This is a genomic window from Tepidibacter mesophilus, assembly GCF_002724055.1.
GTDB lineage: Bacteria > Bacillota > Clostridia > Peptostreptococcales > Peptostreptococcaceae > Tepidibacter_A > Tepidibacter_A mesophilus.
The window spans coordinates 173,015-288,357 of record NZ_BDQY01000001.1; the positions used below are offsets into that span (position 1 = coordinate 173,015).

Genomic DNA, 115,343 nt, shown 5'->3' on the forward strand with positions numbered 1-115,343 from the left:
TAATTGTTCTTGGAATACTACATTTTTAAGCTTTTCAATATATTTTTCAAGCTGAATTTTAGTATCTTCTCTATAGAAAAATTGTGCATCAGCAAGTCTTGCCTCTAAAACTTTTTCATTTCCAGCTTTAACATTTTCAATTTTATAATCAGTACCATTTCTAACAGTTATAAAGTTAGGTAACAGTTCCCCATCTTCTTTTAATACAGGGAAGTATCTTTGATGTTCCTTCATAGGTGTTATTATAACTTCCTTTGGAAGCTTTAAATAATCTTTTTCAAATTCTCCATAAAAAGCTGTTGGATATTCAAGTAAATAAGTAACCTCATTTAATAATTCTTCATCCATTAGTACTTGTCCATTTAATGAATCTCCAACTTCTATACATTGTTTTCTTATTATTTCTTTTCTTTCATTTTGATCAAGTATTACATAATTTTTTCTCAATTCATCTAAATATTCATCAACTGAATTTACAGTTATACTTTCTTTACCTAAAAACCTATGTCCCCTCGTAACATTAGATGATTGTATTCCTTCTATTTCAAAATCGAGTACTTCTCCATTGTATATAGATAATATCCATCTAATAGGTCTTGTAAACCTTAATTGCTTGCCTCCCCATTTCATAGCCTTTGGGTAGTTTATAGATTTTATAAGATTAGGAAGAATATCCTTTAATACATCTTCTGTATTTTTTCCTTCTTCTTTTAATTTTGCAAATACATATTCTTCTTTTCCTGAAAGCTTAAAATATAAATTTTCTAAATTCAATCCCTTACTTTTCATAAAACCTTGAAGAGGTTTTGTAGGTTCATTATTATCATCAAACGCTATTCTCTTTGCAGGTCCTTTTATTTCTTCTTCTAAATCCTCTTGATTATCAGCTAAACCCTCTATTATTAAAGTAAGTCTTCTTGGCGTACCATAAGTTTTTATGTCTCCAAAATTTATTCTATTTTCGCTTAAGAATTTTTTTGAGTTTTCCTTTAACTGTTTTAAAGAACTCTCCATAAACCTTGCAGGAATTTCTTCACATCCAATTTCAAATAAAAGATATTTATTCATATTATTTTCCTCCTTTCTTTAAAAGAGGGTATCCCATTTCTTCTCTTTGTTTAACATAAGTACTAGCAACCATCTTTGCCATATTTCTAACTTTTGCTATAAACGATGCTCTTTCACTTACACCAATAGCCCCTCTTGCGTCTAATACATTAAATATATGCGAGCATTTTAATATATAATCATATGCGGGTTGAACCAAGCCTTTTTCTAATAATTTTTTAGCTTCTTCTTCATATGCATTAAAGTGTTCAAACATCATATCAGTATTTCCTTCTTCAAAACTATAAACAGAATGTTCATATTCTGCCTGTTGAAATATATCTCTATAAGTTAATTCATCGTTCCAAAGAAGATCATATACATCATCTTTTTCTTGAATATACATAGCAAGTCTTTCAAGTCCATAAGTAATTTCTGCTGATTCAAGCTCACAATCTATATTACCAACCTGTTGAAAATATGTAAATTGAGTTACTTCCATACCATCAAGCCATACTTCCCACCCAAGTCCCCAGGCTCCAACAGCAGCAGCTTCCCAGTTGTCTTCTACGAATCTTATATCGTGTTCTTGTGGATTTATTCCTATAGCCTTTAAACTCTCCAAATATAACTCTTGTACATTATCTGGAGATGGTTTAAGTATTACTTGGAACTGGTGATGTTGATATAATCTATTAGGATTTTCTCCATATCTTGCATCTGTTGGTCTTCTTGAAGGTTCTACATAACAAACCTTCCAAGGTTCAGGACCAAGTGACTTCAAAAATGTATAAGGGCTCATAGTTCCTGCTCCCTTTTCTACATCATATGGGTTCATTACTATACAACCTTGCTTTGACCAATAGTTTTGTAGAGAAAGTATCATATTTTGGAAATTCATTTTTTTCCCTCCTATACTTATTTAAAAAATTTAGCCTTTCGCATTTGGCGAAAGGCTAAATTCTAAACAATTCTAACTTTAAATTTAACAAAATCAGGGTTATTTGTCAAGTTCATTACCCATTTCTTGAGATTCTTCTTTTATTATATCCTCAGTAATATCTTTATTATCAGATTTATTAAAATTCATTTTTTCTTTTATATCATTAAATGATTCTTGTGTCATGTCATTTATATCTATAGTCTCACCATTTGTTTTTACTATTTTTATTTTGTATTTACCTACAACAGCAGCAGATACACCTACTATTGTAGCTATTGGACCTAACACCAAACCAATTGCGCCTGCTGTTACAGGTAGATTAAGTAGTACATCACCATCTTTTTCAAGCATAACTCTAGTTATATTTCCTTTTTTAAGAATTTCTTTTAATTTTTCTATCATTTCATTACTTTTTTCATTTATACCTTTAAATACGTTTCCTTCTCTTTTTTCAAGATAGACTAAAGCCTCTATGACATCCCCATTTGAATTTTCTAATGCTTCTTTAGCTTTTTCATACCCCACATTCATTCTTTCCATAATTTTGTCGATTTTTTCAAGTGTTATTTCCATTTTATCCACTCCTTACCCTTTTAAATTTTCAAGAAAATTTAATGATTTTAAATTTAAATTTTCTATATGAGTCATTAAATATTTTTTTAAAATATTATCTAGTTGATTTAATATATATGTTGATACCCGTATTTTGTTACAACTAACTATGTCGTTTTTTAATATATATTCTATTAAATTTACGGTTGTCGGATCAATCTTTATACTATAGTTATCAGCACCTATACATTCATTACATAGCATACCACCTTCTCTTATGCTAAACTTTCCTTTATTTAAGTTAGTATTACCACAATCAGTACATTTTAAAACATTAGGTTTGTATCCTATATAGTCTAAAAATTTAAGTTCAAATATATTGGTTATTAATTGATAATTAGCATCATCATATGAATATAAATATAGCGTCTTTAATAATAAATCAAACAGCCTATTGTTAGTTTGATTCTCAAATATATTTTGCTCAACCAATGAATTGATATAACTGGCATGAGCTAGAGTATCTATATTATAAGATAGATTGTAAAAATTTTGCTTTACTTCACATTGATTTAATTTATACATATTTCCATTTCTTCTAATAGAAAAATTAGAATATGAAAATACCTGTGTACCGGATAAGAATGTGCTCTTTGATCTTCTAGCACCTTTTGCAAGTACTGAAATTTTTCCAAGTTTCCTAGTAAATATAACTATTATAGAATCTGATTCTTCATACTTAATCGATTTCAGTACTATCCCATCTGTATTTATGAACATAATTATTTTTAATCTCCCTCATTGTATTTGATTTACACTTTAGGTTGTCATAGTACTTAATATACATATACGCATTTATGTCTCCTGTTTTTTTAAAATAATCCCATATTGCTTTATTCATTTCAAAAAACCCCCTTCTGTCCATTTGTCTTTATTTTTGGTAAGAAGGGGGATAATATGCATAATATTTTTTTATATTTTAAGAAAATTTTAGTAAAAGAGTAGTTGTTAATGTGAAATATATAGTAAGGCCAGTTATATCAAGTGTTGTTGAGATAAATGGAGCTGATGCAACAGCCGGATCAACGCCCAATCTTTTAAATACAATAGGTACTAATGTACCTATTGTAGCAGCAGTTAGCATGTTAGCAGCCATAGCTATTCCTACAACAATTCCTAATCTAAAGTCTCCTATCCATAAGTAGGCAACTACACATATTATAAGACTGCATATAAACCCAACACTAAGTCCTATGCTCATTTCTTGAGATATTGTCTTAAAAGCATTTTTCTGGTCTATATGCCCCGTAGCAAGCCCTCTCACAGTCAGTGTAGATGATTGGGTTCCAACATTTCCTCCCATTCCAGTTAAAAGAGGCATAAAAAAGGATACAGCTGCATACGCCTTTATTGTACTTTCATATTTTCCTAATATACGAGCTGATAAAGTGCCTCCAATTAATGTTATAAGCAACCAAGGTAGTCTTGCCTTTACAGCAGAAATTACTTTTGGGAAAAATTTATCATCTTCTAAGTACTCACTTTCAGATTCAGATGTTCCTGCAAATTTATATATATCTTCCGTTGCTTCTTCTTGTATGACATCTATTATATCATCAACTGTTATTATTCCTCTTATTTTTCCATTTATATCTGTTACAGGGATTGCCAAAAGGTCGTACTTCGATACAATTCTTGCAACCTCTTCCTGATCATCATTTACATTAACATCAATTACCTTCTCACTCATTATTCCTTCTATAATAGTATTAGGCTTAGAAATAATAAGTTCTCTTAAAGATATAACTCCTACAAGCTTATCATTCTTGTCAACCACATATACATAATATATAGTTTCAGCATCTGGAGCATTTTCTCTTAAATATTCTATAGCTTCATAACATGTAATATCCTTACTCAAAACGACAAAGTCTGTAGTCATTATACCACCAGCAGAATCTTCATCATATACAAGTAATTCCTTTATATCTTGAGCTAATTCTTTATCCAAAAGATCTATTATCTCATGCATTTTGTCCTCTGATAAATCACTCAATATATCAACCATATCATCCTGAGACATAAGATCTAGTATTCTCTTTTTATGATCTATGCTAATTTTTGATAATATAGTTGTAAACATATCAGAGTCTAATTCATCAAGTACCTTAGCTGCGACTTCAAGTGGAAGTATTTCAAATAATTTTATTTTTTTTTCTTCTTGTAAATTAATTAATATTTCCGATATATCTCGGGGATGAAGTTCCTCTATATATTCATTTAAATCTACTGTTTTTTCACTATCTATCAATGCATTAACTTGAACTATTATTTCTTGAAATAAAACTTCATTTTTGTTCATAGATTTCACCCCCAACCTAATGAATAATATACATTATTTATTATTGTATCCAAAACTATTTATATAATTTTCCATATTTCTCCAATTAGATTTAACTTTAACCCATGTTTGAAGATATACTTTTGAACCTAGAAGTTTTTGAATATCTTCTCTTGCAGATTTTCCTATTCCTTTTAATTTTCTTCCATTTTTACCTATTATAATTCCCTTATGAGAATCTCTTTCGCAGTATATAACAGCCGATATATCTATTATATTTCCGCCTTCTCTTGATTTCATTTGCTCAACTTCAACTGCAACTCCATGAGGAACTTCTTCATGAACATAATGTAGAACTTTTTCTCTTATTAGTTCAGAAATCAAAACTCTTTCAGGTTGATCTGTTATCATATCATCTGGGAAATACTTAGGACCTTGAGGTAAATGTTTATTTATAGTATTTACCAATGAATTCAAATGACCTTCCTTTAAAGCAGATATAGGTACTATTTCATCAAATATACCTTCTTCATCATATTTTTTCATAAGAAGAATTAGTTCTTCTTTTTCGAGCTTATCTATTTTATTTATAACAAGTACTATAGGTGTTCTAACCTTTCTTAAATCCTCTATAATCATTCTATCTCCAGGACCTATAGTTTTAGATTCATCAACAACAAATAAAACTACATCAACTTCATTAAGAGTATCTGTTGCAACCTTTACCATATACTCTCCCAATTTATTTTTTGGTTTATGTATTCCTGGAGTATCTAAAAATACTATTTGAAAATCTTTGGTTGTTAATACTGATTGAACTTTATTTCTAGTCGTTTGAGGTTTATCACTCATTATAGCTATTTTTTCTCCAACTACTTTATTCATAATTGTAGATTTTCCTACATTAGGTCTTCCTATTATACTTGCAAATCCTGATTTAAAACTCATATTATTCACCTCTTTATTTTTTAAGGTCTACTCCTGTGAAACCATAAGGAATTAATTCATCTATAGATAATTCTCTATACTCACCTTCAGACTCTCCTAATACAACTTTAATATCTCTTCCAAATTCTAATATAACTTGTCTACATATTCCACATGGGTAAGTTTCTCCTATATTATCACTAGTTATGGCTATTTTTTCAAACTCTCTTTCTCCTTCTGATACAGCCTTAAATATAGCTGTTCTTTCTGCACAATTAGTCCCTCCATAAGATGCACACTCTACATTACATCCTGTAAAGACCTTGCCCGATTTAGTTAAAAGAGCTGCTCCTACATGAAATTTAGAATATGGAACATATGCATTTTCCTTAGCCTTTTCTGCAATTTTTAATAACTCTTTATTATCCATTTCAAATTCCTCCTTAGTTTTCTTTATATCCTACAATTCCACCAGAAACTATTATTTTAAGAGCATTATCAATAGATACATCCAAATAAATTATATCTTTTTTAGCTACTGCAACAAGCATTCCAGATGTAGGGTTTGGAGTTGTAGGTATAAATACAAACACACTTTCTTCTCCTGCATAGTCATTTATAGAAGCAGGTGCATTTGTAGTTATGAACCCTATTGTATATATACCCTTTGAAGGATATTGAACTAATACAGTATTTTTAAAACCTTCTCCTTTTTTACTAGCAAAAGCATCTACTACTTGTTTTACCGAAGAATATATCATTCCAACTAAAGGAATTTTATGCATTACCCTTTCAAATCCATTAAATATCTTTTTACCTATTACATCTGTTGCAAAAATACCAGCACCAAATGTCAATATCAATGTTATTACTATACCAACACCATAAAGATGCATTCCTAATAGTTTTTCAAGAGGAGCCCTAAATATATAATCTACCTTATTAAAAAGCCAAAATACTAATGATATAGTAACTGCAATTGGAAGAATGGTAAAAATTCCGCTTATAAATACTCTTTTTATATCTGTTTTATCAGAACTATTTTTTTTCAAAAGTTCCTCATCCTTTCGCTTTAACCTTTTAAATCAATGTATAGAGCATTTTCAATTATATCAAACATTTAAGTTTTATCCAATATTTATTTAAAATGTACGTTACATACGAAGTCACCAAAAGAATGGAAATATTTCCATTCTTTTTTATCCAAGACTTATTTGAAATACCAATATAGTTGTTAGTATTCCCAATACAGCTCCAAATACAACTTCTATACCACTGTGAATTTCTCCTTCTATTCTACTTTGTGCAACAAGTAGAGCCAATATATATGTAAGAGTCGATACTAATATCTCCTCAGAAATAAATGTAACCGCAGTTGCAACCGAAAATGCAAGTGCAGCATGACCGCTAGGCATACCACCTTTTAGATAGGTTCCTTTTTTAGTTATAGCCTTAACTATAACTACCAATATGAGAACTATTACTATTGCTATAACTGTTATATGCATTTCTGATTTTCTTATTTTATTTAAAACAATATTTGATAAAGGATTTATTCTATCAAAAAATAACAAGTAACCTACTACAATAGAATTTAAAGATGCAATCAAAACAGCTCCTGCTGAAACATCTTTAGCAATTTTTGCAAGTTCATGGTATTCATTAGTGAACAAATCTATAGATTTTTCTATTGCTGTATTTATCATTTCAGATATTATAACCAATGATATTGTAAAAAACAAAATAATAATTTCGTATTTAGTCAAATCAAAGAATAAACTTAGAAATAATATTATTATAGATATTAGATAGTGTATTTTCATATTTCTCTCATTTTTAACAGTGTATATTATACCATCTATAGCGCAATTGAAAGCATTTATAAGCTTCTTAGCTCTCATATTACGCCCTCACTATCCCAAGTTTAACTAAAACAGCTTCTTCCTTTGATCTCATAATTTTTGTATTTTCCTCTGTGTCATGATCATATCCCATTAAATGAAACATACTATGACAAACTAAAAAAGCTACTTCTCTTTCATAAGAATGATTATAATCCTTACTTTGTTCTAATGCTTTTTCCATAGATATCACAATATCTCCAAGAGCTTTTTCCTCAAGCTCTATATCAAACTCATAATCACCTATTAATGGAAATGACAATACATCTGTTTCTCTATCTATTCCCCTATATAATTTATTTAATTGATGTATTTCATCGTTATCTACAAATGACAGACTTATTTCATACTCATCATCAAATCCTTCATACTTTAAGCACTCTTTAGTTACATTCTTTATAGTGTTCATTAGTTCATCACTTATTAATATTTTATTCTGTCTATTATCCATTATTAACTGCATTTAATTTCCTCCTTCTTTTGGATACTCTATTCTTTGATGAAACATACCCATAATGACTTCTATAAAAGCTTCTTTTATCAAGTCTAATTCTTTTAATGTCAAATCGCTTTTATCAAACTGTCCATCATTCAATTTACCTTTGACTATTTTTTCTATCATATTCTCAATTTTTTCTTTACTTGGTTCTTTTATACTTCTAATAGCCGCTTCTACAGAATCTGCCATCATTATTACAGCCGCTTCTTTACTTTGAGGTTGTGGCCCTTTATATCTAAAGTCAGCTTCTTTTGCATCCATTCCTATCTCTTTAGCCTTGTAATAAAAGTAAGCAACCGATGTTGTACCATGATGCTCTCTTATTATATTTATTATTTCTTTAGGTAATTTATATTTTTGAGCAAGCTCTACTCCATAGCTTACATGTTCTTTAATTATCTGAGTGCTCATCATAGGGGATATCTTATCATGAGGATTATCCATAGTTATTTGATTCTCTTTAAAAAAATACGGCTTTGATAGTTTTCCCATGTCATGATAATATGAAGCTACTCTTGCAAATAAAGAATTTGCTTCAATTTTATCACAAGCCCTTTCTGCTAAATTCCCAACTATTATACTGTGATGATATGTACCTGGTGTTTCTATTAGCATCCTTTTTAATATTTCATTATTAGCACTTGATAATTCTAATAATTTAAGACTTGTCAGTATATCAAAATAATGTTCCCATAAAGGTAAGCTTCCAACCACAAAAATAGATGAAATTATACCTGATAATAGTGAAAGTAATGAATTTATAAAAGGTTCTTTTAAGCTTGTTGTAGTTATAAACCCTATTGACATTACAAGTAACAAATTTAAAAGCCCTATTTTAAATCCTGTAATTATTACATTTCGTCTTTGAGCTATTTCAAGATTAGAAAAAGAAGCAAAAGTTCCTGAAACTAATGATATTAATAATATATTTATATCTCCTGTAGCTATATAAAGCATTATAGATATAATCAAATTCGATATTATAGCTATATTAGTATTTAAAAGTATACTTATTAACATACTAGCCCAAGCAACAGGGATTATATATAAAGATATTTTACTAAGAGTTATGCTAATTAGCATAGTAATAGAAATAATCAATATTATTAGTAATAACTTCTTTTCATTTTTTAATGTGTTTTTGTCAAAAATATTTATATAAAGAACACCTAAAGCTTCAAGTATCAATATCATAATTATTAATCCTATTATAACAAAGAAATCTTCTTTGCCTTTTTTTTGAACAAAGCCTATACTTTGTAAAATTTCTAGTTTTTCTTTAGTTATAAGATCGCCCTTAGATATTATATTTTCACCTTTTGGTATTATAACCTTTTCAACAGAAGTCTTCGCTTGTTCTGTTTTTTGTTGCGTTTTTTCCAAATCCAAAAATTTATTCGGTCTTATATAGTTATCTATTATTTCTATGCTTAAAAGTTTTTCGTTTTGATTAAATGTTTTTATTTCTTCAAAAAACTCTGATATATTCTCTTTTTGATATTCTACTTCCTCTTTTGTGATACCTGTGCTCATAATTTGGTTTATTATTTCAAATATATAATTTTTTAATTTTTCAAGTCTAACTTTGTCCATATTCAGAGCTAAGCTTATAGATTTATTAGATATAATAGAATATTTTCGCTGAATGCTTTCTAGTTTTTGCTTAAATTCTAATTCTTCATTATTATTAATGTCATTTATATCAGAAAAAAACTTTTCTATATCTGATTTTGTTTCTGCTTGAACTGTTAGATTTATTTTGTAAACAGGTTGAACCTGTTGACCAGCCTTATCAATAAGTTTTTGTGTTTCTATCTTGTTTTCTATATCTTTTTTTGCTTTTATATCCTCTTGAGCTGTTTGCCCTACTTTTAATTCATACTTTTGAGGAGATAAAAAAGCAAATATTACTATAAAATTAATTATAAAAAACAAAAGAGCAAGGGAAAACTTCCTAAATTTCATTTTTCCCTCTCCTTTCTAATTTTTATTTTTCTTTTTGCTATTTTTATATTCTTGTTTTTTCTCGTATTTACTATAAGCTTTGATTATTCTTTGAACAAGTTCATGTCTTACAACATCTTTTTCTGTCAACTCACAAATAGATATTCCTTTTACATCTTTTAATACCTCTCTTGCATGTAAAAGCCCAGATTTTTTATTACTTGGAATGTCCGTTTGAGTAATATCACCAGTTACTACAGCCTTTGATCCAAATCCAAGTCTAGTTAAAAACATCTTCATTTGCTCTGGAGTTGTATTTTGAGCTTCATCAAGTATTATAAATGCGTTATCCAGTGTTCTACCTCTCATAAATGCGAGAGGTGCTATCTCTATTATTCCTCTTTCCATATATCTATCAAATTTTTCAGATCCAAGTATCTCAAACAGCGCATCATACAAAGGTCTTAAATATGGATCAACTTTATCTTTTAAATCACCAGGTAAAAAACCAAGCGTCTCTCCAGCTTCAACTGCGGGTCTTGTTAAAACAATTCTATTAACTTCATCTTTTTTAAGAGACCTAGCCGCCATGGCAACAGCTAAATATGTTTTACCGGTACCAGCAGGACCTATTCCAAATGTAATATTATTTTCTTTTATTAAATTAATATACTTTTTCTGACCTAGAGTCTTTGGTTGTATAGGTTTTGATTTTATAGTAAAAGCAATAATATCATCAGATAGTTCTTGCATTTTTTCCTCACTACCCTCAAATAATAAGTTTATACAGTAGGATATATTCTGATTATTTAATTGATTTCCCTTTTCAACCATAAGTTCTAACTCTTTAATAAGCCTTTTCCCAAGTTCTACATTTTTTTCTTCGCCTATTAGAACTATGCTTCCATCCCTTAATACTACATCAACATTAATACCTTCTTCTATAATTTTTATATTTTTATCCAAGTTACCAAATAATTGTTTTGAAAATTCATCATTCTCTATCTGTATCTTGCAGTTTATCATCAGTATAATTTCCTCCTTCTACTTTTTCATACTTTCCTATATCTTCTAAGGTTTGTATAATCACAGTAAATTTCAATATATTTTTTTCTACACTATAATTTTCATTTTTATCTATTATCCTTGCCTGTACAGGCAATAAATAATCCATTTTTTTTAAAGCTTTTGATTTAAGTGTAGTTTTAATTTGATTTAGATTCTTATCATTTTTCTTTATATTAACTTCATAAAAAGTATTTATTTGAATTTGTATTGGAAATTCAAAGCTCTTATATTGAAGCTTCAAATCCTTTGTTTTTATATCGTAATCTTTATAAGGTATATTTTTATTTGTTATAAATTCTTTATTATATAACTTAATTTTAAATATTTTTTTATTTTTTCCCGTTCTGTTCTTGCTTTTATTTGTATACTCTACCTTTTCTGTTATTTCATAAAATGTTTTTGCCCACACTTCTCCCTTAGCTGTAAGATTTCCACCAGCTATTAGTACATCTCCAGTTTTAACTATATCACCTTTTTTAATCAATGATTCTCCACTTCTTGGTATTACTTTCTCTATTATACCATCTTTTTTGGCAATTATATTACAATTTATTTTGCTATTTTCTTTAGGTTCTTCAGCTTTCTTCACTATATCTACAAAAGCACTAGTTCCCTGTATATTTATAGATATATATGCAATTGAATTAAACTTATATAATATACTATCCCTTACATCCTTTTTATTTATTATATATTTATTCGTTCCAGGCTTAAGTCCACATTCATAAAGCTGTTTTCTTAATTCTTTTTTATCTATACCTTCAGGGCAGTCTATATACACATTTGTTATAAATGTTGTCAAAAACAATAATATAAGTACAGATAAAACTCCTCCAAATAAAAGGGTTTTTCTTTTATAAACCCTTTTCATAAAAAACGGTAGTCCAACTGACCTTTTAATCTTTAAATTGTAATTAGATTTTCTATAAATACTTATAAGTTCTTTAACATCATCTTTGTATACATAGGCTTCTATTTTTGTTTCAGATATCCTTTTTATATTAAATATATAAATTTTATTTTTAGCTAAATTATTTATAAATTTTTCTAAATTTAAGCCTTCTATATTTATAACACAAAATCCTTTAATATATTGCCACAACTTTTATGCCCCCTTAAACCCAATATTCAATAGAGTATATTTTACCTTCAACACATAAATCATCCTCAGTTATATATTTAATAATAAGGTTTTCCCCTTCTATCTTTAAAACATTTTCCTTTGTATCAATTTTTATCAGCTGTTTAGAATATTCCATCACACTTGTATAATTTTCTATGTTAACACATTTATTGCTAATGGTAGTAACCCTTGGCAAATCGATTTGTAAATCATTAGGCAAGTTAACCATTATCACACCTCCCCTTATATAATTTTATGAGTTCTATATTATTTAATTCCTAATTTTAAACTTATATTTTAATTGTTGTATAGAACTTGGCTTTCATATTATTTAATATATAGAACTTTTATTTATATTTAATCTATTTATTTATGTTTAAATTTATTAGTTGAGGGCATATATATAATATATATAAATAATAAGTTTAAAAGGGAGGTTTTTATAAATGAAAAGCTTAAAAGAATTTTTACAAACTGGAGATTTTAAAGGAGAAAAACACGTACCTGTTATACATTTACCTGAGAATATAGAAAAAGACAAGGAATTTGATTTAAGAGTGTCTATAGGAGATGAGATAAAACATCCTAATACTTTAGAGCACCATATAGCTTGGGTTAAAGTTTTCTTCAAAGGTGAAAATGATAAATTTCCTGTTGAAATAGCTAGTTTTAATTTTTCAGCTCACGGTGAATCGGACAACACAACTCAACCCGTAGGAATTACAAGTGTTAAAGTTGGTAAATCAGGAACTATACACGCACTTAGCTACTGTAATATACACGGACTTTGGGAAAACAGCGCATGCATAGAGGTTAAATAAAACCATCTAGTTGCAACTATAGTTATCAGATCAATATTATCTTCAATTTAAAAATCATAGAATTTCCTTAAGAATAAAAAATACTAGCTTATTTGACAAGTTGCAACTTTTATATTAAAATCGAGTTGTTACATTGGATATTCAATAAGTTATTCAAAATTTATTAATTATGATATTTAAATAAAAACAATTCAATGAATTGTTTTTATTTTTTTGTGTAATAAAAAATAATAAAGAGGTGGTTATTTGTTTTTAAACAAGAAAGATAACAAAGTATTTATAATTTCAATTATTTTAGTAATATCAATAGTCCTGTGCTGTCTTATTGTTCCTAATTCATTTAGTTCTATAGCAAATAAAGCTTTAAATTTTTTAGTACATGAATTTGGATGGATTTATTTAATAAGTATGACTTTATTTTTGATTTTTAGTATAATGCTTGCATTTAGCAAGTATGGAAGTATAAAGTTAGGAGATGACAATTCAAAACCAGAATATAGCTATATATCTTGGTTTTCTATGTTATTTAGTGCAGGTATGGGAATTGGTCTTGTATTTTGGGGGGTTGCCGAACCGCTTAATCATTATGTATCTCCTATAGGAGTTGATAGTGGATCAGAGTTAGCCAAAAGGTTTGCTATAAAAAAAGCATTCATGCACTGGGGACTTCACCCTTGGGCTGTATACAGTATATTAGCTTTATCTCTTGCATATATACAATTTAGAAAAAAATATCCTTGTTTGATAAGTAATTTGTTTATCCCCTTATTTGGAAAGGATGTTTCTAATAGGAAAATCGGTAAATCAATAGATATTTTAGCAATTTTTGCTACTATAGGAGGTGCTGCTACTTCTCTAGGTCTTGGCACACTTCAAATAAACAGTGGTCTTAATTATTTATTCAATATTCCAGAAACTGCTATGATACAAACTATAATTATATTAGTAGTCACAGTTTTATTCATAATATCAGCTGTTGGTGGAGTTGATAAAGGGATAAAAATACTATCTAACTTAAATATATTAATGGCACTTGTTTTACTATTATTATCTATAATAATAGGACCAACCATTGACATACTTCATTCATTTTTCGTAGGTTTAAAAGATTATTCTAAAGACCTTATAATCGAAATAAATCCTTTTGGAAAACCTGATTGGTACAAATCTTGGACCATATTTTATTGGGCTTGGTGGATATCATGGGCTCCATTCGTAGGAACTTTTATAGCTAGGATTTCAAAAGGAAGAACCATAAGAGAATTTATAATAGGAGTTTTATTAGTTCCCTCAATAGTTTCATTTTTATGGTTTTCAACATTTGGTACTATGGGTACAAATTTAGGATTAGATATAGCAAACAATGCTATTTCAAAAACTTCAACTGCATTTTTCATAATTATGAATAACTACCCATTAGGAAGTTTAATATCTATAGTAGCTATAATACTTCTTTGTACATTCTTTGTTACATCAGCAGATTCAGCAACATTTGTCCTAGGTATGATGTCTTCTAATGGTAACCTAAATCCAAACAACAAAACAAAGATAACATGGGGGATATTACAATCATTATTAGCCCTATCTTTACTTTTATCAGGAGGTCTTAGTATGCTTCAGACTATATCTATAGTCGCAGCATTTCCATTTATATTTGTAATATTATCATCTATATTATGTTTAATTAAATTTTTAAAACAAGAAAACATTTAGAAAATACTAAAACTAAACTACTATTATATCAATAAAATGCGTTGGATTGATAATCTTAATTTTATCAACCAACGTATTAATTAATACTTATCTTCTCAAACATTATCCTATCTTTATTTATCTCACCTGTAGCCATAGATAATGGCAACGAAAATCTCTTCTTCCCACAGCTACCAGGATTAAAATAACGTATTCCATTTAACTCTTTATCCTCGTATTTATGAGAGTGACCATAAATAATTAAATCAATACCTTCTAACTCTTTAGGAATATCTTTCTTATCATGAACCATACAAAATTTCACCTTATCTATAACACAGTTTACTTTACAAGGAAGATTATATGCCCATTTTTCTCTATCAATATTACCACGAACAGCATATACGTATCCAATTGTTTGTAAACGGTATAACAATTCTTCGCTTCCTATGTCCCCTGCATGAAAAATATATTCACATCCTTGAAGGTATTGTATAACCTCGCCTCTTAACAAGCCATGGGTATCTGATATAATCCCTATTTTCATATCTTTATCCTTTCTTTATCTATTTATAATTATAGTATACAGTCAAATGTAAGCTTTTAAAAACTTACATTTGATTCTTTAATAATTTATTAATTCAATGATATAAATATATCTATAGTTTGATTGTTCATATCCTCTGAATCATTGTGATACAATTCAAAATCACTATCATATTTTCTATCCAAGTCCATATTCCATATTTCATACCACGCTTCACCTACTTCTTTAACCATATTACCTTTAATAGTAAACTTTGCATACTTTCCTTCATTAATTATTTTTTTATCAAGCCCATCGCTATTATCCGGCTCTGTCACTTCACAACAGCACATAAATGTATACGGTTTTGTTGCATCTCCGTCATACTTTGTATACAACCCTATTCCTTTTCCATCAACCTTGTTTCTAATATTCTCATAGATAGACTCATTAATAAATTTTTCCCACATTGCTCCAATATCCTTCATTGATTGTTCATTTTTATTAGTTGTCCTAATTGATTTTCCAACAACAACTTTTTTAGTTAATGTAACTATTTCGTATTGCATATTTATCACCTCATTATTTTATTTGTTCATTTCTATGAACTAAATATAGTATAATAAAGTTAATATGACATCAGCATGTCTTATTTTGAAAATTATTTATAGTTTTTTAAAGTTATCTCTAGTTTATTTTTAATAATTCCTCGTATGTATTTTGGAGTAATAATATTAATATGTTCACCAAAGGATATGATATAATTATATAACCACTCATCTTCTGCTATAATAATATCAATAGTAAAACTACCATCCAAATTTTTAGTAACATCTTTTTCATCAAATTCATCATATACTCTATGTTTCACTTGTGATGATAGTATAATTTTTAAGTCAATTACATTTGGTTCATTTTTATAAGAAAAAGTTGTGTCAGCTGCATTATAGTAACTTCTATCAAAAGTATGCTCAGTTACTATCAATTTCTTTATCCTATACGCCTTAAAAATACGAAAATCATTTTTTAATAAACAAAATGCTTGCAAATACCATGCTTTATGTTTAAATATCAATTTAATAGGATTGACTATTCTGTTTGTTTTATCTCCAAATAAATTATAATAATCAAACTGTATAGTTCTACAGTTTGTTAGTGAAAATTTTAATGTTTCAAATTTAGCTTTTTCTACTTTTGAACCTCCCCAATTTGAAAAATCAACTTCTATCCAATTATCAATTTTTTTATTGAATAAATTTTTCAACTTTAAAATCGAACCATCAACATTCTCATATCCAGTGACTTTAAGTGTTTCCAATCCCATTAATAAATTATTCTGTTCTTCATTTGATAAAACGGACTTATTCATTACAAAATTGTCTAGCAAACTTATTCCTCCACCTTTTCCTTTACTTGTATAAATTGGAATTCCAGCCAAAGAAAGAGTTTCTATATCTCTATATATTGTTCTTGTAGATACCTCAAATATTTCAGACAATTCCTTTGCAGTTATCTGTTCTTTATCTAATAATATATATACGATTTTAAACAACCTATCAATTTGCATTGATATCACCACCCAAGAATATTATAACAGTTAAATATGCTATATATATATTATTAAAAGATAATTTAAAATAGATGCCATATTCTTTGATACTCATTTTTGTTATATATTAAGCAATAAATTATTTATTTTTTTACTCACTTTCTGTCTTTCCTCATATATCCATTCTTCATCAATTGTAGGTCCAAAAATTTTACCAAAAGAATAATATAAATTTATTTTCTGATAATAAATTTCTAATTCATCAAGTGATTCAAATTTATACATAGGCTTGAATAATTCATTTCTTTTTGCAATAAATAATTCATCAATATATGATATAAATGTATCCATAAGCTCTTTATTATCTACATCGAATGGTATCTTCAAAAGTTTCCATTTAATAATTTGTGAAAGATTATATTTTTTTATGTTATATAGTACAATTAAATATTCATCTATATCCATTTTTTCATATAATAATGATTTACATTCTGTCTCGCCCCAAACGGATAGTTTTTCTGTTAAAGAAACATTTTCAATATTTAATATATCTTCACTTGGGCCTAAAATTGCATATTCAATATCATTATCTTTACTATTAATAGATTTATTTATATATTCAAAATTGTCTCCATATACAGCAACATATCCGACATCATATATTCCTTTCCTACCTGCTCTACCTGCTATTTGTTTAGCTTCTTGAGAATTTAAAAATCTAAATTCTTTCCCATCAAACTTTTTTATTTCCATAAATACTATTCTTTTAATCGGAAGGTTAACTCCCATTCCAATAGCATCTGTTGTAATTAAAACGGATGTTTCTTTATTTAAAAATTTAGCATACTGTTTTTTTCTAACTTCTGGCGGTAAATCACCATATATTAAACTACATTCAATTCCAAAGTTTGAATAGAGCAGAGCAAGTTCAAGAACTCTTTTTTTAGAAAACACAACTAGAGCATCTCCATCCTTAACATCTTTGTATTTAAACGACTTTTCCTCTATCTCAAGTGGAATATTGCGTTTATACTCTTTAATTATATAATCATCACCTATGTCTTTTATAATATTGATTAATATTTTTTTTGCATTTGATGCGCCACATATATGTATTTCTCTGCATCTTAATCCTAACAACGCCCTAGTCCATGCTGCCCCTCTTTTTTCATCAACTATCATCTGTATTTCATCAATTATTGCTAGTTCAAATTCTTCATTTATATTTAGTTTTTCTATAGTACATGAAATATGATCCGCATTTTGATGAATTATCTCTTCTTCTCCTGTAAATAAACTGCATGCTACCCCTTCATTATTTAACCTTTCATAGTTTTCTAATGCAAGTATTCTAAGAGGTGCAAGATATATCCCTTTTCTACTTTCTTTAAGTCTTTGCATTGAATTATATGTTTTACCAGTATTGGTCTCTCCTAAATGTAGATAAATAGTTCTCTTTATTCTTCTTGCTTTTAAATATTCATCTTTTGGATTTTGAGGAAATATTATATCCATTTTTTCATTTATCAGATTTGGGATATATTTTGTAATCAAAATATTCATTAATCCTGAACTTTTATAACATTCATAATGATTATCTATTATTTCTTCTAGTTTATAGTCCGAATTATTTTTTTGATTATATTCTGAAAGCAATTTTTCAGATACATAATTCAGTAATCCCTCATATTTTCCATATAATTTATTTGCTTCGTTATGTTTTGTAGGATTTCGTTTTTTATTAAATATGTTCTCTATTTCTGCTATAAGCTTCAATTTCTTACGAAGAGACGCTTCATGATCCCATAATTCATTTATTTTTGTGTTCTTTATTATTTGCTCAACCTGTTTTATTTGATTTTTGAGTTTTTTAATTTCTCTTTCTGCTACTGATAATTTCATGGTTATTCCTCCTTGTAATTAGTGTTTGCTATTTTGTAGATAAAAATGAGTTTTTTTGCCATTATAATTTTCATATTAATTGAAAACAATAAAATAATAAATAAATTTAAAATACTTATATTCTTGGAGGTATCAATGTCAAAAGAAGCAAAAATTTTATTAATAGTTAGTGGATTATTTACCCTTGCTAAAGGTTTGTCCAATGTTTTTGTAAATATATTCTTATGGAAAAAATCAAATGATTTTATCCTAATTTCGCAGTATAATCTAATTCAGTATATATTTTTGCCAATTTCTTTTACTATTGCAGGATGGCTTGCAAAGAAAAAAAATGGAATATGGTCGCTTAGAATCGGAATTGTTTTTTATATATTGTTTTTTATTTTAATTCTTTTAATAAAAGATCGCATTATAAAATACATTTACCCTCTTGGAATATTATTTGGAGTAGCTGGAGGCTTCTATTGGCTTGCTTTTGATGTGCTAAGCTTTGATTTTACATCTACTAACAACAGAGATACTTTTAATGGATATAATGGTTTTATAGCTGGAATATCCGCTGCTATCGCTCCTTTTACAGCAGCTTATATTATTGAAAGAAGTAACAATACGGCAGGATATATGATAGTATTTGCTCTGTCATTAATATGTTTTATTATTTTAATACTTATAAGTTTATTACTTCGTTCAAAACACTATAAAGAAAAACTAGATTTTAAGAAAATAATAGGTAGTAATAATTTTGAGTGGAATAATCTAAGAAAAAGTACAGCTGCTTGGGGATTAAGAGATGTTGTAATATTATTTTTACTCAATATATTAATCTATAAAACAACAAAAAGTGAAATGGAACTAGGAAAGCTTTTTTTAATTGCTTATTTGATTTCATCAGCATCTTATATATTAGAACAAAAGTTTATAAAACCAAACAGAAGAACATTTGCCCTACATATAGGTGCAATATTTATGTTTATTTCAGTTTTAGGACTAGTTATAAAAATCAATTATTCTTCCATATTATTCTTTATTATATTAGATGCAATGTCTGTACCATTTTTTTATGTGCCTATGACATCTGCTACTTTTAATGTACTGGCTCAGCACCATGAAGATAATATGAGAATTGAATATATTATAAGTAGAGATATTGCCCTTAATACAGGACGAATACTATGTACAACCTTACTAATGATTCTTTTAACTTTTATAAAAAACGATAGAGTACTTAATTACTTTTTACTTTTTATAGGAAGCGGTCAATTAATTGCTCTTTATTTCTTAAGAAAAATAAAAATGTGGGATGTATAAACAAGGGTGATTATTAATAATCACCCTGTTCTCATAAATCTATCTTTTAACGTAGGCTAATCTAATAGAAAATCTATTCTTGACTATGATTGTTTTTACTCGTAAGTAATATATTTATATTATTACTCTTTTTCCCTTCTAGTGAACCATGTGTATATCCAATAACATCAAAATATTGAGCAAATTCTTTGGCAAATTCTTCGTAGTGCTCACATCTACCTCTTATACATGTAGATAAATGTATTGTATCTACATCTGCTTTTTTAAGCTTTTCTATTTTTGTTTTAACACTTTCAAGTGGATTTTTGTCACATCCATTACAATTATTAAAGCAAACTAACTGACACCCAACTTCTTTATATCTTTCAAAAGAATCTTCCTTTTGATTGAATGTCCTTAAACACCCATTTGCAGTACATTTTTTTGAAACCTCTCCACATACATATATAGCAACTTTTTTCATCTTATTTTCCTCCATATTTTATACAATTTCAAAATTTATTATATCATTGTTAAAAATGATTTTATGTGTTAATTATCACACAAAAAAACTACCTCGTCATAGAAATCAATTTCTATTTCAAGATAGCCTTTTTTTATCTTTAAACAAATTATATAATTTTCAAATTATAGATAATATCCATAAAAGAACTATATTTACAACTATTTTAAACAACAAAGCCGTTAGACTTGTTTGCGTCATGAGTCAGTGCATAACAACTAGACGAATTTTATCTTTTAATACTTTTTGGTTTACTTAATATTTCAGACATAATAATCGCCTTCATCAAATCATCTGAATCTGAAAAAAGATCAAACCCTTCATCTGAATTCATACTTTTGCTATTTTTATCATAATCTTTATTTAAGTTTTGTTCCTGATTAATATAATCATCTATATTTTTAGGGTCTTGTTTAGCTTCAATATCTTCTGTAAATATAGTAGATATATCTTCATCTACATATTCCTCTTTAGACTCTTTTATATGTTTTTGTTTTTTATAGTTATAACTTAATTCATTTAAATTATTCTCTATTTTTTTAACTGTATTATTTACATTTTTTAATAAAGTATTTTTATTTTCAGTACCCTCATCTTCGTCTTTAAAAAAAGCTTTGAAAACAATACTAATCACATATATAAGAGCTGGTATTAATATGCCTTCCATATTATCACACCTTATTTATCAGTCTTTATATTTGATTTATTAGAGCCTACTTTCGATATAGATTCTCTCATATTTGTATCAGCCATAACATTTTTAAGGTTATAATAATCCATAACACCTAAATTTCCATTTTTGAATGCCTCTGATATAGCTAGCGGAATTTCAGCCTCTGCTTCAACAACTTTAGCTCTCATTTGCTCAACCATAGCCTTCATTTCCTGTTCTTTTGCTATTGCCATTGCTCTTCTCTCTTCTGCTTTTGCTTGGGCTATCTTTTTATCAGCCTCAGCTTGATCTGTTTGAAGTTGCGCTCCTATATTTCTTCCTACATCAACATCGGCTATATCTATAGATAGTATTTCAAATGCAGTGCCAGAATCAAGACCCTTTTCTAATACCCTTTGAGAAATGGAATCTGGGTTTTCAAGAACTGCCTTATGATTAATAGATGAACCTACAGTTGTGACTATACCTTCTCCAACTCTTGCTATTATAGTCTCTTCTCCTGCTCCTCCAACTAATCTTTCAATATTTGCTCTTACAGTAACCCTTGCTCTTGCTATAACCTCTATACCATCCTTTGCCATTGCTGCAATTTTTGGAGTCTCTATGACCTTAGGATTTACACTAACTTGAACAGCTTCAAGTACATCTCTACCAGCAAGATCTATAGCTGCTGCTTGCTCAAACTCAAGATTTATATTAGCTCTTTGAGCTGCAATTAAAGCATCTACAACAGAATTGACATCTCCTCCAGCTAGATAATGAGCCTCTAGGTTGTCTATTCCAAGATTTAAACCTGCTTTTGTAGCCTTTATCATCGGATTTACAATTCTAGCTGGCGAAACTCTTCTGAATCTCATTCCAACAAGTGTTAAAATAGATATCTTAACTCCTGAGAATAAAGCTGTAATCCAAAGTCCAACTGGTATAAAGCTAAAAAATAAAACTACAAGTATAACTATTAAAGCTATACCTACTATAGGTGCTATCATAATACTATCCCTCCTTGATATATCTTACTATTATTTTGTTTGATTCAACTTTTACTATTCTTACTTTTTGTCCAACTCCAATAAATATACCCTCAGTTATTACATCTAATATTTCGCCATCTACATCGATTTTACCAGATGGTCTTAAATCTGAAATACTTGTTCCTTCTTTGTTCAAATAGATTCTATTATCTTTTGATGGAATATATCCTTTTTCAACATCAAGTGTTGTATTTAAAAATAAAGTCTTATACATTTTCCTCTTAGGAAGTTTTTTTAGTATATAGATTAGCGCAAATATACTTACTGTAAACGAAATCATTATAACAAAAAAAGCTTGCACCATATTACTAGAAGCCATTATTATACTGAATATAATGCTTCCTACTCCAATTGTACCAAACAACCCAAATCCCGGAGCCATAGCTTCTATTACAAGTAGAATAATACCTATTCCAAATACAAATACAGTTGTACTAGTAGAATTGCCTGTATACATAGATCCCATAAAGAATAATGAAAATCCAACAATACTTATTATACCACCAAATCCAAATCCTGGGGTTAAAATTTCTAATATCATTCCTATAAATCCTAAAGATAGTAAAATAGGCGCAATATATGTAGATGTTATTATATTTCTAAAAAGCCCAGCAATCTTAATAGTCGCATCTTTTTGAACATAATTATCTATATTCAAATCAGTGTAAATTGCCTTATTCGAAGAAGCTATCCCATCTATAAATTTTATTTCATACGCTTTTTTAGTAGTTAAATTAAGTAACTTGCCTTTATCTACTAAATCTTTTATTTTTATATCTTTATCAGCCATGGCTGCAACAACCTCAGTATCTCTTTTCTTTTGCTCAGCTACAGCCCTAAGTTGTGATGTCCAATACGATATATTTTTTTCTGTATTAGGTATAGTTTCAGCAGAACCAATTGTAGAGTAATTGTTCATATATATATAATCACAAGATATAGATATTAAAACTCCCGCGGATTCTGCCTTTTTATTTATATAAGCTATAGTAGGTGTATCTTGTTCTATTATAATATCACTTATATCAACAGCAGAATCTACACGACCACCATAAGTATCTATATCAAAAAGTATATAGTCTGCATTTTCTTTATTCGCCTGCTCTATTGACTCTTTTATATAATGATACATCCCTTTATTAACTTCACCCTTAACATCGATTTTGTATATTATATTTTCAGAATCAGCAAATCCTTTGTATGGTAATATTAAAATAGCCATAAATAGAATTACTATCAATTTACTTATATTTTTCAAAATTTCACCCTCTTATCCATTAAGTATTTTATCGACTCTTCTTTCTAAATCTGATAGACAAAATGGCTTTATTATATAATCGTCCGCTCCCTTTTCAAAGCAGTCATCTATATCTTCCTGCTTGCAATTACAACTCAATATAAAAACCTTTGTATTCTTATCTTTTTTAGTATTTTTTATATAATCACATATTTCACAACCATCCATACCAGGAAGTGTATAGTCTGTTATGACTAAATCCGGTTTAAAACTTTCATAAATTTTTATTCCATCATTTCCATCATTACTATATTCTACATCATAATTATTCATAAGTCTATCTTTGATAATCCTAACTATCATATTAGAGTCATCTATTAACAATACTCTTTTCTTAGTGTATTCCTTTTCTAGATAAGTTATCTTTCCCCTTCCCTCATCTTTTGAAATATACAAAGCTTTATCAGCACGATCAAGAGCTTCCTGTATAGGTTCATTTTTAACTGTAGTCGTTATTCCAGCACTAAAAGATATCTTTATATTATTTCCTCGGTAATTAATATTTTTTTTGCTTATATTATCTAAGCATCTTTGCATAACACTGCAAACTTGTTTTTTTAATAAATTCTTAAATAGAATTAAAAACTCATCTCCTCCAAATCGATATATCTCATCTTCATCGCGAAGAGACTCTTTAAGTTCATTTACAAGTATGCTTAATACATAATCCCCAGCTAAATGACCATATTTATCGTTTATACTTTTAAAATAATCAAAATCTATAAATGCTATTGATATACCGTCATTATATTTTAGACTATTCTCTATATTTTTTATATTTTGATTGAAAAAATTTTTATTATATACTCCAGTAAGATTATCTTTACTTATTTTGCCATGATAGTGATCAACTTTTTTAAATATATTTTCTATTCTAACAATTAACTCTTCTGTTTGAAACGGCTTAGTTATATAATCCTCTGCCCCTTCCTTTAAAGCTCTTATTCTATCTCTAGCTATATTTTTAGCAGTCAAAAATATTATAGGGATATTTATATTTTCTTTTTTAATTTGTTCTAATAGTTCAAATCCATTTTTATCAGGCATTATAATATCCAATATCATCAAATCAACTTTTTTATTATTTAGTATAAACATTAAGTCTTTAGCGCCTAAAGATTTAATAACATTGTACCCCTGTTTTTTTAGTATATTTTCTAATAAAGACAACAAATCTACGTCATCATCTACTACTAATATTGTCTTATTCTTAATATCTTCTTTTATGTTCTTGTGTATATCCTTATTGCCGTTGTTAAAACATTTTTTATTTTTAAGACAAGAAATTTCTTTATAAATACAAGATACTCCATTTAATATTTCCCCAAAATATTCATTACACATCTCCCCATTATAGTTTTCCAAATAAGATTCGTATATTCCTGCCACATTAGACAGTTCATCCAATCCAAACATAGCAGCAGTTCCCTTTATATTGTGGAAAAATCTATATATTTTTTTATAATCTTCAGTATCTTCATTTAGCCTATATTTTATTAATATCATCATAATTTTCTCTATTTTTTCGCTTTGATTACTTAAAAACATGTGTATCGCATCATCAATCAAAAATTGTGAATCTACCACTGTCCTCTCTCCCCTTTTTTAAAGTTTGCCCTCTTTAATATTTCTCTAACTGTATAGATAAATCCTTGTGAATAAATAAAAATCCCAATAAATTGGGATTCTTACTTATTTAAAATCCATGTATAATAATTCAAAACAGTTGCAAATAATAACCAAATCAGATACAGTCCCATCAAATAACCCGAAATCTTATCTATCTTATAAAACTTAATAGTAGTTATAATAACAAATAATAAAAGTAATATTATCTCTATTAAAGCAAATCCTCTAAGTCCTAATTTGAAGTAAATTATTGGCCACATAAAATTCAATATAAGTTGCATAGAATAAAACACAAGAGCACTCTTAACTTGTTTTCTATCATCTCCATATTTCCACACTCTATAAGAAGCAATTCCCATAAGAACGTATAAAATAGGCCATACTACTTTAAATGTATAATCAGGAGGAGCAAACGACGGTTTAATTAAATTATTATATAATTCCATAGAATCCATAGTTATGTAACTACTTAAACCACCTACTATCAAAGGTATTAATATACTTATTATTAACTTTTTTATATTTCTCAAGTCTATTATCATACGCACCACCCTTTCTTATATATTTATATGTACAATAAAAAACGTTTATACATCGTTTTTTTATATATCCAAAATTACAACTATTTTTAATCACCAGAGTAGTGAGACTTGTTGGCATAACGTATGTAAATTTTGAAAACTAAACCAGTAGGGCTCTTTATGACATGATTCATAACTTAATATGAATCAAACTTTTTGCAAAATAAAAAGACTAAAGCATACGCTTTAGTCTTTTAAATCTATTGTAAGTGTTTTTTAACTAATTCATTTACAATTTTTCCGTCAGCTTTTCCTTTTACTTTAGGCATAAGCACTGACATTAATCTTCCCATTTCTTTCTTTGAAGAAGCTCCAATTTCAGTTATGGTATCGACTACTATAACTTCTATCTCTTCCTCACTTAATTGAGCTGGTAAGTAATCTTTAAGTATTTCTATTTCTTCTTGTGTTTGAGATATAAGATCTTCTCTACCTGCTTTTGTAAATTCTTCAAGTGCATCTTTTCGTTGTTTCATCTGCTTAACAACAATATCAAGTACACCTTGTTCATCAAGTTCAACTCTATTGTCTACCTCATACTGCTTAATTGCAGCTCTTATAAGAGTTACAACAGATTTTTTAACTTGATTTTTTTCTTTCATAGCAAGCTTCAAATCATCCATTAATTTTGCCTTAAGAGACATTCTCTCCACCTCTTATTCACTATCTTTTCTTGCTAGCTTTTCTCTTAGCAGCTTCAGACTTTTTCTTACGCTTTACGCTTGGCTTATCGTAATGCTCTCTTTTTCTAACTTCAGATAATATTCCAGATACAGCACATTGACGCTTAAATCTCTTAAGAGCACTATCTAAAGTTTCGTTATCTCTTACTTTTATTTCTGACATTCTTCTTCCCTCCCTCCAATACCAGCAATCTTGCTATAACTATAGCTACGATCATAAACTTGGCTTACTACAGGGTTTTAATACCATACCAAATTATTATAAACTATTTCCTCATTTTTTTCAAGTACTTTTTAGTCATATATCCCAACTATGAGAATTAATTTTTAATAACATTATATTATACGATATTAAACATTTAAATATTTAAAATCTAACCAAATTAACCTATTATAAATCTAAATTTTTTTCTTTATGCCCATTTTAAAATTTTTCCACCAATTATATGATAATGAATATGTTTTACTTCTTGACCTGCATTTTTCCCACAGTTATTCACTATTCTAAATCCATCTTCTTTAAAATTCATATCATGCGCAATTTTATTAATAATTTTATGAATATAAGCTACTATTTCCATCTCATTATCTTGTATATCAATTATAGATTCATAATGCTTTTTCGGTATAACTAATATATGAACAGGAGCTATAGGATTTATATCTTTAAAAGCTAATACCTTTTCATCTTCATATACTTTATCTGATGGTATTTCTCCATTTATTATTTTGCAAAATATACAATTATCCAAAATGTACACCTCCATAATGTAATCTAAATATTATATACTCTATTTAAGCTAAAATTCCTTCTATAAATCCATGTTTTGTGCTAATTAAATTGACATTCAATATTTTCCCCTCTATATTTTCATTAGATTTAACCAAAACTTTAATGTAATTAGAAGTTAAACCTTCATAATATCCATTTTCAAGCTTTGTTTCAAACAACACTGACACATTATTATTTAAAAATCTTTCCATAAATTTCTTGTTATTTTCATCAGATAAATTCATCAGCTTTTCGCTTCTTACTTGCTTAATCTTAGGGTCTATTTGACCTTCCATACTAGCAGCTGGGGTACCTTTTCTAGGAGAATATTTAAATACATGCATTTGAGAAAGTTCTATTTCTTTTAAAAACTCATACGTTTTTTCAAATTCATCATCAGTTTCTCCTGGAAATCCTACAATTACATCTGTAGTTATAGCTACATTTTTTATTTTTTTTCTAAGATTCTTTACAATATTTTTGTATTGTTCTGTGTTATATTTTCTATTCATTCTTTTAAGAGTTTCATCACATCCACTTTGAAGAGACAAGTGAAAATGCGGACATATTTTTTCCATAGAAGCTATCTCATCTATAAATTCATTATCCATTAAAAGAGGCTCTACAGAACTTAATCTTATTCTTTCAATTCCATCTATTTTATGAATTTCTTTTAATACCTCAAGTAAAGTAACATCACCTAAGTCTTTTCCATAAGAGGCTACATGAATCCCAGTTAATACTATTTCTTTGAATCCATTATTAGCAAGATCTTTTACTTCACTTGATATATTATCTAACAATCTACTTCTAACCGGTCCTCTTGCATAAGGAATTATGCAATAAGAGCAAAATCTATCGCATCCTTCTTGTATCTTTAAAAATGCTCTTGTCTTTCCTCTAACCTCTTTTATTTGCATTTCCTCAAATTCTCTAACCTTCATGATATCATCGACAGTACTTATTTTATCATGTTTAGTTATATCTTCTATAATTTCTACTATTTTATTTCTGTCATTAGTTCCCATTACTACATTTACTTCTTCTATATCAAGTATTTCTTCTGGAGCTACTTGAGAATAACAGCCTACAACTGCGATTATAGAATTGGGATTTATTTTTTTGGACCTTCTTATAAATTGTCTTGACTTTCTATCACTCATATTAGTAACAGTACAAGTATTTATTACATATATATCTGCATATTCTTCATGGTCTACAACTTCGTAAGAAGCTTTTTTAAAAAGCTCTGTCATAGCCTCCGTCTCATATTGATTTACTTTACATCCTAATGTATAAAATGCTACCTTATTCAATACTAACATCTCCTTTTAGATGGGATAGTTCATAAATAACTATTGAAGATGCTACTATTGAAGCAGTCTCTGTTCTTAGTATTCTAGGTCCTAAACTTATAGATGTCGCTCCTATATCTTGAAGTATATTTATTTCTTCTTCATCAAATCCGCCTTCTGGACCTATAAATATGCCAACTGAGCTTATATTAGCTTTATTTATAGCATCCTTTATAGATTTCGAATCTTCTTTTTCGTATGGAACTATATTAATACTATTTTTTCCCATATCTAAGAGAGCTTCTTTAAAACTCAAAGGATCTTTTACCTTTGGAATAATCCCTCTTTTGCTTTGCTTAGCCGCTTCATAAACTATTCTTTCCCATCTTTGAATTTTTTTATCTTTTTTATCTTCAAGTTTTGCAACACTTCTCTTCGTTATAACAGGTATAATCTCACTAACACCTACTTCTGTTAGTTTTTGAAGTATTAAATCCATTTTCTGACCTTTTGGAAGCCCTTGATATAGCTTTACTTTAATATCACATTCTCTTTTAATATCTACCGGTTTTATTATATTTAAAAACACTTCTTTTTTTGTTATATCTTTTATCTCACATATATACTCATTGTTGTTTTTATCACATACTTCAAGTTTTTCTCCAATACTACATCTTAAAACCTTTGATATGTGCTTTACATCCTCACCTTGTATTAAGCATTCCTTTTGTTCTAAATTTATATTATTTAAATCCACAAAAAATCTATCCATTATTATTCACCCTTTTTAGATACGATAACTGCCCATTCTCCCATAGTATTAACCTCTAAAATTTCGAAGTTATTCTCTAAAAGAGCAGCTTTAACGAGTTCTATTTTCTCAAGTATTATACCAGATGATATGAATAATCCTCCATCATTTAAGAAATTAGAAACATCTTTTGCAAGTATAGCTATAATCTCTGCTATAATATTGGCAACTACTATGTCAGCTTTTTCAGTAACAACATTCATTAAATTTCCGTATCTTATTTCAACAGAAGAATCTACGTTATTAAATTCTACGTTTTCTTTAGAAACCTTAACAGCAACCTCATCAAGGTCTACGCCTATAGTTTCTTTAGCTCCAAGTTTAGCTGCTGCAATAGATAATATACCGCTCCCGCACCCTATATCAAATACTACATCTTCATTATTTATTCTCTTCTCTAATTCTCTTATACACATGGTTGTAGTTTCATGAGTTCCCGTCCCAAATGCCATACCTGGATCAAGCTCTATTACTATCTCGTCTTCATTTTTCTCATATTCTTCCCATGTAGGTTTTACAACTATTTTTTCTCCTACTTTAGCAGGTTTATAATATTGTTTCCATGAATTAGCCCAGTCCTGTTCGTCGACCTCAGTTATATTCACACTACCTTCTCCTATATTTATTCCATACGTTGGAAGTAGCTTTATTTTTTCTCTTATCATTTCGACTTCTCCAACGATGTTCTTTTGTTCGTTAAGGTAGGCCTTTATTATAACCCCTTCATATCCTGTATCAAATACATTTTCTTCTATGTAATCCCAAGCTACATCTTCTTTATCTTGAAATAAGAAATCATTAGGATCTTCTATTACCACACCGCCCACTTCACACTCATAAATAATACTTGTAACTGCTTCAACCGCTTCCGTAGTAGTTTTAATTGTAACCTCAATCCACTTCATAAAGATACCTTCCTTCATATCATTATTTTTTCCAATTTAACTGTAGTAATTATTATACAGTAATTTAAGACAAGAATCTACACAAAATATCATGTATTCTATTTTTCCTATTTTTTCTCTTCCAAACATAATATTATTATCAACAATAATAAATTTGTATATACAATCCAGTAAGAATCTCATCTAAATATTAAGTAATTATTTTAAATTTTTTCTAATAAATTGAATAACTATATGTATATTTACAAATAATACATGTGAATTTCTATAATAATTTCATTATTAAGTAAAAGGTAGGTGAAACTATGAAAATTAAAATAAGGGAAGATGAAAAAAAAGATTTTGAAAAACTAGATGAAATAATAAATCAACACAAAGATGAAAAAGGTATGCTTATTAGTATTTTACAAAAATCACAAGAATACTTTGGATATTTACCAGAAAAAGTTCAAACATACATATCCCAAGAACTCGATATACCTATTTCAACTATCAACGGTGTTGTAAGCTTTTATTCTTTGTTCTCACAAAAACCACAAGGAAAGTATACTATAGGAGTTTGCCTCGGAACTGCCTGTTATGTAAAAGGTGCTCAAGATATTTTAAATACAATCAAAGAAGAACTGCATATAGATGTAAACGAGACAAGTATGGATAAATTGTTTACTTTAAAATCCACACGATGCATAGGCGCTTGTGGTCTTGCTCCAGTTATAACTATAAATGATGAGGTACATGGAAAAGTATCTCCTGCTGATGTTCCTTCTATACTTTATAAGTATCTGAAAGAACACAAAGATTCAAATACTTTAAATTAGGAGGTGACTTTATTGAATTTCAAAAAATTAAATTCTATTGAAGATCTAATGCAATTAAAAGAAAATGAGCTCAAATCTATAAATATAAGATTTAAAGACAAAAGTATAGAAAAAGAAATAAATAAACACCATATACTGGTATGCGCAGGAACTGGCTGTACATCATCTAAAAGTAATCTAGTAAGACAAAAACTGGAAGAAGAAATAATAAAAAGAAATTTACAAGAAGATGTTAAGGTGTTTAAAACAGGTTGCTTTGGATTTTGCAAATTAGGTCCAATAATAGTAGTTCATCCAGATAGAACTTTTTATGTTGAAGTATCTCCTGATGATGTGGACGATATTTTAAATGATCACATTCAAAACAAAAAATTAGTAGATAGACTTTTATATCATTCACCTAAAAATGATGAAATTCAAAAGACTATTGACGAAATAGACTTTTTCAATCATCAAGTGAGAATAGCCCTTAGAAATTGTGGTCTTATTGATCCAGAGAATATAAATGAATATATAGCTATGGATGGGTATATGGCTTTATCAAATATTTTAAAAAATAATACACCTCCTCAGGATATAATTGAGGAAATAAAAAAATCAAATCTTAGAGGTCGTGGCGGAGGTGGATTTCCAACAGGAATCAAATGGGAATACGCAGCATCTTACAAAGATGATTCAAAATACGTAGTATGCAATGCAGACGAGGGCGATCCTGGTGCTTTTATGGATAGATCTATACTCGAGGGAGATCCTCACAGTATCATAGAAGCAATGAGTATAGCAGGATATTGTATAGGAGCTAATAAAGGATATGTATATGTAAGAGCTGAATATCCAATAGCAGTTGAGAGACTAAAAATAGCTATCGCTCAAGCGAAAAAAGCGGGACTTTTAGGACAAAATATATTAGGGTCCTCATTTAGTTTTGATTTAGATATAAGACTAGGAGCTGGAGCATTTGTTTGTGGTGAAGAAACAGCTCTTATTCAATCAGTCATGGGCCTTAGAGGTGAGCCTAATCCTAGACCTCCATTTCCTGCTCAATCTGGTCTTTGGAGTAAACCAACTTTAAATAACAATGTAGAAACATATTCAAATATTCCTATAATCCTTAACAAAGGAGCCTCTTGGTATACAAGTATTGGAACAGAAGATAGCTCAGGCACAAAGGTATTTGCCTTAGCTGGGCAAATAAACAATACAGGTCTTATAGAAGTACCTATGGGGACATCTCTTGATACGATAATTTTTGATATTGGTGGCGGAATTAATCATAATAAAAAGTTTAAATCTGTTCAAACTGGCGGACCCTCAGGTGGATGTATTCCTAGTGAATTATTAGACACAAAAATAGATTTTAAATCTTTAACAGATATAGGTTCCATGATGGGATCTGGTGGTCTAATCGTAATGGATGAGTCTGATTGCATGGTTGATATTGCTAGATTTTACCTTGAGTTTGCACAAGAAGAATCATGCGGAAAATGTATTCCATGTAGAATAGGTACAAAACGACTTTTAGAGATATTAAATAAAATAAGTGATGGAAAAGGAGAAATGAAAGATTTAGATATATTAAAAGAACTTTCATACGATATAAAAAATGCCTCTTTATGTGGACTAGGTCAAACAGCGCCTAACCCTATTTTAAGTACATTAAAATATTTTGAAAATGAATTTATATCTCATATAAAAGATAAAACTTGCCCTGCTGGAGTTTGTAATAATTTATTGAAGGTCGTTATTTCAGATGAAAAATGCATTGCCTGCGGAATTTGCGCTAAAATTTGCCCAGTAAATGCTATTTCAGGTCAAATAAAAAAGCCTCCTTTCATTATAGACCAAAATACTTGTATTACATGTGGCGCATGTATTCCAAAATGTCCAGTAGATGCAATATATAAAAAATAAAGGCAGGTGATATTTATGAAAAATACTAAAGAAAATAACGAAGATAAAAAGGTAAATATAACCATAGATAACATAACTTATGAGGTTCCTGACGGAATTTCTGTTCTTGAGGCCGCTAGAATACTTAATATTGAGATTCCAAGTTTATGCTATTTGAAAGATATTAATGAAATAGGCGCTTGCAGGGTATGTGTTGTTGAAATAGAAGGTATTAACAACCTACAAGCATCTTGTGTTTATCCCGTACGAGAAGGATTAAGAATCAAAACTAATACAGAAAAAGTCAGAAAAGCTAGGAAATCTGCTGTAACATTATTACTGTCAAATCATCATAGAGAATGCTTGACCTGTGTTAGGAATTTAAACTGCGAGCTTCAAAATATAGCAGATAATCTTAACATTAGAAATATACCTTACACAGGAGAAATGCAGGATTATGGATTTAACGACAACAATCCAGCTATACAAAGAGATTATAATAAGTGCATCCACTGTAGAAGATGCATGGCAGCTTGTAATACTATACAAGATTGCGATGTATACTCTCCTTTAAATAGAGGTCTTGATACTGTAATAGCTCCTGCCTTTAAAAAGGATTTAGCAGATGTAACTTGTATAATGTGCGGTCAATGTGTTCTTGCTTGTCCTACAGGCTCTTTAAGTGAAAAAGAGGAAATACCCAATGTTTGGAATGCTATATCAGATCCGGATAAGATAGTTATAGCTCAGACTGCACCCTCTATACAGGTAACCATTGGAGAATCCTTCAATATGCCAATTGGTACTCTTGTAACTAAAAAGCTTGTTACATCACTTAAAAGACTTGGGTTTGACAAGGTATTTGCAACAGACGTTACTGCTGATTTAACAATAATGGAAGAAGGTAGTGAATTAGTTGATAGAATCTTAAACGAGCCAGAAAAGCTTCCTCTTTTATCATCGTGTTGTCCTGGTTGGGTCAAATTTGCAGAAAACTTTTATCCAGAACTTTTAGATAAACTATCTTCTACTAAGTCTCCTCATGAAATGTGTGGTGCCTTAACTAAAACTTGGTATGCTAAAAAATACAATATAGATCCAAGTAAGATAGTTACAGTAGCTATAATGCCTTGTACTGCTAAAAAATTCGAAGCTGCACGTCCAGAGATGACTTCAGATGGATTTAGAAATGTAGATTATGTTCTTACAACTAGAGAATTAGTTAAGATGATTAGAGAGGTAGGTATTGATTTTTCAAATTTACCAGATAGCGAATATGATGAACCTTTTGATCAATTCAGTGGAGCTGGTATGATATTTGGAGCTACAGGTGGCGTATTAGAAGCTGCTGTTAGAAGCGCTCATAAACTAATTACAGGAGATGAGATGTCTGTTCCTGATTATGAAGACGCCAGAGGTCAAAGCGGTCTAAAATACGGAGTTGTAAAACTAGGTGATAAAACCATTACAATAGCTATCGCTCATGGTACAAAAAATGCTAGAATTGCTATAGAAGATTTCAAATCTGGCAAGAAAAAATTTGATTATATGGAAGTTATGGCATGCCCTGGAGGATGCGTAGGCGGAGGAGGCCAACCAATTCTTGCAAATAGGGATTATAAGTATATATCTTTAAGCTACAGACACAATAGAGCTGATACCTTATATAATGTTGATACCACAAAAAATATAAGACGATCTCACGATAACCCAAGAATACATCAAATTTACAAAGAGTTTTTAGGAAAACCACTATCTCATATATCTCATAAATACCTTCATACAACTTTTACTCCTCGTGGTAAGTATCCTTATCTAAATAAAGATGATTCTGAAAAATAAGCTATTGGCACATACCAATAGTTTATTTTTTTTAACTTAATTATACAATTAATTAATTTTTTTCGTTTAAAGTAAAAAAAATACTTTTTTTAAACATTTTTCAATTAATTTAAACAATATATGTATTTTTATGATATAAATATATATAAATACATTTATATCATAAAAATAAGGAGGATGTTTATGGAGGTTTTTGTTGCTAGACAACCAATTTTTAATAGAAATAGAGAAGTTATAGCATATGAACTTTTATATAGAGACGGAAACAAAAATTTTTTTGATGCTAGTATAAATTCTAGTAAAGCTACATCTATACTCCTTGTAAATAGTTATTTTTCAATAGGACTTGAAAATTTAACTAAAACTAATAAAGCATTTATAAATTTTGACAAAAATTTAATACATAACGATATTCCATTAATTTTTAATAAAGATACAATAGTTATAGAGCTTTTAGAAGATATCATTCCAGATGAAAATTTTATAAATAAAATTAAAAATCTAAAATCACATGGATATATAATAGCTTTAGACGATTATAAAGCTGATTATCCTTACGAAAATTTAGTAGAACTTTCAGATATTCTAAAAGTAGATGTTCTTAACAATACAATATATGATTTAGAAAAAATCGTTAAAAAATATGATAATAATAAAAGAAAATTTCTTGCAGAAAAAGTTGAAACAAATGAAATGTTTGACTTTGTTAAAAGTATTGGGTATGACTATTTTCAGGGATACTTTTTTAACAAACCAACAATAATCAAAGGCAGAGGAATTTGCGGAAATAGAATTCATTATTTTCTAATTTCAGAAGAATTAAATAAGAAAGAACCTTCATATGACAAAATTACAAAAATAATAGAATCTGACACTAGTATAGCTTATACATTTTTAAGACTTGTAAATTCAAAGTTCACATTGATAAGTGAAATTCATTCTATAAAACATGCTCTGGCAATGTTAGGACTAAAAGAAATAGAGAAATGGGTATACATAGTAATGATGCAGAATTTCCAAAAAAATTCTTGTAATGAAACTTTTAAAACATCTCTTTTCAGATCTAAACTCGGTGAGTTTTTAGCAGAAAATTCTATTCATAATAACAGAAAAAACGAAGTAATGCTAATGGGTCTTATGTCTGTTATCGATACTTTATTGGAAGAGCCTATGGAAAAAATATTAAAAAAACTCCCCTTATCTGAAGATATAAAAAAAGCATTACTACAAAAAGATAGCCCTCTTACTGATATATATAATTTCATACTAAAATATGAAGAAGGCCGTTGGGAAGAAATTTCTATATATGCTCAAAAACTAAATATAGATATACATAAACTTCCTGATTTCTATTTTGAATCTATAAAATGGACGGATGAGTTAAATGCATTAATAACAGAAAACAAATCAGTTTAATATTATACTAAAAAAAGTCTGTTGACAAAGTTGATGTCAACAGACTTTTTTTACTCTATATAAAATTATATAATTTGCAAGTTATAGATAACATTGTAAAAGTACTACAGCATCAACTATTTTGAGCAACGGAGCCCGTAGGACTCGTTGGCGACATGAGCTATGCGGCAGCATAAAGCGAATTTTTATTTAAATAAATCTTTCATTTTATCAAAGAAGTTTTTACGCTGTTCGTGAACCTCTTCTCCACTTTCCTTTGCAAATTGTTTTAATAGATCTTTTTGCTTTTCTGAAAGTCGCTTAGGAACCTCTACTACAACTTTCACATACTGGTCTCCCCTTGTTTTTGATCTAAGTCTTGGTATACCTTTTTCTCTTAACCTAAATACCGTTCCGGTTTGAGTTCCCTCAGGTATTTTATACTTAACCTTACCATCAAGAGTAGGAACTTCAACCTCGTCACCAAGAGCAGCTTGTGCAAATGTTATAGGCATTTCACAATATACATCATTTCCATCTCTTTCAAATAGTTTATGAGGTAATACATCTATTACAACATATAAATCTCCTCTTGGACCTCCTCTTAATCCTAATTCCCCTTCACCAGAAAGTCTTATTGCAGAACCTTCATCTATTCCTGCTGGTATTTTAATATTAACCTGCTTTTTCTTGCTAATCTCACCTTTACCACCACATTTAGTACAAGGTGTTTCAATTATACTTCCGCTACCTGAACAAGCATGGCAAGCTCTAACATTCATCATAGTTCCAAATGGAGTTCTTTGAGCTTGCTTTACCTCACCTGAACCTCCACAAGTAGGGCAAGTTTTTTTAGATGTTCCTGGTTTTGCTCCTGTTCCAGAACATTCTTCACAATTTTCACTTCTATTTATATTTATTTCTTTTTCAGTTCCAAATGCAGCTTCCTCAAAAGAAATACTCATTCTATATCTAATATCAGACCCTCTTTCTGGTCCATTTCTTCTTCTTGATCTTCCACCGCCAAATATGTCTCCAAACATATCTCCGAAGATATCCTCAAATCCACCGAATCCAGATCCATTAAAATCGAATCCGCCATGGCCTCCAAATCCTCCATTTGCTCCAGCATGACCAAACTGATCGTAGTTTTGTCTTTTTTGAGAATCCGAAAGAACTTCATAAGCCTCATTTGCTTCTTTAAACTTTTCCTCGGCTTCTTTATTATCTGGATTTCTATCTGGATGATATTTCATAGCAAGCTTTCTGTATGCTTTTTTCAACTCCTGGTCTGAAGCGCCCTTTTCAACACCTAGCACTTCATAATAATCCCTTTTACTCAACTTATATCACCGCCCATATCATAATAATAGCTTGTGACTTTATTTGCCACAAGCTATTTATATTATTTTTCGTCATCAACAACTTCATAATCTGCATCAACAACATTTTCGTCCTTAGGACCTTCTTGACCTTGATCTCCTTGTGCTTGTTGATCTGCAGCTGCTTGTTGATACATTTCTTGAGAAACCTTATGGAATTTAGTCATTACATCTTCAGTAGCTTTTTTAAGTTCTTCTGAAGTTGCATCTTGTTTCTCTTTAACTTCTTTTAAGTTCTTAATAGCGGCTTCTATTTCTGCTTTATCATTTGCCCCTACTTTATCTCCTAATTCATTTAAAGTTTTCTCTGTTTGGTATATAGTAGATTCTGCATTATTAACAGCTTCTATCTTTTCCTTTCTTTCTTTATCTTGTTGAGCATTCATTTCTGCTTCTTTAACTTTTCTTTCTATTTCTTCTTCTGAAAGGTTTGTATCAGATGTAATAGTTATCTTTTGCTCTTTACCTGTTCCCATATCTTTAGCTGAAACATGAACAATACCATTTGCATCTATATCAAATGTAACTTCTATTTGAGGTACTCCTCTTGGCGCTGGTGGAATATCTGTTAATTGGAATCTTCCAAGCGTAGTATTGTCAGCTGCCATAGATCTTTCACCTTGAAGAACGTGAATGTCAACAGCAGTTTGATTATCAGCAGCTGTAGAGAATACTTGAGATTTCTTAGTTGGTATAGTAGTATTTCTTTCTATTATCTTAGTTAATACTCCGCCTAAAGTTTCGATTCCTAAAGATAAAGGAGTAACATCTAAAAGTAATAAATCTTTAACTTCTCCAGTTAATACTCCACCTTGAATTGATGCTCCTACAGATACACACTCATCTGGATTTATTCCTTTATGAGATTCCTTACCTATAAATTTCTTGATTCCTTCTTGAACTGCTGGTATACGAGTTGAGCCTCCAACTAATAATACTTTGTCTATATCTGATGGATTAAGACCAGCGTCTGCTAATGCTTTTCTTGTTGGCTCCATAGTATTTTCTACCAATTTAGCTGAAAGTTCTTCAAATTTAGCTCTTGAAAGATCCATATTTAAATGTTTTGGACCAGTAGCTGTTGCAGTTATAAACGGTAAATTTATATTTGTACTCATAACACTTGAAAGCTCTTTTTTAGCTTTTTCAGCAGCTTCCTTTAATCTTTGAAGACTCATCTTATCATTTCTTAAATCTACACCTTCTTGCTTTTTAAAGTCCTCAGCTATATAGTTAATTATTAAATCATCAAAGTCATCTCCACCTAAATGATTGTTTCCATTAGTAGCTAAAACTTCAAATGCTCCATCTCCAATTTCAAGTATGGATACGTCAAAAGTACCTCCACCTAAGTCAAATACTAATATTTTTTGATCTTCATTAGCTTTATCAAGACCATATGCTAAAGCTGCAGCAGTTGGCTCATTTATAATTCTCTTCACTTCAAGTCCTGCTATTCTACCTGCATCCTTAGTTGCTTGTCTTTGAGCATCTGTAAAATAAGCTGGAACAGTTATAACAGCTTCTTTAACAGTTTCTCCTAAGTGTGCCTCTGCATCAGCCTTTAATTTTTGAAGTACCATAGCCGAAATTTCTTGTGGGCTATAATCTTTTCCATCTATATTAACCTTATAATCTGTTCCCATATGTCTTTTTATAGACATTATAGTTTTCTCAGGATTAGTAACAGCTTGTCTTTTTGCAGGCTCTCCTACTATTATTTCACCATCTTTTCCAAAAGCTACAATAGATGGAGTAGTTCTCATTCCTTCTGCATTAGTTATAACTGTTGGCTCTCCTCCCTCAAGCACTGATACACATGAATTCGTTGTTCCTAAATCAATTCCAATTATTTTACTCATATATATATCCTCCTTTAAATTCCATATTATATCTATTTTGATACTTTAACCATTGCTGGTCTTATAACTTTATTTGTAAACTTATATCCTCTTTGTAATACATCTACAACCTTATTAGGCTCAACACCTTCTATTTCATCTTGAAGCACAGCATAATGATAATTTGGATCAAAATCACATTCATCTGTTTGTATCTCTTCTACTCCAAACTTTTTTAAAGTGTCTACTAATTGTTTTAATACAAGCTCTACACCTTTGTAAATGCCACTTTCTTTTTCATCATCAGCAGAAGAGTCAATAGCTCTTTGCATATTATCCATAACAGGAAGTAATTCTGTTATTATCTTTTCATTTGCAAATAAGCTTATATCACTTTTTTCCTTATCAACTCTTCTTCTATAATTGTTGAAATCTGCTTGAAGTCGTTGTAGTGAATCTTTAGCTTCTTGTAATTCTTTATCTTTAGAGTCTATTTTTTCGCAAGACTCCTCTGTTTGTTCAAACTCTGGTTCAATTTCTTGGTCTATTTCTTGTTCAATTTCATTTTCAGGCATTTCTTTTTCATTCAAAACGTTCACCCCTTAATACCTATATTACAATTTCTTTTTAACAGAATTTTTTAATACATCTCCTACACAGTTAACTATAGAACACATTTTTGAATAGTCCATTCTAGTGGGTCCAATAATGCCTATCTTACCTATGACTATTCCATCTATATCACAAGTAGCTGTTATAACACTACAATCTTTTATTATATCATAGTAGTTATCACTACCTATAACTATATTAAGATGTTCTTTAGTTATACCTTTTGTATTTAATATATTTGCAACTGTTTGCTTTTCTTCTAATACATTTAAAAAAGCCTTAGCCTTTACTATATCATTGAATTCAGGAAAATTGAATATATTAGTAACTCCATTTAACAAAATCTCTAATTCATCTGTTTGAGATAAATTATAATATATTCCATCTAATATATTATCCAAAATATTACTGTAATTTAGCATTTTGGAATTTACATACCTAATAAATTCCTCATCTAAATCACTCATTGTCTTTCCACTAAAATGTTCACTTAACATTTTGGAGACTATATTTACTTTTTCTTGATTCATTTGCATATTGTGTTTTATCAAGGTATTTTTAACAACACCTTTATCAGTTATTATAATGAGTAAAATGCTATTTTCAGTAACATGTATTATTTGTAAATGCTTTATTTTACTAGCACTAGCCTTTGGTGTTAATGCAACAGACGTACAGTTAGTAAATTTAGAAAGAAGCTTAAGAGTATCTTCTAATAAATATCTAACTTCACCCATATTTTTGATTATAGACTGCTTTATAACATGTCTTTCTGGATCTGTTAGATTATCTTCTTTCATCAAGCTATTTACATACAATTTATATCCCTTTTCAGATGGTACTCTACCTGAAGAGGTATGAGGCTGAATTAAGTAACCCATCTCTTCTAAATCAGACATCTCATTCCGTATTGTAGCTGCACTCACTCCTAATTCATATTTTTTCGATATGGTTCTAGATCCTACAGCTTCAGCATTCTCAATATAATCTTTTATTATCGCCTCAAGTATCTTTCTTTTTCTTTCAGTTAAACTCATAAGAATCACCTCTTCGCTGTTAGCACTCACCACATCCGAGTGCTAAAAACCTTATGCATTTAAAATACCACTATTATTTCATTTTGTCAAGATTACTTTTTCAAAAATTCTACAAACACTTTATTACTTATATCGATTCCCTTGTTTGTCAAGCTCAATCTAGAATCCACCAACTCTATAAGATTCGTATTTTTTAAAGATTCTACTTCGTTTTTATACATTTTCATAAAATCAACTTTAAATTCTTCATTAATCTTTTTCAAGTCTATACCTTCATTCATCCTAAGTCCCATAAATATTTTTTCCTCAATCATATCTTGTTTATCAAGCTTTTCTATATTTTCTATAGGAAGTTCAAAATTTCTTAGTTTTTCACAATACGTTTTTATATCCTTATAATTAGAAAATCTCTCTTTATTCAAATAAGAGTGAGCTCCCGGACCAAGACCTAAATATTGCCCACATCTCCAGTATAGTATGTTATGTTTACACTCTTTTTTATCTTTTGCATAATTTGAGATTTCATATTGATTATATCCCTTTTCTTTTAAATAATCTCTTGTATAGTAGTACATTTTCAAATCTAATTCCTCGTCTAATAGTTCTAGTTTTCCTTCGTCATATAACCTTCCAAACACAGTCTCATTTTCTATTATAAGAGAATACGCAGATATATGACTCGGATTCAGTTTTACAACATCTTTAAGAGTTTGCTTCCAATGTTCAAAGGTTTGACTTGGAAGAGAAAACATCAAATCTACATTTATATTCTCAAAACCTATTTTTCTTGCTATTTCAAAGTTTTCTTTGAATTCTTCATACGAATGTATTCTTCCAAGAGACTCTAAATGCTTTCTATCACTCGATTGAAGACCTATACTAAGCCTATTTACACCCGATAAGAATAGAGTATTTAATTTTTCTTCAGTCAAAGTACCAGGATTTGCTTCAATACTTATTTCAGCATCATCTACTATATCAAAGTTACTATGTATATTGTCTATCAATAGTTTTAGTTCTTCATTTTCTAAAATACTAGGAGTTCCTCCTCCAATAAATACAGTTGAAAAACAATCTTTATCGAATTGTTTAGAGTAAAGATTCATTTCAGTTATTATACTTCGAATATACCTCTTCTTATCTTCATAATCTAATTTAAAAGAATTAAAATCACAGTAATTACATTTTTTTATACAAAAAGGTACATGTACGTAAAGCCCTTTTCCCAATATAATTCCTCCTAATAAAAAAATTCGTCTAGTCGCTACGCAATAGCTAATGTCGCCAACGATCCCTATGGTATCCGTTGCTCAAAATAGTTGCAAGTGAAGTTCTTCAATCAATATTATACACAGATTTAAAACTATATAATTTCGTATAGAATATTAAAGCCCTAAAATACTATAGAATAGTATTTTAGGACTCTTTACTTTTTTAATCTATTTTCAGTACTGACATAAATGCCTTTTGAGGAACCTCTACAGATCCTATTTGTCTCATTCTCTTCTTACCTTCTTTTTGCTTTTGAAGTAGCTTTTTCTTACGAGAGATATCTCCACCATAGCATTTAGCTAAAACATCTTTTCTAAGAGCCCTTACAGTTTCTCTTGAAATAACCTTATTTCCCACAGAAGCTTGTATTGGAACTACAAACTGATGTCTTGGTATTTCATCTTTTAATTTTTCACACATAACCTTGCCTCTATTATATGCCGTACTCTCATGTACTATAAATGACAGTGCATCTACTTGCTCTTTATTTATAAGTATATCTAGTTTTACTAGGTTAGATTGTTTGTATTCTTTAAATTCATAATCTAGAGATCCATATCCTCTTGTTCTAGATTTTAAAGCATCAAAGAAATCATATATAACCTCGTTCAGTGGAAGTTCATAATGAAGCATAACTCTTCTTGTATCTATATACTCCATATTTTTCATTTCTCCACGTCTTTCTTGTGCAAGTTCCATAACAACTCCTACATAATCATTAGGAACTATTATATTAGATTTAACAATAGGTTCTTCCATCATTTGTATTTCAGCAACAGGAGGAAGATTAGTAGGATTTTGTATCATTAATACTTCTCCATCATGCTTAGTAACCCTGTATATAACAGATGGCGCAGTAGTTATTATGTTAAGATCAAACTCTCGATCTAGTCTTTCTTGCATTATTTCCATATGAAGAAGCCCCAAAAATCCACATCTAAATCCAAATCCTAAAGCTGCAGATGTCTCTGGCTCAAATTCAAGTGCCGCATCATTTACTTGTAATTTTTCAAGTGCGTCTCTTATGTCTTCATATTTTTCACCTTCCGCTGGATAAATACCACAGTAAACCATAGGAGTTGCCTTCTTATAACCTGGCATAGGTTCATCCGTTGGATTTTCATGATCTGTTATAGTATCTCCAACTTGACAGCTTCTTATTTCTTTTATACTAGCTGCAACATACCCTACATCTCCCGCACATAACTCATCTATAGTAACTTGTCCAGGTGCCATAACTCCAACTTCTGTAACTTCAAAAGTCTTTTTAGTATTCATCATTCTTATTTTCATACCTTTTTTTAGAGTTCCTTCAAACACTCTTATATATGCCACAACTCCTTTATAGCTATCATAGTATGAATCAAATATCAAAGCCTTCAAAGGGGCATCTTTATCTCCTTGCGGGCTAGGGACACTCTTAACTATAGCCTCTAGCACATCTTCTATGTTAAGTCCCTCTTTTGCAGATACTAACGGAGCCTCTGATGCATCAATTCCAATTATATCTTCTATTTCTTCCTTTATCTCATCTGGTCTAGCACTTGGAAGATCTATCTTATTTATAACAGGTACTATTTCAAGATTTTGATCTATTGCTAAATAAACATTAGCAAGAGTCTGAGCTTCAACCCCTTGTGCTGCATCTACTACTAAAAGTCCTCCCTCACACGCTGCAAGGCTTCTTGATACCTCATAGTTAAAATCTACATGTCCTGGAGTATCTATTAAATTTAAATAATATTCATTTCCATCTTTAGCTTTATATATCAATCTTATATTTTGAAGCTTTATAGTTATTCCTCTTTCTCTTTCTAAATCCATATTGTCTAAAAGCTGATCTTTCATATCTCTTTCACTAACAAGTCCTGTATGTTGAATTAATCTATCAGCTAAAGTAGATTTTCCATGATCTATATGAGCTATTATACTAAAATTACGAGTTCTACTTTGTTTATTCATTGCTTTATGCTTCCTCCTCATCTATATTAAAAATTCGTATAGTCGCTACGCACTGACTCATGACACCAACGAGTAATTATGTATATATGCACTTATTTTAATAAGCAATATAATCTTTATTGTATAATGTAATTATCTATATTTCAATAAATTTTTATTCGTTTTATAATACATATTTTAAATATCAACTATAAAATTCGCTTTATGCTACTGCATGTCTCATATCGCCAACGAGTCATACTGGCTCCGTTTCTTAAATCAGTTGATTATATAGTACTCTAATCAATGTTATGGACAGATTGAAAATTATATTTCTATAAATTAAACAAGGCTTATCTTACTTTATAAGATAAGCCTTCAACAAATGTATATACTTTATAATAAATAGATTTATCGTAAATTCCCATAAAAGTTCTAGTTCGATAATCAACTATATTTATACAAGATAAAAATATTATCAAGGTAACCAATGTAAATATCCTTCTAGTTAAAATAATTTTCTTATTTTTTTTACTTTCTATAGTTTTTTCTAGTCTTCCCATAAAGATCACCTTTTCATATTTTTTAAAGCTTCATCTAATATCTCTGATAAATATTTAGTAGTATTCAAAGATTCCTGTATAGTATTTGCATTTCCTCCTATCTCTATTAGAGCATAATTATTCGATAAAAATTGATTGAATTTACCATATGGCTTTACTATAACTTTTTTTGCAAGACCAGGATATTTTTTATTGCTTATATCTATTATATAATTTGCAAATTTTTCTACTTCTGTCCTGTTAGCACTTTCAGGTCCTACTACTATAGAAAATCTTGCTACTTTTTCTCCATCTATAGTCGTAGTCTCCTGTTTTTTTACACTTTTTCTCATTTCTTCATTTTTTATATCTATTCCATCTCGATGTATATCAAATATAAATTTTATACTATCGTATTTGCTCAATACACCTCTAGCTGTTTTTAAAGATCTACTATAAGATCCATTAAAAGATGGGTAGTCATGATATTCTTGATTATGTAAAACACTGTATCCTTTTTCCTCTAAATGTTTTTTTAATTCATCTCCTACAGCTAATACTGAGTATTTTCTATTTAGAGAATGATAATTACCTGTTCTTTCTGGTTCGTAACTTTCAGTCCCATGAGTATGATATATTAAAATCTGAGGCTTCCCATTAACAAGTTCTACTTTTTGTGGTACTTCAGGTTTTTTATTATTTGATGGTTTTGCAATTTTATTATTTGTTTCCGTGTTTTTTTTGTCATTAACAGTTATTTTTATAAATTCTTGATTTTCATGACTCGCAATTTCATCTTCATCTTTCCTCAACATGTTAAACCCTATCTTAACTAATCCTTTGTTCTTTTTTTCTTCCTTTAGTTCAGGATATGTTTTAGTTATAAGATATTTTAAAAAATCTTCTTCATTTGAACTAATGGCCTTACTTGTAATCGAAAAAATAGCCACAAAAGATATACTTAAAATAATACTCAATATTATTGATTTTTTTCTCATCTGTATACCTCCCCTAATTCTTGTCCTCTTTAAGTAAAACAATATTTAATCCATTTATAAATATTATGAAAATGTTTATTAATTTATTCCTGGATGTAATGATTTATTTAAAGACATACTAAGTATTATAGCTAGATTGTCTATTATTTCATCTATATCTTTAGGTGTAACTACTACATTTTGATCAAATGGCTCTAGTAATTCTTTAATTAATCTATATTTTTCTTCTTCTTTTAATGATTTTAACATATTATAAAATTGTTTCCCCTCTGTGCTTTCTTTTATAAGATTGTCTATAGTCATATCTATAACATCAGATGTTAAGGTAGCTGCATCAACAACAGTAGGAACGCCAATTGCAATTACAGGAACATTTAAATATTCCTCATTTAAAGATTTTCTTATATTTCCAATCCCAGCACCTGGAGATATTCCAGCTGTAGATATCTGTATAGTTTTATTGACTCTTTCTAACTTTCTAGAAGCTAAGGCGTCTATAGCCACTACTCTATCAGGCTTTATCATTTCTACTAAAGCTTTAACTGTTTCACTAGTTTCTATACCAGTTATCCCCATAACACCAGGACTAAGAGCTGCTACTTCACTTAAATCCTTGTCTTCTTCTTTGTTATAAGCTTTAAATAAATGTCTAGTAACTAATGTTTTTGATACAGTTTTAGGGCCCAGTGCATCAGATGTTATGTTCCAGTTTCCAAGACCTATTATCAGTGTCTTTTTATTTGTTTTATTTTCAAACAACTTACTTAATTGTTCACTAACACATCCAACGATTGTATTTCTCGATTCCTCATCATCAAATGTCAAATACTTAGATTCGATAGTAATATAAATACCTTTCTCCTTTCCCATTACCTCTTTTCCTGTATCATTCATAATTTCAATTCTAGTTACTGTGTAATCTTCATTTTCTTCTTTATCAACTTTAACTCCAGGTATCTCAACATCTCTGTCTTCACTATACATTTCTCTTGCTTCAATAGCTAAATCAGTTCTTATATTCTTCAAATGTACCCCTCCATAATCTATAATAAATACCTACTATATATATTTTACAATTTTTTGTTTTTTATAACTTCATATGAGCATATATTATTTAAATTTAAAATAATTGATTAAAGAATTACACTCGCAACTATTTTTAAGCAACAGAGTCGTAAGACTTGTTGGCGCCATGAACGCATGTGAATTTTGAGCAACGGAGCCCATTAGGGATCGTTGGCGACATGAGTCAGCGCGTAGCGACTAGACGAATTTTTTTATTTTTAAGACAAATTAAGATATTTTATTATATTTTATTAGATTTTTGTCTATTATATTAAAAGTCAGCATTTTAAAATATCATTAATATATATTTTCCTTGATTTTTAGTTTTTTTTCTGATAAAATCTACTTTGTTGATATTTGAAGAACCATTATACATACAAGGGGGTGAACAGATTGGCTAACATTAAATCAGCTAAGAAAAGAATAAACGTTATAGCTAAGAAAACAGCTTTAAATAAAGCTAGAAAATCTCAAGTTAAAACTGCTATAAGAAAATTTGAAGAGTCTCTAGTTGCTGGAAACAAAGAAGAAGCAATGAACAACTTCAGATCTGCTGAAAAGAAAATATACCAAGTAGCTGCTAAAGGAACTATGCATAAAAACGCTGCTGCTAGAAAAGTATCTAAACTAGCTAAAAAGTTAAACACTATAGCAGGTTAATATACTACAAAAACCCCAGAAATTTCTGGGGTTTTTTTATTGTGTTTTTACTACATACAGAATTTAGATATTATAATTTCCAACGCTAATATATCTTTTTTAAGCCCACTCTTTATGCTATAATCAGCCTCTAAGAGTTCATTTTGTAGTCTTATTATTGAAGTATTATCAAATTTTTTACTTTGTATCAATGCTTTTTTTATAACATACGGATGAATGCCTAAAGACTTTGCTATAACATGTTCCGTATCTCCTTTTCCATTTAATAGCTTAGACTGCATTATTATTTTGAACTGTCTTGAAATCATACTTAAAATCATTAAAGGAGATTCTCCTTTAACAATCATATCATTGAATATCTTTATTGCCTCACTGGCATTTTTATTTCCTATAAAATCTATCAATTTAAATATATCATTTTCTGTTTTTTTAGAGGATAACTCATCTACATCACTTATAGAAGCTTTTTTGCCTTGCCCCACAAATGAAGTTATCTTCATAATTTCATTTTCTACATCAGACAAAGTCTTATCTGAGTTCTTATTTTGATAGTCTATATTATTCAAAAAATAATTCAATGTAGAATTGTCTATGTCTACATTTTCCTTCTTAAATCTTTTTTGAGCCCATTTCAATAGTTCATTATTATCTAATTTATTACAATTTAGCACAGTTCCATATTTTCCAAGTTCTTTAGTAAACTTTTTTCTCTTATCTATATCAGAATAAATAGCAAATATTAGTATTGCATGATCGGGAGTATTTTTTATATATTCACAAATTTCATCTTCATCTTGTTGTGTAAAATTCTTTTTCTTGTTAGTCAAAAGCTCAAAGTTTTTAATAACTACAACCTTTCTATCATCCATAAATGGAATAGTTTCTAAGCTACTTATAATTTCATCTAAGCTAGTTTGATTTCCATCTATTGTAGAAAAATTAAAATCTACAAACGTACTATTTAAACTTTTTTTAAATTTCTTTATCAATTCATCTATAAGATACCTTTCTTTACCATAGAATGTATATATTTTTTCAAATTTATTCACCTTTATATTTTTAATTATATCCCCGTACTTCATTTAATTGCTCCTTTACTGTTTTTCTTTCGTTATATATCATATATGTCATTAAAAGTATATAATAAAGCACAACTAATTTCAAATTAACAGTTTCAAATTCTATATATGAATATTTTATACTAGATAAATAAAATAAAATAGATTTTATATAAAATATTATAAAACAAACTATTTTAGATAGAATCAAATAAATAATACTAAAATTTATATAGTAAAAAAAAATGCACATGAAAATTAATCCTATGAGTATTCCTACAGTTGGAACTATTAGTATATTAGTTATTAAGAATACATTGGATATAATCTTAAATCTATAATAAACAACAGGAATAGTCAATATACTTGCAGATAATGTTATTGATACGAGAGGACATCGTACATACTTATCAATTTTATCATAAAAATATATTATAGATAATGTAGCTAAGAAAGACAATTGAACTCCTATATCATATATAATAAACGGATTTATAATACATAAAATAATTCCCACAAGAGAAAGCGCAGACATCCCATCATACTCTCTTTGCACAAATACAGATAAATATATTATAAAGCTAAAAATACATGCTCTAAACATGGACCCTTTAAAACCCACAATAACAAAATATAAGAATATCAATATACTTATAGTAAAAAATTTTAATATGTTATTAATTTTACCTATAATCAACGTTATGATATATATAACTATACCTACATGAAGACCAGATAAAGCTATTATATGACTCACTCCTGCCTTTGAAAACACTTCTTTAATATTTATATCTAAATCGGTTTTATCTCCTAGTATTAAAGCATTTACGAACGAATAGTTTTCTCTGAAAATATCTTTTATAGAATACGTTATACTTGTTTTCATTTTGTTTATAAAAAAATACATACTGTAATATTCAGATGATTTTATGCAATCGGAATTTACTATTCCATCTATACCCTTTGATTTTAAATAAATACCATAATCGAATTTATCAATCTTTATATTGTAAGAACTTTTAAAGATTCCTTTTACTTGAATATAATCTCCTATTCTTACGCTTTGACTTTTATTAAAATCTCTTATCAAAAAATTTCCTACCGCATACTCACAGTAGTATTCTTTATAAATAATATTTTTAACAACACCTTCAACTTGGATATACTTATCCTCTATATTATAAAATTTATCGTTATAGTTTTTAGTGTATAAAGTGGAAATTATTATACTTACAAGCAAAATTAAAACAATAGGTCTTCTCATTTATCCCATTCCTTTGATTATAATATTATTTGATATTATAATCAAAGGAATATATAAACAAACAAAAATCCTCGAATTATTTTTTATAATTCGAGGATTTTAAATGTATTTAAATTTCATTTTTCAAAGCCTTATTTACTTTCATGTAATTAGTTTTCATTATAGCACTAGATACCAACACTCCTACTATAGTACTTGCCACTCCCTGTACTATATTCCAAGGAATAGATTCCAAAGATACTATAAAGCTTCCTTTTAATATACCTCCACCAATATAATAACCAACTACCATAACTATAGATCCTACAATCATAGATCCAGATAATATGAATTTATTTTTATATTTTTTAACTAAAATTCCTACTACCAATCCTTCTAGTCCTTTTATTATCAATGTAAATAAAGCCCAATGAGCATATCCACTTAAAATATCAGCAAGTGCTGAACCTATACCACCTGCTACCATACCAGCTACTGGTCCAAATAGAACAGATGTTATAAAAATTATACTATCTCCAATATTTACAAATCCATTAGTAGCAGGTACAGGAATTTGAATTAACATTGTACCAATACAAACCATTGCAGTCATAAGTCCCATAAGAACTAAATTAGATAATTTTGTATTTTTCATAAAAACTCCCCCTATAACATTATTCAATCTCAATTATACCAGGGAAAATTTTATATAACAATAATCATTGAACCGATACAATTTTATTTTTTATTACATTTTGAAACACTTTTGTATCCAGAAAACAAACCACTCGCAGTAAGCCCTGCTATTATACCATCCAGAATACTCTTTTTTATATCTACATTAGTTTCATAAACTATACACAGCACTATTCCTATACCTAATGATACTAATGGTGCAAATTTTTTAGGGAGTCCAGCTGTTTTTATAACTTGAGTTATACCAACTATTAAGGATATTATTATAGGATTTAAATAACCGTCCATGAAACCCACCTCCTATAATATATTTATTCTAAAACTAAAAAAAGGGCACTAGGCCCCTTATATATATTCATTTATATAATTAATCTTTTTATTAAATATTTTCTTTAAAATATCAATATAATCAATATCTTCAACCTTTATATTTCCTAAAAAAACTGCTTCATCGACTCCTATATAAGAAAAGGCCAGTTGACTAAATGTATTTATATCTATAGAAACATCTTCTTTTTCATAAGTAGATGCTACTTGTTTATTATTTATAAAAAACGTTTTATTGTTTTGATCTATAAACTCATCCTTTATTCTCAATTTTAAACTTATATTTTCCTCTATGTTCAAGTTTTTTATGAACTTTTGAACATTAATTACCCTTCCCATCATAAATGGCTTTATATTAATATCTATTTTCTTAAGAGCGGGAATTATAAGTTTTATTTTGTCATCTATAATAGAGTTAATACTAACTTTTTTAAATTGAGTATTATGATTATATATGAATTTCAATATAGATTTTAATGCATTTATGTTTTTATAAGCAACCTCCCTTACAAACATAGTATCACCCATTTTAAAATATATTATATACCCATCCACTTGCTTCTCATCTTCATGTATGTATATATATCCACTTTCTGATTCTATTTCTTTAAACAGTATTTCGTAATATTTTTTGTCTCTTTTTACATATCCATTTTTATTCTTAAAAAAGCAATCATAAATATTTATTATAGAATCTATATGTTTATTTAATGCTTTTTTAAAAACACCATTTGATTTAAAATCTTTCAAAAAATCCATATCTATTTCATAATTGATTTGATCATAACAATGTTCATATCCAAACCTTCTATACAACCTATAATCTATAGGCATGAGTATAGATATTACTTGCTTTTTATTATAAAGTTCATTAAGTGTAGTTCTCATTAAATTACTCATAACACCCCCTCCTCTAGCTTCAGGAAGTGTGGATACACCTACAATATAAGATGTATCATATATATCATTATTTATTTTTATTTTATATTGATTTAATTGAAGAGAAGATATTATTCTATCATTATCTTCAACTACCAATGTATTTTCACATTTATATTTATTTTCGAAATAATAATTCATGAACTCTTCAGTGTCACCAAAACAGTATCTCCACATATTTTTTATTTCTTGTATATCCTCATTATACGCAAATCTAATTTTCATATTAAACCTCCAATACAGTATACTTTTCTACGAATTTATGAGGATAATAAGATAACTTAGCTTTTCTTAACCCTGCAACACCTAGATCTTCTTCCCTATTTACAAATTCAACATCTTTAAATTCATTTTCTAAAAATAACTTATTTATTATAGGATATAATCCTCTTATTTCTGCATTAGCTTTTTCCACATGTATAAGTGCCATATTATCATTCAAATATTCTCCAAATGTAAATGCTTCTAGTTTAGAATCTATATATATTCCCCCTACTTTTACATCTAACTTATCATAATTTTTAAATACCTTCTCAATTGCAATTTTTTCACTTAATATACTTTCATCATCTTCTTTATTTTCAGTCCATTTTTCTAAGAGATTTAGGCATTCGTAAAAATCATCTTCATTCAATCTTTTATATTCAAACCTTCCATCATACTCTTTTAAAAAATAGTTAACATGATTTCTCTTTTTTTGATACTTTCTGCCCTTAAGAGTCCTTAGACTTTCACCTAAATAAACATAATCAAAATAATCTCTTTCTTCTATATAATTAAATCTTTCATCGTAATTTTCTTTAAGAAATTTAATGAATTCTCCAGTTGCAGCCCTCAAATGAATATTTTGATTATTCTCTTGGAAGTAATCCACAATAAATTCAAATGCATTTTTTAAATTTTCTTTCTTTGCAAGGGGTATTACAGTGAATTTATGATCTTCATACTCACCTATAATAACTATAAAATTTTCTCCTTTATGATACATAGTTTTATATAAATGTTGCCACATAAATAAAGTTGTAAAATTATATTCACAAGCTTCATGATTTAGATTTTTCAAATATTTATCTAGTTCTTTTTTTGCCTCTATATTTACTGGTTTAAAAATATAAATCTACCTCCTTCATACTCTATCTATTCTATCATATATCTTTCTATACCCTCAATAGGTATTTACAATCACCAAGTTAAAGTTTTCAATAACTTTTTAATATATTTCCCATTTTATTATCCAATACACTTATTAAATTTATAAAATAACTCAATAATATTAAATGGAGGTGAATTATGAAAAAAACATTTCTAATAATATTTATTATATTCTCAATTGCTCTTTGCAGTTGCAATCAAATAGATGAAGAATTTATAAATTGCACTTCAAATGATAATTTATTTTCTGTTCACTTTATAGATGTAGGACAAGGGGATAGCACTCTTTTAATTTCTCCAGACAATAAAACAATGCTAATAGATGCAGGAGATAATTTTCATGGAGAAAAAGTAGTTGATTACTTGAATAAGCTTAATATAAAAAAAATAGATATTCTAATAGGAACCCATCCAGATGCAGACCATATAGGTGGTCTCGATTATGTAATAAACAATTTCGATGTAGTCTATTTTTATATGCCAAACAAAAGTCATAACACAAGTACATTTGAAGATGTATTATTAGCAGCCAAAAGTAAACATTTAAAAATACATACAGGTAAGTCAGGAGTTAATTTTTCATTAGGTAAATTCATTAAATGCAGTGTTTTAAGTCCTACCAAAAATTATAGTGAAAACAACTTATGCTCATTAGTTATAAAATCTACTTATAAAAATAAAAGTTTCTTATTTACAGCGGATGCTGAATTTCAAAATGAACAAGATATGATAAAGTCCAATCACAATATAAAATCAAACATTTTAAAAATAGGACATCACGGAAGTTCATCTTCAACAAGCGAAGATTTCCTGTTGAAGGTTAAACCCGATATTGGAGTTATCTCTTGCAAACATAACAATAGATATAATCATCCGAGTGAAAAAACATTGACTCTTTTAAAAAAATATAATATACCTTTATATAGAACCGATAAACAAGGTAATATAATTCTATTTTGTGATGGTAATGAGATTTTTAGTTACAGTAAACCGTTAAAACTATAGGAGGTAATCTTAATGAGAGGAATAATAGATAGATTTGAAAATAAATTTGCAATAGTAGAACTTGAGGATAAATCATTAATAAATATACATAGATTACAAATCCCTAAATCAGCAAAAGAAGGAGATGTCATATTAATCAATAAAGATGTCATCTCCTTGGATTTGAATGCAACAAAAAAACTAAAAAAACAAGTAGCTGATTTAATAAATGAACTTTTTATAGACTAACTATATCATTCACTACAACAGATGCTATTATAAGACCTCCCACAGAAGGGACAAAAGATATGCTTCCAGGAGTTTCTCTCTTTGACTCACTAGATATACTTCTAACAGGTTTTATAGGCTGTTCTGTTGAATATACAACTTTTAGTTTTTTAATGTTTCTAATTTTTAGTTCTCTTCTCATAACTTTAGCTAAAGGACACATATGTGTCTTAGCTATATCTGTAACTTCTATCTTAGTAGGGTCTAATTTATTACCCATACCCATAGAACTTATTATTTTTATATCATTCTTGTAGCACCTCTCTATTAAATCTATTTTAGACGATACCATATCAATAGCATCTACTACATAATCATAATCTTGACTTAATAGTTCACCTGCACTATCCTTGTCATATAATTTTTTATACGCTATCACGTTTATATTGGGATTTATATCAAGTATTCTTTCTTTCATGCATTCAACCTTACTTTTTCCTACCGTACTGTGTAAAGCTGGTAATTGTCTATTTATATTGGTTATATCTATATCATCGTGATCTATCATTATTAAAGTTCCTATCCCTGATCTAGCTAAGGCCTCGCACACAAAACTTCCAACACCGCCTACTCCAAAAACTGCTACTTTTGAATTTCTAAGCTTATTCATTCCTTCATTTCCTAATAACAGTTCCGTTCTCATAGAAAAATCTTTTTGCATATTATACCTCCTATTTTTATTTTTAAATCTAAAACCCCTATATAAATCATATAATATTAACGATATATCATTAAAGGAAGGTGATATTATGATAAACAAAGTAAATAGCACTAGAATTAACATTATGAAAATCACCAATAAATCTTCAGTTAATAATATACCCCAAATCGATCCAGTCAATAAAATAAATGAACCTACAAACGATACTTCAAGTTCTAATTTTGTATTAAATTCGGACCATTTTTATAGTAAACTACAAAACAAGAAAAAAAACAATATAAAATTCAAAAAAACACCAGAAAAAATCATTTATAAAAAACCACATAAAAAAAATACCAATCTAACAAAAACAGATAAAGATATAATCTTTGCGATAAGAAATTTTGTGAATAATTATAATGAGTCTATATTATACTTTAAAAAATCAGGAAACTATATAGATAATTATCCGATCACTAAAATATCTAAATTAATACTAAATTATAAAGATACTTTAAAATTAGTAGGAATATATTTAAATAATGAAAATTATTTATTTTTCAATGAAGAAATTTTAAAGTCTAATCTAAATTTATATAAAAAACAAATATACTCTTTATTTGATCTTGATAAAGGATTTATAAAAAAAATATTAGATGAAATAAATAATCTAAAAAATAAGTAAAAATATTAGAATATGCCCAAGCCTTATATTAATAGATATGTAAGGGGTGATTTTTTGAAAAAACTAGTATTTATTTTAAGTATTTTAATAGGAATCAACTGTTTTATACTTTTTCCTAAGTGCTATAATAGCTTAATAGATAAAAGTGTAGTGAATAATTATTTAAATTCTTCTGAGGATAATCCAAAGAACGAGGTCTTAAGAAAACAAATAATAAAAAATGTGCTAAATGCTACTGGATATAATAATTGGAACGAATACATAGATTATATAGATTTAAAAATATATAAGATAGATGTTTTACCCAATGATAAACAGGACATTCTATTTAGTCTAAATTTATCGAAAGATAACGCATTAATAGCCATATTCGAAGATACTGCAAATGATAAGTATTTTTACAAAACAAAAATAACAAACTTATCTCCAGTAAAAAACATATCTTCATTTAAAGATTTTTTAATAGTTGAACAATTATTAGATGAACGTTTAGGTGCTTTTTTTATAGATAATTTTGTTGAAGTATTCTATTTTGATAAGAATTCATTCAAAGAAACTTTCAAAAAATCCATTTATTATGATGAAATATACAAAGATATTTGGATAGATAAGAATGCTCCTAATGATATTTGGAATAAAAACATCCAAAAATCATCAATAGACTATCTAGATGAAGATGTTCCTAAAATACTTGCAATAACTACCAACATTCAATCAAAAGCAAAATCTGTGAGCACACCTAAAGAAGAAGACTTTAAAGAAATTAGTAAAACTTCTCAGCAGGAACTCTACACTTGGAATGAAAACGAGAAAATTTTCAAATTAACAGAAAAGAAAAAATTAAATGAATAAAAAATTCGTCTAATGCTACGCATTGACTCATGTCGCCAACGATCCTAAAGGGCTCCGTTGCTCAAAAATAGTTGCAAATGTAGTTATTCAATCAATGTTACCCATAGATTCAAAATCATATAGTTTCCTATAGAGCAAAAAACGGTCACAGCTAAATAGCTGTAACCGTTTTTTTAATTGGCGGGAATATGTAGGAATCGAACCTACCCAGGAAGCTCTTAACTCCCCGAACTGGTTTTGAAGACCAGAGGCAACACCAGCCACCATCTACTCCCAGGTTACGTCTTTCCCTCAGTACTTTTATATGATACCATGCATATTGTATTTTTGCAAGTACTTTTTGTCACTTTTACTTATATTTTGACGATATAATTAAAAATATTAATAACACTAGAATATTAATAACACTAGTAAGTATATTATATTTCTATAATACACTGATAGTATACCCATTAAATTAATATATATTTCTACTCCCTTTGTGGAAATGGTACATAGAAAATATAATAGTTTTCTTTAAATATTTTCTATGTATCATTCTGTTTATTAAGATTTCATAGTTAATGCTTTATCAAGCTTTCATCTCTAGAAAAAGGTTTATTAAATTCATAGTGAGAAAACTCCTCTATACTTTTTCCTTCTATTAAGAATAACACACTATTTATATTTTCAAATTCTGTTAAAGAGTTTACCACACTGTATATAGCCATAGTCTCAGATGTTGATCCTCCACTTGAATTTTTTATAAATTCTTGGCTTAAATCTACACTTGCTATTCCCTTGTCCTCAGAATATTTCAACAGTTTTGTTCCCTTAGGTACTACATTATATCCTTGTTTATCAGATTCCTTTATAAGCTCTTCAATAACTTTTTTGCCTATTATTTCCCCTTCTTTTATTGCAATATTGGTTTTAATAGGAACAAGATACTCTAAATTTTCATCAGGAAGATATAATGTAAGAGCTGCGTTTTTTTCATCACTCAAATTAAACGGCTTTAATATTCCATATTTTTCACCATCAGAAGATATCAAGTCCTTACCCTCTATTTTTATTTCTATACCATGTATTTCTTCAAATTGATTTAAAGTGTTGCTAATAGTTATAACAGAATTAACTTCATTCATATTTGATTTGAAATTCAAAAATTCCTTAGATAGGTCTATATACAAAATATTATTTTTTTTATTTAAAGATAATATTTTTGTCTTTTCATTTATACTTCTAACCATATTAGATGTATACGGACCATTTAATAAAGCATTTAGAGTAACATCATATTTTTCACCATCTATATACTCAATAGGTCTTGTAACCCAATGTATTTTTGAGTTGTCATTACTAGAGTAATAAAGTTTAACTTCTTGTTTTTTTATATTATTCTCTAATACTTTATCGTTGCACCCAACTGCAAATATCATCAAAGTCAATATCATCATTATAAAATATATTTTTTTTCTCATATTTACCTCCTAAACTGAATAGGTCTTTATTAGTTTTTTTTAAAATAGTATCCCTTTCCCCATTTAGTTAATATATATCTAGGGCTTGAAGCATTTATTTCTATTTTTTCTCTAAGTCTTCTTATATGAACATCTACAGTCCTTAAGTCTCCATAATATTCATACCCCCATATTTTTTGAAGTAAATATTTTCTATCAAATACTTCACCTGGATTAGTTATTAGAAATAATAGTAAATCAAATTCTTTTCCTGTTAAGTTTATATATTCTTTTTTATACATAACTTTTCTGCCAAGTGTATTTATTTCAAAGTTTCCAACTTTAAATTCTGATGACATTCCTACATCGTCTATTTTTTGGATTCTTCTCAATATAACGTTTATTCTAGCTTTAAGTTCTAATATATTAACAGGCTTGGATAGACAATCATCAGCTCCAATTTCAAGTGCTATTATCTTTTTATAATCTTCTCCTTGTGGTGTTATCATTATTATAGGTATAGATGATACACTCCTTATTTCTTTACACAATTGAAATCCATCTTTTTTTCTTATTTGAGAATCTATTATTATTATATCGTAATCACTATATTTTTTGCCTAGAGCTTCTTGCGAGTTTCCAACTTTATCCATTCTATAATATTCATATTCAAATGCATATTTCATTTCCTTTATTAATAATAACTGAGAATCTATTATTAATATTTTTACCATAAACACTCCTCCTAGAAAATCATTCTCTTGTCTCCTAGTCTTCTTGTTATCTTATTTCTATCAAAATCTTCCAAAAGAGCCATGGCATACTTTCTACTTGCACCTATTAAATCTCTAAATTCCGATAAAGTCAAAGTTTTATTTTCTTCCAAATGTTTTTTTATCATATGAACTGCTACATCATAATTTTCCTTATAATATACAATATCCTCAGTAACCATAACAAGAGTATCTCCTAATAAAGCTTCTAAAACTTCTTGATATTCTTTCTTATCTTGTATTATTTCAGATATATTTCTAGGTGTGAATTTATCATTCTTCAGCTTAGACTCTATATCTTTTTGTATATTTAATTGCGACTTAGTAAATTCAACCTCAAAGTCATATAAACTAGCTATATTATCTACAATTTTTATATCATTATCCTTAACTATAATATTTAGTAAAACGTCAAAATCCTTAGTCTTTAGATTCTTCTCTATTCTAGTCCTCAGTTCTTCTTTAGATATTCCTTTTTTAAGAGGATTATTTTTATGAAAATTAGATAATACACTTAAAATTTTATTTTTTAAATCCTCATAGAAGTTTTTATGAATGTATATGGTATTTATATTCATAACCTTATTTTGTTCACACAGAATATCTAATTCTTGTTGTATTATTTCCCTTTTTTCACCAATATAAACAGCTATATCATTTAGGACTGGGTATTCTTTACTATGTTTTTTTATAATTTCTTCTATTATTTCTTTTAAATCTCCTTTTTCCTTTAACTGAAGAGAATTAATAACATCTGTATCAAATCTTTTATGTTTCTTAGGATTTGAATCAAGTATAATTCCTCCCCCTATAGTTTCCATAGGAGAATAAAACCTTATTACGAACATATCCTTATTCTTAGCTACTATAGTTTCTTCAAGTCTTATTTGACAATAACCTTCTTCTCCTGGATTTAAGACTTCCTTATCAATAGGAACTATTCTACCTAAGATTTCTCTAGTGCCATGATAAAATCTTATTCTATCCCAATATTTTACCATTCTATCAGAATGCTTAACTAAAGAAATTTTCACATCCAGCATCATAGATTCACTTAACGATTCAGGATAAGCTAATACATTTCCTCTTTCAATTTCATCAACCTTAACATTAGATAGATTTATAGCTACCCTTTGACCTGCATAAGCTGTTTTTACAGATTCACCATGAACCTGTATACTTCTAATCTTTGTAGGTTTGTTTTGAGGATATATATTTAAAGTATCATCTACATCTATGCTTCCTTCTATTAAAGTCCCCGTAACCACAGTACCAAATCCTTTAACAGAAAAAGCTCTATCTATATTTAGTCTAGGTTGAGCATTTAAATTCTTAGTTTTAACCTCATCACTGATTCTATCAATCTCGCATATTAATTCATTTATTCCTCTTTTACTTATAGAATCTACTTCTATCATAGACATATCTTTTAAGAAAGTACCTTGAACCTTTTCCTTTATATCTTCTTTTATAAGCTCTAAGAACTCATCTTCTACCATATCACACTTTGTTATTACTATAATTCCTTTTTCTATATTTAAAAAGCTCATAATATCTAAATGCTCAACAGTTTGAGGCATAACTCCCTCATCAGCAGCAACAACAAGTAAAACCATGTCTATGCCTGATATACCCGCCAACATATTTTTTATGAACTTTTCATGTCCCGGAACATCTACTATACCAGCTCTCTTACCACTGGGTAAATCAAAGTAAGTAAATCCTAAATCTATTGATATACCTCTTTTTTGCTCTTCCTTTAATCTATCAGTCTCCCTTCCTGTAAGAGATTTTATAAGAGTTGTTTTTCCATGATCTATATGTCCTGCTGTTCCTATTATTATATTCTTCATACTAAACCTCCTATTTCAGTGCATTAGTTAGTTGTTTTGATATAGATTCAAATTCATCATCAAAGATAGTTCTAACATCTAAAACGTATTTATTGTCATACACTCTAGCAACAATACTATCCTCGCTAAGTCTTAATTTTTCCTCAAGCTCAGACACACCCATATTCTTAGGGACTATAGTTATAACCTTTGTATCTATAGTCTCAAGAGGCATAGATCCTCCTCCAACTTGAGAATACCCATCTTCTATTTTAATATCAATATCTAAATTCTGATTCTTTATTATTTCATATAATTTTCGAGCTTTATCATTTAATTTATCCATAGAATAAGTCAGCATTCTTAAAGTAGGTATTTCTTCAACTGCCTTTTTCTCATCTAAATAAAGTCTAAATGTAGCCTCAAGAGCTGCTATAGTCAATTTATCCACTCTTAACGCACGAGTTAACTGATTCTTCTTCATCTTTTCTATATATTCTTTCTTACCCACAATTATTCCAGCTTGAGGTCCTCCTAATATTTTATCTCCACTAAAAGTTACTACATCAGCTCCCTTTTTAAGAGAATCTATAACCGTAGGCTCATAGCTAAGACCATACTTTGATATATCAATGAATAATCCACTTCCTAAATCCTCAATCACAGGTATATCATGCTCTTTTGATAATCTCGATAATTCATCTATATCAACACTACCAGTAAAACCTAACACTCTATAATTACTAGTATGAACTTTAAGTAATACTCCTGTATTTTCATTTATAGCATCTTCATAATCGCTCATATGAGTTTTATTAGTAGCACCTACTTCTCTTAATATAGCACCACTTTCCTCCATAACCTTGGGTATTCTAAATGATCCCCCAACCTCAACAAGTTCTCCTCTTGATACTATTGCCTCTTTATTTTTTGACATAGTGCTTAAAACTAATAAAACAGCTGCCGCATTATTATTCACTACCAGTACATCTTCGGCTCCTGTTATATTCTTGATTATTTCTTCTAAGTGAGAATATCTAGATCCTCTTTTTCCTTTATTTATATCGTATTCTAAATTAGAATATCTCGATGCTACCTTCCAAACTTCCTCTTTTATACTATCCGCTAAAAGAGATCTCCCCAAATTCGTATGTATAACTACTCCAGTTGCATTTATGACCTTTTTCAACGAAAGAGAATATGATAATCTCAATTCATTTGAGATATTATTTATAAATTTATCATAATCAATAGAAAAATTATTTAATTGATCTTCTTCTAAATTTATTATGTTTTTTCTTATATTATCTATATTTTTTCTTATTGTATCAACAACTAAACTTCTAGGGTATTCTTTGATTAATTCTATTATAATTTTATCATTTAGTACCTCATCTACAGATGGTAATAAAGAAAATAGCTTCTTCTTATTCAAGTTAATCTCTCCTTCATCTATTTTACTTTTATTAATATAACTTTTCCTAAAAAATATTTTTTACAATCAATTATAACATATTTTAAATCATAAAAAAATAAAGAGGGATTACCCTCTTTATTTAACTTTTATGTGTTTACTTTCTTTTTTTACTACATTTCCTATTATCTTAGCTTCTATAGATCCATTCTCTATCATTTTCTCTATTAATTCATCTGCTTTTTCTTTTTGAACTGAAACTAATAATCCTCCAGACGTCTGTGGATCGTATAAAATATCCATTATATGTTGCTCTATTCCATTACTTTCTACATCAGGTGATATATAAGCCATATTTTTATACATTCCCTCTGGAATTATACCCATCTTAGCAAAATCAATTGCAGCATTTATTATAGGAACTTCATTAGAGTCAATTTCAATACACACATCAGATGCTTTTGCCATCTCAAGAGCATGTCCTAAAAGTCCAAATCCAGTTATATCTGTTACTGAGTTTACATCCACTTTATCAAAAGCCATAGCTGCATATTTGTTCAAATGGGTCATAATCTTAATAGCTTCATTTTCTACAGATTTATCTGTTATATCAGCCTTTATAGCTGTATTTATTATACCTGTTCCAATAGGCTTTGTTATAACTAGTACATCTCCAACCTTAGCCCCTGCATTAGATAAAACCTTATCTGGATGCACAAGCCCTGATACAGAAAGTCCATATTTAGGTTCCTTATCATCAACAGTATGCCCTCCTACCAATAAAGCTCCTGCTTCCTTGACTTTATCAAATCCGCCCTTTAATATTTCTCCAAGAATAGCCATGTCTTTACAAGATGGAAAACACACTATATTCATAGCAACCGTAGGTTTTCCGCCCATGGCATATATATCAGATAAAGAATTTGTGGCTGCTATTTGCCCAAATAAATAAGGGTCATCTACAACAGGCGTAAAAAAATCTAAAGTTTGTATTAATGCCATTTCTTCATTTAATTTATAAACAGCAGCATCATCCGCTGTATCAAGACCAACTATAAGTTTATCACTTTCTATTTTCGGCAGATTACTAAGAGCTTTAGCCAGATCCTCTGGCCCAATTTTTGCGGCTCATCCTGCAGAAGTCGTCATCTGAGTTAATCTTATCTTATTTTCCATTTAGCTCCACCGTCCTTCTTACTTCAATATAATTATATAATATCATATTTTGTTTTATAGTTGTATTTATTTTACTTTTATATCGTTTTTTATCGATTCAAACTTTTTTTCACCTATTCCTTTTACCATCATTATATCCTCTATCGCTTTGAACTTTCCATTTTGACTTCTATATTCTACAATTCTCGAAGCTGTAACATCTCCAATCCCAGTTAACGATTTAAGTTGATTAGCATTTGCTTCATTTATATTAATCTTAGATGATACCATTTCATTGGAGTTAGAATCACTATAACTATCCTGCTTTACACTATCATTACTATTTACTCCATCCCCCATTACTTCAATTTCCTTATCATTGATACTCGGAATTATATAATGAGAACCATCTTCTAGTTTTATAGCTAAATTAACTCTATTACTATCTGCATTTTGGGTAAGACCTCCAAGCTTTTCTACTGCATCTACAAGCCTTGAATCACTTTCCATATTTACAACTCCACAAGTACTTACTTCTCCACTTATGTATACTACAATCTCTGAATTGTCATCTTCAAGTTCTAAGTCTGCACTTTCTAAACTTATATTTTCTTTCATGTCACTTTCTTCATCAATATACTTGTCCTCTTTAGAACTTATAACATATTTAGCTTTTCCAAAGTTTATTTTACTATTTACAAACATGCTTATAATCACAATCACTAATATACTACCAAATACCGTTAAATTTCTTTTATTAAAATTCATAAAATATCCCTCCTACTCTATATTATTGACAAAAATATGATATACTAAAATCATATTGCATCATTAAGTAAGGGGGTATATATGAAAAAAATCACATCACTAGTTATAGCAATATTTTTAATATCATCTTCCTTTATAACTTCTTTTGCAGATGAAAAACTTAACCTTATAGGTGAATCTGCAATTTTAATGGATTATGATACGGGCAAGATTTTATACGGTAAGAATATACATAAAAAAATGTATCCAGCTTCAACAACAAAAGTTATGACAGCCCTTTTAACTCTTGAGAATTGTGATCTAGATGAAATAGTAACTGTCGATTATGATTTAGGATATATAGATGGTAGTGGTATTTATATTAAGCAAGGCGAATCATTTACAGTTGAGACATTGTTAAGAGCCCTTCTTATTAAATCTGCAAATGATGCCGCTGTAGTTTTAGCTAATCATATTTCAGGTTCAACAGAGGAATTTGCAAAACTTATGAATAAAAGAGCTAAAGAGTTAAAAACAAAAGACACTCATTTTAATAACCCAAATGGGCTTCCAGATGAAAACCATTATACGAGTTCATACGATTTAGCTTTAATAGCACAAGAAGCTATGAAGCATGACAAGTTTAAAGAAATAGTTAAATCTACATATATTAAAATGCCTGCAACCGATCAATACCCATACGAAAGAGTTTTCAAGAGTACAAACAAGTTTTTATGGGGTGTTGGAGGAATCAATACAATAGAGTATAAAGGAGCTATTGTAAATATAAAATACGATTTAATAGACGGTATAAAGACAGGCTATACAGATATTGCAAGAAAATGTTTAATATCCAGCGGTCAAAAAAACGGGTTTAGATTAATTTCAGTTGTTTTAAAGTCAGAAGGAGATGAAATATATAAAGATTCTAGAACTCTAATAGATTATGGATTTGATACTTATTCAAAACATAATATTGTAAATAAAAACGCTGAACTTGGAAGAAAAAAAATATTATTCACTAAAGAAAAAAGCCTAAAATATAAAGCAGAAGAAGATTTCAATATAGTAATGTCAAAAAATGAAAATATAGAAAATATAAAAACTAAAACAATACTAAAAGAGCCACTTGAAATACCTATAAAAAAAGGTGATATTGTAGGAAAAATCCAAATTTTAAAAGATAACAAAGTAATATCTGCTATTAACTTAGTTGCATCAGAAGATGTAAACTCTATATTGGGTAACATAGACATAAATAAAATTTTAAGAATATTGTTGTTTGCAGTTAAAGTAATACTATCAATCTCGTTTATAGTATTTTCTGTAAGATACATAAATAAAAGAAAAAAATAGGGTGTTGGATTTCCAACACCCTATTTTCATATTTAAAATTATAAAGCAAATTTTTATCCAAATACTCTTTTAGTTATACTACATCCTGTACAAGTAGCTGCTACACCACCTAAAGCAGTTTCTCTAAGCTCCATAGGAAGAGCTTTCCCTACTTTATACATAGCTTCAACAACCTCATCAAATGGTATTATACTTTCAACTCCAGCAAGCCCCATTTCAGCAGATATTAATGCATTAGCAACTCCTATTGCATTTCTTTTTTGACACGGAGCCTCTACAAGCCCAGCTATAGGATCACATACAAGTCCCATTACATTCTTCAATGTAGTAGCAGCTGCATGTATAGCTTGTCTTGGAGTACCGCCCATCATTTCAACAACACCAGCTGCTGCCATAGCTGCCGCTGATCCTGTTTCTGCTTGACATCCACCTTCTGCTCCTGCAACAGTAGCATTTCTTGTTATTATAGCTCCTATAGCAGATCCTGCAAATATTGCATTTATCATATCTTCATCGCTTAATCCATATTCATTAGCAACTGTTATTATAGCAGCTGGAAGTATTCCACAAGAACCTGCTGTAGGTGCTGCAACAATAAGGCCCATAGAGGCATTAACTTCCAAAACTCCCATAGCTGCACTTATAGCCTTTGACATTAACGATCCACATACAGTCTTACCCGTTTCTAATCTGTTTTTTATAAGCTTAGCTTCCCCACCTATAAGTCCTCCAACTGACTTTATATCTTCTGTTAAACTCTTATTGATAGAATTTTTCATTATTTCTAAACTATGAGACATTCTTTCTATTATTTCTTCTCTAGTTTTTGAAGTTAAATCCATTTCTCTTTCTATGCAAACTTCATATATAGTTTTATTTTGTTTTTCACATATATCTAATAATTCTTTACCATTAGTAAAATTCATAAAAGTCACCTTTTCCTTATAATATTTACATTCCTTCTATTATAAATGCATCCTGTATTAACTTATTATTAGACTTTATATCAACTATTACATTAGAATCTATTTTATCATCAGCCTCTATTATAGTAAAAGCCTCATTTCCTTTTTCTTCTCTATATATACTCATAAATGCTATATTAATATTGTTATTAGCAACACAGTTAGTTATATGAGCTGCAGCTCCAGGTAGATCCCATTGTTTTACTACTAAAGTTGGATATACTCCTGTAAACTCTATAGTCAATCCATTCAATTGAGTTATCTTTATGTTTCCTCCTCCAATTGAAGCGCCCATAACTTCCACAGTTCTATTATCCTCTGTCTCTATTATAAACTTAACAGTATTAGGATGCTTATCATCTCCTAAATCTGTTGGTACCATTTCAAACTCTAATCCTCTTTCTTTAGCTATATCAAAAGATGTTTTTATTTTATCATCATCTGGAGAAAATCCTAATATCCCTCCTACAAGAGCCTTATCAGTACCGTGTCCCTTATAAGTTTGAGCAAAAGATCCATGAAGTAAAAATTTTACCTTTTTAACACTTCCCCCTGCCATTTTTCTTGCCATACTTCCTAATTTTGCAGCACCCGCTGTATGAGAACTTGAAGGTCCAATCATATTAGGTCCCACTACATCAAAAACACTATAGTCTTTCATTAGTTTCTCCTTTCAAATTACAAAATATAATACCTTAATTGTTTCACATTAGTTATTACATATTAATTATACTATAAAAAATATCATTATACTATATTTCTTTTCAATATATTGCATATATTTATTTATGTATTTTTTTAAATTTTTACCATTTACGCACTATCGACCTGTGCAACAAATCGTTTTCCCTACTTTTTTTGAAGAAACCTATATATATTATATACTATTTTATATATATTATTAATTTTAAAAAAATATAATTTCAAAAAGAAAAAAAATGACCAAGCTCAGCTTGGTCATTAATTAATTATTATTTTACAACTGCTATAACTTCTATTTCAACTTTAACGTCTCTTGGAAGTCTAGCAACTTCTACACAAGCTCTAGCTGGCTTGTTTTCTCCAAAGTACTCAGCATATACTTCGTTGATTTGTCCGAATTCATTCATATCTTTAATGAATACAGTACTCTTTACTACATCTGCAAAAGTAGCTCCTGCTTCAGCTAATATAGCTTTTACATTTTCTAAAGATCTAGCAGTTTGCTCTTTAACTCCACCTTCAACTACTTCCATAGTAGCTGGATCAAATGGAACTTGTCCAGATACAAACAGTAAATTTCCAGCCTTTACAGCTTGAGAATATGGTCCTATAGCCTTTGGTGCATTATCTGTATGAATCACTTGATTATTCATTTTAAAACCCTCCTAATAAATCTTTAATCTACTATATTATACTATAAATTTGTAATAATAAAAGGTAAATTTTACTTTATATTATTTATTTTTAATTTTTACTTCGTATCCATTTGCCTCAACCTTAGATATTATCTCTGTTATATGATCTTTATCAAAAGTTTCAAGAACTATATCTACTTCTTGAGTTCCTAAAATAACCTCATTACCCATTCTACTTTGATTTATATGAAGTATATTAGCCTTAGTTTCAGCTATTAAGTTTATAAACTTTAACATTTCTCCACATTTATCTGGAAGCATAGTATTAAAGCATAATCTTCTTCCTTCTTTTTCTAAGCCTTTGTCTATTATTCTATAAAGCATATTTACATCTATATTTCCACCAGAAATTATTCCTACTACATTCTTATTAGTTTCTTTTACTTTACCACTCATTATAGCAGCTGTACAAACAGCACCAGCACCTTCAGCAACTATCTTGTCTTTTTCTGTTAAGAAAAGGATTGCCTGAGCTATCTCTTCTTCAGTTACAGTTACTATTTCATCAACTAACTCTTCTATTATTTCAAAAGTCAAATCTCCAGGAGTCTTTACAGCTATACCATCAGCTATTGTTGGAGCTTTAAAGAATGTTGTAACCTTTCCAGCTTCTCTTGATGCCTTCATAGAACCTATGTTTTCTGATTGAACACCTATTATCTTAACTTTTGGATTTAATGCTTTTGCAGCAACAGCAATACCAGATATTATACCCCCACCACCAATTGGTGCTAATATTATGTCAACGTTTTCAAGATCTTCAAATATTTCAAGTGCTATAGTTCCTTGTCCTGCTATAACGTATGGGTCATTAAACGGATGAAGGAATGTAGCTCCTGTTTCCTTTTGTATTTCTACAGCCTTTGCATAAGCATCATCATATACAAGTCCATTTAATACAACTTCTGCTCCGTAAGACTTAGTAGCAGCTACCTTCGCAAGTGGTGCAGTAGCAGGCATAGCTATAGTAGCTTTAATACCATTCATCTTAGCTCCTAAAGCAACCCCTTGTGCATGATTTCCTGCACTTGATGCTATAACTCCGCATTGCTTTTCTTCTTCAGTTAAGTTAGCTATTTTATTAACAGCCCCTCTTATTTTGAAAGATCCTGTCTTTTGTAAGTTTTCTAATTTTAAAAACACTCTATTATTGCTCATCTTACTAAGAGCTGAACATTCTAACAATTTAGTTTTAACAGCTATACCGCTAATTGCTTCTCTTGCTTTTTTAACATCTTCTAAAGTAACTTTTGCCATTATTATCACTCCTTAAGTTAATTATTCTACAACATGTATTTTACATCGTATTTTGCTAAAAATCAACAAGAAAATCGTTTTCACAATTTTATAATTTATCCAACTATTATAATTCCACGCTTAAAGCACTTATGTTCACAGGAACTAGACATATTCTTTTGTTTTTTCACTCTTTCTGTACTTATTTTAATAGATTTAAATTTCATTATTATATATTTTCATTATATTTTTTTATAGATTTTTCTATCGAACTTTTGTATTTTTGCCTCTTTCAAACAAGGTTGTATTCACCTCCATTCATGAGTCCTACAGAGGTTTCATAGATCAAAATAGTTGATAATATAATTTCTATCTATAAATTAAAAATTATATAATTTCGTTAAAAACAAAACAGCTTAAACATTTAAAAAAATGTTTAAGCTGTTTTGTTTTCTACTTAACAACTATATTAACTAATTTTTTAGGAACAGCTATAACTTTAACTATTTCCTTGCCATCAGTAAATTCTTTTATTTTTTCATCCTCTAATGCTTTTTCTTGCATTTCTTCTCTTGTAACATTAGAACTCAATGTTAACTTCCCTCTAACCTTACCATTGATTTGAACTACAACTTCTACCTCATCCTTAACAAGGGCAGTATCATCATACTCTGGCCATGATATTTCTGATACACTGCCTTCTTTCCCTATAATAGTCCAAAGTTGTTCTCCAACATGAGGTGTAAATGGTGAGATTATAGTTATTATAGCTTCTATACCTTCTTTTAGTATACACTCTTTTCTATTTTCATTTTCCTTATACTTGTACATTTCATTTACAAGTTCCATAAGAGCAGATATCGCAGTATTAAATCCAAACTTACCAGATATATCATCAGTAACTTTTTTAATTGTAGAATGTATAACAAATCTAGCTTGTTTGTCTTCTTTAGATAAATTTTCAATAGTAGTCTTTGTATTTACACAATCTTTAAGTTCTTCCACTAATCTGAATACTCTATTTATAAATCTATAACATCCCTCTACGCCTTGTTCAGACCAATCCAAATCTCTTTCAGGAGGTGCAGCAAATAATACGAATAATCTAGCTGTATCTGCACCATATTTTTCTATTATCTCTAAAGGACTAACTACATTACCTTTAGACTTTGACATTTTTGCTCCTTCTTTTAACACCATTCCCTGAGTTAATAAGTTCTTAAACGGCTCGTCAAAATCCACCATTCCTAAGTCCTTTAAAACCTTAACAAAGAATCTTGAATACAGTAAATGAAGTATAGCATGCTCTACTCCTCCTATATATTGATCAACAGGCATCCACTTTTGTGCTAACTCTTTATTAAAAGCTTCATTTTCATTTTTAGCATCTATATATCTTAAGAAATACCAAGATGAATCTATGAATGTATCCATAGTATCCATTTCTCTTCTAGCTGGCTTTGAACACTTAGGGCATATAGTGTTCATAAAGCTTTCAGAAGTTATTAACGGAGATTGTCCTTTTCCTGTAAATTCAACATCAGTTGGTAATTTAACAGGTAAGTTCTCTTTTTTAACAGGAACAGTTCCACAATCTTCACAGTAGACTATAGGAATCGGACACCCCCAATATCTTTGTCTTGATATTAACCAGTCTCTTAATCTGTAGTTTATAGTTTTCTTACCTATATTAAATTCTTCTAATTTTGCAACTATTTTTTCAAATGCTTCTTTAGAATTCATTCCATTAAATTCTTCTGAATTTATCATATTCGAATCTTCATCTATAACAGGAATTATTTCTAGTTCGTATTTTTTAGCAAATTCTTCATCTCTATCATCATGTGCTGGAACTGCCATTATAGCTCCTGTTCCATAATCAACCATTACATAATTAGCTATATAAATAGGAATTTCTTGTCCATTTAAAGGATTTATACAATATCTACCTATGAATACACCTTCTTTTTCAGTATCAGTAGAAGTTCTCTCTATTTCACTCATGTGTTGAATTTTAGTTTTGAAAGTTTTAACAGCCTCTTCATACTCTGTTCCTTTTACAAGATCTTCAACATATTCATGTTCTGGAGCTAATACCATATAAGTAACACCATACATAGTATCCGGTCTTGTTGTAAAGATTTTTAACTTTTTATCATATCCCTTTATCTCAAAATCTGCCTCTGCTCCAGTACTTTTTCCTATCCAGTTTTTTTGCATTATTTTAACCTTTTCAGGCCATCCATCTAACTTATCTATATCTTGTAAAAGAACCTCAGCATAATCAGTTATCTTTAAATACCACTGTTCTAAATCTTTCTTAATTACTGCCGAATCACATCTTTCACATTCTCCTCCAACTACTTGCTCGTTAGCTAAAACAGTTTCACAAGATGGACACCAGTTAACGAATGATTTTTTCTTGTACGCTAGTCCTTTTTCATAGAACTTTAAAAATAAATCTTGAGTCCATTTGTAGTAATCAGGAAGACAAGTAGCTACTTCTCTATCCCAATCATAGCTAAGACCTAAAAGTTTTAATTGTTCTTTCATTTCTTGTATATTTTCTCTTGTCCACTTATCAGGATGAATTCCATGCTTTATAGCTGCATTTTCTGCTGGTAATCCAAATGAATCCCATCCCATAGGATGAAGTACATTGTATCCTTTCATTTTCATGAATCTAGCAACTACATCTCCTATTGAGTAGTTTCTAACATGTCCCATATGAATTTTTCCCGATGGATAGGGGAACATCTCTAAGACATAGTATTTCGGCTTTTCATTTTCGATAGTCTCAAAAGTCTTTTCATCTTCCCATTTTTTTTGCCAATATGGTTCTATTTGTTTAAAATCATACATATTTAATCCTCCTAAATTTATATTATAATCTTATTTTATATATTTTTGTATAAAAAAACCCCTCTATCCCTAGTATTTAGGGACGAGGAGTATATCTCGCGGTACCACCCTAATTGGCTAAAAAGCCCTCTTAGTGTAGCTTATAAGGGAGCCACCCCTAATAGAATTAACTAGCAAGTTCAAAGGCTCATTCTACTAGTTCTCACCACCCACTAGCTCTCTTAAAAAAAACAAATTCCTTTTACTACTCTAGACTATTATTTATATATAATACGACTTTTAAACTAAATTGTCAACATCTACATTTGGTGCATCTTTCCATAATCTTTCTAGGCTATATACGTCTCTTTCATCATCATGGAATATATGTACTACTACATCCCCATAATCAAGAAGTATCCATCTTGATGAATCTTGTCCTTCTTTTGATATAACACATACATCGTCTTTTTTAAGCTCATCTTCTACATTATGAGCTATAGCCTTCACTTGTCTTTCCGACGGTGCACTAGCTATTATAAAGTAGTCAGCAACAGAGGATATTTTGCCAATATTTAAAACAATTATATCTTCTCCTAATTTATCATCAATAGCATCATAAGCTACTTTTACAATTTTTTCAACACTTTCTATCATTTAATTTCCTCCTTAGATATCTTTACCTATTAATACTATTATATCCATATTTTTATCTTTAATTTTGGATTTATCTTGTCTTAATTGACCTTTTCCTATAATTTGTCTTATTTTTTGAGCTTCTTCTTTTTTAGAATCATAATATATTATAGTCTTAGGATTATCAAAGTCATCAGCATTACCTACTGTGTTAGGCTTTAACCCTTGACGTGCAAGTTTATTAGAAACTTCTGTTGCAACTCCAGATAAGCCAGAGCCATTAAACACTGCAATTTTCAAATCTGCATTGCCCTTATTTTTATTATTATCATAATAAAGATCACTTACTAATTTATTTATTTCTTCATTATCAAGATTATAATAAGATATTCCATTTATGTACATAGGCTCTCCTGGAACAGTCTCTTTTCTTATATTATTTACGTCTATTTTTTTAGCTTGCATACCAAGTGATGCCATCTCAGAAACTTCCATATCTGTATCTACATATGTATTAAAAGTATCTATATACCCTTTAATATTAAAGATTGAAGATGGGCTTAATACCTTTTTAGCAAGTGATTGTATAAATGCCTGTTGAACTTCTACTCTTTGCAAATCACCTCTTGGATAACCTGTTTTTCCACCATTATTTTTTCTAAATCTTAAAAACTCCATAGCTTCTTGACCATCTAGAACTTGTTTTCCTTTTTTGAAATGAATATGAAGAGGTGGTGTAGCATAACGATCATCATAATTCATATTCATAGGTATATCAACCTCAACACCGCCTACCTCGTCGACAGTCTTATAAAGTGCTTGATAATCCACTTTAACATAATGATGTATAGGTATTCCTAGAAGATCTTTAACGGCTTGTATTGATAATTCAACACCGCCATATGCATGTGCCGCATTTATCTTATCATATCCTTTTCTACCTCTTATCTTAACTCTAGAATCTCTTGGTATTGATAATATAGATGTCTTATCATTTTTAGGATCCATACTCAAAACCATCATAGTGTCAGTTCTAATACCTTTTTTACCTCCATCTAAACTATCTACTCCAAGAAGCAATACATTAACCATTTCACCATCTTGTTCAACAGTCGTTTCTCTTTCTCCAGGCATTGGAATTTCTGCTAATTGATCATTTTCTTTAGCAACAATAAGATATATACTCGTTCCAAATATCATACTAAATATAACAAAAAAAACTATAAAAATTTTAAAAAAGTGCTTCAAAGTTATCACTCCTACATTTCATTTAATTCTTCAAGTAAAAAATTTCTAGCTTCAATAGTTCTAGGATGAATAATCTTTTTTATAGAAATAACATATTTTATAGTATTATCAAAAGCTACAAGCAAAGCTTTATCTAAACCTTCATTATACGCTATATTTCTAAGTTCCTCTACTCCATCATAGTTTCTATTAGGTTCGATAAAATCGGCTAAATATATTATTTTTTCAAGTTTACTCATGTTTTTTTTACCTGTTGTATGGTATGTTATAGCTGATAAAATATCGTCATTATTGATTCCAAATTTTTCTTTACAAAGATAAGCACCTATTTTACCGTGTGCAAGCTCAGTTTCTTTTTTTTCGATATCATCTAATAATATATCATACTTTTCAACTAAATGTAATACTTCTTCCTTGTTTAGACATTTTGCGCAGTCATGTAACAATGCTGCAATTTCTACTTTTTCTAAATCTTCTTTATAAATACACGCCAATTTTTTAGCACTTTCAACTACTCCTAGTGAATGTTTAAGTCTTTTTGTCGTTATTGTTCCTTCTAATATTTGTATCATCTCGTTTAATTCCATAATATCTCCTATATAAATTATTTTTATAAATATATTTTTCCACATTTTCAGGAAGTAAATACTTAATAGATTCTTCTTTTTTGATTCTATTTCTCAAATCAGTAGAAGATATATCCAAAGAAGGAACATATATATTAAGTATATTAGCATTGTATTTTTGTTTTAACTGATTTATTTTTTGATTTACATCATTACATTCTATCCCAGGTCTTGTTGCTCCAACAAATGTAGCTAATTCAAAGTTTTTATCAATATATTTCCAGCTATCTATATCGCACAATGCATCTGCACCTGTTATAAAAAATATTTGAGAGTTTTTATAAATTTTTTTTAATTTTTCAAGAGTATCAACAGTGTACGTCATCCCATCTCTTTTTATTTCAATATCTGATGTTTCAAAATAAATATTGCTCATAGTAGCAATCATAGTCATATTATATCTATGTTTTTTTTCTATTATTTCTTTTTTAGATTTATGAGGTGGATTTCCAGATGGCATAAATATAATTTTATCCAAATTATACTTATTTCTAACAGATTCAGCTGTTACCAAATGACCATAATGAATAGGGTTGAAAGTTCCTCCCATTATACCTATTTTTTTCAAATTTATATTATTATGTAATTTCTTTGATTTTTTATTATTGATAATAATAGCTTTTTTCAAAATATCCTTCACATTCATTTAAACACCTCTTTTATATTACTAACTTACACATTATACAATATTTCTTTTAAAATTTAAAGATATATAAGTTAATTTAAAGCGTTTAAGTTAATATGAGTCTATTAATTATATTATTCACCAAAAATCTGAAATTCTATAAAATACTAACACAATATTATTTTTGGAGGTTTTTAGCATGAATGATTTTAAAGAATACAAAATAAAACGAAATGACACACTTTCAAAAATAGCGAAAAAATTTAATACTACTATAAAATCTATATTAACAGCAAATTCAGATATAAGTTTGAATGAAATAAAAGAAGGAGATATTATTGTAATTCCATATAGTTCCGACATAGTTAATACTAGTATAGACTATACTTATGATGTTTTAGAAAAAGATCTAACAGATTTAAAAAAGATATACCCTTTCTTAGAGATATCTACCTGCGGAAAAAGCATTCTTGACAAAAAACTATATTCAGTTAAACTAGGAAATGGACCTAATAAAGTATTTTATAATGCATCTCACCATGCCCTTGAGTGGATAACAACCCCTATTTTAATGAAATTTATAGAAAACTTTTCTAAAGCATATTCTAAAAACAGAATAATAAGAGGATATAACCCAAAAGATATTTGGGAACAAAGTACGATTTATATAATGCCTATGGTAAACCCAGATGGAGTTGATTTAGTTTTAAATGGACTTTCAGAAGATAATCCTTATTATTATGATCTGATAAAATGGAATAATGGAAGTACAGATTTTTCTAAAAATTGGAGCGCTAATAATAGAGGTGTTGATCTTAATCATAATTACGATGCTTCCTGGGAATTATCAAAAGAAGCAGAGAGTATATATGGGATTTATGGTCCTGGGCCTACAAGGTATTCAGGAGAATATCCTGAGTCGGAGCCAGAATCAAAAGCAGTTGTAGAATTCACTAGAAGTTTAGATCCTAGATTAGTTCTTGCTTACCATTCTCAAGGAAAGGTTATTTACTGGAATTATATGAACGAAGCTCCACATCAAGCAAAAGATATAGGTAAATCTTTTTCTAAGGTTAGTGGATACATTTTAGATGAACCTTATGGGATTACTTCTTATTCTGGATATAAAGATTGGTTTATTAAAGAATACAAAAGACCAGGATACACTATAGAGGTTGGGAAAGGAACAAATCCACTTCCTATATCTCAATTTCGTAAAATATACAATGATAACGAAGAACTTTTATTATTAGCATCTATTATATAGTTTCTTACTAAATATAAAAAATTCGTTTTATGCTAACGCATAGCTCATGTCGCCAACGAGTCCTAACGGGCTCCGTTGCTCAAAATAGTTGATGCTTTCGCTTATCTATCAATATTATGTGCAAATTAAAAATTATATAGTTTCTTACTAAATATAAAAAGGATGATTTTATGCCAAAAATAACAAAAATAGAAGAACAAAAGAATACAGATAGAGTAAATCTGTATGTAGATGATGAGTTTTTTATGGGCTTGTATAAGGATTTAGTATACACCTTAAAATTAAAAAAAGGGAATGAGATAGATAAAGACTCTATTGAAAAAATAATAGATGATGAGATGTATTTAAAAGCCAAGAATAAAGCTTTAAGTATACTCTCTAGATCGTCACAATCACAAAATAATATAATATATAAACTCTCAAAAAATGAATTCGATGAAAAAACCATAGAGAGGGTTCTAGATTTTTTGAAAAAATACAAATTTATAGATGATGAAAATCTAGCTAAGAGCATAGTAAAAGATAAACTTAATATAAATAAATATGGTAAAAACAAAATCAAACAAACTTTATATTCTAAAGGAATTGATAGTCTAACAATAAATACTGCAATTGAATGCGAGATAGACGACGAAAAAGAATTTGAAAACGCACTTTACCTGGGAAATAAAAAATATCAAAAAATAAAGAATGAAGATAAAAATAAAATATACCAAAAATTGTCTAACCATCTCACTTATAAGGGCTTCGGGTATGATATCGTTAGAAAGGTAGTAAACAAAATCATGAATACTGAATTTTAAGTATAATAATACCCGTATTAATTTTAGTTAATACGGGTATTATTTATAGAATCCCATTATTTAGGTAAATCTATTTTAGGATTTTCAATATTCTTCTTATATATGGTGAATTTTGATCCTATAGCTTGAACAAACTCTCCTCTTACTGCTTCTGCTACTGCATTTGCAGTTTCCTTTGTATCAAGTCCACTATTTTCAAGCACTGTAACTTTGACTATTTCTCTAGCTTCAAGTGCATCTTCTAATTGACTTAAAAACGATTCTGTAACGCCATCCTTGCCTATTTGAGTTATAGACTTTGTTTTATTTGCCATAGCCTTTAAATGTGATCTTTGTTTTCCGTTTAACATAACATCCTCCATCCTACTCGTAGTATTCAAATTCTAAATCATATAATCTTACTGTATCTCCATCTTGAGCACCCATATTCTTTAACCTTTGGAATACACCTTTTTTCTCCATTATTTTTTGGAAATATTGTACAGATTCCATATCTTCAAAGTTAACAGAATATAAAAGTCTTTGAAGAGACTTTCCTTGTATTACAAAAACTCCATCTTCATTAGTTATATCTATTTCTTCTTTCTTAGGTTTTACATCTTCTTCTTTTAACATTTCCTCTTCCGATACCAGTTCTATATCTTCTGTCTTTTTTACAATAGTTCCAGCATAGTTTATTACCTCATCTATACCTTCTCTTGTAGCAGCAGACATAGCAAATACCTTGTATCCTCTTTTTTCAATTTCTTCTTTGAATTTTTCATAATTTTCTCTAGCTTCAGGTATGTCAATTTTATTTGCAACTACTATTTGAGATCTAGTAGTTAATTTATCATTGTATAGTTTTAATTCTTCATTTATCTTATTAAAATCATCTATAGGATCTCTACCTTCTATTCCAGATACATCTACTATATGAATAAGTACCTTAGTTCTTTCAACGTGTCTTAAAAATGCATGACCAAGACCGACTCCTTCATGTGCTCCCTCTATAAGTCCAGGTATATCTGCAAGAACAAAAGAATCTCCAAATTTAGTTTCAACTACTCCTAAATTAGGCTTTATAGTAGTAAAATGATAGTTTGCAATTTTGGGTTTAGCCTTTGTAACAACAGATAAGAATGTTGATTTACCTACATTAGGAAATCCAACCAACCCAACGTCAGCTATCATCTTAAGCTCTAATATAACCCATCTTTCTTGAGCTTCTTTCCCAGCTTCTGCAAAACTTGGAGCTTGTCTTATAGCTGTTGTAAAGTGTGTATTCCCTCTTCCTCCAGCTCCACCTTTAGCAACTATAGCACGGTCTCCATGCTTTCTTAAATCTGCTATTATAAGATTTGTTTCCTCATCTCTTATCAAAGTTCCTGGAGGAACTTTAAGAACTAAATCTTCTACAGACTTACCATGCATTTTTTTCTTTTTTCCATCTTCTCCATTTTCAGCGTTATACTTTGTCTTGTATCTAAAGTCCATTAATGTTCTCAATCCTTCATCGACTTCAAATACAACATTACCTCCGTTACCACCGTCTCCTCCAGCAGGTCCTCCAGCAGGAACGTATTTTTCTTTTCTAAAAGCTACTGCTCCATTTCCACCTTTTCCAGATCTAACGAATATCCTAGCCTTATCTATAAACATTCTTATCACCCTTTATTCAAGCTCAATTTCATATATCAAATAACCTTCTTCAATAATAACTGCTGTAAAATCTGAATTGAGCTCTTTTTTTATACTTTCAATGTCTTTTAAACACCCAAGAGCGACTTTCAATATGAAACACTCTGATGTTTCTTCAATATAAATTATATATTCTTCAAATTCATTATTATTATTCATATAATCAAATATTATATCTAATGCTTTTTCCATGCATACTAAGCTTTTTGATACTTCTTTATTTTTAAAATCTTCTCTTCTAGCATTAGTATATATATCAAAATCTATATTAACACCTTGCTTTCGGCATTGATTTAGTTTTTTTTCAAGTATTAAATATAAGCCTATACAACTTATATTAGAAATTTTAGAATTTATAGATGCTTCAGTTCTAACTTTGTTTATATATTCAACAGCTTCATCTATTTTATTAAGCTTTATGTATCCAAATATTATTTGTATTTCATTCAAAAAATCATGTCTTTGCTGTTTTAATAAATCATCTATTAAATTCCAGTATTTTAAATCCAAATCATTAATTTTTTCCAAAAAAAGCCCTCCTAATATTAACTTATATTTATCTTATTCTACTAATTGAAAGGGCAATCCTCTTTTAAATTTTTTATTCATTATAAAGCAATTTTTATCTTACACTTTACAGCATCGATTCTTTTGAAATTTATTACTAAAACTATATCTATATTTTTAAAAACATATAATTTGTTATTTAAAAGATAGTAATTTCCTATTCATTATAAAGTAACCTTTATCCAATATATAAAGTATATTACTTTGAAATCCACGCAGAAATTGCTTACTAAATTTGGAATTTCGCAATTTCCTATTCATTATAAAAAGGAGTGTTTAAAAACACTCCTTCTTAATTATTCAGCAGCAGCAACTGGATATATGCTAACTTGCTTTCTTTTTTTGTCTTTTCTTTCGAACTTAACTACACCATCAACCTTGGCAAATAATGTATCGTCTCCGCCTCTTCCTACATTAGTTCCTGGGTGAATTTTAGTTCCTCTTTGTCTAACTATTATACTTCCAGCAGTAACAACTTGTCCGTCATATCTCTTAACGCCAAGTCTTTTTGATATAGAGTCACGTCCATTCTTAGAAGAACCAACTCCTTTTTTGCTGGCAAATAACTGAAGGTTCATTTTTAACATCATAATTACACCTCCTCTTCTTTAATTTTTATATAAGAAGAGTATTCTTCTTTTATATTTTTAAGTCCTAATACCATAGTCTCAAGTATAGGATTAATTATGTTTCTTTTATCACTTGAAATATCAAAAGGTATTTTACATTGAAGTTTCCCATCACTGATTTTATACTCCGATTCTACTTTCGCATACTCGTGTATCCCTATCAGTACTGTTTGAGTCAATACCGAAACTGCTGCGCAGACAATATCTTGTCCGTGTTGCGAGAACCCAGCATGACCTCTTACATCAAATTCAACTATATCACTTTCGAAATTTCTTCTTATCACAATTTTAATCATAGAATTAAGCGTTTATCTTTTCTATAACTAATTTAGTGAAAGGTTGACGATGTCCTTGCTTTCTTCTGTAGTCTTTCTTAGGCTTGTATTTGAAAACTATAACTTTTTTAGCTTTTCCTTGCTCTAAAACTTTAGCCTCAACTTTAGCTCCATCAACTACTGGATTTCCTACTACAAGATTTCCGTCTTTAGAACAAACTAATACCTTGTCTAAAGTAACAACATCTCCTGCATTAGCTTCTAATTTCTCAACGAATATTACGTCTCCTTCAGAAACTCTGTATTGTTTTCCACCTGTTTCTACTATTGCGTACATTATGTTACACCTCCTCAAACCAGTCTCGCCAATTCTAGGTACCTAATTAGGATTTTGTAACCCGGATTGTGCGGCTACTTACTACAGATATAAATATTATCAAAGTTTTCATTTGTTGTCAAGAAAATTTTTACTTTAATATGTAGTTATTATATCGTTTGGATTCAAATCCTTATCCTTTGCAAATTCAATGTTAATATTATAGTATTTAGATATTTCTTTTATATGTTTAAAGTCATCTTCTTTTACTATATCAAATATATATTCTGAAGATTTAAATAAAACATTTTCAAGATTTGTGTGATTTTTAATTCTTATTATTTCCTTTTCTATATCGCTTAATATTTTATTTTTAGACTTTAAGTGCCCTTGCCCACTACAATAAATACATTCTGATTCAAAGTACTTATCTAATGTGTTGTTAGATTTTTTTCTAACAACCTCTACAAGACCTAAGTTTGTCATTCCTAAAACTTGTGATCTTGTTTTATCTTGGTTTAAGTTAATTTGGAGTTTTTTTAGGATCTGCTGTTTATAACTATCTTTTCTCATATCTATAAAATCTATAATTATAATTCCAGCTATATTTCTAAGCCTTATTTGTCTAGCTATCTCTTTACATGCTTCTAAATTAGTTTTAAATACAGTTTCATCAAGCCCTAATTTGCCTGTAAATTTACCTGTATTAACATCAATAACAGTCATAGCCTCTGTTTTATCTATTATTATATAAGCTCCGTTTTTTAGCCAAACCTTCCTATTTAAAGCAGTTTTTAAGTCTTTCTTTATTTTGTAATAATCGAATAAATCAAGTCCACTATCAAAGTATTCAACCTTATTTTTAAAAGATTTATCTATTTTAGTTAAAACACCAACTACTTTTTCATATTCTTGTTTATTATTTACAACTATTTTTTCAAAGTCTGGTGTGAAAATATCTCTTATAACCTTTAATGTTAAATCCAAATCTTTATACAGAAGCTTTGATCCCATACCTAGTTTGTTATATTTTTGAATTTCATCCCAAGTTTTCAATGCTTCATTTAAATCATTTTCGAAGTCTATTTTTTGCTTGTCTGTAGCTTCAGTTCTTATTATAACTCCCATATTTTTAGTATCTATTTCTTCTATTATAGATTTAATTCTTTGTATTTCTTCTTTGTCTTTTATCTTGTTTGATATAGCTATATCATCTCTTGTAGGCATTAATACTAAATATCTACCAGGTATACTTATTTCTTGAGTTATTTTTGGACCTTTGTTGCCTATTGCTTCTTTGTTAACTTGAACAAGTACTTCTTGTCCTGTTTTTATACTATGACCTTTAGAAAGCTTTAAATAAGCATTTTTATCAATGCCTATATCTACAAATGCAGCTTCCATTCCAAGAAGAACATTTTTTACTATTCCTCTATATATATTTCCTTGTAGTTTTTCATCCATTTTATCTTGGATAAATAAATCTACTAGATTATTATCCTCAACATAAGCAACCCTAGATTGATATAAACCAACATCTACTAATAAACTCTTCATTAAATCACTTCCTACATAGGTACTAAAAATTTATTATTATCTTCTATATACAAATCATTTCTAGTTATTTTAAGATTTTCAATATCTATACCTATATTAGCAAATCCGTTTAACTTATCAACTAATACACTTGGATTTAAGTTCGCACTAGATCCAGTTGCAACTAACATATCTAAAGTAAGTATATTTTCTTCTAAAGATACTACTTTTAATGTTTTTATCAATGGTCTTATATTTACTTCTTTTAGTTTTCCTTTTTTGTTCTTTTTAATATTTATTATTTCATCAAGCTTCATAAATTCATCAACTTTAGTCTTTATAGATTCGATGTCTAAATCTGAATTTATGTTCATACTTATTATATATGAGCCATGGCTTATAGACGAACTCAATGAAGGAGTTATAGTCTTATCTATGAACTTTACCTTTTGAATTTTTATGCCATCAGGAAGTGCCTTATTTACCCTAGTCAAGAACTCATCAGCTTCAACTATTTCTTCAAGTTCAACATCAATATACTCTCCATAACTTGTAACTCCTAAAGATAAAGCCTGTCCAAATGAAATTTTTGGATGAGGATTAAACCCTTGAGAGTATGCTACATTGATACCAGCTTTTCGTAAAATTCTTTGAATTAGTCTTTGAAGATCTAGATGAGATATATATACCATGTCTTTTTCTTTAACAAGCTTACATCTTATAACATTCATTAGCATAACCCCCTTGCTAAGTCAGTATTTATACCACAAGCATTACAGTCATGTCTACAATCAGTAGTTAAAGCCTCAGTCTTTGAAAGTTCATTTTCTCTTACTAAGAATTTTTTACTAACACCTACGTCCATATGATCCCAAGGGAATACTTCATCATACTCTCTATGTCTATTAGCATAAAAAGCTATATCTATATTATTTTCTTCAAAAGCTTCTACCCATAAATCAAACTTAAAGTGCTCATTCCATCCATCAAACTTACATCCTTTTTTATATGCATCATAAATAACCTTACCTATTCTTCTATCTCCTCTTGCCATTACAGCCTCTAATAAACTCGTTTTTCTATCATGGTAATTATATTTAATATTTCTATTTTTTAATTTCTTAGTTAAATGTATTTGCTTTTCTCTAATCTCTTCTTGAGTGTCTTGTCCATGCCATTGGAATGGAGTAAATGGTTTTGGAACGAATGTAGATGTGCTCACTGTAATCCCAAAGTTTCTAGTTAACTTTCCTTCATGAACATCTCTGTATATATCCATTACCTTATAAGCAAGATCCTTAATACCATCTAAATCATCATAGCTTTCTGTAGGAAGTCCTATCATAAAGTAAAGCTTTACACTATTCCATCCCTTTCCAAATGCCTTCCTAGTTGCATTCTCAAGATCGAATTCAGTAATTCCTTTATTTATAACATCTCTAAGTCTTTGAGTTCCAGCCTCTGGTGCAAATGTCAATCCACTCTTTCTAACCTCTTGAACCTTATGTGCAAGTTCTAAAGAGAAGTTATCCAGTCTTAAAGATGGTAGTGATAGCGCTATTCTTTGTTTCTTAGAATACTCTTCAATTAAATGGTCTGTTATATGCTCAAGATCTGAGTAATCACTAGTACTTAAAGATGCTAAAGACATTTCTTCATGTCCAGTACTTTCAATTAGTTTTTTAGCAATCTCTTTTAGTCTATCTACACTTCGTTCTCTTACAGGTCTATATACCATTCCAGCTTGACAGAATCTACACCCTCTTGTACATCCTCTAAATAGCTCAAGCATTATTCTATTGTGTACTATATCTATAAAAGGAACTACTATTTTTTCTGGGAAAAAACATTCATCTAAATTCTTTATTATTCTTTTTTGAATTTTTTTAGGTATATCATCTTTTGACGGATTAACACTTTTAACTGTATTATCCTCATTATATTCAACCCTATATAAAGAAGGAATATATATACCATCTACATTTTTAGCTAAATCATATAAGAATTCTTCTCTAGATTTATCTGTATCTTTCCATAGTTTATATTTATCTACTACTTCTAATAACACTTCTTCTCCTTCTCCAAGAGAAACTATATCAACAAAATCAGCTAGAGGCTCACTATTATAAGCACACGGTCCTCCAACTAATATAAAAGGATCATTTCTTTTTCTATCTTTAGCTAAAATCTCAACCTTAGCTAAATCCAATATATTTAATATGTTTGTATATGAAAGCTCATACTGCAGCGTAAATGCTAAAAAATCAAAATTGGTAATAGGCTCCCTTGATTCTAATCCAAACATCGGAATATTATTCTCTCTCATTTTTTCTTCCATATCAATTGCTGGAGAAAATATTCTTTCACAGAAAATATCATCTCTTTCATTTAAAACTCCATATAATATTTGAAGTCCCAAATGACTCATTCCTACTTCATATACATCTGGAAAAGAAAATCCAAACCTAATTAAATCTTCTCTTGCTGTATCCTTATGATACGAATTTATTTCATTGCCTAAATATCTTGCAGGCTTTTCAACCTTCATTAAAATATCATCTAAGTTCACCTTTTTGGTCATATATTTTCAATACCTCCGTCACTTTTTTGTGTAATACATTTGAATATTCTTTAAAGTCAACATTATATTCTAATACTGTCTTAAGCTGATTTGTATATCTTTGACTGTCGTATATATTTAATTTTGTCCCAAAAGCCAATAAAACAATTATACATGAAATTATAAACTGTATCAAAACTTTATTAACTATATTTCTATTTTTATTAAATCCCTGTTTTTTAAACCTATTTTTTCTTAAATTTCTTTTAAACTTATTTTTTCTAATCACAATAAACCCTCCTTAACATATACATTGAATTTTAATTTCCGCTCAAATAGATAACCTTGTAACAGATATGTAATCGCCTTATATTTAATTGTATGAATATTATTCCTATATTATTTTAATAATTAACTTATATAGCAAAATTTAATCTAGAACTTATCCATATTTTGTGATTAAATTAATGTTGTACGGGTATATAGAAAACATAATAAATTTGGGAGGTATTTTATACATGGAATCATTTAAAATAAAAAACAATATTCATTGGACAGGAGTATTAGATCCAGGTCTTGAAGTATTTGATATTATAATGAAGACAGAGTTTGGAAGCACTTATAATTCATACTTTATAGACGATGAGAAAAAAGTTTTAATAGATACCGTTAAAGCAAATTTTAAAGGTGAATATCTTGAAAAGTTATCTAAATTAACTGATATTAAAAACATAGATTACGTGATAATAAACCACACTGAGCCAGATCACTCTGGATCTTTAAAGTACTTACTAGAAATAAACCCTAATATAGAAGTATATTGTACTAAGGCTGCAAGTATATTCCTAAGTGAACAAGTAAATCAAGAATTTAAATGTCATGTTATAAAGGACGGAGAAGAACTTGACATTGGAAGCAAGAAACTAAAATTCGTAACAGCACCATTCCTTCACTGGTCTGACACTATGTTTGTATACAGTGAATCTGATAAAGTGTTATTCTCATGTGATGCATTTGGTTCACACTATGCAAGTGTAGATCCTAAAGTTGTTCATACTGATGATTATAAGAAATCACTAAAGCATTATTATGACTGTATAGTAAAGCCTTTTGCAAAACACGCTTTAAGTGCTATAAATAAAGTTAAAGATTTTGAAATAGATACAATACTTACTTCTCACGGGCCTATACTATGTGAAGATATAAATTATAATATACAAAAGTATACTGAGTGGTCTACTGAGGTAGTTAAAACTTCAAACCAAAAGAAGGTTGCCCTACTTTACTTATCAGCTTACAAAAACACTGTTTTAATGGCTGAGAAGATAAAAGAAGGTTTAGAGTCTGAAGGAGTTTCTGTAGAATTTTTAGATATAGAAGATGAAAGTTTAGAGACTATACATGATGTAATAAATATGTCTAAAGGCCTTTTACTTGGATCTCCTACTATAAACAAATCTATGGTAAAGCCTATGTGGGATGCTTTATCAATAATAGATCCTATGGCTAATATGGGTAAAATTTCTGGAGTATTTGGTTCATTCGGATGGAGTGGTGAAGGAATTAAGATGGCAGAATCTATGCTTAAGATAATGGGCTTTAAGATGCCTGTTGAATCTGTAACAAAGAAATTTTCACCATCAGAAGAGACTTTAACTCAATGTGTGGAATTTGGTAAGGAATTTGCAAAACATATATAGCTAATAAAAAAATCCGTAAATCATTGTTATTTACGGATTTTTTAGTTTCTTTTTAATATATTTTCATGACACTCATTCATTTTATTGACATTATTTATTTTTATATGTACTATCCTTTTTTAAAGATTTAAAAGTCTTTCTCAATACACAAAATATAATTACTGTAATAACCATGCTTCCTGTAACCTGTCCCAATGATCTAGCAATAACATTAGCATCAGATTTATTGATTATAGTTAATAAATTAATTAAACCTTTTACCAAGTTAATTGATGACACTAGCAAGCATAAACCTAATGCAAACATAATAATTATTTGTATTATTTTTTTCAAGATATACTGTCCCTCCTTAAAGATCAAATTTGTTTTAAAAAGAGATTATATAATAATATGTAATATATTTCAACCAAATCCAATAATTAGTATGATATTATTAAAAAACAGATTCTTATCCCTCTCAAAATACAGTCACTAAAGAATCTAAAACGTTACTAGTATTTTCATATATATTTTTTCAAATAGTCTATTAAATCTTCTACACTATCTGCAATATATTCTAAAGATGAATATATCATAGGATTCAACTTTTCATTAATAAAAGCTTCTCGTTTATCTGTATGAAGTCCTACCAAAATCCTATTCTTTTTAACAAATTCTTTATGTGCATGTGCCATACCTAAGGCTACAGCTGCCCCACAAAGTAATGGTGCTGCAAAGTAAAGTAACATTTTTAATTCAATTCCTTTCTTAGATATTATAATTTACGAATTTTGTTTATATTCTTATCCTCTTAGAGTTGCAATTATTCTACTTGGTTTTAATATCAAATCAAAAGCATCTTCTATGCTCTTACACACAATATCTGCTTTCATTAAAGATTTTGCAGAGCACCCTTCTACTCCCATTACTATAATTGATATTTTACAAGCTTCAAACATTTGTCTATCATTAAAGCCATTTCCAATGCATATGCAATTTTCTGCTCCAAGTTTTTCTACAATTTCTCTTTTATTTTCTGCTGCATTTGAGTTATCAAATATTTGTATTTGAACAGGCATATTGAAACATTGATTTGCTACGGTGCCATGGGTATCCGCAGTTACTATATATACTTTTATTCCTTGACTATCTATAACTTCTATTTTCTCTTTTACTGAAGGGATAACTTTTCCATCACAAGCTATAGTTCCATTATAGTCTAGTAAGAGATTCTTAATTTTTATTATTCCTCTTCCTGGTATATTGATTTCCATTTCAAATGCCTCCTTAATCTCTAGTTTATATGTTAACATAAGTATACATTCATTTATTAATATATATTTTATTTTTTTATATACTGGGCATTTTACTTTATTATTTTTAAGCACTGCCTTCACTCATATTCTATTGCATATCGTAATAGAAAAAGGATGTATATAAAAATAACTATTCCATTAGTGTTATTTTTGTATACATCCTCATTCACACATGTTTACTTACATATTTATATTTTTGATTCTTTCTACTTATTTAAATTATAATCAACTATTTTCATATCTGTAAAATAATCTTTTAATTTGGAAACAAAAGACAGTTAACAAAAAGTCTTTCATATCCTTCAGATGCTCCTAGTTCCATATAATCTATTTGATGAGCTAGTTCTTCAATTTCTTTCTTTGCCTCAACAGACATGAGTGCCATATATGCTCCTGTTTTAGAAGAATTGCCTACATACACTAATTTTTCTTTAACCTCTTCTGGTAAAATACCAGTTCCCACCAAACTATCAGCAGGCAAATGAGCTCCAAATTGTCCTGCTATAATAATTTTATCCAGTTCATTAATATCAATATTTGCCTGTTTTAATAAAGCATAAAACCCAGAAAGAATAGCTCCTTTTGCTAATTGTACTTGGCGAACATCTGATTGTGTAATTAATAATTGTTCTGGATTGCTTTTTAAAATAAATTCTCGCTTTTTTCCATCTAATTGAATCATATCATAGCGATAGTCTAATTTTTCTATTTTTTCTTTTTTTATAAATGCACCATCTTTTTTTACGATGCCTGTACGAATTAGTTCCTTAACAGCAGCTAATATACCACTACCACATACTCCAATTGGTTCTTGATTCCCTATAACTTTAATTTCAATCCCTTTTTCAGTGATTTTTACATCTTCGATTGCACCCTCTGCTGCCCTCATACCTGAACTAATATTCATCCCCTCTAAAGCTGGACCCGCCGCACAAGAACAAGATAGTAACTTTCCATGATTGGATAAAACAATTTCGCCATTAGTCCCAATATCTACAAATAAAACGTTTTCCTTGGCTTTATGTAATTGACAAACATATACACCCGCTACAATGTCTGCACCTATGTAGGATGAAACTGATGGAAGACAATATAGTCTCGCCCCGGAGAATACCTCTAAACCAATTTCTTTTGCTAATATATTTTTTGACTTTACAAATACCGGTACATATGGAGACTTTCCGATAAATTTCGTATCTATCCCTAAAAGAAAATGCATCATTGTACAATTTGCTGCAATAGTAATTTCATAAATATTTTTTTTATCTATTTTAGATTTGTTACAAATATTCTCAATCATTTCATTTATAGAATTTACAATTGCACGTTGTAGTTTTTCTTTAGAATCCTCTGGATTTTCTAGTCCGTAAGTTATTCTAGTTAATACATCCAGACCAAATTTCTTCTGAGCATTAATCATTGAATCTGTAGCCAATTCATTACCCGTCTTCATATCAATCAATGATGTTACAACTGTTGTAGTTCCAATATCAATAGCAACTCCATAGAGAAGTTCTGTAGTATCACCTGATTCAATTCCAATTAATTTTTCTCCACTAAAAACTCCAGTTACTTCTCCATCTATAATTTCATTATTCTGTAATAAACGCCAATCAAATTTTTCAATACCAAATGTATTGTATATAGAATCTTCAAACGATATTTGATTATCTAGTGTACGTTTTTCTATTTCAAAAATCTTTTTATGAATCGAAGGATTAAAGTCAAAATCAGGAGTATAACCCGTTGTAAGAATCTCATGCCTTCTTTCTTTTTGTAATATTTCAATTACAATGTCTTCTTTTGGTACTACAAGACAAGATAATCTTACCCCTTCATTAATTTCTTCCTTTTTTAAAAGTCTTCGTTCTGTTTCTAATATATCAGGTAAATTTCCTTCCACAATTCTAACCTTACATTTACCACACGATCCCTTTCCGTTACAAGGGTTATCAACGAAAATTTCATTTTCTAATAAAAGTTGTAATAAATTTTTACCCGGTACATATTCAAATATTTTATTCTGGTTCTTAATAGAAATCTTAGGCATCTATAACTGCATCTCCTTTTGTTAAAGATTCTATCATTGTTTTTATGTTTTTTAGAGGGGATCTCATTCCAAGTCCACATGCGGGTGATATAATATCCGCCCCATCTTTTACACATTTTTGAGTTAGCTGAGCAATTTTATTCGGCTCTCCAAATTCAATTGTATAAGTACTTACATTCCCCATTAGCAATCTATCTTGCAAGTTCTTTCTTGCATAACTCATATTAACTATAGAATCAAAACTTAGGACATCACTTTTTATTTTACTAACTTCTTTATATACATTCTTCATTTGGCCACATATATGTACAATCGTTCCTTTATTTTCTTTTTGTACACTATCTATAATTTTGTTAATGTATTTTACAGCAAATTCTTCAAATAGCTTTGGCCCTAAGATTTCACCTGTACCACTAGGATCCGAAATAGCAATTATATCCGCTCCTGCTTCTATTTGTTTTTTTGCAAATATAATCAACTGATCTGTAACAAACTCTACAAATTTATGTGCCTCACTATTTTTTTTCCTTAATTCTTTATAAAAGATAGTAGGTTCCATTATGGAGCTTGCCGTACTTATAGGCCCAGTTAAATTTCCTATAATGGGTACACCTTTATTCTTAAGTTTCAACAACTTAATTGCATCAACCACCACTCCTGCTCTTCCTTGTTGATAATTAATTTCAGGAATTTTTCCCCATTCACTTACAGAGCTAATCGCGTATTCTACAACATGAGGTTCATAAATGTTTGTTCCCATGTCTACTTTCGCTCCAAAATCCTCAGCCTCAATAGTCATACAAAAAGGAACTCCATAATTTTCAAAACAGCCTTTTTCATATACCGCAGTGGCTAAATCAGCCATCATTTGCGAATTCATATGAGCTTTTGGAAATTCTATTCCCACTTGTTCCATTAGTTCTGTTGTAACCATATTCATCATGCCTCCAGGACAAATACATGGTGGCCTATCAACTTTTTCTCCTATTAAGACCTTATTTAATCGTTCTTTCGGCGATAACATATCTCTCCCACTCCTTTTTATGCTATATCAAGCAAATCTTTTACTAATTTAACTGCCTCAACTGCATTATGAGAATAACCATCTGCACCTATTATATCGGCATAAGTTTTTGAAATTGGTCCCCCGCCTATAACAACTTTAACTTCATTTCTTATACCAGCTTCTTCTAATAGTTCTATAACCGTCTTCATCCCTCCCATTGTTGTTGTCATCAATGTTGACATACAAACAAATGCAGCATTTACTTCTTTTGCCTTATTAACAAAATTTTGTAACGGAACATCTCTACCCAAATCAATCATATCAAACCCAGCTGTCTCTAACATGATTTTTACTAGATTTTTTCCTATATCGTGTGTATCTCCTTCTACAACCCCTATTATTCCTTTTGGTTTTTCTTTTTCTACTTCATCTGAAGGAAGATGTGGTCTTAAGATTGATAAACCTTCATACATTGCATCTGAACATAATAATACATCCGTAACAAAATATTCTTCATCATCATATAATTGACTTGCACGGTTCATACCATCTACAAGTCCTTCCATAATACCATCGAATATTCTATATCCAGCCTCTATATATTCATTACATGCTTCAATTACATCATCTTCTTCCATATCTACTACACCATCAGATAATCTTTTTAATAAATCTTCTTTTGATACTGGCATTATTTTTCCCTCCATTTTTTATTGCTTAATAAATTTATATTTTATAAAAAATTTTTTGGATTTAAAGGCCACTTTCCATATTTTCTAGCAGAAGCCATAAACTGATCAATATTCTCTAGAGGAACATTGCCTGAAAGATCACACCCCGATGCCAAAATATATCCTGAAGGACTATCATATCCTTTTTGTATACAATTTTTTACAGCTAAATCCACATCATTTGTATCCCCCAAAATTAACGTCTCTACGGGATCTACATTACCAAGAATAGGAACTTTATCTCCTACCACTTGTTTCGTATATGCCAAGTCCACCTTATTATCAATACTAAGCATATCACAACCTGATTTCACCATATCTCCTACAATCGATGTTGTATCTCCACAGATATGGTAACAAACCATTCCATTTGCATCATGAATATCTTGCATTAAATCTATAGTGTATGGTAAAACAAATTCTAAGTATTGTTTTTGATTAAGAATTGTTCCTGATGCAATAGGGTCACAAAGTAGAATAATAGCACCTTCTTTTATAAACTCTCTATAAATCATTTTTAATCCTTCGTTACAGAATTTAATTAATTGATGTAATTTTTCAGGATTTTTTCTAGTTGCTCTTAACAAATTTTCTGTTTTATATATACTTGCAGCAGCAGTAAAAGGTCCAGATATCAAAACTCCAGTTGGAACTTCTTTTCCTACTTTATCAATTAAAATTTTTGTAGCTTCTATATGCAATTGAAATGCTTTGTCGTTTTTCAGCTCCAATTTTGACATATCTAGTTTATCAACATCATTTAAATCGTCTAAAGCATATTTCATAATTGATGGTACTGAGTCCTCTGGATCACTCATTTTGCTCCCTAGAGCTGCACCTACCCCATGTAATCCATATTCAATAACCGTTAAGTCATTTCCAAATCTTTCATAACAAGCAATTTGTGCTCTCGCTTCATTTAAAGCACTACTTCTTTTTTCCTTATGAGTCATCCCTAATGCTAGTCCAGACATAGAACAAGCAACTGGCATAGCTAAAATTCTGTCCATAGGTTTTCCTGTCATAAATGCAGTCAATCGTTCATTTGGTGTCATCTTATCATCTTTGTGCATATAATACCCTCCCTTTTCAGATTAATTTTAGTCTGTTAAAGCAAATTAATTGTTTTTATTACCCCATTCTTTAATTGGAATTCTTTATTTTTAATACACATTTGTCCAACAAATTTTGCCTCACCGATTACTTTAATACAGGCTTCAGAATATTTCATAGATTCTTCCAAAGAAATATCTTTCCACTCTGCTTTATCTGTTCCTAATAATGCAAAAGTAGTTTTTGGGCAAAGTAATACTACTGTTTGGTCATTAACCAGTTCTTTCATTTCTTTCAATAATGGATAAGTAAACATTTCTACTACTTGTTCTGAAAATTTTGGACCTAAAATATTTAATCCTCCAGAAGAATCAGCATAACTTATCATATTGACTCCTGATTTTTGGGCTTCTTCAACAAAACGCAATATTTCATTTTTGAATTTATTTAAAATATCTCTCATAATTTCAGGGTTCTTTCTAAATGTTTTAAAAATATGGCGTGGGTCAATTAAAACATTCATAATTGTAAAAGGTCCTGAAATATATAAAAGAACATTTTCTCCTTGATTTCTTAAGTATCTGCAAGCTTTTAAAACTTCTGCTATACGTCCTTTTGAATAGTCAATTTCAGGTAAGCTTAATATTTCTTGAGCAGTTGTGCATATATAGTCCTTAGCTCTTGGGCCTATGTTCTCATCTCCAAAATTAATGATTCCACCCATTGCTTCGCCTTCAACCGTATGGCAAAATGGTAATTCACAAAACATTGATTTATCATGTTTTTTTAACTCCTTTGATATCAAAGCCATACTATCCCAATTTTTATAAGCTTCTGGGAATTGTAAATCTACTTTTTCTGTAACTTCTCTATTAATCCCTATAGAATTGTTATATGTACACTTAAAATCAATAATTTCACCCATATTAATCCCCCCAACTTCTTAATGGAACAATTTCAATATTTTTTGATGACTTAAATTACTACCAATTACAGCCACCTTCGTCCCATTGCACCTTTCTAGGTACTCCCAATGATAATGATGCGGAGTAAAATCAAAGTATATAAATTGATTCATATCAAGTTTCAAAATTCCTTTGGCTCTCAAAATAAAACCATACTCCTTGTTATTTAAAGAATCCAACATGTTATCAATTTCTTTACCTGAAAAAATTCTTGGATTGTCCACAGAGACAGTCGTAAATACCTTATCAGCAGGCATTAATGCACGTTTTTCTTTTGACTCAATCTTGCAACTTTTAATAGTATTTAGTATCTCAATTATTTTTTCCCCATTATAATCAGACCAGTCCTCATTAAGAATGAATGCTGTCTGATTATTTAACCTTATTTTAGAAACTACTTTTTCAATTTCTTTGTGATTCATTTCACCAAAATGGCTCAAAAAAATTATATTAGCATTTTGAATTTGGTCTAAATAAAAAGATCCAAAATTTTCTATATAATCATCAAATGCACTTACATCTACAATCGTAATTAAATGATTTATAATTATATCTAAATTAGAATTTTGTGAAATTTCCACACAAGCTTTTACAATATCGGATAAACTCCCAACCCCAGATGGCTCTATCAATATATTCTCCGGTTTATATTCTAAAACTAATTCTTCTATGTTTTTTTTAAAATCTTGTACTAGACTGCAACAGATGCATCCCGCATAAATTTCTCTAACAGGAAGTTTGTCATGAATCAAATCCCCATCAATTCCAATATCACCAAATTCATTTTCAATTAACGCAACTTCCCCTTTAATCTTAGGTATAATTTTTTTTAAAAACGTAGTCTTTCCAGCCCCTAAAAATCCAGAAACGATATTTATATTAATACTCAATTTAAACCTCCTTTGAACTAAAATAAAACCGTGTTCAACACTTCAAATATTTCGTCAATAACCGTCAAATAATTGCAATGCTTGAAATAATTGTAGCACTTTAAATAATATCAGTCTAATATGTATTTTTTATAATTCCATACACTTGTATAGAATTTTCCTATAATACAATTAAAAATATATACTAGTTGATTCTATTATATTTGACATCCATAAAAATTTTTTCATTATAGGGATCTAATCTTATTAAATAGACTAAAATAAAAAAAGATGTACACGAAAATAAATATTTATTAGTTTTATTTTCATATACATCTTCTTTAATATAGACTTTATTTTTTAACTACATCCCGTTGTTGTACCACAATTTCTACAAATATAGCAAGTTCCATTAGGTATAATGCTCGTGCTTGAACAGTTTGAGCATGTTACTTTCTTATATTCTGTTAAATTCTTCTTCTCATATATTTCTATAGAAGTTTGTTTATTATTTCCTTTCAATGCCTTAACATATTCTAAAAGTTGATTATATGTCATATCTTCTAACTTATCGCTTTTAGCACGCTTATATTGATTAAGTGGTTGACTGGCTTTAGAGCCATCTCTATATAAAGAAATACATTTTACTCCTAACTCAAATGCTTTTTTATATACCTCTTTAAAATCATCTATACTAGCTTCATTAGGAAGATTAACAGTTTTACTTATTGCTCCTGAAACAAATGGTGTCAGTGCTGCTACCATCCTAACATGACCCATTGATGATATGAACCTTTTTCCACTTCCACATTTATTAGCTGTATCAAATATAGGGAAATGCTCTTCTCTTATATGAGGTGCTCCTTCTATTTTTCCATCTATTATTTTTTTATATTCATATCCATTTTCATCGATAGTTTCTTTTCCCATTACATAATTTACTATATCTTCTATCTGTTTTTTACTGTATCCTAGTTTTTCAAGTGTTATAGGAATATATGGATTTATAAATTCCATAAACCCTCCCCCTACTAATTTTTTATATACCACATGTGCAAAGAATGGCTCTATTGAAGTAGTAGCACAGTCCATAGCAAGAGATATAGTTCCAGTAGGAGCAATAACACTTACTTGAGCATTCCTATATCCATATTCTTTTCCAGTTTCAACTGCCTTTTCCCATACATCTTTTAAAGTTTCACTTAAATCATTTTGTTTCTCATCTATTAATATTTCATGATTTACTTTAATTGGACTATACCCTAAACCTTCATAAGAAGAATCAATGGCTCCAGCAGCTATAGCATGATTTTTTATAACTTTTAACATATGATTTTTATTGATTTCATATTTAGAAAAACTACCTACTTCTTTTGCCATTAATGATGATACATAATAAGATTGACCTGTCATAATTCCAACTAAAGAAGTTGCTATCGTTCTTGCATTATCTGAATCATAAGCATGTCCCATGATAATATGAAGAGAACCCGTATTTGCAATTCCAAGTCCTGTAGTTCTAAACAAATGTGATCTTCTTGCAATATCTTCCGTTGGAAATTGACCCCAATGAATAGTTGATTCAAGAACTAATTGAATAAGACTTATTACATGTAAATATCCATCTATATCGAATTTATTAGTTTTTGAATCATAAAATTTCACTATATTTATACTAGCCAAATTACATGCAGTATCATCTAAAAAGTGATATTCACTACAAGGGTTTGATCCTTTTATTTCTTCCTTCTCACCATTTTCTCCTAACGGACATGTGTTCCAATCATTTATTATATCGTGAAATTGAATTGCTGGATCTGCACATCTCCATGATGAATAATTTATCTCATCCCATAAATCTTTTGCACTTATTGCTTTATTTACCTTTGAATCTACTCTCCCCTTTAACTCCCAAGAATCATCTTTATCTTTTCCTATCATTTTTTTCATCAACTCGTTTGTAATCCTAATAGAATTATTTGAATTTTGCCCTGATACAGTTGAATATGCTTCTGAATTAAAATCAGTATCATACCCCATTTTGCCAAGTGCTAATACCTTATCTTCTTCTTTTGCTTTCCATCTTATAAAATCTATAATTTCAGGATGATCTCCATCCATGATTACCATTTTAGCTGCTCTTCTTGTTGTGCCACCAGACTTTATTGCTCCTGCATTAGCATCAAATACCTTAAGAAAACTCATAATACCAGATGATGTTCCTCCTCCAGATAAAAGTTCACCTTCTGCACGAATACTACTAAAATTACTTCCTGTTCCCGATCCATGTTTAAAAAGTCTTGTTTCAGTTACTATTTGATCCGTTATAGATTTATCTCCAAGTAATTTGTCCTCTATATTAAGTATAAAGCAAGCACTACCTTGTGTCCTTGTATATGCATCCGTAGACTTTACTACCTTTTCCTTTTTTATATCATAATAAAAATGACCTTCTGATTCTTTATCTATTCCATAACTTAACTTAAGTCCAGTATTGAACCACTGAGGAGAATTTGGTGCAAACATCTGATTTATAAGCATATAAGAAACTTCATCATAGAATATGCTTTTATTTTCAGTATCTATTAGACCTTCATCTAAAGCACTTTCAGTCCAAAAATTCACCATTCTATGAACAACTTCTTTTAAAGATTTTTCATAACCATATTCATTATTAACACCAGTTTTTCTAAAATACTTACTAGCAATAATATCACAAGCGTTTTGACTATAAAACACGGGAAACTCCAAATTGTCTTCTTGAAATAATATATTGTTGGTTTTATAATCAAACATTTTTACCTCAACTGTTTTCCAATCAAATAAATCATATACAGTTAATTTTTTATTTTCTTCTAACTCTTTTGTATAATATCTTTTAATTAAATTTTTTATATTCATAAATTCAGCTCCTACTTAAAATAATAATTCCTTTAAACTATATACCAATATAAAATAAAACCAAACATTTTTCTCATTATATTGTGTTTAGTGTCCTATTTTTTTATTCAAAGCACAATATATAGTATTTACTTCAATTGAATTTTTAAACATTAGCTGATATTTTCATAGTCATTTTTTACTTTTGTTGCATATATAAAGTATTCGGATAAAATCCAAGTTTTTTATAAAAACCTATTGTAGCTTTATTTTCTTGAGATACTGTTACCCCAATTGCCTTACAATTTTTTTCATTCATCCATTTTATATGTATGTCTACAAGTTCTTTTCCAATTCCATTACCTCTACACTTCTCATCAACATGCAACGATGCAAGCTCTCCATTGTCATCAGTTATAGTTGATATGCAATACCCAATACACTTACCATTATTTTCTACAACAGTTATTTTCATTGTATCCTTATCAAATTCACCAAAGGCTTTTATTCTCTCATCAAATCTAATAAATCTATATGCTTCCTTAAAATATTCTGAAGTATTTTCATGATACTGTCTATTTTTTTCCCAAAGATTCTTTATTATTTCAACATCTTCATAATTAATATCAAATATTTCATTCATTATCCTTCACCTCTTTATAATATATTTCATAAGTACAAATAAGAATTTATTGTTATATTTTTTATTATTCAACTATAAAAAAGAATATGTATAAATTGTACTTTAAACTAAAAATATGCCTACAAAAATATCTTTAATTTTAAGATGTTTTCATAGACATATCTTTTAGTTTCTGTTGAATTTAGTTTTTTCAAATACTCTATTTTGACTTATTTAATCAACAAACACTCCTCTTTTACTTTTTTTAGTTAATAACCCCATATATTGTCTCCCTAATTCTTATTTTTCTTATTATGGTTTCATATACTCATAAATAAAATATAAGAACATACTCCCCAAAATAATGCACATCAAAATGTTAGATACTTTTGTTTAACGTTTTATTAAAACATTGACAAGGTATCGTTATTTTGATGTGTATTATTTTGAGCATAAGTACAAATCATATTTTTAAATTATTTTTAATTTTTTCTAATATCCTAGCCTCTATACCTTCATTCATTTCAACAGGCATATATTTTGTATTGTAATACTCTATATCATCAACTACATCTATATCAAGTTCTAAAAGAGCCTTTTTCATACCCTCAACAGTATATCCCATACTTTCTTTATCCTTACCTTTACAAGTACCTACAACTATGGCTTTTTTATTTGATGATAGTCTACTTTTCCATCTTCCTTTACTATAATCATTAAGACAAAATGTTCTATCAAGTAATGCCTTCATTTGAGCCGTCATATTGTAATTATAAGACGGAGAAGCTAGTATATAGCCATCGCATAATTTCATATTTTCTATTATTTTTGATACATCATCATTTATATTACATTCACCTGTTTTTATACAATGCTCACATCCAGAACAAGTGAATATATTCTCACTACTAAGTATGTACTTTTCAACATCAATCTCTTTTTCTTTAAGAGCTTTTATAATATAATCAGTTATTAATTCTGTATTTTTTCCTCTTCTAGAACTCCCTACAATAGCAATCCACTTTTTAGCCATATATTAACTCCTTCAAAATTTATGTGTCTGACCTTATTATGAATTTACCCTTTCAAAATGATTTTCTATAAACTATTCTTAAATTCCGATTTCATTGAGACAAAACTTTTTATTTTATAAAGTAGCAGATCGACTTCCTCTATACTTGTTCTATAATTTGAAAAACATGCTCTTATGCAATGTTCTCCCATAATATTTGCAGCAGACAAGAAAAATTCCTCTTCTATTTCTATTAAAAAAGATTGATTCATAGTAGCTCCTTTATCAAATGAAAAACAAACGGCACTTGTTTGTGGCTTATGTAATATCCTTACCCCATCCATTTTTTCAATCTCCTCGGCAAAATAAGTTGCCATCTCTATATTAGAATCTACAACCTGTGAAAGCTTTTTGATTCCATACGTCTTAATGACAAACCATGTCTTTATTGCTCTTGAAGTTCTAGTTGACTGTATTCCATAATCCAGATAATTTATAGGTGTATCTTCATCAAATTCTACACCACCTGTATTATATGCATTGTATAAATGCCTTTTGTCTTTTACAAGCACACATCCAGCCTCTGTAGGAACAAAAAACCACTTGTGGGGATCTACTGAAATTGAATCCGCTTTTTCTATTCCTTTTAGAATCTCGCCACCTTTTTTTGATAGTATTGCCCCTCCACCATAAGCTCCGTCTACATGAAGCCACATTCCATATTTCTTAGCAACATCTGAAAGAGCCTCTATATCGTCAACAGCTCCTGAAAGGGATGTTCCAGCCTGAGCTATTATACAAAATGGTCTTAGTCCCTGTTTAATATCTTTTTCTATTTCTTTTTCTAGACTATGGATATCTATCTTGAAAAACTCATCTACATTCACTTTTTTAAGCATATTCTTTCCAAATCCCAAAACTCCTACAGCCTTATCTATTGAAGAATGAGCTTTTTTAGAAGTATAGATAGTAAGTGGATTTGAAATACTCTGAATTCCATATTCAGTACTTCCAGGCAAAAACGCTTCTCTTGCAGCACCTAGAGCAGTAAGAGTTGAAATACTTCCACCGCTTACGAGTATTCCTCCCGATTCTTTGTTATATCCGAAAAGTTGTCCCATCCAGCCTATTACCATATCCTCTATTACCGTGGCTGCAGGACCAGCCTTAAAATTAAATGGAGCCTGGCTTATTCCTACATTTGCAATTTCTCCCAAAATCCCCGCCTGCGAAGGGCTTGTTATTATCCATGAAAGAAATCTTGAACTCCCAATCTTTGTTGAATTTGGAACAACCTTTTCTTTAAACTCATCTATTATATTCTTTGCATCAGAGCCTTCCATTGGAAGTGTTTCAAACAAAAAATCCTCAATATCATTTCTTGAAGCCTTGGGCACAACCCTTCCAACAGATATATCTCTTTGATATTCCTTTATTACATCAGAAAGCTGGTCTAAATATTCATCAAATTTTTCAAGCTTTAGCATATTGCCACCTCCGCCATATTTTTCAAATTATACACCTATTTCCATTTTATCATTAATATTCTTTTTAAGTATAGACATTATATAATATCCTTAATTGTAAATACATAACTAATACTATACTTAAAACTCTCTATGAAAATGTTGTTGTATTAACAGTGTCTTCATAAAGAGTTTTTTATAATACTAATTTATTTATCAACATTATTTGAAATATAACTTATTCACTGTAACTATCTCCAGAGCTTACAGGTAAATCTTTCAGTATTCTCATAAAGTAACAACTTATAAAAGGTATTAAAAACAAATCTAATGCCATTATTATATAAGATGATATTTCTATCATATCTCCAGCTACATTCAGATTTTTATAATCAACAATTCCTGCAATTACAATAGGTACTATTCTAAGACTTGATACAAAAAACATAAACATAACTTGTTTGTAATATTTTTTAATTACGATTCCATTTAAAGACATATACGACTTATCTTTGTCAATTATACTTGCTATATAAGTTATTAAATATATTCTAGATATGCTTAGAATATATACCATCCCTAATACTATACTCCAGATAACTTTATAATTAAATTCTAAACTACTTTTTATGAAAAAATACTCAATTCCTATAAATACAACTAAAGGTATTCCTAAAATAAGTCCGGCTCCAAAATATCTCCCTATCCTATCTTTCGCAAACTCCCATCCAGTATCAAAATCTATATTTTCTCCATTATAAGACATATATGCTTTATAATTTAAAGCTATCAATGCTCTATATCCTAAAAATATATTTGCTACTAATACAATCAATACTACAATTGGATTTTTTATTAATTCTTTCAATAAAGCAAATGTAAGTACAATAAGACTGTATTTAATATAAATATTAAATCCATTTTTATACTCTTTATACGAATCCTTTAGAAGTTCAGTAATACTATAACATTCTTGATTATTATCAATAAGTTCTACATTATCATAATGATTCATCACTGTATTTGAAATGTCTTCGTAATTTAAGAATTTTTTAATAGGTATAAAAGCACTTTCTCTTTTAATCATCTTTATTTTCATTCCATAGCAGGGAATAAATCCTCTTATATCTTCTCCATATTGAAATCTTATATGTTCAATTTCATCCCAATTATAAATATTTCTAGGCTTTTTCTTGTACAAGCTATATACCTTTATACCCTCTTGATCTACTCTTATCTTGATATTTTCAAAAAAACATAACCACAGTATCGTAAGTTCAATACCAAATAAAATTATCGTTCTAAGTATTCCCATATTATGATTTTGACTAGCTCTATTATAGTCGATTTTTTCAATATAATCTGGTTCTAAAATATCAAAACTTCCCTGTTTTGTATTAACCTCATAATCTTGTAGTCCCTTTGCATCTTCTATATTATCTTTTATAGATATATATGTCAGTTTACTTGCTGCCAATAAAAATATTAATAAAAACATAATCAATTTTCTCTTGTTTAATTTGTATAACGTTTTCATAGTTCCCCCCCTAACAAATCTTCTTCATTATAACTTTTTTGGTTATATTTGTAAACAAATTCCCTGATTTATAAAAATAAGGTATGGTTGTTTTTATATAAAAACAACCATACCTTATTACAAATATTATAAACTCCATTTTTTAATTATATTTTTTTATTCTTCTTAATTAACCTAATGCAACATCTAAAATCATCATTACAGCAAAACCAATCATACATCCAATTGTTGCAATATCCGTTCTTATGTGCTCTTCACCTTGTTGAGCTTCTGGGATTAATTCTTCAACAACAACATAAATCATTGCTCCAGCAGCAAATGCTAATGCATATGGTAATAAAGGACGCATTCCTATAATAGCAACAGCACCAATAACACCCGCAATAGGTTCAACTATACCAGATGCTTGACCATATAAAAATGCTTTTTTACGAGAAAAACCTTCCCTTCTAAGTGGTATTGAAACTGCTGCTCCCTCTGGAAAGTTTTGTAAGCCAATACCAATTGCTAAAGCTACTGCTCCTGCTAGTGAAGCTGAAGGTAATCCATAAGCAACAGCACCAAAAGCAACTCCAACAGCAAGACCTTCAGGAATATTGTGTAATGTAATAGCTAATACAAGAAGTACACTTCTTTGCCAACTGGTTTTTACGCCTTCTGCTTGAGAAGTATCCTGTCCTATATGTAAATGAGGTAATAGCTTATCTACAGAAAATAAAAAAGCTCCTCCACCTAAAAAACCAATTGCAGCTGTCAACCAAGCTGTTTGACCTAACTCTTCTGCCATTTCAATCCCCGGTGCTAGTAGTGACCAAAAGCTTGCTGCAATCATAACTCCTGCTGCAAAACCTAACATAGCATTTAATACTTTTTTGTTAATTGTTTTAAAGAAAAATACTAAAGATGCCCCAAGTGCTGTAACACCCCAAGTAAATAATGTCCCAATTAAAGCTTGTGTTACTGGGGAAAATTGCGATAACCATTCCAGCATAGTTTTGTCCTCCAATACTATTTATTTAACCTTTTATATTATCTATACCCAAAACAATGAAATATCTTCATTTAGATTTAAATAATTTGTGATTTTTTATAACTATAAGTTTTACATATCACTTACTCTTTCAAAATACATTTTATCACTTCTTCCAGTATCTATTTTCACTCCAGTAATAGCATCAAAAGTGTATGTATAAGATTCTTTATTTAATTCAATAAAAACCCTATATTGTAGCTCTCTATCTATATTTGTAACTAATATAACATTAGTTACATTTCCCTTATTCAATTTAGATACTACATCTTCCTTTATGACTTTAGGTTCTTCTATACTTACCTTTTTATAGTTTAGAGGATCTGATATACGTAGATTACTAAGTGATCCATAGCAATTCATTTCAATCTCAATTTTATGTGATTCATCGTATACATCGTCTACTTTTCTTATAAATTCATAGCTTATTTCTTCTAACTTACCTTCGTCAAACCTCTTATTCTTTTTATAACACACATAATCTTTAGGTACTAATATATTTTTTATTTCTCTAGCTTTTTTATCTAAACCGTCCTCTGATACAATAGCTGTTGCTAACTGTCTTCTTCTATACATACTTAAAGATCCATCTTCTTTTCCTATGCTTATACTATATGAATTTTTATCCTTCCCATCCTCCCATTTATTATAAAACTCATAAGTTTCTTCTCCTGTTTTTTCATCATCTATTATTACAGGTTTTTCATTAAATATTTTTTCTAATATTTTGGTTGTTAACTGTCTAGCCTCTTCTAAACTTACTGTATTCTCTGTTTTTTCTTCTTCAGTATTTTCTATAGATTCTGTTTCTTCAAGTCTATATTTGCTTAACCCTATATACTCTTTTTCCATAGCTATTTTATTAGCCTCTAATATAAATTCCTTATATATTTTTTTATACTTTTTCTCTTCTCCACTTCTATAAATCGAGTTCATATCATTATCATTTAATACCTTATAATAAGCTTTTATAAACTTTTTATTATATTTATGTATACCTTTTAAATACTGTTCATCTTTTTTAGTTAAGTTTTCCTTATCTTTCATATCTATGATAGGCCAATAACTAAAACTTAAAGTAAGCCAATTAAAAGCGCCCTTCTTTATATTATATATTTTTTCTATTTTTCTACTCTGTATACTTAAATCCTCTATATAGTCGGTATGTATTTTATAATCTTTTTCCAAATTTTCTTGCATATATATATTAAATATAATTTCGTTTATATCTTCTAATTCAGTTATAGCTTTTTCTAAGTTTTTATATACACTTTCATACACATATTTATTAGAATTACAATTTAGCATAAATAAATTAACGGATATTATGAACATTAATACACTAATAATTTGAAGAAATACCTTATTCGAAAACAATTTATTCATTATAATTACCTCCCCACAATCCTTTTCATTATAACTTTTTTTGAAATATTTGTAAATAAAGTCCCGCACTCACAAAAATAAGGTATTAATGTTCAGATAAAAACACCAATACCTTATCATAAACTAAATATCAAGATGATCAATTTAATTTTGTATACTCAATTATCTTTAAATTTCAAAATGTCTATTCAATTATACTTATGCTATGACTTTTAAATAACTCTTCTACTTTTTCACTTGAATCTATAACTCCGTTTAAAACCTCTTTTCTCCATAAAGATTCATCTTTTTCAATTTTTTAAATATGGTATGAAAAATTCACTATATTGCTGATCCTTAGATTCATTTATATATTTTTTTGAAACATAATCACTTGCATCCTCACTCATAAACTGTAGTATCGCAGCTACAGTACCATAGTCACCAGTTCTATCAATATAACTTTTTACAATATCATCAATACATTCTATACTCAAGTATTGTCTAATAGCATAAATACAATTAAAATCATCAGTCTCACCAATATAATTTTTAACTATAGTATCTACTTTTGATTTACTCATATGAGGAATATAAATCATTATATTATTTATGTTGCCTGTTTTTTCAATAATTTCTAACGCCTTCTTGTCATTAGCAAGCACATCTTTGCTCACCAATTTACTACTATCAATATAATTTATTCCATTATTCATTCTCATATTGTTATTTATATTGTTGTTCATATTATAACCATTATTATTAACATTTCTAAGTTCAATCTGTTTAAATTGCTTATTACAGTTAAAGTTTATACCTGTTATGTTGCAAAATCTTTGAAGTGGAATATATACCTCTTCATTCATTTGCAATGCTGGTAATTTATCATCTTTATATTCAACATCATTAACTAATATATGATATTTTGATATCTGTAAAGTATAGTCTTCAGATTCTGCCATGGCCTTTACTCCACTTAAAACAATTATTCCGAATATAAATCCACAAGTAAATATTTTAATTTTTATCCACATTACAACAATCCCCTTTATTAATTTATAATTTTTCCAATTTAAGTTAAAGATTTATAATCTTATATATGTAATTATTATACATGAAATATATGTTATTGGAAAATATTAACTTTTATTTCACATACGTCAAATCTATTAGTATATAAAAACAAATGATAAAATCTTATTTTATCAATAAGAAGATGAATTGAATGTCTCCTAAATTAAGATTGTGCATCTTACATATCATATATAGCATGATAAATAATTTTAAATACAAATTATTTATTTTCCTTTAATATAAAGTGAAACTTAATTAAGATGGAGTTTTTACTCCAGCTGAATTTCTAGTTGCATAAGTGCCCTAGGGGTAAACTAATCCAGAAGCTGTTAAGTTCTTATCTCCAGCTTTAAAAGGATGGAGTCTTAGAACTTTTAGCTTTCGGATAATATTCTACAAATATAACTTAAAGGAGAATAACATGAATATAGTCATATTAAACGGAAGCCCAAAATCATCAAATAGTATAACCGTACAATCAATGCATTATTTAGCCTTAAAAAACAAGACATGTAACTTTGAATACTTAAATATTATAGATGATGTCAAAAAAGGTGAAAAAGACATACTAAAAATCGCTGACAAAGTAAGTGAATGCGACGGTGTTATTTGGATTTTCCCTGTTTATCATATGCTTATACCAGCTCATATGAAAGCATTTATTGAAAAAATTAACGAATATAATCTAGTAAAGAAATTCTCTAATAAGTATTGTGCTACCTATTCTACCTCTATACATTATTATGATCATACTGCTCATGATTATATGGAAGGTATTTGTAACGATTTTGATATGAAGTACTTAGGAAGTTTATCTCATGATATGAATGATCTTATTAAAGCAGAATGTCAAAGTGAACTTGAATTTTTCTTTGCTAATTTTATAGAATCTATAAAAACAGATGAACTTACATTAAAAAGATTTAAGAAAACATCAAAATATAACTATAACTATCAAAATAATGAATGCTCAAAAAAGATTAAAACTACTAAAAGAACTGTAATTGTAACTGATTCAGAAAAAGGTTCAAATATAGATAAAATGATTGTTAAATATTCAAGTATGATAGATGGCCCTGTTAAAGTTGTAAATATTAACGAATCTACTTTTAGTAATTACTGTATTGGATGTTGCAATTGTAGTACCCATAATGAATGTATATACAATAATACAGATGATTATAGAAAGACATTAGATTTTATATTGGATAATTCAGATATTATTGTATATGCTTGCGAAATAAAAGATCGATATTTTTCATCAAGAATAAAGCTATTCTTCGATAGAAGTTTTTGTTATACCCATATTCCTGTATTTAAAGGTCGCCAAATTGCATATCTTGTTGCAGGACCAGTTAGTGAGTTAGGTGCACTTAATGAAATTATGAAATCTTATAGTAGTAATGAAACAAATTTAGCTGGAATCGTTTCTGATGAATGTCAAGATGATAATATTTTAAATAATCAAATTGAAACCCTAGTTAATAAAAGCATTAATTTTGCAGAACAAGACTATATAAAGACGCCAATGTTTTTATCAGTGTGTGGATCTAAGTTATTTAGCGATGCAATCAAATCAACTTTAGGTACTATTTTTTTAGCTGACTATAATTACTATAAAGTAAATGGTTTAATCAAAAATGAATCTATAACTGGGAAATTAAAAAATATGACGTTTAGATATATGATGAATAAAAAGGCTTTTCAATCAAAAGTTAAAAAAAATATGTATAAACACATGATTTCAAAACATAAAAAAATACTTGAACTAGAGGTAACAAATAACGAGTAAGGGACTGAAAGTATTTTTCATGGTAATCACAGATTTTTTCCCTCTAATTCTACACTGGTCAATAAGTTCATCTTTAGGGGTTATATTAGCATCAATTTTTCTTGGATGTATTACTAATAACTCCGAACATCCTAATAGTCATTGTTATTGCGTGTTCAATTATCATACCTAGTTTAATGTCTGGAACATAAAAAATTCTAGAAATATAATTTACAATAATATAAAATACAGTTATAGTAATAATAATTTTAAGGAGATTTATATGAATGTTGATTTGAAATGTTCTGATAACATAAAAGGTATTATGATAGAAATGCTTGAAAATAAAAAAATCAAAATATCAAATAAGTCTGATATTTTGATTGTTGAAAAAGGCTATGATTTAGACGATGGAAAGATAGGAATTGTCTTTGAATTATCCACGATAAATAATTTAATACATTTTCTTGATTCATTTTTAGGTCAACAAGAAAACAAAAGGGTTATTACTGGAAAATGCGAAGTTGGCTATGAAGTCATTAATTATAATCAAATTAGCTATTTTGAAGGCTCTGGTAATGATGTTTTTTGTGTTGTTGGTGATAAACAATATAAAGTAAAAGAAAAATTATACGAATTAGAAGAAAAATTAAGAGACCATGGCTTTATAAGAATTAGCAAATCTTTTATCGTTAATATAATAAAAATTGATCAGATTCAACCCTGGTTTAATGGCAAACTATTGTTAAAAATGAAAGACACATCGTTAACTATATATGTTACACGTAAATATTTAAGAGAGTTCAAAATTTTTTTAGGATTGTAGAGGTTATAAAATGAAAGAAAACACTAAGAGTACAATAGTTAATTCGATAATATCAGCGCTTATTGGTTTAATAGTGGGATTATCAGAAATTTCTTCAACTCATTTTAAAATAAATGATATCTACATATTACTTGTAGATTCTTTAGTAGGTTTAGTGATAGGAACTGTAATACGCCAAACTTTTATTATTGCATATGGAAAGCTTAAAGTATATCAAATATTCATTTTATCTTCTATATTATTAACTGTTATATCTATGTTTCCAGCTACAATTGCCCATTTTGTATTTGGAAAACCGTTGTTTAGTACAACAACTATTATCATCATTATTATAGCTCAGCTATTAGGTATGTCCTTTACCTTTGCATCCTATATGTATTACAAAAAGCTCAATGAAAGATTAGATGAAAAGAAAAAAGAATTCTTAAATCGTTTATAATAAATAGTCTAAAAAAAGATGTAATGTTAATAAGGCAAATGCTAATATATATGGTAATAAAAGGCGCATAGCTATAATAAATGCGCCTCCAATAACGCCTACTGAAAATCCGAGCGTAAATACTTTGTTTTTTTAGTATATTTTTATATTTCCTGATGAAGTATTTATTATTATTTTGTTTTTATCATTTTCAACAGTTCCTCTTAAAGTATTATCTTCCTGTTTGCCTCTTACAACTATAGGAAAATCACATTCTATATTTCCACTAGAACACTCAGCATCTAAATAAAATTTAGCATCATCTGGTAGTCCTATATTCACAGTTCCTGAGGAAGTATCTAAATCAATATTATTATCAAATATGTTATAATTAACTTTTATTGAACCAGAAGACGATTCGCCTCTTAAATTACCAGTAAATTTATCTAATTCTATATATCCCGAAGATACATCTATCAATGTAGATTTTGTAACTATATTCTCTCCTATTAATGATCCTGAAGAAGCTTCATATTTCAAATTTTTAATATTTATATCTTTTAAATTCGCATTCCCTGAACTTAAATTTATAAAAAGATTATTTAATGTTAATTCACTTTGAATGTTTATATTACTAGAAGAAGAGTTTATTTCTATATCTTCTTTATAACTTTTAGGAACATAAATATCAAGTTTTAAATCAGAATTAAATATACTATATGAATTTGGTCTTTTTATAAATATTAACAGTTCTTTACCTTTTATCTTACTTTCAAGTTCTGGCTTAAATGTCGAAGTAATATTTCCATATAAATGAGCTTTAACATCTTGTCTATCTTCAGGTATTATGTTAACATCACAACTTGAAGTTTCAATAGAGATTTGATTTATTGTGTCTATCTTTTCAATTTTCTCTTGATCTAAATCATTATAAGTTTTTTTATTTTTATATAAAATACTAAAATCACCTTTAAATCCACCAGTAAAAGACATTATAGTAAATCCTATTCCATAACAAATTAACATTATAACTACTAAATACGTAACCAGTTTTTTAATACTCATAAAATTCCCTCCCAATTATTTCTTGATAATATCAATATTATATTTTAAATATTTAACAGTTCCTTTATATGAAATTTTAGTTAAATAAATATTTAAAATTAAAAACAGTGACCCTAAAGCAGTTGTTCCTATACCTATAAATATAACTACTATAGGATTCATGTTAATACCAAAATTTCCTCCTAATACAGGTCCAAATATTGCACCTATGACTATTCCTATCCCACCAAAAGTTACTCCTAAAGCCGCGCCAAATAATCCTATCAGTACTCCTGCCAATCCTAAAAAAGGTCCTAAAATAAAAATCAAGTTAAACAATCCAAGAGCTATTGTAGCAATAACTGCTTTAACTATATTTATAGGTGTTGGATTATTTTGTGCATTTTCAATGACAATGTTTACTTTATATGATTTAGCTATTTTTTTAGGATCACCTAGTTCTTTTGATATTTCATCTTCTGATTTTCCTCTTGCTAGACCTACGCTAAAATGTTCTTTATAGTCATAAAGTATCTCATCTATATCAACTTTAGGTAATCCATAAAGTTGATTTTCTAAAATATCTATAAATTCTTTTTTATTCATTTAAATCCTCCTCATTTATAATGATATTAACGCCTTTAACAAAATGATTCCACTCATTAATTAATTCATTTTTTATTTTCTTACCTTCATCCGTTATTTTATAATATTTTCTAGGTGGTCCTTCAGTTGATTCCTTAAGATAACTTGTAAAATATCCCTCTTTTTGAAGTCTTCTTAAAAGGGGATATATGGTTCCTTCAGATATATTTATATATTTTGATATCTTTTCTACTAATTCGTATCCATAACAATCATTTTTACTGAGTAAAACTAGAACACATAATTCTAAAACACCTTTTTTAAATTGAATATTCATTTTTATCCCTTTCATGTATAAATTTGATTTATAATTATAGTATATTATACGGTATTGTATATTGCAAGGTACTAAGCAAAAAACAAATCTAAAAAGACTATATATTTTGATATATAGTCTTAATATAAGGTATTTACTTTAACCTCTTCACATTCAATTATATAAATTTTATTTAATCCTTCTTTAAATTTAATATTTCCTTTTGTATAACTATTATCAGATTCTTCATTTTGTAAATCACTATTTTTATTCCAATCTACGCTGCCTTGTAATCCATCCACGTTTTTTAGCGTTGCAAATATATCTAAACTATCATCTGTACCCACATTTATATCTACACCTGAAGCATTCTTTATAACCCATTTATTTTTCACAGCATCTCCATCTATATTTATATTTTGGTTGTTCCCTTGTATTTCAATATCCTTATTTCCTGGTAAAAATATTGTATATTCAACCCAAGTAAGTCCGGGATTTAAATTCTCAGCTCTTGGTAAATCTTCAAATTCTATATATAAATTATCTCCAACTTTTCTTGACTTTATTTTTGAATTATTTATAATAGTTTCTGATTCTTGCTTTGAACCTGCTAAAACTGTTCCTTTTCCTGAAACTATAATTTTATTATTAGTGCCCTCTTTTATATTTAATGTTGTATATGTATATTGTTTTGGATAATCTACTATCACTTTTTCTATATTATTATCTATATTAATTTCTTTATCATCAATCAAAACACTATACTCTTGTCTACTTATACAGCTTGATAACTTTGTCATTATATCAAGTGAATGTATTGTATATGCACCAATGCTAAATAGTCCTATTGATATGATCATAAATATACTTAAGATATCGTATTTTACTTTTGATTCTTCTTCCTTTGAAAAATACACATAAGCTATAATTTCAAATCCAAGTATTATTAAAATTACAGGCCAAAATCTAAATATATATTCAGTTACTAATGCTACCTTTAATAAAGATGCTAGTAATACTAACCCTAATATAATAAACATTACACCTGAAGATAAATTTCCTACTCTCCATCTTCGCATTGAATTTCCTCCTTTTTTTTATTTACATTAAGAAGCTTTATTCCTCCTACTATAAATACACTTCCTACAACCACTGTTGTTAAATACCTTTTTATTGTATAAATACTTATATATTTTGTAATACCTATATATTTAATTAAAGTATCAAATCCATCAATTAGTATATTTTGAAATATTACGATACAGCCTATAGTAATTAATGCATATCCAAATATTTTACTTTTATCTTTTGTTAAAAATGTGTTTTCTTTTAAAGAACTAAATATAGAAACATCTTTACCTTGTAAGTTTTCTTCTGATGCCTTATGCATAGCATCAAACAGGCTGTAAAACCAAATTATAGGTACTAAAAGCATGAAAAAGTTAATTTCTAAAAAATCAGTAAGGAAAAATGGTAAGAAAAAAGTACACATTAGCTGAACACCTTGTTCTTTCAAGTTTAGATACATATGACCTGCACCTGGAATTATAGATAAAACCATAGCTATAACTTTTTTATTTTGAATAGTACTTCCCAATTCTAAATTAAATTCTTTATTATAATCTTCAACGCTACTAATATATCCTTTATTTATTTTATCAACTAAAATCATACTATCAACCATACCTATTAACCAAATAATAGGAAATACTATTAGTAATGCTTCTCCTTGATATATACCTAAAATTTCAACCGTAAAAAACACCATAAACAGATTAGCAATTAAACTCACAAAAAATACTACTCCTCTTTGTATATTATCAAGATATACATGAGATAGCCCTGGTATTATAGATAGTACAAAAGTAAATAATTTACTTTTTTTATTCATAGAAAGTCCCCCCTTTATTTTTTCTAATGTAATCACACACTCATTATACATCAAATAAAAACATTTTTGGTTTAAATTGTATTTTAAATTTTTCATAAAAGTTGCCTCTTAACAGAAACTAATTTCCATTTCGAGGCAAACCTTATTTTTGAATTGATATCAAGTAAAACTTATTCAAAGCCGTATCCACTGTAAAACTATCACCTACAGAAGATAGAAGTCTTATAATTAATAGTCATTGGATAAAATTATAAACTAATTTAATACACATAAATTTCAAAGAATGAGTTTCAAAATTATGTTGAGGATATGAGCATATCATATAAGATAATGCAAATTTTTTATTTGAAAAAGTCTTTAATAAAATTAGGAGCGCTGTCTTCATCAAAAGTTCCATAATCTATGTTGTTTTTATCCTCTGAATAAAATCCTATAATATACTTTGCGTTTGAATCTCCATTATAATACTCATTTTCATAATCCTTTAAACATATTTCTATTTTATCCTTGTCTACTATTTCTAACCTTTTTACTTTTTTATCTCCTTGATTTATATATCTATCATACTGATCTATATGTATATCATCTTTATCTTCTTTTCTTTCAACAACAGCATAAGCTATATCTTCTGGGTTAATTCTGGAATTTTTTATATAATCTTTTTCTTTTAACCATTTTTCAAGTTTAACGAACGCTTTGTCCCATCCTATATTTATACTATTATCATACTTATCTTGCATAGCATCTTCGTTATTATCTTTTTTATTTTCTACTAATGAAACATCTATATCTGCCCAATATACTTTATTATCTGTCATTTCTTCATATTTTTGATTATTTATTTCATCTTTTAGAAGTTCTAAGCATTCTTCAATTTCTTCTTGATTAGTTATAGAGGTTACTTTATTACTATTTCCTGTAGGTCTAATTGTTATTTTTTCAATATCAGAATCATTAATATCAAAAATTCTATTGTTTATTTTTTTATATTCCTTAGATTCATATATAGGTTTTAAATATTTAATGTACTTTTCTTTTGAAATATCATAACTCCTTTTTATTGTTTTTCCATTTTTTAATTTATATGCAATAGCAACATGTTCATTTGAATTATCTTTTTGTAAATTTTTCTTTTTATCATCTATAATCTGCTTATGAAGTTGTTGAATATTGTGCAAATTATCTTCATTGTAATAAAATTTTTCTTCTTCAGATTCTATCAATCCATAAAAACCTCTATCAAAATATATGCTCTCTACTTTTTTTAAATCTGGAACATATTTTTCATATCCAATAATATCAAATTTCAACCCCAATAAAAGTATTATTATTATTCCAACATATATAAAATATCCTTTTACGTTTTTGAATACTCTTAAAGATTTATTTATAGTAATTTCTGCAATAAAATATCCAATTAAAGACATAATAATGTACCAAGATAATACCCATTGAATATTTTTACCGTATTCTAGAAAATATAGTCCCCCTAATAGCATACTACAAAATGTTACCCCATATTTAAATATAGGCTTAAAATGTCTAAAAGCAATAGACTGCGATGCTGATTCAAGATTTCTTTTGTTATATAACGTTTTAGATATACAATATAAGATAATATAACTAATTATATATATCATTATTGCTTTAAAACTCATCATATTTTTGCTTCCTACTACAACTTCTATTGTTAATGGAGATAATTTAAATATATCACTACGCATAAAATAAGAATCTACACTAAATCCATAAACGAAAATTCCCATGTTAAAAAATATTAAAGTAGTTAACCCTACAGGCAAAAATAAAAATATGTAAGTTAATACACCTTGGACAGCGGATATTCCTGTAATCATTCCTACAAGAACACTAAACATAAAAATTAATATACTTAGGATTATAGTTATTCCACCCCATCTTAGAATATCTATTGTATATACAATGTCCTTATAGTAACCATTATAATCTAGTGTAGAATTTAATATAACACAAGCAATTGTAGTTACAAGTACTGGTATTGTTAAAAGTATTGTGCCTACAAATATATGATTATTATATAAATCTCCTCTTTTTATAGGAAGAGCATGTATCATATCTGATGATTTTTTTACGTGTATATATCTAAATAATAAAATTGCTAGCAATATAGGTATAACTCCTATTAAAATCATTGTTTCTCCAGTTTCAAAATCAAATAAACTTTTTATTGGGTTATTGTTATAATGTCCATAATTTTCAACCTCACTATTAATCATAAGTATTCTCATTGGTATAGTAAGCAATAACCCTAATAAATAAACCGCTCCTATCCAAGAAAATCTTTTTAAATCATTTAATATAACGCCTTTATTAAACAATGATATTTTCGATTTCATACCCAATACCCCCCATTTCGTAAATAAATATTTCTTCTAATGTTAATGGTAAAATATCTAAAATTTTTGGATCATACTTTTCTAAATTAGATATTATAGTTTCTTTTTTACCTCTAACAATTAATAAAACAATGCTTCCTCTTTCTTCATTATAAAGTATATCTATTTCCTCTAAAGTATCTTTTGGCATTTTATTAAAAGCAACTTGTATCTTATGAATATCAGATTTTAAATCATCTAAATCCTTTTGAATTACCATACTTCCTTTATGAAGTATTCCTATATGATCACATATATCTTCAAGTTCTCTCAAATTATGAGAAGATATAAATACTGTCATTTCTCTTTCTGCTACATCTTGAATAATTAAATTCTTTATTTTTTTTCTCATAACAGGATCTAATCCATCAACTGGCTCATCTAAAATCATAATCTTCGGCATTGTAGATAAACTCAACCAAAATGCTACTTGCCTTTGCATACCTTTAGATAAACTACTAATTCTTTTATTAATATTTATATTAAAGACTTCTTCTAGTTTTTCAAATCTCTCTTCATTCCAGTTTTTATAAATTCTTTTATAGAATTTAGCCATTTCTTTTATTGTATATTGAGCGAAGAAATAAAGAGTATCAGGCATAAATATCATGTCTGATTTTATATCTATATTTTCATATACTTCATTATTATCTATGTATACTTCTCCACTGTCTTGTTTGTAAATACCTGATAGAAGTTTCAAAAGTGTAGTTTTTCCCGCTCCATTCGAACCTACTAACCCGTATATCGAACCTCTTTCTACACTTAAACTAACATTTTTTAAAGCTTCAAACCCTTCAAAAGATTTACTTACATTCTTTGTTACAATCATTTCCTTCTCCTCCTTTAACCAAGCTTTCAGCTTCTGAAATCATATCTATAATTTCATTTTTGCCCATACCTAAATAAATAGCCTCAGACAAATTCTTAACTAATTCTTTTTTTATATTTGTTAACTTTTCAGAATTTATAATTTGTGATGATGACATTACAAAACTTCCTTTCCCCTTTATAGA

General features: G+C 28.7%; 117 protein-coding genes, 1 tRNA gene and 1 other annotated feature (2 of these 119 running past the window's edge). Of the genes, 19 read left to right on the forward strand and 99 right to left on the reverse strand.

What is annotated here, in order from left to right; genetic code table 11:
• The 15 genes from glyS to Tmeso_RS00870 form a co-directional block, all read right to left on the reverse strand.
• Positions 1-1,068, reverse strand: partial view of a glycine--tRNA ligase subunit beta gene (gene glyS / locus Tmeso_RS00800; protein ID WP_099187276.1) — the 5' portion only. It extends 1,002 nt beyond the left edge of the window; the window shows 1,068 of its 2,070 coding nt (coding positions 1-1,068); it begins with the start codon at positions 1,066-1,068; the stop codon falls past the left edge of the window.
• A 1-nt stretch (position 1,069) separates the two neighbouring features.
• Complete coding sequence (glyQ, locus tag Tmeso_RS00805) at positions 1,070-1,948, reverse strand: glycine--tRNA ligase subunit alpha (protein WP_099187277.1); 879 nt, start codon at positions 1,946-1,948, stop codon at positions 1,070-1,072.
• 99 nt (positions 1,949-2,047) lie between these two features.
• Complete coding sequence (locus Tmeso_RS00810) at positions 2,048-2,563, reverse strand: DUF4342 domain-containing protein (RefSeq protein ID WP_099187278.1); 516 nt, start codon at positions 2,561-2,563, stop codon at positions 2,048-2,050.
• Between the two features lie 12 nt (positions 2,564-2,575).
• On the reverse strand, positions 2,576-3,322 hold the full coding sequence (gene recO / locus Tmeso_RS00815) for a DNA repair protein RecO (protein ID WP_242967785.1): 747 nt from the start codon (positions 3,320-3,322) through the stop codon (positions 2,576-2,578).
• The gene (locus Tmeso_RS00820; RefSeq protein ID WP_099187280.1) at positions 3,282-3,443 is read right to left on the reverse strand and encodes a YqzL family protein; all 162 of its coding nucleotides are present in this window, start codon (positions 3,441-3,443) and stop codon (positions 3,282-3,284) included. Before Tmeso_RS00820 ends, recO begins: the two co-directional genes overlap by 41 nt.
• 78 nt (positions 3,444-3,521) lie before the next feature.
• Entirely contained in the window at positions 3,522-4,904 is a 1,383-nt protein-coding gene (gene mgtE, locus Tmeso_RS00825) for a magnesium transporter (RefSeq protein ID WP_099187281.1), read from the reverse strand.
• Positions 4,905-4,937: 33 nt separating this feature from the next.
• On the reverse strand, positions 4,938-5,831 hold the full coding sequence (era, locus tag Tmeso_RS00830) for a GTPase Era (protein ID WP_099187283.1): 894 nt from the start codon (positions 5,829-5,831) through the stop codon (positions 4,938-4,940).
• Positions 5,832-5,844: 13 nt separating this feature from the next.
• Entirely contained in the window at positions 5,845-6,267 is a 423-nt protein-coding gene (locus tag Tmeso_RS00835; protein ID WP_305791268.1) for a cytidine deaminase, read from the reverse strand.
• Positions 6,254-6,862 (reverse strand): DUF502 domain-containing protein, encoded by a 609-nt coding sequence (locus tag Tmeso_RS00840; RefSeq protein ID WP_099187287.1) that lies wholly within the window; start codon positions 6,860-6,862, stop codon positions 6,254-6,256. The genes Tmeso_RS00835 and Tmeso_RS00840 overlap by 14 nt, the downstream gene beginning before the upstream one ends.
• A gap of 147 nt (positions 6,863-7,009) precedes the next feature.
• Complete coding sequence (locus Tmeso_RS00845) at positions 7,010-7,711, reverse strand: diacylglycerol kinase (protein WP_099187289.1); 702 nt, start codon at positions 7,709-7,711, stop codon at positions 7,010-7,012.
• Between the two features lies 1 nt (position 7,712).
• On the reverse strand, positions 7,713-8,174 hold the full coding sequence (gene ybeY / locus Tmeso_RS00850) for an rRNA maturation RNase YbeY (RefSeq protein ID WP_099187291.1): 462 nt from the start codon (positions 8,172-8,174) through the stop codon (positions 7,713-7,715).
• Entirely contained in the window at positions 8,175-10,175 is a 2,001-nt protein-coding gene (locus Tmeso_RS00855) for an HD family phosphohydrolase (protein WP_099187293.1), read from the reverse strand.
• A 15-nt stretch (positions 10,176-10,190) separates the two neighbouring features.
• Positions 10,191-11,183, reverse strand: a complete 993-nt coding sequence (locus Tmeso_RS00860) for a PhoH family protein (protein WP_408646037.1) — start codon at positions 11,181-11,183, stop codon at positions 10,191-10,193.
• Positions 11,149-12,324 (reverse strand): sporulation protein YqfD, encoded by a 1,176-nt coding sequence (gene yqfD / locus Tmeso_RS00865; protein ID WP_099187297.1) that lies wholly within the window; start codon positions 12,322-12,324, stop codon positions 11,149-11,151. The genes Tmeso_RS00860 and yqfD overlap by 35 nt, the downstream gene beginning before the upstream one ends.
• Before the next feature lie 13 nt (positions 12,325-12,337).
• A complete protein-coding gene (locus tag Tmeso_RS00870) occupies positions 12,338-12,574 on the reverse strand; it encodes a YabP/YqfC family sporulation protein (protein WP_099187299.1) in 237 nt (78 codons plus the stop codon).
• Between the two features lie 217 nt (positions 12,575-12,791).
• Between Tmeso_RS00870 and Tmeso_RS00875 the strand changes: the two genes are divergently transcribed.
• Together Tmeso_RS00875 and Tmeso_RS00880 are read left to right on the forward strand one after the other, a co-directional pair.
• Positions 12,792-13,166, forward strand: coding sequence for a class II SORL domain-containing protein (locus Tmeso_RS00875; RefSeq protein WP_099187301.1), 375 nt, complete (start codon positions 12,792-12,794; stop codon positions 13,164-13,166).
• Between the two features lie 246 nt (positions 13,167-13,412).
• Positions 13,413-14,879, forward strand: coding sequence for a BCCT family transporter (locus Tmeso_RS00880; RefSeq protein ID WP_099187303.1), 1,467 nt, complete (start codon positions 13,413-13,415; stop codon positions 14,877-14,879).
• Between the two features lie 76 nt (positions 14,880-14,955).
• Here the strand turns inward: Tmeso_RS00880 and Tmeso_RS00885 are convergent, their stop codons facing one another.
• The 4 genes from Tmeso_RS00885 to Tmeso_RS00900 form a co-directional block, all read right to left on the reverse strand.
• Positions 14,956-15,405, reverse strand: a complete 450-nt coding sequence (locus Tmeso_RS00885; protein WP_099187305.1) for a metallophosphoesterase family protein — start codon at positions 15,403-15,405, stop codon at positions 14,956-14,958.
• An 89-nt stretch (positions 15,406-15,494) separates the two neighbouring features.
• Positions 15,495-15,953: a GyrI-like domain-containing protein gene (locus tag Tmeso_RS00890; RefSeq protein ID WP_099187307.1), complete on the reverse strand. Its 459-nt coding sequence runs from the start codon at positions 15,951-15,953 to the stop codon at positions 15,495-15,497.
• 92 nt (positions 15,954-16,045) lie between these two features.
• Entirely contained in the window at positions 16,046-16,951 is a 906-nt protein-coding gene (locus Tmeso_RS00895; protein WP_099187309.1) for a helix-turn-helix transcriptional regulator, read from the reverse strand.
• Positions 16,952-17,053: 102 nt separating this feature from the next.
• Positions 17,054-18,835, reverse strand: coding sequence for a helicase-related protein (locus tag Tmeso_RS00900; RefSeq protein WP_099187311.1), 1,782 nt, complete (start codon positions 18,833-18,835; stop codon positions 17,054-17,056).
• Positions 18,836-18,970: 135 nt separating this feature from the next.
• Between Tmeso_RS00900 and Tmeso_RS00905 the strand changes: the two genes are divergently transcribed.
• Positions 18,971-20,143 carry an MFS transporter gene (locus Tmeso_RS00905; protein ID WP_099187313.1) on the forward strand — a complete coding sequence of 391 codons (1,173 nt, stop codon included), beginning with the start codon at positions 18,971-18,973 and terminating at the stop codon, positions 20,141-20,143.
• Between the two features lie 73 nt (positions 20,144-20,216).
• Here the strand turns inward: Tmeso_RS00905 and Tmeso_RS00910 are convergent, their stop codons facing one another.
• The 13 genes from Tmeso_RS00910 to Tmeso_RS16270 form a co-directional block, all read right to left on the reverse strand.
• Positions 20,217-20,606, reverse strand: a complete 390-nt coding sequence (locus Tmeso_RS00910; protein ID WP_099187315.1) for a CGGC domain-containing protein — start codon at positions 20,604-20,606, stop codon at positions 20,217-20,219.
• Between the two features lie 268 nt (positions 20,607-20,874).
• Positions 20,875-21,312, reverse strand: a complete 438-nt coding sequence (locus Tmeso_RS00915) for a hypothetical protein (RefSeq protein WP_099187317.1) — start codon at positions 21,310-21,312, stop codon at positions 20,875-20,877.
• An 11-nt stretch (positions 21,313-21,323) separates the two neighbouring features.
• The gene (gene floA / locus Tmeso_RS00920) at positions 21,324-22,307 is read right to left on the reverse strand and encodes a flotillin-like protein FloA (RefSeq protein ID WP_099187319.1); all 984 of its coding nucleotides are present in this window, start codon (positions 22,305-22,307) and stop codon (positions 21,324-21,326) included.
• Between the two features lie 4 nt (positions 22,308-22,311).
• On the reverse strand, positions 22,312-23,607 hold the full coding sequence (locus tag Tmeso_RS00925; protein ID WP_099187321.1) for an NfeD family protein: 1,296 nt from the start codon (positions 23,605-23,607) through the stop codon (positions 22,312-22,314).
• A 12-nt stretch (positions 23,608-23,619) separates the two neighbouring features.
• Positions 23,620-25,233, reverse strand: coding sequence for a response regulator (locus tag Tmeso_RS00930; RefSeq protein ID WP_099187323.1), 1,614 nt, complete (start codon positions 25,231-25,233; stop codon positions 23,620-23,622).
• 101 nt (positions 25,234-25,334) lie between these two features.
• Positions 25,335-25,817 carry a TspO/MBR family protein gene (locus tag Tmeso_RS00935; protein ID WP_099187325.1) on the reverse strand — a complete coding sequence of 161 codons (483 nt, stop codon included), beginning with the start codon at positions 25,815-25,817 and terminating at the stop codon, positions 25,335-25,337.
• A gap of 239 nt (positions 25,818-26,056) precedes the next feature.
• Positions 26,057-26,500 (reverse strand): GatB/YqeY domain-containing protein, encoded by a 444-nt coding sequence (locus tag Tmeso_RS00940; RefSeq protein ID WP_099187327.1) that lies wholly within the window; start codon positions 26,498-26,500, stop codon positions 26,057-26,059.
• A 19-nt stretch (positions 26,501-26,519) separates the two neighbouring features.
• Entirely contained in the window at positions 26,520-26,702 is a 183-nt protein-coding gene (gene rpsU, locus Tmeso_RS00945) for a 30S ribosomal protein S21 (RefSeq protein ID WP_099187329.1), read from the reverse strand.
• Positions 26,703-26,952: 250 nt separating this feature from the next.
• Positions 26,953-27,306 (reverse strand): histidine triad nucleotide-binding protein, encoded by a 354-nt coding sequence (locus tag Tmeso_RS00950; protein WP_187296175.1) that lies wholly within the window; start codon positions 27,304-27,306, stop codon positions 26,953-26,955.
• Between the two features lie 28 nt (positions 27,307-27,334).
• A complete protein-coding gene (gene mtaB, locus Tmeso_RS00955; RefSeq protein WP_099187333.1) occupies positions 27,335-28,627 on the reverse strand; it encodes a tRNA (N(6)-L-threonylcarbamoyladenosine(37)-C(2))-methylthiotransferase MtaB in 1,293 nt (430 codons plus the stop codon).
• Positions 28,620-29,378 (reverse strand): 16S rRNA (uracil(1498)-N(3))-methyltransferase, encoded by a 759-nt coding sequence (locus tag Tmeso_RS00960; RefSeq protein WP_099187335.1) that lies wholly within the window; start codon positions 29,376-29,378, stop codon positions 28,620-28,622. Before Tmeso_RS00960 ends, mtaB begins: the two co-directional genes overlap by 8 nt.
• A 2-nt stretch (positions 29,379-29,380) precedes the next feature.
• A complete protein-coding gene (gene prmA / locus Tmeso_RS00965; RefSeq protein WP_099187337.1) occupies positions 29,381-30,322 on the reverse strand; it encodes a 50S ribosomal protein L11 methyltransferase in 942 nt (313 codons plus the stop codon).
• 36 nt (positions 30,323-30,358) lie between these two features.
• Entirely contained in the window at positions 30,359-30,505 is a 147-nt protein-coding gene (locus Tmeso_RS16270) for a hypothetical protein (RefSeq protein ID WP_187296176.1), read from the reverse strand.
• A 122-nt stretch (positions 30,506-30,627) separates the two neighbouring features.
• Between Tmeso_RS16270 and Tmeso_RS00970 the strand changes: the two genes are divergently transcribed.
• From Tmeso_RS00970 to Tmeso_RS00985, 4 genes are all read left to right on the forward strand, one after another.
• Entirely contained in the window at positions 30,628-31,140 is a 513-nt protein-coding gene (locus tag Tmeso_RS00970; RefSeq protein ID WP_099187340.1) for an NADH-quinone oxidoreductase subunit NuoE family protein, read from the forward strand.
• Positions 31,141-31,188: 48 nt separating this feature from the next.
• Entirely contained in the window at positions 31,189-33,051 is a 1,863-nt protein-coding gene (locus tag Tmeso_RS00975) for an NADH-quinone oxidoreductase subunit NuoF (RefSeq protein WP_242967806.1), read from the forward strand.
• A 15-nt stretch (positions 33,052-33,066) separates the two neighbouring features.
• Positions 33,067-34,872, forward strand: a complete 1,806-nt coding sequence (locus tag Tmeso_RS00980) for an NADH-dependent [FeFe] hydrogenase, group A6 (RefSeq protein ID WP_099187344.1) — start codon at positions 33,067-33,069, stop codon at positions 34,870-34,872.
• Between the two features lie 183 nt (positions 34,873-35,055).
• Entirely contained in the window at positions 35,056-36,288 is a 1,233-nt protein-coding gene (locus tag Tmeso_RS00985) for an EAL and HDOD domain-containing protein (RefSeq protein ID WP_187296177.1), read from the forward strand.
• A 185-nt stretch (positions 36,289-36,473) separates the two neighbouring features.
• Here the strand turns inward: Tmeso_RS00985 and dnaJ are convergent, their stop codons facing one another.
• The 9 genes from dnaJ to gpr all read right to left on the reverse strand — a co-directional run bounded on the left by dnaJ (position 36,474) and on the right by gpr (position 46,918).
• Complete coding sequence (gene dnaJ / locus Tmeso_RS00990) at positions 36,474-37,610, reverse strand: molecular chaperone DnaJ (protein ID WP_099187348.1); 1,137 nt, start codon at positions 37,608-37,610, stop codon at positions 36,474-36,476.
• A 62-nt stretch (positions 37,611-37,672) separates the two neighbouring features.
• Positions 37,673-39,511, reverse strand: coding sequence for a molecular chaperone DnaK (gene dnaK, locus Tmeso_RS00995; protein ID WP_099187350.1), 1,839 nt, complete (start codon positions 39,509-39,511; stop codon positions 37,673-37,675).
• Positions 39,512-39,543: 32 nt separating this feature from the next.
• Positions 39,544-40,080, reverse strand: coding sequence for a nucleotide exchange factor GrpE (gene grpE / locus Tmeso_RS01000; RefSeq protein WP_330400272.1), 537 nt, complete (start codon positions 40,078-40,080; stop codon positions 39,544-39,546).
• Positions 40,081-40,104: 24 nt separating this feature from the next.
• Positions 40,105-41,139: a heat-inducible transcriptional repressor HrcA gene (hrcA, locus tag Tmeso_RS01005; protein ID WP_099187352.1), complete on the reverse strand. Its 1,035-nt coding sequence runs from the start codon at positions 41,137-41,139 to the stop codon at positions 40,105-40,107.
• A 92-nt stretch (positions 41,140-41,231) separates the two neighbouring features.
• Complete coding sequence (hemW, locus tag Tmeso_RS01010; protein ID WP_099187354.1) at positions 41,232-42,368, reverse strand: radical SAM family heme chaperone HemW; 1,137 nt, start codon at positions 42,366-42,368, stop codon at positions 41,232-41,234.
• 205 nt (positions 42,369-42,573) lie between these two features.
• Positions 42,574-44,373 (reverse strand): translation elongation factor 4, encoded by a 1,800-nt coding sequence (gene lepA / locus Tmeso_RS01015; RefSeq protein WP_099187356.1) that lies wholly within the window; start codon positions 44,371-44,373, stop codon positions 42,574-42,576.
• Positions 44,374-44,705: 332 nt separating this feature from the next.
• Positions 44,706-44,915, reverse strand: a complete 210-nt coding sequence (locus Tmeso_RS01020; RefSeq protein ID WP_099187358.1) for a hypothetical protein — start codon at positions 44,913-44,915, stop codon at positions 44,706-44,708.
• Between the two features lie 5 nt (positions 44,916-44,920).
• Complete coding sequence (gene spoIIP / locus Tmeso_RS01025) at positions 44,921-45,892, reverse strand: stage II sporulation protein P (protein ID WP_099187360.1); 972 nt, start codon at positions 45,890-45,892, stop codon at positions 44,921-44,923.
• 78 nt (positions 45,893-45,970) lie between these two features.
• Positions 45,971-46,918 carry a GPR endopeptidase gene (gpr, locus tag Tmeso_RS01030; protein ID WP_099187362.1) on the reverse strand — a complete coding sequence of 316 codons (948 nt, stop codon included), beginning with the start codon at positions 46,916-46,918 and terminating at the stop codon, positions 45,971-45,973.
• A 432-nt stretch (positions 46,919-47,350) separates the two neighbouring features.
• On the opposite strand from gpr, the gene rpsT reads away from it, so the two are divergent.
• The gene (gene rpsT, locus Tmeso_RS01035) at positions 47,351-47,617 is read left to right on the forward strand and encodes a 30S ribosomal protein S20 (RefSeq protein WP_099187364.1); all 267 of its coding nucleotides are present in this window, start codon (positions 47,351-47,353) and stop codon (positions 47,615-47,617) included.
• 50 nt (positions 47,618-47,667) lie between these two features.
• Here rpsT and holA read toward each other — a convergent pair whose 3' ends face one another.
• From holA to Tmeso_RS01065, 6 genes are all read right to left on the reverse strand, one after another.
• On the reverse strand, positions 47,668-48,699 hold the full coding sequence (gene holA, locus Tmeso_RS01040; RefSeq protein ID WP_099187366.1) for a DNA polymerase III subunit delta: 1,032 nt from the start codon (positions 48,697-48,699) through the stop codon (positions 47,668-47,670).
• A complete protein-coding gene (locus Tmeso_RS01045) occupies positions 48,677-49,939 on the reverse strand; it encodes a ComEC/Rec2 family competence protein (RefSeq protein WP_099187368.1) in 1,263 nt (420 codons plus the stop codon). The genes holA and Tmeso_RS01045 overlap by 23 nt, the downstream gene beginning before the upstream one ends.
• A gap of 109 nt (positions 49,940-50,048) precedes the next feature.
• Positions 50,049-50,573 carry an ECF transporter S component gene (locus Tmeso_RS01050; protein WP_099187370.1) on the reverse strand — a complete coding sequence of 175 codons (525 nt, stop codon included), beginning with the start codon at positions 50,571-50,573 and terminating at the stop codon, positions 50,049-50,051.
• Between the two features lie 83 nt (positions 50,574-50,656).
• Complete coding sequence (locus Tmeso_RS01055) at positions 50,657-50,902, reverse strand: holin (RefSeq protein ID WP_099187372.1); 246 nt, start codon at positions 50,900-50,902, stop codon at positions 50,657-50,659.
• A 57-nt stretch (positions 50,903-50,959) separates the two neighbouring features.
• On the reverse strand, positions 50,960-52,105 hold the full coding sequence (locus Tmeso_RS01060; RefSeq protein ID WP_099187374.1) for a GNAT family N-acetyltransferase: 1,146 nt from the start codon (positions 52,103-52,105) through the stop codon (positions 50,960-50,962).
• A 1-nt stretch (position 52,106) separates the two neighbouring features.
• The gene (locus tag Tmeso_RS01065; RefSeq protein WP_242967793.1) at positions 52,107-52,943 is read right to left on the reverse strand and encodes a DUF2156 domain-containing protein; all 837 of its coding nucleotides are present in this window, start codon (positions 52,941-52,943) and stop codon (positions 52,107-52,109) included.
• Positions 52,944-53,170: 227 nt separating this feature from the next.
• Here Tmeso_RS01065 and Tmeso_RS01070 point away from each other — a divergent pair, with 227 nt between their 5' ends.
• The gene (locus tag Tmeso_RS01070) at positions 53,171-54,037 is read left to right on the forward strand and encodes a ComEC/Rec2 family competence protein (protein ID WP_099187378.1); all 867 of its coding nucleotides are present in this window, start codon (positions 53,171-53,173) and stop codon (positions 54,035-54,037) included.
• Between the two features lie 12 nt (positions 54,038-54,049).
• Positions 54,050-54,265 carry a DUF3006 domain-containing protein gene (locus tag Tmeso_RS01075; protein ID WP_099187380.1) on the forward strand — a complete coding sequence of 72 codons (216 nt, stop codon included), beginning with the start codon at positions 54,050-54,052 and terminating at the stop codon, positions 54,263-54,265.
• On the opposite strand, the gene Tmeso_RS01080 is transcribed toward Tmeso_RS01075, so the two are convergent.
• Positions 54,255-54,965, reverse strand: a complete 711-nt coding sequence (locus Tmeso_RS01080) for a tRNA threonylcarbamoyladenosine dehydratase (protein WP_099187382.1) — start codon at positions 54,963-54,965, stop codon at positions 54,255-54,257. The genes Tmeso_RS01075 and Tmeso_RS01080 overlap by 11 nt on opposite strands.
• Before the next feature lie 88 nt (positions 54,966-55,053).
• On the opposite strand from Tmeso_RS01080, the gene Tmeso_RS01085 reads away from it, so the two are divergent.
• Both Tmeso_RS01085 and Tmeso_RS01090 read left to right on the forward strand, forming a co-directional pair.
• Positions 55,054-55,629: a hypothetical protein gene (locus tag Tmeso_RS01085; RefSeq protein WP_099187384.1), complete on the forward strand. Its 576-nt coding sequence runs from the start codon at positions 55,054-55,056 to the stop codon at positions 55,627-55,629.
• Between the two features lie 54 nt (positions 55,630-55,683).
• Positions 55,684-56,481, forward strand: coding sequence for a hypothetical protein (locus Tmeso_RS01090; protein WP_099187386.1), 798 nt, complete (start codon positions 55,684-55,686; stop codon positions 56,479-56,481).
• A gap of 178 nt (positions 56,482-56,659) precedes the next feature.
• Here Tmeso_RS01090 and Tmeso_RS16255 read toward each other — a convergent pair.
• The 7 genes from Tmeso_RS16255 to Tmeso_RS01120 form a co-directional block, all read right to left on the reverse strand.
• Positions 56,660-56,756, reverse strand: a tRNA-Sec gene (locus Tmeso_RS16255).
• A 285-nt stretch (positions 56,757-57,041) separates the two neighbouring features.
• Positions 57,042-57,944 (reverse strand): GerMN domain-containing protein, encoded by a 903-nt coding sequence (locus tag Tmeso_RS01095; protein WP_099187388.1) that lies wholly within the window; start codon positions 57,942-57,944, stop codon positions 57,042-57,044.
• A gap of 29 nt (positions 57,945-57,973) precedes the next feature.
• Positions 57,974-58,657 (reverse strand): response regulator transcription factor, encoded by a 684-nt coding sequence (locus Tmeso_RS01100; protein ID WP_099187390.1) that lies wholly within the window; start codon positions 58,655-58,657, stop codon positions 57,974-57,976.
• A gap of 11 nt (positions 58,658-58,668) precedes the next feature.
• Positions 58,669-60,549, reverse strand: coding sequence for a selenocysteine-specific translation elongation factor (gene selB, locus Tmeso_RS01105; RefSeq protein WP_099187392.1), 1,881 nt, complete (start codon positions 60,547-60,549; stop codon positions 58,669-58,671).
• A 10-nt stretch (positions 60,550-60,559) separates the two neighbouring features.
• Positions 60,560-61,963 (reverse strand): L-seryl-tRNA(Sec) selenium transferase, encoded by a 1,404-nt coding sequence (gene selA, locus Tmeso_RS01110; protein WP_099187394.1) that lies wholly within the window; start codon positions 61,961-61,963, stop codon positions 60,560-60,562.
• A gap of 117 nt (positions 61,964-62,080) precedes the next feature.
• Positions 62,081-63,118 (reverse strand): selenide, water dikinase SelD, encoded by a 1,038-nt coding sequence (gene selD, locus Tmeso_RS01115; protein WP_099187396.1) that lies wholly within the window; start codon positions 63,116-63,118, stop codon positions 62,081-62,083.
• Between the two features lie 66 nt (positions 63,119-63,184).
• Positions 63,185-63,865 carry a helix-hairpin-helix domain-containing protein gene (locus Tmeso_RS01120; protein ID WP_099187398.1) on the reverse strand — a complete coding sequence of 227 codons (681 nt, stop codon included), beginning with the start codon at positions 63,863-63,865 and terminating at the stop codon, positions 63,185-63,187.
• 81 nt (positions 63,866-63,946) lie between these two features.
• On the opposite strand from Tmeso_RS01120, the gene Tmeso_RS01125 reads away from it, so the two are divergent.
• Positions 63,947-65,200, forward strand: a complete 1,254-nt coding sequence (locus Tmeso_RS01125; RefSeq protein ID WP_099187400.1) for a D-alanyl-D-alanine carboxypeptidase family protein — start codon at positions 63,947-63,949, stop codon at positions 65,198-65,200.
• 53 nt (positions 65,201-65,253) lie between these two features.
• Here the strand turns inward: Tmeso_RS01125 and sdaAA are convergent, their stop codons facing one another.
• From sdaAA to nadD, 9 genes are all read right to left on the reverse strand, one after another.
• On the reverse strand, positions 65,254-66,126 hold the full coding sequence (gene sdaAA, locus Tmeso_RS01130) for an L-serine ammonia-lyase, iron-sulfur-dependent, subunit alpha (RefSeq protein ID WP_099187402.1): 873 nt from the start codon (positions 66,124-66,126) through the stop codon (positions 65,254-65,256).
• Between the two features lie 25 nt (positions 66,127-66,151).
• Positions 66,152-66,826: an L-serine ammonia-lyase, iron-sulfur-dependent subunit beta gene (sdaAB, locus tag Tmeso_RS01135; RefSeq protein WP_099187404.1), complete on the reverse strand. Its 675-nt coding sequence runs from the start codon at positions 66,824-66,826 to the stop codon at positions 66,152-66,154.
• 310 nt (positions 66,827-67,136) lie between these two features.
• Positions 67,137-67,520, reverse strand: coding sequence for a RidA family protein (locus Tmeso_RS01140; protein WP_099187406.1), 384 nt, complete (start codon positions 67,518-67,520; stop codon positions 67,137-67,139).
• An 81-nt stretch (positions 67,521-67,601) separates the two neighbouring features.
• The gene (gene ilvA / locus Tmeso_RS01145) at positions 67,602-68,819 is read right to left on the reverse strand and encodes a threonine ammonia-lyase (RefSeq protein WP_099187408.1); all 1,218 of its coding nucleotides are present in this window, start codon (positions 68,817-68,819) and stop codon (positions 67,602-67,604) included.
• A gap of 432 nt (positions 68,820-69,251) precedes the next feature.
• Positions 69,252-71,660 (reverse strand): leucine--tRNA ligase, encoded by a 2,409-nt coding sequence (gene leuS, locus Tmeso_RS01150; RefSeq protein ID WP_099187410.1) that lies wholly within the window; start codon positions 71,658-71,660, stop codon positions 69,252-69,254.
• Positions 71,661-71,735: 75 nt separating this feature from the next.
• Positions 71,736-71,927, reverse strand: a binding site (T-box leader).
• A 12-nt stretch (positions 71,928-71,939) separates the two neighbouring features.
• The gene (gene rsfS / locus Tmeso_RS01155) at positions 71,940-72,296 is read right to left on the reverse strand and encodes a ribosome silencing factor (RefSeq protein ID WP_099187412.1); all 357 of its coding nucleotides are present in this window, start codon (positions 72,294-72,296) and stop codon (positions 71,940-71,942) included.
• Positions 72,297-72,308: 12 nt separating this feature from the next.
• On the reverse strand, positions 72,309-73,523 hold the full coding sequence (locus Tmeso_RS01160; RefSeq protein ID WP_099187414.1) for an LCP family protein: 1,215 nt from the start codon (positions 73,521-73,523) through the stop codon (positions 72,309-72,311).
• 11 nt (positions 73,524-73,534) lie between these two features.
• A complete protein-coding gene (yqeK, locus tag Tmeso_RS01165; protein ID WP_099187416.1) occupies positions 73,535-74,110 on the reverse strand; it encodes a bis(5'-nucleosyl)-tetraphosphatase (symmetrical) YqeK in 576 nt (191 codons plus the stop codon).
• A complete protein-coding gene (gene nadD / locus Tmeso_RS01170) occupies positions 74,052-74,795 on the reverse strand; it encodes a nicotinate-nucleotide adenylyltransferase (RefSeq protein WP_099187418.1) in 744 nt (247 codons plus the stop codon). The genes yqeK and nadD overlap by 59 nt, the downstream gene beginning before the upstream one ends.
• Positions 74,796-74,973: 178 nt before the next feature.
• On the opposite strand from nadD, the gene Tmeso_RS01175 reads away from it, so the two are divergent.
• The gene (locus tag Tmeso_RS01175; protein WP_099187420.1) at positions 74,974-76,041 is read left to right on the forward strand and encodes a M14 family metallopeptidase; all 1,068 of its coding nucleotides are present in this window, start codon (positions 74,974-74,976) and stop codon (positions 76,039-76,041) included.
• A 170-nt stretch (positions 76,042-76,211) separates the two neighbouring features.
• Positions 76,212-76,844 carry a recombination regulator RecX gene (recX, locus tag Tmeso_RS01180; RefSeq protein WP_099187422.1) on the forward strand — a complete coding sequence of 211 codons (633 nt, stop codon included), beginning with the start codon at positions 76,212-76,214 and terminating at the stop codon, positions 76,842-76,844.
• Positions 76,845-76,900: 56 nt separating this feature from the next.
• Here the strand turns inward: recX and Tmeso_RS01185 are convergent, their stop codons facing one another.
• The 10 genes from Tmeso_RS01185 to Tmeso_RS01230 form a co-directional block, all read right to left on the reverse strand.
• Positions 76,901-77,194 (reverse strand): YhbY family RNA-binding protein, encoded by a 294-nt coding sequence (locus tag Tmeso_RS01185; RefSeq protein WP_099187424.1) that lies wholly within the window; start codon positions 77,192-77,194, stop codon positions 76,901-76,903.
• A gap of 13 nt (positions 77,195-77,207) precedes the next feature.
• On the reverse strand, positions 77,208-78,485 hold the full coding sequence (gene obgE, locus Tmeso_RS01190; protein WP_099187426.1) for a GTPase ObgE: 1,278 nt from the start codon (positions 78,483-78,485) through the stop codon (positions 77,208-77,210).
• Positions 78,486-78,497: 12 nt separating this feature from the next.
• Positions 78,498-79,052 (reverse strand): Spo0B domain-containing protein, encoded by a 555-nt coding sequence (locus tag Tmeso_RS01195; RefSeq protein WP_187296178.1) that lies wholly within the window; start codon positions 79,050-79,052, stop codon positions 78,498-78,500.
• Between the two features lie 335 nt (positions 79,053-79,387).
• Positions 79,388-79,678 carry a 50S ribosomal protein L27 gene (rpmA, locus tag Tmeso_RS01200; RefSeq protein WP_099187636.1) on the reverse strand — a complete coding sequence of 97 codons (291 nt, stop codon included), beginning with the start codon at positions 79,676-79,678 and terminating at the stop codon, positions 79,388-79,390.
• Positions 79,679-79,683: 5 nt separating this feature from the next.
• Entirely contained in the window at positions 79,684-80,016 is a 333-nt protein-coding gene (locus tag Tmeso_RS01205) for a ribosomal-processing cysteine protease Prp (RefSeq protein WP_099187430.1), read from the reverse strand.
• A 4-nt stretch (positions 80,017-80,020) separates the two neighbouring features.
• Positions 80,021-80,332: a 50S ribosomal protein L21 gene (gene rplU, locus Tmeso_RS01210; RefSeq protein ID WP_099187432.1), complete on the reverse strand. Its 312-nt coding sequence runs from the start codon at positions 80,330-80,332 to the stop codon at positions 80,021-80,023.
• A 135-nt stretch (positions 80,333-80,467) separates the two neighbouring features.
• Positions 80,468-81,868: an Rne/Rng family ribonuclease gene (locus Tmeso_RS01215; protein WP_099187434.1), complete on the reverse strand. Its 1,401-nt coding sequence runs from the start codon at positions 81,866-81,868 to the stop codon at positions 80,468-80,470.
• 11 nt (positions 81,869-81,879) lie between these two features.
• The gene (locus tag Tmeso_RS01220; protein ID WP_187296179.1) at positions 81,880-82,578 is read right to left on the reverse strand and encodes a TIGR03936 family radical SAM-associated protein; all 699 of its coding nucleotides are present in this window, start codon (positions 82,576-82,578) and stop codon (positions 81,880-81,882) included.
• Positions 82,578-84,428: a TIGR03960 family B12-binding radical SAM protein gene (locus Tmeso_RS01225; protein WP_099187438.1), complete on the reverse strand. Its 1,851-nt coding sequence runs from the start codon at positions 84,426-84,428 to the stop codon at positions 82,578-82,580. Before Tmeso_RS01225 ends, Tmeso_RS01220 begins: the two co-directional genes overlap by 1 nt.
• On the reverse strand, positions 84,403-84,696 hold the full coding sequence (locus Tmeso_RS01230) for a hypothetical protein (protein ID WP_099187440.1): 294 nt from the start codon (positions 84,694-84,696) through the stop codon (positions 84,403-84,405). Before Tmeso_RS01230 ends, Tmeso_RS01225 begins: the two co-directional genes overlap by 26 nt.
• A gap of 229 nt (positions 84,697-84,925) precedes the next feature.
• On the opposite strand from Tmeso_RS01230, the gene Tmeso_RS01235 reads away from it, so the two are divergent.
• Positions 84,926-86,107 (forward strand): FprA family A-type flavoprotein, encoded by a 1,182-nt coding sequence (locus Tmeso_RS01235; protein ID WP_099187442.1) that lies wholly within the window; start codon positions 84,926-84,928, stop codon positions 86,105-86,107.
• A gap of 90 nt (positions 86,108-86,197) precedes the next feature.
• On the opposite strand, the gene Tmeso_RS01240 is transcribed toward Tmeso_RS01235, so the two are convergent.
• The 17 genes from Tmeso_RS01240 to Tmeso_RS01320 form a co-directional block, all read right to left on the reverse strand.
• On the reverse strand, positions 86,198-86,440 hold the full coding sequence (locus Tmeso_RS01240; RefSeq protein ID WP_099187444.1) for a hypothetical protein: 243 nt from the start codon (positions 86,438-86,440) through the stop codon (positions 86,198-86,200).
• 167 nt (positions 86,441-86,607) lie between these two features.
• Entirely contained in the window at positions 86,608-86,835 is a 228-nt protein-coding gene (locus Tmeso_RS01245; protein ID WP_099187446.1) for a hypothetical protein, read from the reverse strand.
• A 54-nt stretch (positions 86,836-86,889) separates the two neighbouring features.
• Positions 86,890-87,360 (reverse strand): HAD family hydrolase, encoded by a 471-nt coding sequence (locus tag Tmeso_RS01250; RefSeq protein WP_242967794.1) that lies wholly within the window; start codon positions 87,358-87,360, stop codon positions 86,890-86,892.
• A 298-nt stretch (positions 87,361-87,658) separates the two neighbouring features.
• A complete protein-coding gene (locus Tmeso_RS01255) occupies positions 87,659-89,452 on the reverse strand; it encodes an ASKHA domain-containing protein (protein WP_099187448.1) in 1,794 nt (597 codons plus the stop codon).
• Entirely contained in the window at positions 89,445-90,476 is a 1,032-nt protein-coding gene (locus tag Tmeso_RS01260; protein ID WP_099187450.1) for a methylcobamide:CoM methyltransferase MtbA, read from the reverse strand. Before Tmeso_RS01260 ends, Tmeso_RS01255 begins: the two co-directional genes overlap by 8 nt.
• A 17-nt stretch (positions 90,477-90,493) precedes the next feature.
• Positions 90,494-91,150, reverse strand: a complete 657-nt coding sequence (locus Tmeso_RS01265; protein WP_099187451.1) for a corrinoid protein — start codon at positions 91,148-91,150, stop codon at positions 90,494-90,496.
• A gap of 41 nt (positions 91,151-91,191) precedes the next feature.
• The gene (locus Tmeso_RS01270) at positions 91,192-92,262 is read right to left on the reverse strand and encodes a uroporphyrinogen decarboxylase family protein (RefSeq protein ID WP_099187453.1); all 1,071 of its coding nucleotides are present in this window, start codon (positions 92,260-92,262) and stop codon (positions 91,192-91,194) included.
• 35 nt (positions 92,263-92,297) lie between these two features.
• Positions 92,298-93,167: a uroporphyrinogen decarboxylase family protein gene (locus Tmeso_RS01275; protein ID WP_099187455.1), complete on the reverse strand. Its 870-nt coding sequence runs from the start codon at positions 93,165-93,167 to the stop codon at positions 92,298-92,300.
• Between the two features lie 18 nt (positions 93,168-93,185).
• A complete protein-coding gene (locus tag Tmeso_RS01280; RefSeq protein ID WP_099187457.1) occupies positions 93,186-94,097 on the reverse strand; it encodes a GTP-binding protein in 912 nt (303 codons plus the stop codon).
• A gap of 339 nt (positions 94,098-94,436) precedes the next feature.
• Positions 94,437-96,977, reverse strand: a complete 2,541-nt coding sequence (locus tag Tmeso_RS01285) for a vitamin B12-dependent ribonucleotide reductase (RefSeq protein WP_099187459.1) — start codon at positions 96,975-96,977, stop codon at positions 94,437-94,439.
• A 178-nt stretch (positions 96,978-97,155) separates the two neighbouring features.
• Positions 97,156-97,599 (reverse strand): GNAT family N-acetyltransferase, encoded by a 444-nt coding sequence (locus tag Tmeso_RS01290; RefSeq protein WP_099187461.1) that lies wholly within the window; start codon positions 97,597-97,599, stop codon positions 97,156-97,158.
• Positions 97,600-98,041: 442 nt separating this feature from the next.
• On the reverse strand, positions 98,042-98,611 hold the full coding sequence (locus Tmeso_RS01295; protein ID WP_099187463.1) for a flavodoxin family protein: 570 nt from the start codon (positions 98,609-98,611) through the stop codon (positions 98,042-98,044).
• A 65-nt stretch (positions 98,612-98,676) separates the two neighbouring features.
• Positions 98,677-100,077, reverse strand: coding sequence for a pyridoxal phosphate-dependent decarboxylase family protein (locus Tmeso_RS01300; protein WP_099187465.1), 1,401 nt, complete (start codon positions 100,075-100,077; stop codon positions 98,677-98,679).
• A gap of 217 nt (positions 100,078-100,294) precedes the next feature.
• On the reverse strand, positions 100,295-101,593 hold the full coding sequence (locus Tmeso_RS01305) for a hypothetical protein (protein WP_099187467.1): 1,299 nt from the start codon (positions 101,591-101,593) through the stop codon (positions 100,295-100,297).
• Positions 101,594-101,762: 169 nt separating this feature from the next.
• On the reverse strand, positions 101,763-102,584 hold the full coding sequence (locus Tmeso_RS01310) for a ZIP family metal transporter (protein WP_099187469.1): 822 nt from the start codon (positions 102,582-102,584) through the stop codon (positions 101,763-101,765).
• A 111-nt stretch (positions 102,585-102,695) separates the two neighbouring features.
• On the reverse strand, positions 102,696-104,009 hold the full coding sequence (locus tag Tmeso_RS01315; RefSeq protein ID WP_099187471.1) for a hypothetical protein: 1,314 nt from the start codon (positions 104,007-104,009) through the stop codon (positions 102,696-102,698).
• A 290-nt stretch (positions 104,010-104,299) separates the two neighbouring features.
• Positions 104,300-105,022 (reverse strand): hypothetical protein, encoded by a 723-nt coding sequence (locus Tmeso_RS01320; RefSeq protein ID WP_099187473.1) that lies wholly within the window; start codon positions 105,020-105,022, stop codon positions 104,300-104,302.
• A gap of 461 nt (positions 105,023-105,483) precedes the next feature.
• Between Tmeso_RS01320 and Tmeso_RS01325 the strand changes: the two genes are divergently transcribed.
• The 3 genes from Tmeso_RS01325 (at position 105,484) to Tmeso_RS01335 (ending at position 108,098) form a co-directional block, all read left to right on the forward strand.
• Entirely contained in the window at positions 105,484-106,854 is a 1,371-nt protein-coding gene (locus Tmeso_RS01325) for an NAD(P)H-dependent oxidoreductase (protein ID WP_099187475.1), read from the forward strand.
• 262 nt (positions 106,855-107,116) lie between these two features.
• The gene (locus Tmeso_RS01330; RefSeq protein WP_099187477.1) at positions 107,117-107,659 is read left to right on the forward strand and encodes a LytTR family DNA-binding domain-containing protein; all 543 of its coding nucleotides are present in this window, start codon (positions 107,117-107,119) and stop codon (positions 107,657-107,659) included.
• 10 nt (positions 107,660-107,669) lie between these two features.
• A complete protein-coding gene (locus Tmeso_RS01335; RefSeq protein ID WP_099187479.1) occupies positions 107,670-108,098 on the forward strand; it encodes a hypothetical protein in 429 nt (142 codons plus the stop codon).
• A gap of 132 nt (positions 108,099-108,230) precedes the next feature.
• On the opposite strand, the gene Tmeso_RS01340 is transcribed toward Tmeso_RS01335, so the two are convergent.
• From Tmeso_RS01340 to Tmeso_RS01375, 8 genes are all read right to left on the reverse strand, one after another.
• Positions 108,231-109,142: a DUF4097 family beta strand repeat-containing protein gene (locus Tmeso_RS01340; RefSeq protein WP_099187481.1), complete on the reverse strand. Its 912-nt coding sequence runs from the start codon at positions 109,140-109,142 to the stop codon at positions 108,231-108,233.
• A 15-nt stretch (positions 109,143-109,157) separates the two neighbouring features.
• Complete coding sequence (locus Tmeso_RS01345) at positions 109,158-109,727, reverse strand: HAAS signaling domain-containing protein (protein WP_099187483.1); 570 nt, start codon at positions 109,725-109,727, stop codon at positions 109,158-109,160.
• A complete protein-coding gene (locus Tmeso_RS01350) occupies positions 109,720-110,043 on the reverse strand; it encodes a PadR family transcriptional regulator (RefSeq protein ID WP_099187485.1) in 324 nt (107 codons plus the stop codon). Before Tmeso_RS01350 ends, Tmeso_RS01345 begins: the two co-directional genes overlap by 8 nt.
• A gap of 119 nt (positions 110,044-110,162) precedes the next feature.
• Positions 110,163-111,101, reverse strand: a complete 939-nt coding sequence (locus tag Tmeso_RS01355) for a LiaF transmembrane domain-containing protein (RefSeq protein WP_099187487.1) — start codon at positions 111,099-111,101, stop codon at positions 110,163-110,165.
• Entirely contained in the window at positions 111,083-111,913 is an 831-nt protein-coding gene (locus Tmeso_RS01360) for a hypothetical protein (RefSeq protein ID WP_145993127.1), read from the reverse strand. The genes Tmeso_RS01355 and Tmeso_RS01360 overlap by 19 nt, the downstream gene beginning before the upstream one ends.
• Positions 111,914-112,254: 341 nt before the next feature.
• Positions 112,255-114,288 (reverse strand): DUF6449 domain-containing protein, encoded by a 2,034-nt coding sequence (locus Tmeso_RS01365; RefSeq protein WP_099187491.1) that lies wholly within the window; start codon positions 114,286-114,288, stop codon positions 112,255-112,257.
• Entirely contained in the window at positions 114,263-115,159 is an 897-nt protein-coding gene (locus Tmeso_RS01370; protein WP_099187493.1) for an ABC transporter ATP-binding protein, read from the reverse strand. Before Tmeso_RS01370 ends, Tmeso_RS01365 begins: the two co-directional genes overlap by 26 nt.
• Positions 115,134-115,343, reverse strand: partial view of a GntR family transcriptional regulator gene (locus tag Tmeso_RS01375; RefSeq protein WP_099187495.1) — the 3' portion only. Its footprint extends 198 nt past the window's final position; only the last 210 of its 408 coding nucleotides appear in the window; its start codon lies beyond the right edge, outside the window — the gene reads right to left on this strand; the stop codon is at positions 115,134-115,136. The genes Tmeso_RS01370 and Tmeso_RS01375 overlap by 26 nt, the downstream gene beginning before the upstream one ends.

Coding starts and splice junctions, on each gene's coding strand:
- glyQ (WP_099187277.1), bottom strand. CDS start 1,948: ATGAATTTCCAAAATATGATACTTTCTCTACAAAACTATTGGTCAAAG.
- Tmeso_RS00810 (WP_099187278.1), bottom strand. CDS start 2,563: ATGGAAATAACACTTGAAAAAATCGACAAAATTATGGAAAGAATGAAT.
- recO (WP_242967785.1), bottom strand. CDS start 3,322: ATGTTCATAAATACAGATGGGATAGTACTGAAATCGATTAAGTATGAA.
- Tmeso_RS00820 (WP_099187280.1), bottom strand. CDS start 3,443: ATGAATAAAGCAATATGGGATTATTTTAAAAAAACAGGAGACATAAAT.
- mgtE (WP_099187281.1), bottom strand. CDS start 4,904: ATGAACAAAAATGAAGTTTTATTTCAAGAAATAATAGTTCAAGTTAAT.
- era (WP_099187283.1), bottom strand. CDS start 5,831: ATGAGTTTTAAATCAGGATTTGCAAGTATAATAGGAAGACCTAATGTA.
- Tmeso_RS00845 (WP_099187289.1), bottom strand. CDS start 7,711: ATGAGAGCTAAGAAGCTTATAAATGCTTTCAATTGCGCTATAGATGGT.
- ybeY (WP_099187291.1), bottom strand. CDS start 8,174: ATGCAGTTAATAATGGATAATAGACAGAATAAAATATTAATAAGTGAT.
- Tmeso_RS00855 (WP_099187293.1), bottom strand. CDS start 10,175: ATGAAATTTAGGAAGTTTTCCCTTGCTCTTTTGTTTTTTATAATTAAT.
- Tmeso_RS00870 (WP_099187299.1), bottom strand. CDS start 12,574: ATGGTTAACTTGCCTAATGATTTACAAATCGATTTGCCAAGGGTTACT.
- Tmeso_RS00875 (WP_099187301.1), top strand. CDS start 12,792: ATGAAAAGCTTAAAAGAATTTTTACAAACTGGAGATTTTAAAGGAGAA.
- Tmeso_RS00885 (WP_099187305.1), bottom strand. CDS start 15,405: ATGAAAATAGGGATTATATCAGATACCCATGGCTTGTTAAGAGGCGAG.
- Tmeso_RS00890 (WP_099187307.1), bottom strand. CDS start 15,953: ATGCAATACGAAATAGTTACATTAACTAAAAAAGTTGTTGTTGGAAAA.
- Tmeso_RS00895 (WP_099187309.1), bottom strand. CDS start 16,951: ATGCAAATTGATAGGTTGTTTAAAATCGTATATATATTATTAGATAAA.
- Tmeso_RS00900 (WP_099187311.1), bottom strand. CDS start 18,835: ATGAAATTATCAGTAGCAGAAAGAGAAATTAAAAAACTCAAAAATCAA.
- Tmeso_RS00905 (WP_099187313.1), top strand. CDS start 18,971: ATGTCAAAAGAAGCAAAAATTTTATTAATAGTTAGTGGATTATTTACC.
- Tmeso_RS00910 (WP_099187315.1), bottom strand. CDS start 20,606: ATGAAAAAAGTTGCTATATATGTATGTGGAGAGGTTTCAAAAAAATGT.
- Tmeso_RS00915 (WP_099187317.1), bottom strand. CDS start 21,312: ATGGAAGGCATATTAATACCAGCTCTTATATATGTGATTAGTATTGTT.
- floA (WP_099187319.1), bottom strand. CDS start 22,307: ATGATAGCACCTATAGTAGGTATAGCTTTAATAGTTATACTTGTAGTT.
- Tmeso_RS00935 (WP_099187325.1), bottom strand. CDS start 25,817: ATGATAATAGACTTGAGAAATATAAAAAAGTTAATAATAAGTATATTA.
- Tmeso_RS00940 (WP_099187327.1), bottom strand. CDS start 26,500: ATGTCTCTTAAGGCAAAATTAATGGATGATTTGAAGCTTGCTATGAAA.
- rpsU (WP_099187329.1), bottom strand. CDS start 26,702: ATGTCAGAAATAAAAGTAAGAGATAACGAAACTTTAGATAGTGCTCTT.
- Tmeso_RS00950 (WP_187296175.1), bottom strand. CDS start 27,306: ATGGAGGTGTACATTTTGGATAATTGTATATTTTGCAAAATAATAAAT.
- Tmeso_RS00960 (WP_099187335.1), bottom strand. CDS start 29,378: ATGGATAGATTTTTTGTGGATTTAAATAATATAAATTTAGAACAAAAG.
- prmA (WP_099187337.1), bottom strand. CDS start 30,322: ATGAAGTGGATTGAGGTTACAATTAAAACTACTACGGAAGCGGTTGAA.
- Tmeso_RS16270 (WP_187296176.1), bottom strand. CDS start 30,505: ATGAGATTCTTACTGGATTGTATATACAAATTTATTATTGTTGATAAT.
- Tmeso_RS00970 (WP_099187340.1), top strand. CDS start 30,628: ATGAAAATTAAAATAAGGGAAGATGAAAAAAAAGATTTTGAAAAACTA.
- Tmeso_RS00975 (WP_242967806.1), top strand. CDS start 31,189: ATGCAATTAAAAGAAAATGAGCTCAAATCTATAAATATAAGATTTAAA.
- Tmeso_RS00980 (WP_099187344.1), top strand. CDS start 33,067: ATGAAAAATACTAAAGAAAATAACGAAGATAAAAAGGTAAATATAACC.
- Tmeso_RS00985 (WP_187296177.1), top strand. CDS start 35,056: ATGGAGGTTTTTGTTGCTAGACAACCAATTTTTAATAGAAATAGAGAA.
- dnaK (WP_099187350.1), bottom strand. CDS start 39,511: ATGAGTAAAATAATTGGAATTGATTTAGGAACAACGAATTCATGTGTA.
- hrcA (WP_099187352.1), bottom strand. CDS start 41,139: ATGAGTTTAACTGAAAGAAAAAGAAAGATACTTGAGGCGATAATAAAA.
- lepA (WP_099187356.1), bottom strand. CDS start 44,373: ATGAATAAACAAAGTAGAACTCGTAATTTTAGTATAATAGCTCATATA.
- Tmeso_RS01020 (WP_099187358.1), bottom strand. CDS start 44,915: ATGGGAAGACTAGAAAAAACTATAGAAAGTAAAAAAAATAAGAAAATT.
- spoIIP (WP_099187360.1), bottom strand. CDS start 45,892: ATGAGAAAAAAATCAATAATATTGAGTATTATTTTAAGTATATCTTTT.
- holA (WP_099187366.1), bottom strand. CDS start 48,699: ATGAAGTACGGGGATATAATTAAAAATATAAAGGTGAATAAATTTGAA.
- Tmeso_RS01045 (WP_099187368.1), bottom strand. CDS start 49,939: ATGAGAAGACCTATTGTTTTAATTTTGCTTGTAAGTATAATAATTTCC.
- Tmeso_RS01050 (WP_099187370.1), bottom strand. CDS start 50,573: ATGAAAAATACAAAATTATCTAATTTAGTTCTTATGGGACTTATGACT.
- Tmeso_RS01055 (WP_099187372.1), bottom strand. CDS start 50,902: ATGGACGGTTATTTAAATCCTATAATAATATCCTTAATAGTTGGTATA.
- Tmeso_RS01060 (WP_099187374.1), bottom strand. CDS start 52,105: ATGAAAATTAGATTTGCGTATAATGAGGATATACAAGAAATAAAAAAT.
- Tmeso_RS01070 (WP_099187378.1), top strand. CDS start 53,171: ATGAAAAAAACATTTCTAATAATATTTATTATATTCTCAATTGCTCTT.
- Tmeso_RS01075 (WP_099187380.1), top strand. CDS start 54,050: ATGAGAGGAATAATAGATAGATTTGAAAATAAATTTGCAATAGTAGAA.
- Tmeso_RS01080 (WP_099187382.1), bottom strand. CDS start 54,965: ATGCAAAAAGATTTTTCTATGAGAACGGAACTGTTATTAGGAAATGAA.
- Tmeso_RS01085 (WP_099187384.1), top strand. CDS start 55,054: ATGATAAACAAAGTAAATAGCACTAGAATTAACATTATGAAAATCACC.
- Tmeso_RS01095 (WP_099187388.1), bottom strand. CDS start 57,944: ATGAGAAAAAAAATATATTTTATAATGATGATATTGACTTTGATGATA.
- Tmeso_RS01100 (WP_099187390.1), bottom strand. CDS start 58,657: ATGGTAAAAATATTAATAATAGATTCTCAGTTATTATTAATAAAGGAA.
- selB (WP_099187392.1), bottom strand. CDS start 60,549: ATGAAGAATATAATAATAGGAACAGCAGGACATATAGATCATGGAAAA.
- Tmeso_RS01120 (WP_099187398.1), bottom strand. CDS start 63,865: ATGAATTTTAATAAAAGAAATTTAACGGTATTTGGTAGTATATTAGTG.
- Tmeso_RS01125 (WP_099187400.1), top strand. CDS start 63,947: ATGAAAAAAATCACATCACTAGTTATAGCAATATTTTTAATATCATCT.
- sdaAA (WP_099187402.1), bottom strand. CDS start 66,126: ATGAATTTTACTAATGGTAAAGAATTATTAGATATATGTGAAAAACAA.
- sdaAB (WP_099187404.1), bottom strand. CDS start 66,826: ATGAAAGACTATAGTGTTTTTGATGTAGTGGGACCTAATATGATTGGA.
- Tmeso_RS01140 (WP_099187406.1), bottom strand. CDS start 67,520: ATGAATAATCAAGTGATTCATACAGATAATGCACCAAAGGCTATAGGA.
- ilvA (WP_099187408.1), bottom strand. CDS start 68,819: ATGGCAAAAGTTACTTTAGAAGATGTTAAAAAAGCAAGAGAAGCAATT.
- leuS (WP_099187410.1), bottom strand. CDS start 71,660: ATGTATGATTTTAAACAAATAGAACCATATTGGCAAAAAAAATGGGAA.
- rsfS (WP_099187412.1), bottom strand. CDS start 72,296: ATGATAGAAAGTGTTGAAAAAATTGTAAAAGTAGCTTATGATGCTATT.
- yqeK (WP_099187416.1), bottom strand. CDS start 74,110: ATGGAATTAAACGAGATGATACAAATATTAGAAGGAACAATAACGACA.
- nadD (WP_099187418.1), bottom strand. CDS start 74,795: ATGAATGTGAAGGATATTTTGAAAAAAGCTATTATTATCAATAATAAA.
- Tmeso_RS01175 (WP_099187420.1), top strand. CDS start 74,974: ATGAATGATTTTAAAGAATACAAAATAAAACGAAATGACACACTTTCA.
- recX (WP_099187422.1), top strand. CDS start 76,212: ATGCCAAAAATAACAAAAATAGAAGAACAAAAGAATACAGATAGAGTA.
- Tmeso_RS01185 (WP_099187424.1), bottom strand. CDS start 77,194: ATGTTAAACGGAAAACAAAGATCACATTTAAAGGCTATGGCAAATAAA.
- obgE (WP_099187426.1), bottom strand. CDS start 78,485: ATGTTTATAGATAAGGCTAGGATATTCGTTAGATCTGGAAAAGGTGGA.
- rpmA (WP_099187636.1), bottom strand. CDS start 79,678: ATGTTAAAAATGAACCTTCAGTTATTTGCCAGCAAAAAAGGAGTTGGT.
- Tmeso_RS01205 (WP_099187430.1), bottom strand. CDS start 80,016: ATGATTAAAATTGTGATAAGAAGAAATTTCGAAAGTGATATAGTTGAA.
- rplU (WP_099187432.1), bottom strand. CDS start 80,332: ATGTACGCAATAGTAGAAACAGGTGGAAAACAATACAGAGTTTCTGAA.
- Tmeso_RS01215 (WP_099187434.1), bottom strand. CDS start 81,868: ATGAAGAGTTTATTAGTAGATGTTGGTTTATATCAATCTAGGGTTGCT.
- Tmeso_RS01220 (WP_187296179.1), bottom strand. CDS start 82,578: ATGAATGTTATAAGATGTAAGCTTGTTAAAGAAAAAGACATGGTATAT.
- Tmeso_RS01225 (WP_099187438.1), bottom strand. CDS start 84,428: ATGACCAAAAAGGTGAACTTAGATGATATTTTAATGAAGGTTGAAAAG.
- Tmeso_RS01235 (WP_099187442.1), top strand. CDS start 84,926: ATGGAATCATTTAAAATAAAAAACAATATTCATTGGACAGGAGTATTA.
- Tmeso_RS01245 (WP_099187446.1), bottom strand. CDS start 86,835: ATGTTACTTTACTTTGCAGCACCATTACTTTGTGGGGCAGCTGTAGCC.
- Tmeso_RS01250 (WP_242967794.1), bottom strand. CDS start 87,360: ATGGAAATCAATATACCAGGAAGAGGAATAATAAAAATTAAGAATCTC.
- Tmeso_RS01255 (WP_099187448.1), bottom strand. CDS start 89,452: ATGCCTAAGATTTCTATTAAGAACCAGAATAAAATATTTGAATATGTA.
- Tmeso_RS01260 (WP_099187450.1), bottom strand. CDS start 90,476: ATGTTATCGCCGAAAGAACGATTAAATAAGGTCTTAATAGGAGAAAAA.
- Tmeso_RS01265 (WP_099187451.1), bottom strand. CDS start 91,150: ATGCCAGTATCAAAAGAAGATTTATTAAAAAGATTATCTGATGGTGTA.
- Tmeso_RS01270 (WP_099187453.1), bottom strand. CDS start 92,262: ATGCACAAAGATGATAAGATGACACCAAATGAACGATTGACTGCATTT.
- Tmeso_RS01275 (WP_099187455.1), bottom strand. CDS start 93,167: ATGGGTGAAATTATTGATTTTAAGTGTACATATAACAATTCTATAGGG.
- Tmeso_RS01285 (WP_099187459.1), bottom strand. CDS start 96,977: ATGAATATAAAAAATTTAATTAAAAGATATTATACAAAAGAGTTAGAA.
- Tmeso_RS01290 (WP_099187461.1), bottom strand. CDS start 97,599: ATGAATGAAATATTTGATATTAATTATGAAGATGTTGAAATAATAAAG.
- Tmeso_RS01295 (WP_099187463.1), bottom strand. CDS start 98,611: ATGGCTAAAAAGTGGATTGCTATTGTAGGGAGTTCTAGAAGAGGAAAA.
- Tmeso_RS01300 (WP_099187465.1), bottom strand. CDS start 100,077: ATGCTAAAGCTTGAAAAATTTGATGAATATTTAGACCAGCTTTCTGAT.
- Tmeso_RS01305 (WP_099187467.1), bottom strand. CDS start 101,593: ATGAAAACGTTATACAAATTAAACAAGAGAAAATTGATTATGTTTTTA.
- Tmeso_RS01310 (WP_099187469.1), bottom strand. CDS start 102,584: ATGCTGGAATGGTTATCGCAATTTTCCCCAGTAACACAAGCTTTAATT.
- Tmeso_RS01315 (WP_099187471.1), bottom strand. CDS start 104,009: ATGAATAAATTGTTTTCGAATAAGGTATTTCTTCAAATTATTAGTGTA.
- Tmeso_RS01320 (WP_099187473.1), bottom strand. CDS start 105,022: ATGTGGATAAAAATTAAAATATTTACTTGTGGATTTATATTCGGAATA.
- Tmeso_RS01325 (WP_099187475.1), top strand. CDS start 105,484: ATGAATATAGTCATATTAAACGGAAGCCCAAAATCATCAAATAGTATA.
- Tmeso_RS01330 (WP_099187477.1), top strand. CDS start 107,117: ATGAATGTTGATTTGAAATGTTCTGATAACATAAAAGGTATTATGATA.
- Tmeso_RS01335 (WP_099187479.1), top strand. CDS start 107,670: ATGAAAGAAAACACTAAGAGTACAATAGTTAATTCGATAATATCAGCG.
- Tmeso_RS01340 (WP_099187481.1), bottom strand. CDS start 109,142: ATGAGTATTAAAAAACTGGTTACGTATTTAGTAGTTATAATGTTAATT.
- Tmeso_RS01345 (WP_099187483.1), bottom strand. CDS start 109,727: ATGAATAAAAAAGAATTTATAGATATTTTAGAAAATCAACTTTATGGA.
- Tmeso_RS01350 (WP_099187485.1), bottom strand. CDS start 110,043: ATGAATATTCAATTTAAAAAAGGTGTTTTAGAATTATGTGTTCTAGTT.
- Tmeso_RS01355 (WP_099187487.1), bottom strand. CDS start 111,101: ATGCGAAGATGGAGAGTAGGAAATTTATCTTCAGGTGTAATGTTTATT.
- Tmeso_RS01360 (WP_145993127.1), bottom strand. CDS start 111,913: ATGAATAAAAAAAGTAAATTATTTACTTTTGTACTATCTATAATACCA.
- Tmeso_RS01365 (WP_099187491.1), bottom strand. CDS start 114,288: ATGAAATCGAAAATATCATTGTTTAATAAAGGCGTTATATTAAATGAT.
- Tmeso_RS01370 (WP_099187493.1), bottom strand. CDS start 115,159: ATGATTGTAACAAAGAATGTAAGTAAATCTTTTGAAGGGTTTGAAGCT.